Raw genomic sequence first — 114799 nt, forward strand, 5'->3', positions numbered from 1 at the left:
CACTGCCACCGTCGAAGGTCAGCTCGCGATAGGGCTCGTCCTCGATCAGGGTCACGCCGAACTCGTCCAGCAGGGCCGCCACCGCCTCGCGCTTGGCTTCGCTGTAGCGCACCGCCGAAGGATTCTGGAAGGTCGGAATCAGGTAGACGAAGGCTGGACGATGCTGTTCCAGGCGGGCGCGCATCTGCGCCAGATCCGGACCGTCCGCCTCCAATGGCACAGTCAGGCAGTCGGCACCGAACAACTGGAAGATCTGCAGGGCAGCCAGATAGGTCGGAGCCTCCAACAGGATCTGGGTGCCCTTGTCGATGTACAGCTTGGCCGCCAGATCAAGGGTCTGCTGGGAGCCGCTGACCACCAGGACCTGGCTCGCCTCGCAAGGCACGCCGAGCTTGCGCGCCTCGGCAGCCAGGGCTTCACGCAACGACGGCTCGCCTTCACTCATGCCGTATTGCCCCATGGACAAGGGCATGTCTTGCCACTGCACCTTGGGCAGCATCACCTCGGCCGGCAGCCCTCCAGCGAACGACATCACTTCCGGGCGCTGGGCCGCAGCAAGGATTTCACGGATCAAGGAGCTTTTGAGGCGCGATACACGTTCGGAGAAGGCCATGGAGGTCACCGCTAGCAAAGGTCGGAGGAAATACGTCAAACTGCTTGACCGAAATTACGCCGACTCTCGCAGATACGTCAATATGCTTGACCTTAAAAACCAGACCTCGCAACAAGCCGCCATGGAAGCCTTCTTCTTTGGCTATCAGGCCTTTACCGCCAAGGCCGACGAAATGCTCGAACGCCGAGGCTTGAGTCGCGTGCACCAGCGCATCGTGTTTTTCATTGCCCGCTACCCCGGCCTGAGTGTGAAAGAACTGCTCACGCTGCTGGGGGTGAGCAAGCAGGCGCTGAATACGCCTTTGCGCCAACTCATGGAAATGCACCTGGTAGACAGCATCGCCCCAGCCAGCGACAAACGAAAACGCCTGTTGCAACTGACCGACGATGGCGCGCGCTTTGAACAATCCCTGCGTCGCGAACAGGTAAAACTGCTGCAACGGGCCTTCGCCGAAGCCGGAGAAAGTGCGGTCAATGGCTGGCTGGCAGTAAACCAGGCCCTGGCGGGAAAACCTGCAGACGACTGATAGCCCCTTCCTCTCGGCGCGCCCTCCCAGGCCGCCGAACAGACTCTGACCTACCCTCCGCACTGCCCGGCATAAAGGGCGATGGTGATATAGCCAAGTCCTCAGATTTTTCGCACACAAAACCAAAAACATTATTTGCTTTCTTTGTATACAAAAGCATAATTCGCCACGTGTGAGTTCTTGACCCAAAGGTCAACAAACCCCACAAGCCCTGCCTGCCTCAAAGAGCCGCTGCCCACCCTCCCGTGCCCGGTTCTGGAAAAAACAATAAAACTCTTGAGGAGTACTCGCTGTGGAAAGCCGCAAATCCGAAGCCTCTCCGCTGGACCTCTCGCCCTCGCTGAACAGCGGCTGGCTGGAGCGCATCTTCAAACTCAGGTTGCATGGCACCACGGTGAAGACCGAGCTGATTGCCGGTGTGACAACCTTCATCACCATGGCTTACATCATCTTCGTCAATCCCAACATCATGGCCGACGCCGGCATCGACCACGGCGCCGCCTTCGTTGCCACCTGCATCGCTGCCGCCCTGGGCTGCCTGCTAATGGGCCTGTATGCCAACTGGCCAGTGGGCCTGGCCCCGGGCATGGGTCTCAACGCCTTCTTCACTTACACCGTGGTCGGCACCATGGGCTACAACTGGGAAACCGCACTCGGCGCGGTATTCATCTCCGGTGTGCTGTTCATGATCCTGACCTTGTCGCGGATTCGTGAATGGCTGCTCAACAGCATTCCGGTGAGCTTGCGCTTCGCCATGGGAGCGGGTGTCGGGCTGTTTCTCGGACTGATCGGGTTGAAAACAGCGGGCATCATCGTCGACAGCCCGGCCACCCTGCTCAAGCTCGGCTCCCTGCGTGAACCGGGTCCGCTGCTGGCGGCCATCTGCTTTCTGATGATCGCGGTGCTCAGCTACCACCGAGTGTTCGGCGCAATCCTCATCAGCATCATCGCCGTGACCCTGGCCGGCTGGGGCCTGGGGCTGGTGCACTACAACGGCATCCTGTCCACCCCGCCGAGCCTGGCGCCCACCTGGATGGCCATGGATGTTGCCGGGGTGTTCAACGTCAGCATGATCAGCGTGGTACTGGCCTTCCTCTTCGTGCACATGTTCGACACTGCCGGCACCCTGATGGGCGTGGCCCAGCGTGCCGGCCTGGTGAAGGCCGACGGCAAGATCGAGAATCTCTCGCGCGCCCTCAAGGCCGACAGTGCTTCAAGCGTCTTCGGCGCAGTAGTCGGGGTGCCGCCGGTGACCAGCTACGTGGAAAGTGCCGCCGGTGTGGCCGCGGGCGGGCGGACTGGCCTTACCGCCGTCACCGTAGGTGTGCTATTTGTTGCCGCCATGTTCTTTGCGCCGCTGGCAGGCATGATCCCTGCTTACGCCACAGCAGGTGCCTTGATCTACGTTGCGATGCTGATGATGGGCGGCATGGCCCATATCAACTGGGACGAAGCCACCGACAGCATTCCGGCGATTGTCACGGCAATCATGATGCCCCTGACCTTTTCCGTCGCCGATGGCATTGCCCTGGGTTTCATCACCTATGTGGTACTAAAGGCAGGAACGGGCAAGCACAAGGAAATTTCCATCAGCCTGTATGTGCTGTGTGCGATCTTCATCGCCAAGTTCATTTTCTTGTAAGCCGCACCTGCTCTCACCCGCCCCATCCCTTCGGATGGGGTTTTTGTGTATTGGGAGAATGTAATGAGTCTGGAAACCTGGCTGCTGTTCAGTGGCGCTACCTTGGTAGTGATCCTGATTCCGGGTCCCTTGTCGTTGCTGATGATCAGCAACAGCCTGAACTATGGCCTGCGCCGCTCATACCCGGCCTTTCTCGGCGGGGTCCTGGCCTCGATCTGCCTGTTGAGCGCATCCGCGCTGGGCCTGGGCGCACTGCTGCTGGCTTCGGAGCAACTGTTCAGCGCCCTGAAGATCGTCGGCGCCCTCTATCTGTTCTACCTCGCCTGGCAGAGCTGGCAGCAATCGCGGCAGCTTTCCCACGGCGCGGTGGTACCGGAAGTCGCACTGAAACCGCGCTTTCGTGCACTGTTCGGACGCGCCTTTGTCCTGGGAGCCAGCAACCCGAAGGACATTCTGTTCTTCGCCGCGTTCCTGCCACAGTTTCTCAATGCCCAGCAGCCCTTCCTACCGCAACTGCTGATCATGGTCGCCACCTGGACCCTACTGGACCTGACCTGCAAGCTGGCCTACGGCCTCGGTGCCCATGGCGCCGCGCATTACTTGCGCAGCGGCAAGGGCCAAAGCTGGTTCAATCGCATCAGTGCCGGGCTGTTCACGGGAGCTGGAGCCGCATCCCTGTTGAGCCGTTGAGCGTTTCGCCGGCAAGCCGTTTCCTGCACCGCTCAGCCAGGAGCTGGCTTGCCGGCGACGACTTTACAACCGGCGAAAAAAAGCCCGCAGTGTGAGCGGGCAAGGACCAAAGAAGCTATTTGCGCAGGATTCTTGGGGGGAAAGTCCTAGCTTCCTCTGTAGGTCGAATAGCTGTACGGCGAGATCAGCAGCGGCACGTGGTAATGCTCCTGCTCGGCACTGATACCGAACCGCAGCACGACTACATCAAGGAACGCCGGCTGTGGCAGTTGTACACCCCGGGCGCGGTAGTAATCGCCAGCGTGGAAATGCAGTTGGTAAACCCCGGAACGGTAGTCATCGCCCTGCAGCAGCGGCGCATCGCAACGGCCATCGCTGTTGGTCAGGGTGCTGGCGACCAACTCCATCTGCGCCCCTTCAACCCGATACAGCTCGACCTTGATAGCGCTGCCAGGGCAGCCATGTGCGGCGTCCAAAACGTGTGTAGTCAAACGTCCCATTGATTCTGCGTGCCTGTCACAACTGGTGCACCCAGGCCTCGCGCCTCCCGGAGTCAGTGATTGAAAGAGGGCCACAGCGTTTCGGCGGGTGAAAAGCTGCGGCGAGGCCATGATTAAGACACTTTTCAAAAAAATTGTACACAATAATAATCACAAATATTCACTCCGGTAGCGCTATACCCGGAAGCCTGTGAATTGACCTCAACACCACAGCAGCAGACGACTTGCGATCCATTAGCTGACCATATAGGCAAGTTTCTTGCAGGTGCAGGCCATAGCGACAAAAGCAGAAAAATGCAAAAAATCAGGCTTACAAAGTGAATATAAACTTGTATACAATCAGTCCATCGCAGTGACGCTCACCTGGGTTTCCGGCTTCAGGTTCCGCCACGCCACCGTTATCACGAACAAGAAGGAAGACTGCAGTGAGCGCTGACTACCCTCGCGACCTGATCGGTTATGGCTCTACCCCCCCTCATCCTCACTGGCCAGGCAATGCTCGTGTCGCCCTGTCCTTCGTGCTCAATTACGAAGAAGGCGGCGAACGCAACATCCTTCATGGCGATAAGGAATCGGAAGCGTTCCTGTCGGAAATGGTTTCGGCGCAGCCGCTGCAGGGCGAGCGCAACATGAGCATGGAATCGCTGTACGAGTATGGCAGCCGCGCCGGCGTCTGGCGGATCCTCAAGCTGTTCAAGGAATTCGACATTCCGCTGACCATCTTTGCCGTAGCCATGGCTGCTCAGCGCCATCCGGACTTGATCCGCGCCATGGTCGAGGCCGGCCATGAGATCTGCAGCCACGGCTACCGCTGGATCGACTACCAGTACATGGACGAAGCCCAGGAACGCGAGCACATGCTCGAGGCGATCCGCATCCTTACCGAAATCACCGGTGAACGCCCACTGGGCTGGTACACCGGCCGTACCGGCCCGAACACCCGACGTCTGGTAATGGAGGAAGGCGGCTTCCTCTATGACTGCGATACCTACGACGACGACCTGCCCTACTGGGAACCCAACAACCCCACCGGCAAGGCGCATCTGGTCATCCCCTACACCCTGGATACCAACGACATGCGTTTCACTCAGGTCCAGGGCTTCAACAAGGGCGACGACTTCTTCCATTACCTCAAAGATGCCTTCGATGTGCTCTACGCCGAAGGTGCCGAAGCCCCGAAGATGCTTTCCATCGGCCTGCACTGTCGACTGATCGGTCGCCCGGCCCGCCTGGCATCCCTCAAGCGCTTCATCGAATACGTCAAAGGCCATGAACAGGTGTGGTTCACCCGTCGTGTCGATATCGCCCGCCACTGGCACCAGACCCATCCTTACCAGGGAGCGGCGAAATGACTGCTTTCCAGAGCCTCAAGCCATCGACCCTGAGCCGTGAAGCCTTCGTCGAGGCTTTCGCCGACATCTATGAACATTCGCCATGGGTGGCTGAAAGAGCCTACGACCTGGGTGTTGACGCCTCCGTCGACCAGATTGAAGGCCTGCACCAGCGCATGAGCGATATCCTGCTGAGCGCCGATCACGCCAGCCAGTTGGCACTGATCAACGCTCACCCGGATCTGGCTGGCAAAGCCGCGGTCCAGGGCCAGTTGACTGAAGCCAGCACCAACGAACAGGCTGGCGCCGGTATTCACCAATGCACAGCCGAAGAGTTCCAACGGTTCACCGAGCTGAACGATGCCTACAAGGCCAAGTTCAAGTTTCCCTTCATCATGGCGGTGAAAGGCAGCAACCGGCACCAGATTCTCGCCGCGTTCGAAACGCGCATCCACAACTCGGTGGACACTGAGTTCAAGTGCGCGCTGGCAGAGATCAACAAGATTGCATTGTTCAGATTGCTGACCCTGTAGCGACCCGCTCCTGAGGATAGCCCCGAGAACCTGGATGCCCTCGCGCCACTCCCGGTTCTACGTGCATCCCAAGCCACCTATTTCAAGGCAGACAAGAAGAATGAAAGCTTACGCCGCCCCTTTCGAGAAGTTCGTCAACCTGGCCGATGCGCGCCTGGGCACCAAGATCATCTCGGTCACCGATGACTGGTTCGCTGACGCAAACCGGCTGTTCCAGCCAACCCCGGCTGTCTGGAAGGAAGGCGTGTTCGATGACAACGGCAAGTGGATGGATGGCTGGGAATCCCGTCGCAAGCGCTTCGAAGGCTACGACAGCGCAGTGATCCGCCTGGGCGTGCCTGGCTCGATCAAGGGCGTGGACATCGACACCTCGTTCTTCACCGGCAACTTCCCGCCATCGGCGTCCCTGGAAGCCTGCTTCCTCAGCGAAGGTGAACCTGGCGAAGACACCCAGTGGGTCGAAGTGCTGTCTGCTGTCGAGCTGCAAGGCAACAGCCATCACTACCACGAGATCAACAACGACCAGCCCTTCAGTCACCTGCGCTTCAATATCTATCCGGATGGCGGTGTAGCGCGCCTGCGGGTCTACGGTACGCCGTACCGCGACTGGTCGGCCATCGGTGACAACGAACAAGTCGACCTGGCTGCGGCCCTTAACGGCGGTCGTGCCCTGGCCTGTTCCGACGAACACTTCGGACGCATGGGCAACCTCCTCAACCCGGGCCGCGGCATCAACATGGGCGACGGCTGGGAAACGGCCCGCCGTCGCACTCCCGGCAATGACTGGGTGATCGTCGCCCTGGGCCACGCCGGCGAAATCGAGAAGATCATCGTCGACACCCTGCACTTCAAGGGCAACTACCCGGACAGCTGCTCGATCCAGGGCGCATTCGTCAAGGGCGGCACCGACAGCCAGATCGAAACCCAGAGCCTGTTCTGGCGTGAACTGCTACCCAGCCAGAAGCTGGAAATGCATGCCGAGCACAGCTTTGTCGAGCAGATCAAAGCCCTGGGGCCGATCACCCATATCCGCCTGAACGTGTTTCCGGACGGTGGCGTCAGCCGCTTGCGCCTCCTGGGCAAGGTCGCGAAATAGGACGTCCCCCATCGCAGGCCAGCCCGCACCTGTTGGAGCAAGCTGGCTCGCGATGACCGCAAAACAGACAAAACACACTCAAGATAAGAAGAACAGCATGCGCACATTGATGATTGAACCCCTGAGCAAAGAAGCCTTCGCCCCTTTCGGTGACGTGATCGAAACCGACGGCAGTGATCACTTCATGATCAACAATGGTTCGACCATGCGCTTCCACCGCCTGGCAACGGTTGAAACCGCCCAGCCGGAGGACCAGGCGATCATCAGCATCTTCCGCGCCGACGCGCTGGAAATGCCGTTGACCATCCGCATGCTGGAACGCCATCCGCTGGGCAGCCAGGCCTTCATTCCGCTGCTCGGCAACCCCTTTCTGATCGTGGTCGCGCCACTTGGCGATGAACCTGTATCAGGCTTGGTCCGCGCCTTCGTCAGTAATGGCAGGCAGGGCATCAATTACCATCGCGGCGTCTGGCACCACCCGGTGCTGACGATCGAAAAGCGGGATGACTTCCTGGTGGTTGATCGCAGTGGCAAAGGCAATAACTGCGATGAGCATTTCTTCAAAGAGGATGAGTGTTTGATCCTCGCCCCCCACCAATAAGAGAAGGTCTGATCACCCGACAACAAGGGTGACAGGCAAGAGGTAAAGACTGTGGAAGCACATCTGTTGGAATGGCTCAACCTGAGCGTGCGTTGGGTACATATGATCACTGGTGTGGCCTGGATCGGCGCATCGTTCTATTTCGTCTGGCTGGAGAACAACCTCAATCGCGTCAACCCCAAGGACGGCCTGTCCGGCGACCTCTGGGCGATTCACGGTGGCGGTATCTATCACCTGGAAAAATACAAACTGGCCCCGCCCTCGATGCCGGAGAACCTGCACTGGTTCAAGTGGGAAGCCTACTTCACCTGGCTGTCGGGGATTGCCCTGCTGTGCCTGGTGTTCTACTACAACCCGATGCTCTACCTGGTTGCCCCCGGCAGCGGCCTGACCGGTCCTGAAGGCGTGGCCATCGGTATCGGCGCGTTGATTGCCGGCTGGTTCGTCTATGACTTCCTCTGCGATTCGCCATTGGGCAAGAAACCTGCCCTGCTCGGCTTCATCCTGTTCGTTCTGCTGATTGCCGCCGCTTACGGTTTCAGCAAAGTGTTCAGCGGCCGTGGCGCATACCTGCATGTGGGCGCCATCATCGGCACCATCATGGTGGGCAACGTGTTCCGCATCATCATGCCGGCCCAGCGCGCACTGGTGGCGGCGATCGCGGAAAACCGCACACCGGACCCGACCCTGCCGGCCAAGGGCCTGCTGCGTTCGCGTCACAACAACTACTTCACCCTGCCTGTGCTGTTCATCATGATCAGCAACCACTTCCCGAGCACCTACGGTAGCCAGTACAACTGGTTGATCCTGGCCGGGATCGCGGTCCTGGCGGTGCTGGTACGTCACTACTTCAACACCCGGCATGACAGCCACAAGTTCGCCTGGACCCTGCCCGTTGCTGCACTGGGCATGATCTGCCTGGCTTACGTGACGGGTCCGACGCCAGCTCCCAGCGCCCCCGAAGTAGCCAAGGCCGCCGGCCAGATCGAGTACCAGCCCCTGCCGGAAACCGCGCTGGGCGGTGGCGCCAAACCCGCGGCGCCAGCCAGCGCAGAAGCCCCGGCGGCTCCAGCGGCAAGTCCGGCACAGGCATCCAATGCCGGGCCATCCTTCGACAAGGTGCATAACGTGATCCAGGAGCGCTGCACGGTTTGCCATTCGGCCAAGCCCACCAGCCCCCTGTTCAGCACGGCACCGGCCGGGGTGATGTTCGATACCCCGGAACAGATCCGCCTGCAAGCCGCACGTATCCAGGCCCAGTCCGTCGCCAGTCAGATCATGCCATTGGGCAACATCACGCAGATGACCCAACAGGAACGTGAACTGATCGGTGCCTGGATTGCCCAGGGCGCCCAGACCAACTGATCAGCGCCTGTCGCCGGGCCGATTCGCGAGCAAGCTCGCCCCTACAGAACCGGACTCATCTGTAGGGGCGGGCTTGATTGCCATCAGCCGCTCAAGCTTCGCCCGTTGCAGACACGCTGCGCGTAAAGACGCAGCGGTTAAATCACAAGAATAAAAAGATCCGAGGTGTTGCATGTCCGATTCATCCGAACAGTGCGTCCCCGATGCGCCCGCCATTCAGCGTCTGCCCTTCTTGCAACTGATCCTGGTCGGTCTGCAACACGTTCTGCTGATGTACGGCGGTGCAATTGCGGTGCCGCTGATCATCGGACAGGCCGCGGGCCTGAGTCGTGAAGAAATCGCCTTCCTGATCAATGCCGACCTGCTGGTAGCGGGGATCGCCACCATCGTCCAGTCGCTGGGCATCGGCCCCATGGGCATTCGCATGCCGGTGATGATGGGGGCCAGCTTCGCCGCCGTCGGCAGCATGGTGGCCATGGCCGGCATGCCCGGGATCGGCATGCAGGGGATTTTCGGTGCAACCATCGCCGCAGGGTTCTTCGGCATGCTGATTGCGCCGTTCATGTCCAAGGTGGTGCGTTTCTTCCCGCCCCTGGTCACTGGGACGGTCATCACCTCGATCGGTTTGTCACTGTTTCCAGTGGCGGTGAACTGGGCCGGCGGCGGCAGCGCTGCCGCGCAATTCGGGTCCCCCATCTACCTGGCTATCGCCGCGCTGGTGCTGGGCACTATCCTGTTGATCCATCGCTTCATGCGTGGCTTCTGGGTCAATATTTCCGTGCTGATCGGCATGGGCCTGGGCTACATCCTCTGCGGCCTGATCGGCATGGTTGACCTCAGTGGCATGGCCCAGGCGCCCTGGCTGCAGGTGGTCACGCCGCTGCACTTCGGCATGCCGCAGTTCCATCTTGCCCCCATCCTGTCCATGTGCCTGGTGGTGGTGATCATCTTCGTCGAGTCCACCGGGATGTTCCTGGCCCTGGGCAAGATCACCGGCCAGGAGGTCACCCCGCGCATGCTGCGCCGCGGCCTGCTGTGTGATGCCGGGGCGTCGTTCTTCGCCGGGTTCCTCAACACCTTCACCCACTCTTCCTTCGCCCAGAACATCGGCCTGGTGCAGATGACCGGGGTGCGCTGCCGTTCCGTGACCATCGTCGCCGGTGGCCTGCTGATCATCCTCAGCCTGCTGCCCAAGGCGGCGTTCCTGGTGGCCTCGATTCCTCCAGCGGTACTGGGCGGCGCAGCCATCGCCATGTTCGGCATGGTGGCCGCCACCGGGATCAAGATCCTCCAGGAAGCCGACATCGCTGACCGCCGCAATCAGTTGCTGGTGGCTGTGAGCATCGGAATGGGCCTGATTCCCGTGGTCCGCCCGGAGTTCTTTGCCCACCTGCCGCTGTGGATGAGCCCCATCACCCACAGCGGCATTGCCATGGCGACCTTGAGCGCCCTGGTGCTGAACCTGCTGTTCAACATCCTCGGCGGCAGCGAGCGCGCGGCCAACAGCGCCCACCACGCTCATCAGCATTGAGCCGCCCCCCGGGCGCCGGTTCGGCGCCCGGGTGCTGCTGCACCGTTCACGCTTGAATGCGGCGCTCGGCCCCCAGGACCGAGCGCTGCCCACAGACGCCGCGCCTTGACAATAAAAACAAACAGGGAGCACTCCTATGCAGCCTGCCCAAGCCCCTCTGGCGGTGGCCGCTCCACGGCCATCGTCGCCGGCCCAGCTCCCCGATGGCCAGCGATCATTGCCCGGCTATTGCCCTTCATTGCGGATACCTGCCTGATATGGTCGGCCGGCCTGCCCCAAAGTGGTTGCAAGTGCGCCGTTGCGGCGCACTTGAGCCCTGCCGTGAGAGCCAGTATTCTCCGCGGCCGCGCAAATCTGGTCTAAAAAAAAGCCCGGATGAAAAACCTGACCCAAGAGCCAACTTATCCCGGCCTGGACAGGTAACAAGGCGCCCGAAAATATCGCGAAAACACTCTCGCCCGGCTGTATCGCTACAGCTGGACGGGAGTTTTTTGCTTTTTTTCGGCCTTGGCTCAGCTCTTGCTAAAAGCAACAAAGCTGACCGATCGGATGGTTTTTTACAGCAAAGAAAAAAGGCGCCACACCAGAGCGTCAAGCCAAAAAAACGTGGAACTACCTACTTGGGAGCAACCGAATGAAATCGATGTGCAAGAGCCTGATGTTGGCCACCAGCCTGCTGGCCGGGGGGCAGGCCGTGGCTGGCGACCTGTTGCAATGGCAGAACAACAGCCTGACTTACTTGTATGGCAAGAACTTCGAAGTCAACCCGCAGATTCAACAGACGGTCACCTTCGAACACGCCGACGCCTGGAAGTACGGGGACAATTTCTTCTTCCTCGACCGCATCTTCTACAACGGCAAGGAAGACGGCAATGTCGGCCCGGACACCTACTACGGCGAGTTCTCGCCACGCTTGTCGTTCGGCAAGATCTTCGACCAGAAACTGGAATTCGGCCCGATCAAGGACGTGCTCCTGGCGTTCACTTACGAATTCGGCGAAGGCGACAATGAGTCCTACCTGATCGGCCCGGGCTTCGACCTGGCAGTACCGGGCTTCGACTACTTCCAGCTGAACTTCTACCAGCGCCACACCGAAGGCAGCCGCGCGGGTGACAACGTCTGGCAGATCACTCCGGTGTGGTCCTACACCATTCCCGTGGGCCGCTCGGACATCCTGATCGACGGTTTCATGGACTGGGTGGTGGACAACGACCAGAACGCCAAGGGCACCTACCACGCCAACCTGCACTTCAACCCACAGATCAAATATGACTTGGGCAAGGCACTGAACTGGGGCGCCAAGCAGCTGTACGTCGGTTTCGAGTACGACTACTGGAAGAACAAATACGGCATCAAGGATTCGCGTAACTTCGAGACCAACCAGGACACCGCCAGCCTGTTGGTCAAATACCACTTCTGATACCCCCTGAGACGGCCGGCCCTCATGTTCCGATGAGGGCCGGCCACTCAGACTGATGGGCCAGCGCGACGCTGCCTATCAGGCAAGACGTGATCCGGAGTCCCGCCAGAATGACGGATCGGCACTCTTGAGCCGTTCCACCGCATTGTGGATGTGGCTCAGCGCTGCTTGCCGCGCCCCTTCGACATCACGCGCGGCGATGGCCCCATAGACCGCGAAATGCTCATCGCGCACCGAGTGCGCCAGATCCCGGCGCCGCTCCTCATTGGAACGGGTAATGCGGATCGCCTCCTTGATGAACTGGGCAATGAACTCATGCAATGAGGGATACAGCGGATTGCCGGTGGCCTGGGAAATCGACAAGTGAAACGCCAGGTCCTGCTCCACGCCGTCCTGGCCGGCCTGCTCGGCCACATCGATGGCCAGCAATGCCTGATGGATCGCCTGCAGTTGTTCGGGGGTGTGCCGCTGCGCCGCCAGCGCCGCCGCCTCGCCCTCGATACCACGTCGCAGTTCGGTCACTCGGAGCACAGCCTCGATCGACCCGCGTACATCCAGATCGATAGTGAAGGCCTTGATATGCGCGCCCTCGCTGACCACGGTGCCGCTACCTTGGCGCACCTCCACCAGCCCGGCCGACTTCAAGCGCGAAATCGCCTCGCGGATGACCGTACGGCTGACCCCGAAACGCTCGCACATAACCGGCTCGGTGGGCAGCCGCGAACCCGGCAGGGCCTCGCCACTGGCGATATGCGCCTTGAGTGCCGCAGTCACTTGATCCGCCAGGGTGCCCTTGGCCGCATCCTTGAGCGTCGCCAGGGAATCGACGGCGAGGGAAGAGTTGTCAGGCTTGGACATGAGTATCTCTGTATTCAAAGTGACTAACGGTACTGCATTTCATGCACGCCGTCCCGCTCGGTATCCGGCCGTTGAATTCGTATGATGTATTATGATATCTAAGACACCTCAGCAAGTCCGATAAAAACAAAATCACCCAGATACAAGAAAAAAGGATGGGTAAAGACATGACTGAATCACTGTCGCAAACTGCCGCCCGCTCCCCCACCGCCTCCTTTGAAGACCTGGCTTATCGCAAAGTCGCCTGGCGCATCCTGCCGTTGCTGCTGCTGTGCTACCTGGTGGCCTACCTGGATCGAGTCAACGTCGGCTTCGCCAAGTTGCAGATGTCCGAAGACCTGCAATTTTCCGAAGCGGTCTACGGACTGGGCGCGGGGATTTTCTTCATCGCCTACTTTCTGGTGGAAATTCCCAGCAACCTGATCCTGCATCGGGTCGGTGCGCGCCTGTGGATCGCTCGCATCATGATCAGTTGGGGCATCATTTCCTCGTGCATGGCTTTCGTCAGCACCCCTACCTCCTTCTATGTGATGCGCTTTCTGTTGGGCATCGCCGAGGCCGGGTTCTATCCGGGGGTCATCCTCTATCTGTCGTACTGGTTCCCTTCCAACCGCCGCGGCAAGATGTACGCCCTGTTCGCTACCGCGGTACCGCTTTCGGGGTTGATTGGCGCGCCGCTGTCCGGTTGGATCATGAGTGCCCTCAATGGCCACCAGGGCTTTGCAGGCTGGCAATGGATGTTCTTCCTCGAAGGCTTGCCCTCGATCCTGGTGGGCGGCCTGGTGATCTACTGCCTCAGCGACCGTATCGCCGACGCGGGCTGGCTGACCCGCCAAGAAAAAAACCTGCTGCAGGCCCGAATCGAGGCCGAGGCCGACGGCCATCAGGTTCACAGCGTCAGGCAAGTGTTCGGGCAACCCCGGATCTGGCTGCTGACCGCCATCTATTTCTGCATGATCGCCGGCTTCTACACCGTTGGCTTCTGGCTGCCCTCGCTGATTCGCCAGGCCGGCGTCAGCGACGTGTTCGAGGTCGGCATGCTCACGGCGATTCCCTATGCCGCGGCAGCGCTGACCATGGTGCTGATCTCCCGCAGCGCCGACCGGTTGCGCGAACGCCGCTGGCATTTGGCGCTGACCGCCGTGCTTGGCGGTATCGGCCTGATGATTTCCGCCACCTGGAGCGACAACTTCACGGTATCGATGATCGGCCTGACCCTGGGGGCCATGGGCGCCTTCAGCACCCTGCCGCTGTTCTGGAGCCTGCCCACGGCCTTTCTCGGCGGCACCGCGGCCGCCGCCGGCATTGCCTTGATCAACTCCTGGGGCAACCTCGCCGGCTTTGTCTCGCCCTACCTGATGGGCTTTCTCAAAGACCTGACCCAAAGCACCACCATCGGCATGTACGTCATGGCCAGCGCGTTGTTCATCGGCGCCCTGCTGGTCTTCAAGATTCCCGGAAAACTCGTCAATCGCTGAACACTTGGAGCCACTCATGAATATTCTTGTCACCGGCGCGGCCGGCTTTCTCGGACGGCGGCTGATCGAAGCCTTGCTGCAACGGGGCACACTGACCGACCGTCACGGCCAATTGCAGCCCATCAAGCGCATTACCGCATTTGACCGGGAGCCCGTGCAGGGCCTCGATGACCCACGGGTGCAGGTCAAGGAAGGAGACATTAGCGATGAACAGGTGCTGGCCAAACTGATCGACGCCGACACCGATAGCATCTTTCACCTGGCCGCCGTGGTCTCCAGCCAGGCGGAAGGCGATTTCGAACTGGGCATGCGGGTCAACTTCAGTGCGACCCAAGGTCTGCTGGAACGGGTGCGCCAGCTGGGCTCCAGCCCAAAGTGGGTGATGACCAGTTCTGTGGCCGTTTTCGGTGGGCAACTGCCGGAGAACGTCGACGATGATCAGGTCTGGGCTCCGCAAAGCTCCTACGGGACCCAGAAAGCCATGAATGACCTGCTGCTCGCCGATTACAGCCGACGCGGCTTCGTCGATGGTCGCAGCCTGCGCATGCCCACCATCGTGGTGCGGCCAGGCAAACCGAACCTGGCGGCGTCCAGCTTCGCCAGCGGTATCATCCGCGAACCCCTCAGCGGCCAGGCCAGCGTCTGCCCGGTGGCCCTGGATACCCGACTCTGGTTGATGTCTCCAGCCCAGGCCATTGCCAACCTGATCCATGGTCATGAGCTGGCCGCAGAGTGCTTGAGTCAGGGCCGAGTGATCAACATGCCCGGTCTGTCGCTGACCGTGGCGCAGATGATCGACGCGCTGCGGGAAGTGGCCGGAGACGAAGTTGCCCAGCGTATTCAGCTACGCCCGGACGCCAGGATCGAACGCATCGTCGGCTCCTGGCCGGGAGCCTTCAGTGCCAGGTATGCCAGCGAGTTGGGTTTTACCGCGGACGAGGATTTTATCGGTGTGATCCGCCAGTTCATCCAGGACTACCTGCCTTACTGACCTCAGGCTGCGAAAATCCCGGGCTCATCGGCTGAGCCCGGGCATCAACCCTTAAGGCCCAGAAACCGCGCCAACTCCTCGCCCTTGGCCAGGGCGTCACTGCGCCCCAGTTCGATCAACTCGCTGCAATACGACGCCTCGAACAGCAAATAGCTCAGGACCCCGGCACCACTGGTCCGGGTTGCCCCCGGTCCGCGCAGGAACAAGCGCAGTGCAGCTGGCAACTCCTGCCGGTGCCGCGCCGCTATTTCGTCGATCGGCTGACTCGGGGCAATCACCAGCACTTCCACCGGCGCGATACCCAAGCCGCGATCCGCCGCACTGCCAGGTAACAGCCGACTGAAATGATTGAGCCGCTCCAGCAGTTCGATATCGCTTTCCAGGCTGTCAATGAAGGTGCTGTTGAGCATATGGCCACCGATCTGCGCCAGAGTCGGCTGCTGCCCGGTGTAAGAACGCTGCAGAGTGGCGTCTGGATCATTGCCCCGCGGGTTGCCACTGACACCCACCACCAGCACGCGGCTGGCCCCCAGGTGCAACGCCGGGCTGATGGGCGCCGACTGGCGCACGGCACCGTCACCGAAATACTCCTGGTCGAGCTTCACTGGCGCGAACAGCAAGGGAATCGCCGCGCTGGCCAGCAGGTGGTCCACCGTCAGCTGAATGGGAACGCCGATGCGCCGATGACGCAACCAGGGATCGATGACCCCGCCACCTTGATAAAAAGTCACCGCCTGTCCGGATTCGTAGCCGAAGGCCGTCACCGCTACCGCATGCAGCTGGCCTTGGGAAATGGCCTGGTTGATGCCCGAAAGATGCATGTGCTGATTGAGCAGGTCGCGTAGCGGCGAGTTGTTGATCAGCGCCACCGGCACCTGAGCACCAAGCCCCAACAGGCTGTGGCCGACAAAACGACTGGCTTGGCGAATCACTCCCGGCCAATCGCTGCGCATCACCTGATCGCTGCGAAAGCTGCGCCAGAATGCCGTGAGGCGTTCGATTGCCGCGGGAAAATCCGTGGCCCCACTGGCCAGGCTGACCGCGTTGATGGCCCCGGCAGAAGTACCGACGATTACCGGGAACGGATTTCGCGCCCCAGGCCCCAACAGTTCGGCAATCGCCGCCAGCACGCCCACCTGATAGGCGGCACGGGCACCGCCGCCGGAAAGAATCAAACCTGTGATCGGTTGCGCAACACTCATCTACTCACTCCATCCGTGGCGCACAAGATCCGGCAATCAATGCCAGGCGGTCAACCGCGCTTCTTGTAAAGCTTGGGCTCGCCCGGCGGCCGGCTCTTGAAGCGTCGATGGGCCCAGAGGTACTGCTCGGGACAGGCGCGCAACGCACTTTCCACCCACTGATTGATCCGCAGGCAATCCTCTTCTTCAGTGGCACCGGGAAAATCCGTCAGGGGTGCATGAATCACCAGGCGATAGCCACTGCCATCGGCCAGGCGCTCCTGGGTGAAAGGCACGACCAGCGCCTTGCCCAGGCGGGCGAACTTGCTGGTGGCGGTCACGGTAGCCGCCTGGATGCCGAACAACGGCACGAACAGGCTCTGCTTGGCGCCATAGTCCTGGTCCGGTGCATACCAGATGGCCCGTCCGGAACGCAGCAGCTTGAGCATGCCGCGCACGTCCTCTCGCTCCACGGCCAGGGAATCCAGGTTGTGTCGCTCGCGGCCACGACGCTGAATGAAATCGAACAGCGGGTTCTTGTGCTCGCGATACATGCCATCGATGGTGTGCTGCTGCCCCAGCAGCGCCGCGCCAATTTCCAGGGTGGTGAAGTGCAGGGCCATGAGAATCACCCCATGACCTTCGCGCTGGGCCTGCTTGAGGTGTTCCAGGCCTTCGACATGGGCCAGGCGCGCCAGACGCTGCCTGGACCACCACCAGCTCATGGCCATTTCGAAGAAGGCGATCCCGGTGGAGGCGAAGTTTTCCTTGAGCAGGCGCTTGCGCTCTGCGGCGGATTTTTCCGGGAAACACAGCTCCAGATTGCGTCGGGCGATAGACCGTCGATCGCCGGCTACTCGGTACATCAACGCCCCCAGGGCGCGACCGATTTGCAGGAGCACGGGATAAGGCAGCTGGACGATCAGCCATAACACGCCAAGTCCCAGCCACAGCGGCCAGAAACGTGGAGACAAGAATGCAGCTCGAAAACGCGGGCGATCCATTACAGATTCCGGGACAGACAACAAGGTCGCGCATTCTACATCGGTTCGACCTGGCTTGCGGGGCGCGGGCGATCTCGTTATAAGTCTCGGCACTTTTAGTGACAAGCCGCCTTCTGCAGACCATGAGCCAAACCGAATCGCTAGACCAAGATCCTGTGTTCCAGTTAAAGGGCAGCATGCTCGCCATCACGGTGCTGGAACTGGCCCGCAACGACCTTGAAGGCCTCGATCGCCAACTGGCCGCGAAGGTCGCCCAGGCGCCAAACTTCTTCAGCAACGCGCCACTGGTACTGGCGCTGGACAAGCTGCCTGCTGCCGAGGGCTCGGTGGATCTGCCCGGGCTGATGCGTGTCTGCCGCCAGCACGGTCTGCGCACCCTGGCGATCCGCGCCAGCCGGATTGAAGACATTGCAGCGGCCATTGCCGTCGATCTGCCAGTGCTGCCACCTTCCGGTGCCCGGGAGCGCCCCCTCGATCCGCCGGAAAGCGAGGTCAAGAAAGTACCGGAAAAGCCGCCTGAACCAACCGTGAAACCGACCCGCATCATCACTTCGCCAGTACGCGGCGGACAGCAGATCTACGCCCAAGGTGGCGATCTGGTCGTGGTGTCCTCGGTCAGCCCCGGCGCGGAACTTCTCGCCGATGGCAATATCCATGTATACGGCCCAATGCGTGGTCGGGCGCTGGCTGGCGTCAAAGGTGACACCAAGGCACGGATTTTCTGTCAGCAATTGAGCGCTGAACTGATCTCCATCGCCGGTCAGTACAAGGTTTCCGAAGACCTGCGGCGCGACCCTTTGTGGGGCTCTGGAGTCCAGGTCAGCCTGTCGGGTGACGTGTTGAACATCACACGTCTTTAACGGATACTGCCGCATTTTCCAAGCATCTCTAAAACGTAGCGATTACGGCTCAAACGAAGTAGGAAATTGGCAATCAGCAGAGTTTATCGACGATAAACCCTGCCGCTGACCGAGCTCCAGCCAAGGCTGTCCGACTGCAGTAGTTTTCAAGAGATGTTTTTCAGGGGCTAAAAGTCCTTTTTCCTTAGGGGTGAAACACCTTGGCCAAGATTCTCGTGGTTACATCCGGCAAGGGTGGTGTGGGTAAAACCACCACCAGCGCCGCTATCGGTACCGGCCTCGCTCTGCGCGGTCACAAAACAGTCATCGTCGACTTCGACGTCGGCTTGCGTAACCTCGACCTGATCATGGGTTGCGAGCGTCGCGTGGTGTATGACTTCGTCAACGTGGTCAATGGCGAAGCCAACCTGCAGCAAGCCCTGATCAAAGACAAGCGCCTGGAAAACCTCTACGTACTGGCCGCCAGCCAGACACGCGACAAAGACGCGCTGACCCTGGAAGGCGTGGAAAAAGTCCTGATGGAACTCAAGGAAACCTTCGAGTTCGTGGTCTGCGACTCCCCAGCCGGTATCGAGAAAGGCGCCCACTTGGCCATGTACTTCGCCGACGAAGCGATTGTCGTGACCAACCCTGAAGTCTCTTCGGTCCGCGACTCCGACCGTATGCTCGGCCTGCTGGCCAGCAAATCCCGCCGCGCCGAAAAAGGCGAAGACGCGATCAAGGAGCACCTGCTGTTGACCCGTTACAACCCGGAGCGCGTCAGCAATGGCGAAATGCTTGGCGTTGAAGACGTCAAAGAAATTCTCGCAGTGACCCTGCTGGGCGTGATTCCGGAATCCCAGGCCGTGCTCAAGGCTTCCAACCAGGGCGTGCCGGTGATTCTCGACGACCAGAGCGATGCGGGCCAGGCCTACAGCGACGCAGTCGATCGTTTGCTGGGCAAAACCGTGGAACACCGGTTCCTTGATGTCGAGAAGAAGGGATTCTTCGAGCGCCTGTTTGGAGGTAGATAATGAATCTTTTTGACTTCTTTCGTGCCAGCAAAAAGGTCAGCACCGCGTCGGTAGCGAAAGAGCGTCTACAGATCATCGTGGCGCATGAACGCGGCCAGCGCAGCACCCCTGATTACTTGCCCGCCTTGCAGAAGGAACTGGTGGAAGTGATCCGCAAGTACGTCAATATCGGGTCCGACGACGTGCACGTCGCTCTGGAAAACCAGGGCAGTTGCTCGATCCTGGAACTCAATATCACCCTGCCTGATCGCTGATTGATCCGACGGGAGCCACGGCGGCTCGCTGACCTCATGCACAGCATTGAGGTCGGCGAGCCGCCGTTGGCGTTTGTTACGAGGCTGTTTTAATGCCGTTGTCGAATATCCACATCCTGCATCAGGACCCCGCCGTCCTGGTGGTGAACAAACCCACCCTGCTGCTTTCAGTCCCCGGTCGCGCCGACGACAACAAGGACTGCCTGATCACTCGCCTGCAGGAAAATGGCTACCCCGAAGCCCGTATCGTCCACCGACTGGATTGGGAAACCTCAGGGATCATTCTCCTGGCCCGGGACGCAGACACCCATCGCGAACTGTCGCGACAGTTTCATGACCGCGAAACCGAAAAAGCCTACACCGCCCTGTGCTGGGGCCAGCCGGAACTGGACAGCGGCAGCATCGATCTGCCCTTGCGCTATGACCCGCCAACCAAACCCCGGCATGTGGTGGACCACGAATTCGGCAAGCACGCCCTGACCTTCTGGCGAGTGCTGGAGCGCTGCGGCGACTGGTGCCGGGTCGAGCTGACCCCCATCACCGGCCGCTCTCATCAGTTGCGGGTACACATGCTGTCCATCGGGCACCCGCTACTGGGCGATGGCCTCTACGCCCACCCGCAGGCCCTGGCCGCCTGGCCAAGGCTGTGCCTGCATGCCAGCATGCTCAGCTTCACTCATCCCCAGACCGGTGAGCGCCTGCGCTTCGATTGCCCCGTGCCCTTCTGACAGCGTTCTGCAGGAGCGGGTTTTCCGGCGAAGGCCCCCTGACGACCATCCCCCAGGTCGACAACCGCTTCGCCGGCAAGCCGGCTCCTACAGTGCCCTGCTATACGTTAAACTCGCGCCACTGCTGTCTGGAGCTACTTATGCGCGAAGAGTTGAACCAAGGCCTGATCGACTTCCTCAAGGCCTCCCCTACCCCTTTCCATGCCACTGCCAGCCTTGTTCAACGTCTGGAAGCGGCAGGTTACCAGCGCCTCGACGAGCGCGAGCCGTGGACCACCGAAGCCAACGGCCGCTACTACGTCACCCGCAACGACTCCTCCATCGTCGCCTTCAAGCTGGGCCGGCATTCGCCCCTGCAAGGCGGCATCCGCCTGGTGGGCGCCCACACCGACAGCCCCTGCCTGCGGGTCAAGCCTCAGCCTGAACTGCAGCGCCAGGGTTTCTGGCAACTGGGTGTGGAAGTCTATGGCGGCGCACTGCTGGCTCCCTGGTTCGACCGTGACCTGTCACTGGCCGGCCGCGTGACCTTCCGCCGCGATGGCAAGGTGGAAAGCCAACTGATCGACTTCAAGGCCCCCATCGCGATCATTCCCAACCTGGCCATCCACCTCAACCGTGAAGCCAATCAGGGCTGGGCGATCAACGCGCAGAACGAATTGCCGCCGATCCTTGCCCAGTTCGCCGGCGATGAGCGGGTGGATTTCCGCGCGGTCCTGACCGACCAACTGGCCCGCGAACACGGTCTGAACGCCGATGTGGTGCTCGACTACGAGTTGAGTTTCTACGACACCCAGAGCGCCGCGGTGATCGGTCTGCACGGTGACTTCATTGCCGGCGCACGCCTGGACAACCTGCTGTCCTGCTACGCCGGGTTGCAGGCACTGTTGACAGCCGACAGCGAGGAAACCTGCGTACTGGTGTGCAACGACCATGAAGAAGTCGGCTCCTGCTCGGCTTGCGGCGCCGATGGCCCGATGCTCGAACAGACCCTGCGCCGCCTGCTGCCCGAAGGCGACGAGTTCGTCCGCACCATCCAGAAATCGCTGCTGATTTCCGCAGACAACGCCCACGGCGTGCACCCCAACTACGCTGACAAGCACGACGCCAATCACGGCCCGAAACTCAATGCCGGCCCGGTGATCAAGGTCAACAGCAACCAGCGCTACGCCACCAACAGCGAAACCGCCGGTTTCTTCCGCCATCTGTGCATGGCCGAGGAAGTCCCGGTGCAGAGCTTCGTGGTGCGCAGCGACATGGGTTGCGGCTCGACCATCGGCCCGATCACCGCCAGCCACCTGGGCGTGCGCACTGTCGACATCGGCTTGCCGACCTTCGCCATGCACTCGATCCGTGAACTCTGTGGCAGCCATGACCTGGCCCACCTGGTAAAGGTGCTGAGCGCGTTCTACGCCAGCCACGAACTGCCCTGAATTGTCACCGCGGGCGCCCCTCAGGGGCCCCCGCCGGTTTCTGATACACATCAACCCGGGGCGCGGCAAAGCGACCTAGACTTATGAGTACTCTTCCTGACAAGGCCGTCGCCATGATCTCGATGTCTGCGTTCCACTCCATGCTCATCCCGATTCTCACGGGAATGATTCTCCTGGCCATCGGCTTCAACTTCCGGGACAAGAACCTCGGTGTGTTCAGCATGTGGATCGGCATGCTGCTGATTCTCGGCACTGTGGTTTACAAAATCCTCGCCAAACTGGCGGAATAAATGCCGCGCTCGCCCTCGCATTGAATTTGGCGGCCTCGTACACTCGGTCGATCCGATTTTCTCCGAGGTTGACCGCCCAGTGTTCGCTCGTCTTTTCGCCCTGCCCTGCTTTGCGCTTGTCTGCCTGCTGACCTTCCTGCCCCTGAGCAGTGCGCAGGCGGTTGGCCTGCCGGGCCTGCTGGGCAACCAGAGCAAACCGCAACCACAGGCCGAAGAGCCCCTGGGGCAGTCTTTGGACGAGGTGATCAAATCCCTGGAAAACGACCAGCAACGCGCCAAGCTGCTGGCTGATCTGAAAAAGCTCCGGGACGCCACGAAAAAAGCCCAGCCCGCCACTGAAGAAGGCGTGCTCGGCCTGATCGGCGGCACTCTGTCGAGCCTGGAGAAACAGTTCTCCGGCGCTGATAGCCCCTTGAACCGCTGGACCGACGAGTTCGATCAAGCCCAGGAAGAACTGTCGGCGTTGATGCTGCCAGCCAGCCAATGGCTACCGATCATTTTTGCCTTTGCCCTGATTCTCATGGTCTGGAGTCTGCTGGCGGCGGCGCTGATCTGGCTCAGCCACCGGGTGCGCCTGCGTTTCGGTCTCACCGAAGAACTGCCCCAGCACCCCAAGACCTGGGACTTGCTGCGCTTCGCCCTGCGCAAGCTCGGCCCCTGGCTGATCGCTCTGCTGATCACCGTCTACATGACCTACTCCCTGCCCTCGTCATTGGGCAAGGACCTGGCCATGGTCCTGGCCTACGCCCTGGTGGTGGGCACCTGTTTTTCGGCGATCTGTGTGGTGGCGTTTTCCGTCCTCGATGGTCCGCATCGTCATCGCGCCCTGTATATCCTGCGCCGCCAGGCGTTTCGACCGCTGTGGTGGATCGGCAGTTTCGCCGCGTTCGGCGAGGCCCTGAGCGACCCTCGGATGGTGGCCAGCCTCGGCCAGCACCTGGCCCATACCGCAGCGACTTTCGCCAATGTCATGGCGGCGCTGTCCACCGGGGTATTCATCCTGCGCTTTCGCCGGCCGATCGCGCACCTGATCCGCAACCAGCCGCTGGCGCGACGCCTGACCCGCCGCGCCTTGAGCGACACCATCGAAATCATTGGCACCTTCTGGTACCTCCCCGCCCTGGTGCTGGTGGGCATTTCGCTGTTCGCCACCTTCGTTTCCGCCGGCGACACCAGCACGGCCCTGCGCCAGTCACTGTTGTGCACGGTGCTGCTGGTGCTGTGCATGGTGATCAACGGCCTGGTACGGCGCCACGCCCTCAAGCCCCAGCGTGGGCACAAGCGCCATGCGCTGTACTCCGAACGACTGAAAAGCTTCTTCTATACCCTGGCCCACCTGGCGGTATGGCTGGCGTTCATCGAACTGGGCCTGCGGGTCTGGGGTATGTCGCTGATCCGCTTCACCGAAGGCGACGGCCATGAAGTCAGCGTCAAGCTGTTCAGCCTCGCAGGCACCCTGATCTTCGCCTGGCTGATCTGGATCTTGAGCGACACCGCGGTGCATCACGCGCTGACCCGCTCGCGCAAGGGCCTGGCCAACGCCCGCGCACAGACCATGATGCCGCTGATCCGTAACGTGCTGTTCGTGGCGATTTTCATCATCGCCACCATCGTCGCCCTGGCCAACATGGGCATGAACGTCACGCCGCTGCTGGCCGGTGCCGGTGTCATCGGTCTGGCCATCGGTTTCGGCGCCCAGTCGCTGGTGGCTGACTTGATCACCGGTCTGTTCATCATCATCGAAGACTCCCTGGCCATCGACGATTACGTGGATGTCGGCGGTCACCTGGGCACCGTCGAGGGCCTGACCATCCGCACCGTGCGCCTGCGGGACATCGACGGCATCGTGCACACCATCCCGTTCAGCGAAATCAAGAGCATCAAGAACTACTCCCGGGAGTTCGGCTACGCGATCTTTCGCGTGGCGATTCCCTACAACATGGAGATCGACGACGCGATCAAGCTGATGCGCGACGTGGGCCAGAAGATGCGTACCGACCCCTTGCAGCGACGCAACATCTGGTCGCCCCTGGAGATCCAGGGAGTGGAGAGTTTCGAGTCCGGCAGCGCCATCCTCCGGGCCCGTTTCAAGACCGCGCCGATCAAGCAATGGGAAGTGTCCCGGGCGTTCAACCTGTCCCTCAAGCGTCACCTGGACGAAGCCGGACTGGACCTGGCCACCCCGCGCATGAGCATCCAGGTGATCACCCCCGGCAGCGCCCCGGAAAAGCAATGACCCCTTAGGCGCCGTCTTGCCGGCCAACGGTACGGGCGTCTAAAGAACGTCAACGCCAACGTGAATTGCGTCATGCCGCCAGAACTCCAGATCACAGTCGATCAGCCGCTCATGCTGGTCATAGTTGACCCGGGCGATGCGCAGCCCGGGGCTGCCCACCGACACCTTCAAGGCCGCCGCCGCTTCCGGCTGCAATGAGGTGGGCACGATCTCGAAGCGCACCCGCCCGTAATGCAGGTCGTAATGCCGGGCATAGAGCTCGGTGATCGACTGGTTCAAATCCAGGTCGAGAATGTGTGGAAAGTACTTGGGGTTCAGGTAGTGCTCCACATACAGCACCAGCCGGTCATCGATGCGCCGCGCTCGACAGATCTGGATCACGCTGGACAGTGCCGGTAATTGCAGCCAGGCGCAGACCGCCGCCGACGCCGGTTGCAGGCGCGCCGAGATCACCTCAGTGGAAGGCACTCGCCCCTGGGCGCTGACCATGGCGTGGAAGTGACTGCGCTGCATCAGGTTGTAGGCCAGCCGCGGCGGCGAAACGAACCAGCCCCGGCGCTCCTCGCGGTAGATCTGCCCCTGGGCCTCCAATTGCAGCAGGGCCTCGCGCACGGTGATGCGGGTGGTGGCGAACAACTCGCTGAGCTTGCGCTCGGCCGGCAGCTTGCTGCCGGGCGCCAACAGACCATGAGCGATCTGCTCCTGCAGCACCTGGCCGATGGCTGTCACCGCTTTGGTTGCATCAATACGCATCAACGTTACCTATCTGGACTAGACCAGCACTGTTTCAGGGCAGCACAAGGGCCGGGGCAGTGCTCTGCATCTGTGTCGAAAGCCTAGGCAATGCATATGACTGATAGATGACAACGCCGCTGAGCGAGCCTTTGGTGAACCTGCAAATTGCCCGCCAGAACCTTGCAGAACGGGTGTTTGGGCATGGTCTACGCTTATTTCGCAGCGCCGAACCTGCGCCCGAATCCATGCGCCGACCATTGGCACCGACATCAAAGTGTCATCCAACACGCCTAAATTGGCTCAGGTATTGCTGACCTAGACCAACCCACCGCAAGACCGTCGATAACAACGCAGCGTTGAACACGCCCAAAGGAGCTTCGGATGAAACAGCTTTTCCTGGCATCACTGTTAGGTTCGACCATTGCCCTGTGCACCGCCGCCATGGCTGCTGACAACGATTTGAAAACCCTGGAAGCCGCTGCGAAAGCAGAAGGCGCGGTGAACAGCGTCGGCATGCCCGACGACTGGGCCAACTGGAAAGGCACCTGGGAGGACCTGGCGAAAATCTACGGCCTCAAGCACATCGACACCGACATGAGTTCGGCCCAGGAGATCGCCAAGTTCGCCGCGGAAAAAGACAACGCCAGCGCCGACATCGGCGACGTCGGCGCCGCCTTCGGCCCCATCGCAGTCAAGCAGGGTGTGGCCCAACCCTACAAACCCAGCACCTGGGCCCAGGTCCCGGACTGGGCCAAGGACAAAGACGGCAACTGGGCGCTGGCCTATACCGGCACCATCGCCTTCATCATCAATAAAAAGCTGCTGCACGGGTCTGAGGCGCCGAAGAGCTGGGCAGATCTGGAGAAAGGCAAGTACAAAGTCTCCATCGGTGACGTGAGCACCGCAGCCCAAGCCGCCAACGGCGTGCTGGCCGCGGCCATCGCCAAAGGCGGCGACGAAAAGAACATCCAGCCGGCGCTGCTGATGTTCGCCGAGATCGCCAAGCAGGGTCGCCTGTCCCTGGCCAACCCGACCATCGCCACCATGGAGAAAGGTGAAGTGGAAGTGGGCGTGGTCTGGGATTTCAACGGCCTGAGCTACCGCAACAAGATGGTCAACAAGGATGACTACGAAGTGCTGATCCCATCCGACGGCTCGGTCATCTCCGGCTACACCACCATCATCAACAAATACGCCAAGCATCCCAACGCCGCCAAGCTGACCCGCGAGTACATCTTCAGCGATGCCGGCCAGACCAACCTGGCTCGCGGCAATGCGCGCCCGATCCGTGCCGAGCATCTGACTCTGCCGGCGGACGTCCAGGCCAACCTGCTGCCCAACGAGCAATACAAGCACGTAACCCCGATCAAGGACGCCGACGCCTGGGAGAAAACCTCCAAGTCCCTGCCGCAGAAGTGGCAGGAAGAAGTGATCATCAACATGCCGTAATACTGCATCAGTCGTAGGAGCCGGCTTGCCGGCGAAGGCCTGTACGAGCGTGCAGGCAGCTTCGCCGGCAAGGGCATTGCCGTCCGGCCGCTCCTACAGGTTCCATGCGTTGCCTGATCCCGGAGTTCCCCCGTTCATGAAGCACAACGTCATCCTTGTGGTGCTCGACGGCCTCAACCACGAAGTTGCCCGACACGCCATGGGCCACCTGCAAGCCTACGTCGGCGCAGGCCGCGCCGCCCTGTACAAGCTGCAATGCGAATTGCCGGCCCTGTCCCGGCCGCTGTACGAGTGCCTCCTCACCGGTGTCGCGCCGATCGACAGCGGTATCGTCCACAACCAGGTCTCGCGCCTGTCCAACCAGCGCAGTATTTTCCACTACGCCCGCGAGGCCGGCCGCTCCACTGCCGCCGCGGCCTATCATTGGGTCAGCGAGCTGTACAACCGCAGTCCCTTCAATGCACCACGGGACCGGCACACCGCCAATCCCGAGCTGCCGATCCAGTACGGCCATTTCTATTGGAACGATCACTACCCCGACTCCCATCTCTTCGCCGATGCGGAGAGCCTGCGCCTGCGGCACCAACCGGATTTTCTCCTGGTGCACCCGATGAACATCGATGACGCCGGCCACAAGCACGGCCTCGACAGCACCCAGTACCGCAACAGCGCGCGTTCGGCAGACATCATCCTCGCCGACTATCTGCAAGGCTGGCTCGATGCTGGCTACCAGGTGTTGGTGACCGCCGACCACGGCATGAACAACGACCGCTCCCACAACGGTCTCTTGGCCGAGGAGCGGGAGGTTCCGTTGTTCGTTCTCGGCAATGCCTTCAGTCTCGACCCAGGTGCCACGCCAAAGCAGACCGAACTGTGCGGCACCATCTGCCAACTACTGGGCGTGCCCCATGACAAACCCTTCTGCCGGGAGCTGTTGCAGTGAATTCAGTCACCCGCGGCAAATGGCTGGCGGCACTCTGTCTGGTGCCTTTTGCCCTGTTCTTCATCGTGTTCCAGATCGCCCCGCTGGTGTGGGTGCTGATCAACAGCCTGAAGTCGGAAGAGTTCGGCTGGGGCCTGGCCAACTTCAGCAAGATCTTCAGCTCGAAGTTCTACCTGCAGGCCATCCAGCACAGCCTGGAGATCAGTTTCTGGTCCAGCGTGTTCGGCATCATCATTGCGGTGCTGGGCAGTTACTCCTTGCGCAGGGTGGACTCCAAACTGCGCAACTTCGTCAACGCCTTCGCCAACATGACCAGCAATTTCTCCGGCGTGCCCCTGGCCTTTGCCTTCATCATTCTCCTGGGCTTCAACGGCACCATCACCATCATGCTCAAGCAGTCGGGGATCATTCAGGACTTCAACCTGTATTCCAAGACCGGGCTGATCATTCTCTACACCTACTTCCAGATTCCCCTGGGGGTGCTGTTGCTGTACCCGGCCTTCGACGCCCTGCGCGAAGACTGGCGTGAATCCGCCGCGCTGCTGGGGGCCAACGGCTGGCAGTTCTGGCGCCACATCGGGCTGCCCGTGCTGACCCCGGCATTGCTGGGCACCTTCGTCATCCTGCTGGCCAATGCCCTGGGCGCCTATGCCACGGTCTACGCCCTGACCACCGGCAACTTCAACGTGCTGCCGATCCGCATTGCCGCCATGGTTTCCGGGGACATCTCCCTGGACCCGAACATGGCCAGCGCCCTGGCGGTGGTGCTGGTGGCCCTGATGACCCTGGTCACCATCGTCCATCAGTTGCTGTTGAAGAGGAGCTACCATGTCTCGCGCTGAACCCGGCTCCGCCGCCCTGTACCACCGGGTGGTGGTCTATCTGCTGTTCGCCATCCTGTTGCTGCCGTTGCTGGGGACCCTTGTCTACTCCATCGCCAGCAGTTGGTCGGCCACCATCCTGCCCAGCGGTTTCACCTTCAAGTGGTACCTGCAGCTGTGGAGCGACCCGCGCTTCCTCAATGCCTTCGGCCAGTCGCTGCTGGTCTGCGTCGGCGCGCTGGTGCTGTCGGTGGTGCTGATCCTGCCGCTGCTGTTTGTGGTGCACTACCACTTTCCCAAGCTCGACGCTTTGATGAACATCCTGATCCTGCTGCCCTTCGCGGTGCCGCCAGTGGTGTCATCGGTGGGCCTGCTGCAACTCTATGGCTCAGGGCCCTTCGCCATGGTTGGCACGCCCTGGATCCTCATCGGCTGCTACTTCACCGTGGCGCTGCCGTTCATGTACCGGGCCATCACCAACAACCTGCAAGCGATCAACCTGCGCGACCTGATGGACGCCGCCCAACTGCTCGGCGCCAGCACCTGGCAGGCAGCCTTCCTGGTGGTCCTGCCCAACCTGCGCAAAGGCCTGATGGTGGCGCTGCTGCTGTCCTTCTCCTTCCTGTTCGGCGAGTTCGTGTTCGCCAACATCCTGGTGGGCACCCGCTATGAAACCCTGCAGGTCTACCTGAACAACATGCGCAACAGCAGCGGCCACTTCACCAGCGCCCTGGTGATCTCCTACTTCTTCTTTGTGCTGGTTCTGACCTGGGCCGCCAACATCTTGAACAAGGACAAAAGCCAATGAGCTTCGTCAGCGTCCAACACCTGCAAAAGAACTACGCAGGCACCACGGTGTTCAGCGATATCAATTGCGAAATCCAGAAAGGCGAGTTCGTCACCCTGCTGGGCCCGTCCGGCTGTGGCAAGTCCACCCTGCTGCGCTGCATCGCCGGGCTGACCCCGGTGGACGGTGGCAAGATCCTTCTCGATGGCCAGGACATCGTGCCCTTGAGCCCGCAGAAACGCGGGATCGGCATGGTGTTCCAGAGCTATGCGTTGTTCCCCAACATGACTGTGGAGCAGAACGTCGCCTTCGGCCTGCGTATGCAGAAGGTCAACGCCAACGACAGCCGCAAGCGGGTCCTTGAAGCCTTGCAACTGGTGGAGCTCAACGACTTTGCCAGTCGTTATCCACACCAACTGTCCGGCGGCCAGTGCCAGCGGGTGGCTCTGGCCCGCTCCCTGGTGACCCGGCCGCGCTTGCTGTTGCTGGACGAGCCGTTGTCGGCCCTGGATGCACGTATCCGCAAGCACCTGCGTGAACAGATCCGCAACATCCAGCGGGAACTGGGCCTGACCACCATCTTCGTCACCCACGACCAGGAAGAAGCGCTGACCATGTCCGACCGGATCTTCCTGATGAACCAGGGCAGGATCGTCCAGAGCGGCGATGCCGAAACGCTCTACACCGCACCGGTGGATGTATTCGCGGCGGGTTTTATCGGCAACTACAACCTGCTGGACGCCGAAAGCGCCAGCAAGCTGCTGCAGCGCCCGGTCAGCGGGCGTATCGCCATTCGCCCGGAAGCCATCGAACTCGGCAAGGAGGGCCAGCTTGATGCGCTGGTCCGCAGCCACAGCCTGCTGGGCAACGTGATTCGCTACCGGGTCGAGGCTCGCGGCGTGGAGCTGGTGGTGGATGTTCTCAACCGTTCGGCCGATGACCTGCACGCTGACGGCCAACGTCTGGCGCTGACCATCGATCCTGCCGCCCTGTGTGAGGTAGCCTGATGGCTTTCACGCAATTGATCCTGAAGAGAGAGCTGTACTGATGGCCTTGGCAATTTTTGATCTGGACGAAACCCTGATCCACGGCGACTGCGCCACCCTCTGGAGCGCACAGATGGGCCGCCTTGGCTGGGTCGACAGCGAGTCGTTCATGCGTCGCAACAACGAACTGATGGACGCTTACAGTCACGGCAAGCTGGCCATGGAAGAGTTCATGAACTTCAGTCTGGAACCCATGGCGGGGCGTACCCCGGAGGAGGTGGCGCACCTGGTGGAGCCTTGGGTGGAAGAGGTGATCGAGCCGATCATTTTCAGCGACGCCTGCAAGACTATCGCCGCTCACCGCCAGGCCGGCGACCGGATCCTGGTGATTTCAGCCTCGGGCACCCATCTGGTGAAGCCGATTGCCGCCCGCCTGGGCATCGACGAAGTGCTGGGCATTGAGCTGGAAGTACTGCACGGCGTATATAGCGGCAATACCCTTGGCACTCTGACCTACCGCGAAGGCAAGATCACCCGCCTGCTGGAATGGCTGGACGCCGAGGAAGAAAACCTGGAAGGCGCGACGTTCTACTCCGACTCGCGCAATGACCTGCCGCTGCTACTGCGGGTAGACCATCCCCAAGTGGTGAACCCAGACCCGGTACTGCGCGAACATGCAGAGAAGTCCGGTTGGCCGATCCACCACTGGAAGTAACCCTTGGCCCTGAAATGCCCGGACAGCCAGCTTCTATAGAAGCTGGCTGGTGTAGGAGCCGACTTGCCAGCCAAGCGGATTGCAACACCCTTTCGCCGGCCAGCCGGCTCTTACGCCAGCAATCACGTCAGGCTGGAGTCGATCACCAGCACCAGCTTGCCCGAGACCTGATTGGTCGCCAGCTCGGCAAATGCCGCTTCGGCGTCCCTGATCGCAAAGGTTTTGGCCAACTGTGGGCTCAGGCGTCCTTCAGCGAACAGCGGCCAGACGTTCTGCCCGAGGTCACGGAAAAGGTCAGCCTTGAACTGTTCGTCGCGGCTACGCAGGGTCGAGCCCAACAGCTGGATACGCTTGGCCAGCACCTGAGCCAGGTCCAGTTGCGCTTCACGCCCGCCCATCAGACCAATCAGCACCCAGCGCCCATCAACGGCCAGCAGCTTGAGGTTGCTGACCGCGTAATTGGCCCCTACAGGATCGAGGATCACGTCAAATGGACCGAAGTCCCGCAGCGCTTCCAGCCCCTCAGTCCGCACCACACCGCCTTGGGCGCCGAGACTTTCGCAATAGGCCAGGCGATCGGCGGAGCCGACACTCACCCAGCATGGATTGCCAAACGCCTTGCACAGCTGGATCGCGGCCGAACCGACACCACTGGCCCCCGCGTGCAACAGCACCTTCTCGCCAGGCTTGAGCGCCGCCAGTTGGAACAGATTGAGCCAGGCCGTGCTGTAGACCTCGGGCAACGCCGCGGCTTCGGCCAGGGACAACCCCTCGGGCACCGGCAGCACATGACGTGCATCAACCACCACTTCCTCAGCCATGCCGCCACCGGCCAGCAGCGCGCACACCCGATCACCGATCTGCCAGGAAGAACCCGGCCCCACTTCGCTGATAATCCCGGAACACTCCAGGCCCAGGATCGGGCTGGCTCCCGGAGGGGGCGGATAGAGCCCCGCACGCTGCAACAGGTCGGCCCGATTGAGACCCGCAGCCGCCACCCGAATGCGAACCTGCCCTACATCACAGGCAGGACTTGGCTCTTCAACCCACTCCACATGACCTTCAACGCCTTGCAATGCTTTCACAGTGCCTCCATAGTGAGTCCGGACTGAGCCCGGAGCGGTAGCACCGGGCTTTTTGCATTATGCGACCGGTCCTTATGGAACCGGCGACTTCAAAGACGGCCTAATATGCGTTATCAATTGCCCCCGCGTCGAATCAGCATGAAGCATTTGTTCCCCAGCACCGCCCTCGCCCTTTTCATTGGTTTCGGCCTTCTGCCGATGTCGACCAATACGTTCGCAGCCAATAGCTGGGATCAACTTCAGCCCGATCGCGATGAGGTAATTGCCAGCCTCAATGTTGTAGAACTGCTCAAACGCCACCACTACAGCAAACCGCCGCTGGATGATGCGCGCTCGGTGATCATCTATGACAGCTACCTGAAGCTGTTGGACCCATCGCGCAGCTACTTCATGGCCAGCGACATCGCGGAATTCGACAAATGGAAAACCCAGTTTGACGACTTCCTCAAGAGCGGCGACCTGAATGCCGGCTTCACCATCTACAAGCGTTATCTGGACCGGGTCAAAGCGCGTCTGGACTTCGCCTTGGCGGAGCTCAATAAAGGCGTCGACAAGATCGACTTCAACGCCAAGGAGACCTTGCTGATCGACCGCAAGGACGCCCCTTGGCTCAAGACCACCGCAGAGCTTGACGACCTGTGGCGCAAACGCGTCAAGGACGAAGTGCTGCGCATGAAGATCGCTGGCAAGGAGCCTAAGCAGATTCAGGAGACGCTGACCAAGCGCTACAAGAATCAGCTGGCGCGCCTGGACCAGACCCGGGCCGAAGACATCTTCCAGGCCTACATCAACACCTTCGCCATGTCTTACGATCCGCACACCAACTATCTGTCGCCGGATAACGCGGAAAACTTCGACATCAACATGAGCCTGTCGCTGGAAGGCATCGGCGCCGTGTTGCAGAGCGACAACGACCAAGTCAAGGTCGTGCGCCTGGTGCCGGCAGGCCCGGCAGACAAGACCAAGCAGATAGCTCCCGCAGACAAGATCATCGGTGTCGCCCAAGGCAACAAGGAAATGGTTGACGTAGTGGGCTGGCGCCTGGACGAAGTGGTCAAGCTGATCCGTGGTCCGAAAGGCACCCTGGTACGCCTGGAAGTGATTCCGGCCAGCAATGCGCCAAACGACCAGACCAGCAAGATCGTGCCTATCACCCGCGAAGCGGTGAAGCTCGAAGACCAGGCAGTGAAGAAGTCGATCCTCAACCTCAAGCAGGATGGTAAGGACTACAAGCTCGGAGTGATCGAGATCCCGGCCTTCTACCTCGACTTCAAGGCGTTCCGCGCTGGTGATCCGGACTACAAGAGCACCACCCGCGATGTGAAAAAACTGCTGACCGAGTTGCAGAAAGACAAGGTCGATGGCGTGGTCATCGACCTGCGCAACAACGGCGGCGGCTCCCTCCAGGAAGCCACCGAACTGACCAGCCTGTTCATCGACAAAGGGCCGACAGTACTGGTACGCAACGCCGACGGTCGTGTGGATGTGCTGGAGGATGAAAACCCCGGCGCCTTCTATAAAGGCCCGATGGCACTGCTGGTAAACCGTCTCTCGGCCTCGGCCTCGGAGATTTTCGCTGGTGCCATGCAGGACTACCACCGAGCGCTGATCATCGGTGGACAGACCTTCGGCAAAGGTACGGTGCAAACCATTCAGCCACTGAACCATGGCGAGCTGAAACTGACCCTGGCCAAGTTCTATCGGGTTTCCGGCCAGAGCACCCAGCATCAGGGCGTTCTTCCGGACATCGGTTACCCGTCGATCATCGACACCAAGGAAATCGGTGAAAGCGCTCTGCCTGAAGCCATGCCATGGGACACCATTCGCCCGGCCATCAAACCGGCGGTGGATCCGTTCAAGCCATTCCTGGCCCAGCTCAAGGCCGAACATGAAAGCCGTTCAGCGAAAGATGCGGAGTTCGTGTTCATCCGCGACAAGTTGGCCCTGGCACAGAAACTGATGGCGGAAAAAACCGTCAGCCTTAACGAAGCAGATCGTCGGGCACAGCATGCCGACATCGAAGCCAAGCAACTGGCTCTGGAAAATGCTCGTCGCAAGGCCAAGGGTGAAGAGCCGCTCAAAGAGCTGAAGAAAGAAGACGAAGATGCACTGGCAGCTGCCGAGCCAGACAAGACCAAGCCGGAAGACGACGCCTACCTGAGCGAAACAGGGCGCATTCTGCTGGACTATCTGAAGCTCAACACCTCGGTAGCCAAGCACTGAACATGATGGCAATTTAATTCGATCGCTCCTCGGATCGTCATTAAACAGTCATCATTCTGTCGTGAAATAAAGGACCGGGCGCCGCTCTTGAATCAGGAGCGGCGCCCGGTCCTTTTTTTATCGATAGAGATCGCCATGACCACGACCGAACAGCTGAGTGCATTGAGTTCAATCCTGGCTCAAAGCGGTTTGCACAGCCTGTTCCAGCCGATCATTTCTCTCTCGCAGCGACGTATCCTCGGATACGAAGCCTTGAGCCGCGGCCCTTCCAACAGCCCCCTGCACTCCCCGGTCGCCCTGTTCGCGGTGGCCCGCCAGGCCGGGCGCCTGAGCGAACTGGAGTTCGCTTGCCGCCACAGTGCCTGCAAACGCTTCAGCGAGCAGCAATTACCCGGCAAACTGTTCCTCAACGTATCGCCGGAATCCCTGCTGGAAGCGACCCATCAACCAGGCCGGACCCTGCAACTGCTACAGGACGTTGGCATTCCTCCAAGCCAGGTGGTGATCGAACTCACCGAGCAGCCCCCCATCGACGACTTTCAGCTGTTGCACAACGCCCTGCATCACTACCGGGACATGGGATTTTCCATCGCCCTGGATGACCTCGGCGCCGGTTACTCCAGCCTGCGCCTGTGGTCCGAGCTGCGTCCGGACTATGTAAAGATCGACCGGCACTTTATCGATGGCATCCATCAGGATGCCCTAAAGCGCGAATTCGTCGGTTCGATTCTGCAGATCGCCAAGGCATCCCGCGCCCAAGTGATAGCCGAAGGAATCGAGATGCTCGAGGAACTGGTGGTGCTCAGCGAAATGGGGGTGGATCTGGTCCAGGGCTACTTGCTGTGCCGGCCGCAGGAACAGCCGCCTCGGGATGCCCGGGCAATGATGCCCAAGCATGACCAAACCAGCGTGGCACTCAACGATGAAGGCAGTGACCTCAGCGCGCTGCTCAACGAACAGCCCGCCGTGGCCCGTAATACCCCGACAGCCAACGTACTGGAAGCCTTTCGCCGGCAAGCCAACCTCAACTCTCTGGCAGTCCTCGACGAACAGGGCCACCCCTGCGGGATCGTCCACCGGCATTCGCTTTCAGATGCCCTGCTCAAGCCCTTTGCTACCGATCTTTTTGCCCGCAAACCCATCAGCCGCCTGATGAATGACGACTTCCTTGCCGTCGAACTCAGCCAGTCCCTGCAACAGGTGAGCCGCCTGATCACCAGTCGCGCCCGGCAACGCATCGAGGAAGACTTCATCATCACCCTCAACGGTCACTACCTGGGACTGGGACGGGTAATAGATGTGCTCAAACTGATCACCGAACTGAAAATCCAGCAGGCGCGCTATGCCAATCCCCTGACCCTGTTACCGGGCAACGTACCCATCCAGCAATGCCTGACCCGCCTGCTGCAACAAGGGCGAGAGTCAGTGATCTGTTACGTGGACATCGACAGCTTCAAGCCCTTCAACGATATCTACGGCTATGGCCGTGGCGATGAAGTGCTGCTGTGCCTGGCCCAATGCCTGAATGATCGGGTCGACCCGAGTCGTGACTTCGTCGGGCATATTGGCGGGGATGATTTCTTGCTGGTGCTCGGACCTGAAGACTGGCAAAGGCGCCTGAACCAGTTGCTGGACGACTTTCACAGTCAGTGCCGACGCTTCTACCGCAGCGAACACCTGGAAGCCGGTTGCTTTGTCGCCCCCAACCGTCAAGGAGTGCGTCAGGAGTTCCCCTTGCTGTCACTGTCCATCGGCGTCGTGCACTTGTATCCACAGGCTTGTGGACTACTGGATTCCAGCCAATTGGCAGAGCTGGCATCCCAGGCCAAGCATCATGCCAAGAATGTTCAGGGCTACAGCATCCACGTAATCGACAGTTTGGACGCTGCAGCCCGCATGGGAAGCGAGGCGCTCAACGAACCGATGCGGGATCGGAATCCGCCGCCTGATTCAGCTGCATCAGCTTGAGCTCCGCCAGGGGATGCCCGGCCTTGGCCGAGAGCGTCCACCAACGGCTTGCCTCGTCAGCATCAGGAGCCTTGCTGGCGGAGCCGGCGAGGCTGATCACCCCCAATTGATAGGCGGCTTTACCGTCACCGGCCAGAGCCGCCAGGCGCAGCAGGCGAATGCCCTCCTCCCGCGCCCCAAGCCCATGCCCACGAAAAGTCAGGATGTGCCCGTAGAAACTTTGCGCGTCGACATCCCCCAGATTGGCCATGCGTGCGAATTGCCCCTCCATCCACCGCCAACTGCGAGGTTCGCGGATAAACCACGGCCAATGAAACAACCGGCGCGCCAGCCAATAGCTGAGTCGTGCCTTGAGTCGCCAGAACATTCAAGCCTCCGCTGATTCGGGGTATTCGTACTCAAACACGCGAACCACTTCCGATGCGTGCCATGACGCAGCGGCCACGCCATCGGATGGCCCGGAAAAACGCCCCAAGCGCTCCACACACTCAAAGAATCCGGTACGAGGCAAACGGCTAGCGCCTTGGCTGATCACCAATGAACTGCGCAATGGCTGTTCGGCCCGAGCATCCAGGGCCGCCAGATGCTCCAGCGCGGCCGTCAGGGTTTGCATGGCTGGGCTAGGCAGCTGCAATCGCTCCAGCAATGCCCGGTAGGTTAAAAGATGGCGTTGGCGACGGGCTTGATCCAATTCGCCCAACAGCCCATCCCAGTGCTGACGACTGATCCTTACACTCACGATTGCTCCCTCCACCCCGGCACCGTCAACTCCCAGGCCAGGCTGCGGCGAATCGCAGCGTCGGGTTGACGCTCGCCACTTTCAATCAGGGCCAGGTAAGACGGACTGATACCTACTTTGCGGGCCAGCGCCTCGATGGCGATGCCCTTCCCTTCGCGCAAATTGCGTAGTTGATCCAGGCCCGGAAGACTCTGGGCTGGTGGTGCCGCCTGAGAGGTTGCAGCGGCGTGTGGTTGTTGTTTGGTGAGGCCTGCGGCTGTCAATAAAGCTTGATACTGAGCCCACGGCAGAACCGCATATTCGGGCTCGCCATCGCGTTCAATAATCTGAATATCCATTACTACCCCGTAGGACAACGACTCTTACCGAGTCGGACTTTTCCCTTGAAGTGTAATCCTAACAGCGGCGGCGGTCGCGGGGAGCATGATTGTTGAGAGAGCGAGTCAATCGCTTCAGTTTTTCCGCGGCCCCTCCAGCTGCAGTTGTTCCGGTGTATCCGGCAGGCGTTCAACCACCGCCAGTTTTTCCGGCATCTGGCGGTTGCGCCAGGCGCGGAAGGCACCAAGTTCGTCATCCAGGGTCTTCATCAACCACGCCAGCACGGCGATGTCGTCGAGCATGCCGAATACCGGGAGAAAATCGGGGATCGCGTCCACCGGGCTGAGGAAGTACATCAATCCTGCCACTACCGATAGCAAAGCCTTGGGGCTGACAGCCCGATACTCACCTCGCCAGTAAGCCAGACACAGTGCCTGGAGCAGGCGCAGATCCTCCTTGACCTTGCCCAGACGGCCACCCTGGCTGGCCCCCTTGCTGGCCACGGCAAACAGCAGCGTCGGTAAACGACCGCGGCTCAGCAACCGACCAGCCAGGGGCAGGAAGCGAGCAAAACTCCAGGGTGCTTTCATCATCACTCCACTGAAATGTTATCCACACAAATTGTGGATAACCTTGTGAACAGAGCTATTTTTCACAGCTGAAAGCCCCGTTTCATAAGGGCTTAGCTCAGATCGGGCGTTTTTTACTCACATAAAAAAACCCATAATTTCATTGACTTGGCGGCCTTCACAGACTACCCACCGCCGATACCCAGTTCTGACCACCTACGATGGCGCCGGTTCGGAATATTTACCAGCAGTGGCCCGCAGAAACGACAACGCCCCGTAAAAACGGGGCGTTGCTTCAGGCGCAGAGACAGGTTACTTGGCGGCGTCCTGCTTGGCTGGATCCTTGATACCCAGCAGCTCCAGTTCGAACACCAGAACCGAGTTGGCCGGGATCGACGGGCTTGGGCTTTGTGCGCCGTAGGCCAGATCGCTAGGGATGTACAACTTGTACTTCTCACCCACGTGCATCAGTTGCAGACCTTCAACCCAACCCGGGATGACGCCGCTGACAGGCAGATCGATCGGGCTGCCACGCTCTACCGAGCTGTCGAATACAGTGCCGTTGGTCAAAGTACCGGTGTAGTGAACCGTGACCACGTCAGTCGACTTGGGCTGAGGACCATCAGCCTTCTTCAGCACTTCGTACTGCAGGCCGGAAGCAGTGGTAGTCACGCCGGTTTTCTTACCGTTTTCCTCGAGGAATTTCTTGCCGGCAGCAGCCGACTCTTCACTCATCTTGGCCATGCGCTCTTCGGCACGCTTTTGCAGCGCGGCAAAGGCTTCAACCAGTTCCTCATCCTTCAGCTTCTGTTCTTTCTTGCCAACGGCATCTTCGATGCCCTGGGCTACCGCTTTGGAATCCAGGTCATCCATGCCTTCTTGGGCGAGGCTCTTGCCCATGTTCAGGCCGATACCGTAGGAAGCTTTTTGCGCCGGGGTTTTCAGCTCTACGCTGGTCTGCGAGTCACACCCCGCAAGTACCAGGCTAACCAGGGCCACCGCCGCCGCCAACCGATGCTGTTTCATGCTATTTCCTTGTTCATGCGCCTAAAGGGCAATCGAATAAAGCCGCGAGCTTATCAGGCGACCACGACCAATGGCTACCGGCGTAAGAGTAGTAAATGTCCGATAAGTTCACGTCTTTAAACACGTTTTATGCTTTGGGGAACGCCCGCTCAGGCGGCTCGGTGAGGCGCTGGAACGAGCGCGAATAACCATAGCGCAAGTAATGGCTACTTGCCGCGTCAGAGACGCTCAGGCATAAGGAAAGCAAATTCGACAAGGACGTACATCTTGCGCCTCATCTACCGTGTATTGCTGTTGATTGCCGTGTTGATCGGCATAGCCCTGGCCGTGGTTGTGTACTACATCGCCAACCCCAAGCTTCCCGACTATGTGCCCGTCGAGCAGGTGCACTATCTGGACCAGTGGGACGCCACCGACCGCCAGACGTACTATTTCACCCCCCAAGGCACTCAGGTCAAAGGCCTGCGCTATGAATGGTTCACCGCCCTGGAGCTGCCCTTCTCCAAGCAGTCCTTTGCAGCGCCGGAGTACCTGGCACGCTTCGGATTCCTGGTTCAGCCCGGACAGAAAGCCACCGCGCAGAATCCCGGCAACCTGCCAGTAGGGTTCGCCCGACACCAGAACCCAGGCAGCCCGGAACAGTACCTGGACATCACCTGCGCCGCCTGCCACACCGGGGAACTGCGCTTCAACCATCAGGCATTGCGAATCGATGGCGGATCGGCGCAACACGTGTTGCCCTCCAGCGTGCCAACCCTGCGCGGCGGCAGCTTCGGCCAGGCGCTGGTAGCCAGTCTGGCCACCACCTACTACAACCCATGGAAATTCGAGCGTTTCGCCCGCAAAGTGCTGGGCGCAGACTATGACGCGCAACATGAACAACTGCGCAAGGACTTCAAGGCCTCGCTGGACACCTTCCTCCGAGTCGCCTGGAACGACACCCATCGTGGCCTCTATCCCACCGAGGAAGGCCCGGGCCGTACCGATGCCTTCGGCCGCATAGCCAACGCCAGTTTCGGCGATGCCATTTCTGCGCAGAACTATCGGATCGCCAACGCCCCGGTGGATTACCCACAACTGTGGGACATCTGGACCTTCGATTGGGTGCAGTGGAATGGTTCCGCACAGCAACCCATGGCCCGCAACATAGGCGAGGCCCTGGGGGTCGGTGCCACCCTCAATCTGTTCGACAGCAACGGCCAGCCCCTCACCGGCGATGCCCGCTACCCGTCCAGTGTGCGGGTTCGCGACCTCAACCATATAGAAGAAACCTTGCAGCGCCTGAAGCCTCCCACATGGCCTGAGGCACTGCTGGGCACTGTCGACAAACCTCTGGCTGCCAAGGGCCGCGACCTGTTCGCCAGCCACTGCGCCGGCTGTCACCTACCGACAGTGAGCGAGAGCAACGGCCGCCCAGTGCAGCAACTGAAGATGCTCCCGGTTTCGGTGATTGGTACCGACCCGAACTCCGCCAGCAACATCGCCGACTTGCGCTATGACCTGAGTGCCCTGCAATGGGACACCGCCGAACTGGCCAAGTCCAACGTCGAACTGCACCCGACGCCCACTGAACCACTTGACCTGAGCCAACTCTCGGCCGCGAAGGGCCTGGCCTATATCACCGCCTTCGTCGAGGAACGTGCCTACCGCGATGCCAAGGTCACTCCCGAGGAACGGCCACGGCTGGATGGCTATGGCCTGCCGATCGGCGTACGGGAGCTGCGTGCCTACAAGGCCCGGCCACTGGCTGGGGTCTGGGCGACACCGCCTTACCTGCACAACGGCTCGGTGCCCAACCTGTATCAACTGCTTTCGCCGCAATCCGAACGCTCCACCACCTTCTATCGAGGCACCTTCGAATACGATCCCAAGCACCTGGGCTATCGCCCGGAAGCCTTCAAGAATGGCTTTGAATTCGATACCCGCATCAGCGGCAACCACAACAGCGGCCACGAATTCCGTGCCGGCCAACGTGGCAACGGCGTCATCGGCCCTCTGCTGCAACCCGAAGAGCGCTGGGCGCTGCTGGAATACTTGAAAGTGCTAGGCGGACCGCTGGAGTCACAACTGCCATGAAACTCGATCTCGCAAGAAAACGACCGTCACTGCTGGCCAGGCTCTGGCTACGCCTCGGTGCATTGCTGGGCAAGACTCTGTTGTTGCTGGCCGGCATCGGCCTGCTGGGCTGGGCCCTGGGCAGCGCCTGGTTCGCCTGGCAGCACCGTGGTCCGGTGGCAGTGCAGGAGCAGATTCCCGCCGATGAAGCCGCACGCACCCAGGACATCATCCAGACCGCCGTACGCATCGTCGATCAACACCGCGAAGGTACGCGCTACCTGCGCGATGCCCACGCCAAGGCTCATGGCTGCGTGAAAGCCGAGGTCCAGGTGCTCAAGGACCTGAATTCGGAACTGCGCCAGGGCGTATTCGCCAACCCCGGCCAGACCTGGCAAGCGACCGTGCGTTTGTCCAACGGCAATGCCTATCCGCAGTTCGACAGCATTCGCGATGCCCGCGGCATGGCGATCAAACTGCTGGATGTTCCTGGGCAACAGCTGATCCCCGCGGAATCGGCGCGACGCGAGCAGGACTTCGTGATGTTCAATCATCCGAACTTCTTCGTCAGCGATGTGGCGGAGTATCAACAAAACATTGCCGCCCAGGCGGATGGCAAGAAAGTCGGCGCCTTCTTCCCTGGCTGGGACCCTCGCAGCTGGCAGATCCGCCATCTGTTCATCGCCTTGGCCACGTTGTCACCAGCACCAGCCAGCCCGACCCAGACGACCTACTTTTCGGTCTCGCCCTACAAGTTCGGTAACGCCAACGCCAAGTTCCGGGTCATGCCGGACCCGGACAGCTGCCCGGCCTACAACTTGCCAGCGCAGAACCAGGACCTGCCCAACTTCTTGCGCAGCGCACTGACCCAGCAGCTCTCCACCGATCGGATGCCAGCCTGCTTCGTGCTGCAGATCCAGCGCCAGGATCCGAGCCGGTTCATGCCGATCGAAGACACCAGCATCGAGTGGAAAGAAAGCGACGCACCGTTTGAAACCGTGGCCCGATTGACGATCCCCGCCCAGGACTTCGACACTCCTGCGCAAAACCTCGCCTGCGACAATCAATCCTTCAATCCCTGGTTCGGCATTGAGGCCCATCGCCCTATCGGTGGTATCAACCGCTTGCGCAAAGCGGTCTACGAAGCAGTCAGTGACTACCGGCACAGCCGTAACGCCGAGCAGTAAGCCCTGAAACAAGAAAAGCGGCCTGCGGGCCGCTTTTTGGGGTGCCGGATTTGCCTAAAGCCAAACCCCAGACAGCAAAAAGCCCGCGTTAGCGGGCTTTCCGTGATGACCTGGCGTTCAGTGTTCCAGGTTATCGAATATGGCGCAGCGGACGGGACTCGAACCCGCGACCCCCGGCGTGACAGGCCGGTATTCTAACCGACTGAACTACCGCTGCGCGTAGCGTTGAAAGTAAGTGGTGGGTGATGACGGGATCGAACCGCCGACATTCTGCTTGTAAGGCAGACGCTCTCCCAGCTGAGCTAATCACCCTTTACCTTCGTTGCGGGGCGCATTATGCCACAGAAATTCTTAAAGTGTTGATTTAATTGATAATTTAATCAAAAAAATCTGAATTCCCATGAAATGCCGCACTACCCACAAACTCTTTACAGCAAAAAGCCCGCGCTAGCGGGCTTTCTGTGGTGACCTGGCGTTCAGTGTTCCAGATTACCGAATATGGCGCAGCGGACGGGACTCGAACCCGCGACCCCCGGCGTGACAGGCCGGTATTCTAACCGACTGAACTACCGCTGCGCGTAACACTGAATGCGAATGGTGGGTGATGACGGGATCGAACCGCCGACATTCTGCTTGTAAGGCAGACGCTCTCCCAGCTGAGCTAATCACCCTTCACGTTCGGTGTGGCGCGCATTCTACGGAGCAGCCCCCACTCTGGCAAGCACTTTTTATAATAATTTTTTCAGGCCTTCCAAAGGCTTAGCGAAGGGTTGGCCTGAGCAGCAGCGAAGAGAATAATGCCCTCCTTTGTATAAAGGAGAGATTCACCCCATGTGGTTCAAAAACCTGCTGATCTATCGCCTGACCCAAGATCTGCCTTTTGATGCTGAGGCGCTGGAAACTGCACTGGCGACCAAACTGGCGCGCCCCTGTGCAAGCCAGGAGTTGACCACTTACGGTTTCGTCGCCCCTTTCGGCAAAGGTGAAGACGCCCCGCTGGTGCACGTCAGCCAGGACTTCATGCTGGTGGCAGCGCGCAAAGAAGAACGCATCCTGCCTGGCAGCGTGGTGCGCGATGCGGTGAAGGAAAAGGTCGAAGAGATCGAAGCCGAGCAGATGCGCAAGGTCTATAAGAAGGAGCGCGACCAGATCAAGGATGAAATCATCCAGGCGTTCCTGCCCCGGGCCTTTATCCGCCGCTCCTCGACCTTCGCCGCCATCGCCCCAAAACAAGGGCTGATTCTGGTCAACTCCGCCAGCCCCAAGCGCGCCGAAGACCTGCTCTCCACTCTGCGTGAAGTCCTCGGCACCCTGCCAGTACGTCCACTGACCGTGAAGATTGCTCCGAGCGCGATCATGACCGACTGGGTCAAGACCCAGAAAGCCGCCGACGATTTCTTCGTCCTTGATGAGTGCGAACTGCGCGATACCCATGAAGACGGCGGCATCGTGCGCTGCAAGCGCCAGGACCTGACCGGCGAGGAAATCCAGCTGCACCTGAGCACCGGCAAGGTGGTCACCCAACTGTCCCTGGCCTGGCAGGACAAACTGTCCTTCATGCTCGACGACAAGATGGTGGTCAAGCGCCTGAAGTTCGAAGACCTGCTGCAGGATCAGGCGGAACAGGACGGCGGCGATGAAGCCCTCGGCCAGCAGGACGCCAGCTTCACCCTGATGATGCTGACTTTCGGCGACTTCCTGCCGGCGCTGTTCGAGGCCCTGGGTGGCGAGGAGATTCCGCAAGGCATCTGACGCCTTGCTCCAATAGCCGCCCCGCTATAGACGCCACCGCCTTCGGTGGCGTTTTCACATAATAAGGAACAGGTCATGCGAGCACTGGCTGCACTGAGCCGCTTTGTCGGCAACACCTTCGCCTACTGGGTACTGATCTTCGCCGTCCTGGCATTCTTCCAACCCGGTTGGTTCATCGGCCTCAAGGGCGCCATCGTGCCGCTGCTGGGCCTGGTGATGTTCGGCATGGGCCTGACCCTGAAACTCGAAGACTTCGCCGAAGTGGCCCGTCATCCTTGGCGCGTCGCCTTGGGAGTGGTCGCGCACTTCGTGATCATGCCCGGGGTGGCCTGGCTACTCTGCCAGGCCTTCCATCTGCCGCCGGAAATTGCCGTCGGCGTGATTCTCGTGGGTTGCTGCCCCAGCGGCACCTCGTCCAACGTCATGACCTGGCTGGCCCGGGGCGACCTCGCCCTGTCGGTGGCCATTGCTGCAGTCACCACCCTGCTCGCGCCACTCTTGACCCCTGCGCTGATCTGGCTGCTGGCTTCGGCCTGGCTGCCGGTGTCCTTCATGGAACTGTTCTGGTCGATCCTGCAAGTAGTGCTGCTGCCGATCGTGCTGGGCGTGCTGGCCCAGCGCGTGCTGGGCCAGCGGGTACAACATGCGGTGGAGGTACTGCCGCTGGTTTCGGTGGTGAGCATCGTCATCATCGTCACCGCCGTGGTGGCGGCCAGCCAGGCAAAAATCGCCGAGTCCGGACTGCTGATCATGGCGGTGGTGATGCTGCACAACAGCTTCGGCTACCTGTTGGGCTATTTCACCGGCCGACTCTTCAAGCTGCCACTGGCACAACGCAAATCCCTGGCACTGGAAGTGGGCATGCAGAACTCCGGCCTGGGGGCCGCCCTGGCCAGCGCCCACTTCTCTCCACTGGCGGCAGTACCCAGCGCCCTGTTCAGCGTCTGGCATAACATCTCCGGGGCCTTGCTCTCGGCTTACTTCCGCGGCATGAGGGACAAAAGCGAGCAAAAACTGGAAACACAACGAGTCGGCAACCGAGCTGAAAACTGATCGACCGAGTCACATTGAGCAGTATACTGCGCAGCGCGAGGACGACCTCGCGACTCAATCGAGTGACTTATTTGTGGGGACGACCCCATCAACCGATGAGGTCAGCATGTCCTGGATCATTTTGTTGTTTGCCGGTTTGTTTGAAGTGGGCTGGGCTGTCGGCCTGAAGTACACCGACGGTTTCAGCCGTCCGCTGCCCACCGCCCTGACCATCCTCGCCATGGCCATCAGCCTGGGCCTGCTCGGTCTGGCCATGAAGGAGCTGCCCCTGGGCACGGCCTACGCCATCTGGACCGGGGTCGGTGCCATTGGCACGGTGATCGCAGGGATCATCCTGTTCGGCGAATCCATGGCCCTGGTGCGCCTGGCCAGCGTGGCGCTGATCATCGCCGGCCTGGTGGGCTTGAAAGTCAGCGCCAGCTGACCGCCGCCGCACAGTAATGAAAACGCCCGCAATGCTGCGGGCGTTTTTGTGTTCACTGCAATCCTAGCGACGACTGCCGCGCAACTGCCCCACCAGCGCCTGCAACTGCGCGGGTTCGGTGGCCTCCACGCTTACGACTGGCCCGGCCACCAAAGTCACTCGTGACCAGAAGCGATGGAAGAACCCTTTGTTCGGGTCGCGACTGAAGAAGCTGCCCCACAAGCCCTGCAGTGCCAGGGGAATCACCGGCACCGGGGTCTCTTCGAGAATCCGTGTCAGGCCGCCCTTGAACTCGTTAATCTCACCATCGGCAGTCAGCTTGCCCTCGGGAAAAATGCACACCAACTCACCGTCACGCAGATACTGGGCAATACGTTTAAAGGCCTTTTCGTAGATTTCCAGATCTTCATGCCGTGCAGCGATAGGAATGGTACCGGCGGTGCGGAAGATAAAGTTCAGCACTGGCAGGTTGTAGATCTTGTAGTACATCACGAAGCGAATCGGCCGGCGCACCGCGCCGCCAATCAACAAGGCATCGACGAACGACACGTGGTTGCACACCAGCAACGCCGCCCCTTCATCGGGGATCTGCTCCAGATTGCGATGCTCGACGCGGTACATGGAATGGCTGAGCAGCCAGATCATGAACCGCATGCTGAACTCGGGCACCACTTTGAAGATATAGACGTTGACCGCGATGTTGAGCAGCGACACCACCAGGAACAGATGGGGAATGGTCAGCTTGACCATGCTCAGCATGACGATGGAAACAATCGCCGACACCACCATGAACAGCGCATTGAGAATATTGTTGGCAGCAATTACCCGGGCCCGTTCATTCTCCGGAGTACGCGACTGGATCAGCGCATACAGCGGCACTATATAGAAGCCACCGAATACCCCCAGCCCCAGCACGTCGAACAACACCCACCAGGCATGCCCGAAGCCCAGCACTTCAAGCCAGCCATGACCATTGACACTCTCCGGGATACCACCGGAATGCCACCACAGCAGCAGGCCGAATACCGTCAGGCCAAAGGAGCCAAACGGCACCAGGCCGATCTCAACCTTGCGCCCCGAAAGCTTCTCGCACAGCATCGAGCCCACCGCGATACCCACCGAGAACACAGTGAGGATCAGGGTCACCACCGTCTCGTCGCCGTGCATCCACTCCTTGGCATAGGCGGGAATCTGAGTCAGGTAGATTGCCCCGACAAACCAGAACCAGGAGTTGCCGACAATCGACCGCGACACCGCCGGTGTCTGCCCCAAGCCCAGACGCAAGGTGGCCCAGGACTGACTGAAGATGTTCCAGTTCAGGCGCATGTCCGGGGTTGCAGCAGCCGCCCGTGGAATGGCCCGACTTGCCAGGTAGCCCGACACCGCGACTCCCAGGATGGCAACCGAGACAATAGAGGCGTAATGAGCCGAGGACATCATGATCCCCGCGCCGATGGTCCCGGCCAGAATCGCCAGGAAAGTCCCCATTTCCACCAGGCCATTGCCGCCCACCAGTTCCTCTTCACGCAGGGCCTGGGGCAGGATCGAATATTTCACCGGGCCGAACAGCGCCGAATGGGTACCCATGGCAAATAGCGCCACCAGCATCAGCCAGAGATGGTCGAAGACGAAGCCCACCGCTCCCACGGCCATGATCGCGATCTCCCCCAGCTTGATCAGGCGAATCAGCGCATCCTTGGCGAACTTCTCACCGAACTGCCCGGCCAGGGCCGAGAACAGAAAGAACGGCAGGATGAACAGCAAGGCACAGAGGTTGACCCAGATCGAGCGATCACCCTCGATGCTCAGCTTGTAGAGAATGGCCAGGATCAACGACTGCTTGAAGATGTTGTCGTTGAAGGCGCCGAGGGATTGCGTGATGAAGAACGGCAGGAACCGCCGCTTGCGGAGCAAAGTGAACTGCGAAGGGTGACTCATCTTCCATGTCCCTGAGTGGCGTGGATACTGTTATTGGAATGTCGAATATCGATCCAGGCCACAACCTTACCTATCTTTGGCGATTATTTCCGTAAGCCCGCAATGCACGGCGAAACAAACAGCTCTCCTTTATAGGCCCCCTGGACTGTACGCCTGGCCACGATCAGCCACATCAACGCCAGGGCCGCTACCAACACCGCACCAAATACGCTGAAGAATCCCAGGTGCAAAGTGCTACCCAGCTTCAAGGTGGCCAGCGAATACACACCCAGCGGGAAGGTAAAGCCCCACCAACCGAGGTTGAAGGGAATGCCCTCGCGCAAGTAACGCCGGGTGATCAGCACCGCCATCAACATCCACCAAAGGCCGAAGCCCCATAGGGTCAGGCCCGCCACCAGCCCCAGGCCGGCGGCAATCTCGCCGACGCCGGACAGGCCATTGGCGGCAAAGATCGCCGGTGCATCGCCCCCCAGCACCAGCATGCCCAGGGCGCCGGTACCGATCGGCCCCAGGGCCAGCCAGCTCGAGGCCGCCATGCTTTCGTGGGGCAATTTGTGCAAGGCCATGCGCAGCAGCAGGATAGTCAGGATGCTGAAAGCCACCGGCAGCGAAAAAGCCCACAACACATAGCTGGTACTGAGCATCACCAGTTGGGCGTGAGCATCCGCCAGATGCGGCGCCAGCAAGCCGCCGCTGGCCGCCGCCACTTCAGCCGCCACCACCGGCAGCAACCAGACGGCGGTCATCTGATCGATGCTGTGCTCCTGCCGGGTGAACATCATGTAGGGGATCAACACCCCGCAAGCCAGGGACATGGCCACGTCCAGCCACCACAACACTTGTGCCAGATGCACCACCGCCTCGCCCCAGCGGGGAATGCCGAACAGCAGTAAGCCGTTGATGATGGTCGCCAGCCCCATGGGAATGGTGCCGAAAAACATCGAGACAGTTGAATGACCGAAAATTCGCCGCGCCTCATCGAAGAACAGCACCCAACGGGCGGCATACATCACCGTGAAGAGCACGAACAGGGCAATGGTCAGCCACCAGAATCCTTCGGCTACCTGATGCAGGCCTGGAACCTGGGCCGGCCACTGGGCCAGCGCCAGAGCCAGAACGCCGGTGCCCATGGTGGCGGCGAACCAGTTGGGAGTGAATTGGCGAATGGCTTCACGGGGGTGTTGCAGATGACTCAAGGGCCGGCGGCCGGCTTTGACGCTGTGGGTGCATGGCATGACGTGTCTCCTGTCCTCTGATGAGGTGGAGCCCATGGTAGAACCTAATCGAATATCTATATAACGGGTAATTTCTCTATCTGTTATCTACTGGATAGATATTAAGTCCGAGGCGCTGCCTTCAAACTCGATCATCAGTACCCAGGATGTTCTTTCAGTGGATGAGCCACACGCTCAATTCCCAGGTGCTGTGCAACATGGTGGCACCGGGCGACGCAGCAGTACCAGAAGAGCGCCGAGGGATAGCAGGATCAGCACGGCCCCATAGCCATCGGTAGTCGCAATCAGGCCGAAGCTGCGGGTCAGGTTGCCCGCCAGCAATGCCGGCAGGCAGAACGCCAGATAACTCAGGACATAAAACGCCGACATCAGGCCCGCGCGCTCATGGGGCAAGGCCAGGGGCATTACGCTGCGCAGCGCGCCAAGAAATCCGCCGCCGAAACCGCTGCCCAGCACCAGGGTGCCAAGGAAGAACAGCATCAGGCTGGCACTGTGCACTGCGCCGAGGATCAGCATCACCCCCACCGCCAACAACCCGGCCCCCAGGCGCAGGACCTTGTCCGCCGGTCGCTGGCGCAGAGAAAAGATCATCACTGCACCACTGAGGGTCAGCACCGCCACCAGAGCGCCGCCGGTCAAGTTCGAGGTTGACCCGGTAGCGGCGCGCACCAGTGACGGGGCCAAGGACAGATAAAAGCCGCCCACAGCCCATACCGCCACATCCACCGGTAACGCCAGCCATAACGCTCGCCGCGCTTGCAGCGGTACATGCAATGTGGGCCGCAACGAGGCCCAGGCGCCAGGTTGCGGACTGACACTTTCCGGCAAGCGCCAGACATACAGGGCCTGGACCACGAACACCCCCAACAGCAACCAGTAACTGAGCTGTAGCGGCAACGGCGCGAACTCCACCAGCAAGCTGGCGCCCATGGCGCCGCACGCCATGCCCAGAAGGGGCGCAACACTATTGACCAATGGGCCTTGCTGGCGATCGGTATCCAGCAACGCGGCGCCGAGTACGCTGGTAGCCATGCCAGTGGCAAAGCCCTGCATCACCCGTGCAGCAATCAGCCACTGCACCCCGCTTTCATTGATAAACAGCAGCATCGCCAGGACATTGAGGAGCAAGGCGGCAAAGATCACCGGCCGCCGCCCCAGGTAGTCCGACAGAGACCCCACCGTCAGCAGGGCGGCCAGCAGACTCAGGGCATAGACCCCGAATACCAAGGTCAGCATCGCCGGAGAAAAATGCAGGGTTTCCTGGTAAAGGTGATAAAGCGGTGTCGGCACGCTGGAGGCCGCCAGAAAACTGAGCAAGGTAATGGCCAGAAACACCAAACTGCGACGGTTGGACACACAGGTGTCGATAGCACCGGACATAAGCACGCTCCACTAAAGCTAATATTTTGCTTTTGCGCAGTGTGCTACCGCCCCGGGCTTAAAGCAAATTCTTTGTGTTAAGGTTCGTTCCCATGGCTATTAAAGAAGCTTTACGCCCAGGCGGCCGTAGCGCCCGGGTTCAGGAATCCATCCATACGGCAGTCCGCCAGCTCCTTGAGGAGCAGGACCGCTCGTCCTTGACCGTGCCGCAGATCGCCACTCGCGCCGGCGTCACCCCCTCGACCATCTACCGACGCTGGGGCGACCTGTCAGCCCTGCTGGCCGATGTTGCACTGGCACGCATGCGTCCGGACAGCGAACCGGCCAACACCGGCAGCCTGCGGGGCGACCTGCGAGCCTGGGCCGAGCAGTACCTGGATGAAATGAGTTCGGAGCCAGGACGCAACATGATGCGCGACGTGCAATGCAGCGCGACTCCAGGCTATTGCGTGACTATCCTCAGCGCTCAATTGCAGACCCTCCTCGAACGCTATCAGGACAGTGAAGAACGCCTGCCGGACGTCGATCGCCTGCTGAACCTGATCGTGGCGCCGACCGTGTTTCGCATCCTGTTCTCCGCCACGCCGCTACCGGTGTCGGAACTCCATGAAATGATCGAGCTTGCCCTGCAACCCTAGCCCGCCCGAACGACCGTCCGGCCCTGCGACATCAGGCCACGCTGATACCTTGGTCGACACTGACGCCAACTCAACATCGTGCCAGACTGTCTGGCCGGGCTGACGTGCCCGGCGTCTTTGCTTCGGAGTTTCCATGTCGTTGTCCAGCGGGCTGATCGCCGCCGTTGCCCTGGCCTATATGGCCATCATGTTTGCCATCGCCTTCTACGGCGACCGTCGCAGCGCGCCCCTTCCGCCGCGGGTGCGGGCCTGGGTGTACAGCCTGTCGCTGGCCGTCTATTGCACCAGCTGGACCTTCTTTGGCGCCGTGGGTCAGGCGGCCGAACAACTCTGGGCTTTCCTGCCGATCTATTTGGGCCCCATCCTGCTGCTGGTGTTCGCCCCCTGGGTGCTGCAGAAGATGGTGATGATCAGCAAGCAGGAGAACATCACCTCCATTGCCGACTTCATTGCCGCCCGCTACGGCAAGTCCCAATCCCTGGCGGTGGTCGTAGCCCTGATCTGCCTGGTGGGAGTGCTGCCCTACATCGCCCTGCAACTCAAGGGCATCGTGCTCGGAGTGAACCTGCTGATCGGCGCCGGAGCCGACGCCATGGGTACCCGCGCTCAGGACACGGCACTGATTGTGTCGCTGATCCTGGCGCTATTCACCATTGTCTTCGGCACCCGCAACCTCGACGCCACCGAGCACCACCGGGGCATGGTGCTGGCGATTGCCTTCGAATCCCTGGTCAAGCTGTTTGCCTTCCTGGCCGTCGGCGCCTTCGTCACGTTCGGCCTCTATGACGGTTTCGACGATCTGTTCAACCAGGCCATGCTCGCGCCCCGTCTGGAGCAGTACTGGAAGGAAACCATCAACTGGCCGTCGATGGTGGTGCAGACCGGGGTGGCGATGATGGCGATCATCTGCCTGCCGCGGCAATTCCACGTCACCGTGGTCGAGAACATCGAGCCCCAGGACCTGCGCCTGGCCAAATGGGTGTTCCCCGCCTACCTGGCCCTGGCTGCGCTATTCGTGGTGCCCATCGCGCTGGCCGGGCAGATGCTCCTGCCCAGCAGCGTGCTGCCGGACTCCTTCGTCATCAGCCTGCCCCTGGCCCAGGCCCATCCCGCCCTGGCCCTGCTGGCATTCATCGGCGGCGCTTCGGCCGCCACCGGCATGGTGATCGTGGCCAGCGTGGCACTGTCGACCATGGTCTCCAACGACATGTTGCTGCCCTGGTTGCTGCGACATAAAAACGCCGAACGCCCCTTCGAAGTGTTCCGTCACTGGATGCTTTCGGTGCGCCGCGTCAGCATCGTGGTCATCCTATTGCTGGCCTATGTCAGCTATCGCCTGCTGGGCTCCACCGCCAGCCTGGCCACCATCGGCCAGATTGCATTCGCCGCCGTGACTCAACTGGCGCCGGCCATGCTTGGCGCGCTGTACTGGAAACAGGCCAACCGTCGAGGGGTGTTTGCCGGACTCGCCGCCGGCACCTTTATCTGGTTTTACACCCTGGTCCTGCCCATCGCTGCCCACAGCCTGGGCTGGTCCCTGAGCAGCTTCCCCGGCCTGGCCTGGCTGCACGGCAATCCGCTGGACCTGCCCATCACACCACTGACCCAGGGCGTGGTGCTGTCACTGGCCGGCAACTTCACCCTGTTCGCCTGGGTCTCGGTGCTGTCGCGCACCCGGGTTTCCGAGCACTGGCAGGCCGGACGCTTCATCGGCCAGGAAATCAGCGGTCGCCTCAGCTCACGTTCGATGCTGGCAGTGCAGATCGACGACCTGCTGAAACTGGCCGCGCGCTTTGTCGGTGAAGAGCGCGCCCGCCAGAGTTTCATCCGCTTCGCCTATCGTCAGGGCAAAGGCTTCAACCCGAATCAGAACGCCGACGGCGAATGGATCGCCCATACCGAACGCCTGCTCGCCGGTGTCCTTGGCGCCTCCTCGACCCGCGCCGTGGTCAAGGCCGCTATCGAAGGCCGGGAGATGCAACTCGAAGACGTGGTGCGCATCGCTGACGAAGCCTCTGAAGTGCTGCAGTTCAACCGCGCACTGCTGCAAGGCGCAATCGAAAACATCACCCAGGGCATCAGTGTGGTGGACCAGTCGTTGAAACTGGTGGCCTGGAACCGTCGTTATCTGGAGCTGTTCAATTACCCCGAAGGCCTGATCAGCGTTGGCCGGCCGATTGCCGACATCATTCGCCACAACGCCGAGCGCGGCCTGTGCGGCCCCGGCGAAGCGGAGGTCCACGTCGCCCGACGCCTGCACTGGATGCGCCAGGGACGAGCCCATACTTCCGAGCGGCTGTTCCCCAACGGCCGGGTCATCGAACTGATCGGCAACCCGATGCCCGGTGGCGGCTTCGTCATGAGCTTCACCGATATCACCCCGTTCCGCGAGGCCGAGCAGGCTCTGACCGAGGCCAACGAGGGCCTGGAACAACGGGTGGCGGAACGCACCCATGAACTGTCGCAACTCAATGCCGCGCTGACCGAAGCCAAGGGCACGGCAGAAGCGGCCAACCAATCCAAGACGCGCTTTCTGGCGGCCGTCAGTCACGACCTGATGCAACCCCTGAACGCTGCACGGCTGTTCTCCGCCGCCCTTTCACACCAGAATGACGGACTCTCTGTCGAAGCCCAGCAGCTGGTGCAGCACTTGGACAGCTCACTGCGCTCTGCCGAGGACCTGATCAGCGACCTGCTGGATATCTCGCGCCTGGAAAACGGCAAGATCACCCCTGATCGCAAACCCTTTGCCCTCAACGAGCTATTCGACACCCTGGGGGCGGAATTCAAGGCCCTGGCCCATGAGCAGGGCCTGCAATTCCGGGTGCGCGGCAGCCGTCTGCGGGTCGACAGTGACAGCAAGTTACTGCGGCGGGTACTGCAGAATTTCCTGACTAACGCCTTCCGCTATGCCAAGGGCCCGGTCTTGCTGGGAGTGCGTCGTCGGGGCGACTCATTGAGCCTTGAAGTCTGGGATCGGGGCCCGGGCATCCCCCGGGACAAGCAGCAGGTGATCTTCGAAGAGTTCAAGCGCCTGGACAGCCACCAGACCCGCGCCGAAAAAGGCCTGGGACTGGGCCTGGCCATCGCCGACGGCCTGTGCCGGGTCCTTGGCCATCCGTTGCAGGTACGCTCCTGGCCCGGCAAGGGCAGCGTTTTCAGTGTCAACGTTCCCTTGGCCCGCAGTAGCGTGGTCGCGCCGGGCAAAGCGGTGGAACTCAACGGGCAGTCCCTCAACGGCGGGCAGGTGCTCTGTGTGGACAACGAAGACAGCATCCTGATCGGCATGAACAGCTTGCTGACACGCTGGGGTTGCCAAGTCTGGACTGCCCGGAACCGCGAAGAGTGCGCGGCGCTGCTCAAGGAAGGCATCCGCCCGCAATTGGCGCTGGTGGACTACCACCTGGACGATGGCGAAACCGGCACCGACGTCATGGCCTGGCTACGCACTCAGTTGGGGGAGCCGGTGCCTGGCGTGGTGATCAGTGCTGATGGGCGTCCGGAGATGATCGCCCAGGTGCACGCGGCAGGGTTGGACTATCTGGCCAAGCCCGTAAAACCGGCAGCCTTGCGCGCCCTATTGAGTCGTCATCTGCCTCTGGGCTGAGCCAGTGCCGGGCTACTCCGGCAACTCCAACTCTCGCCCGTCGGCATCGGTCATGGCCCGCTCCAGCAAATCTGCCGGCAAACTCTTGCTGGCCCGGGCCCCCAGCAACTTGAGCTGCTCACTGCGGCTGACCAGATTGCCCCGACCTTCGGTGAGCTTGTTGCGCGCGGCGGCATATGCCTTGTCCAGTTGCTGCAAGCGGTTGCCGACTTCATCCAGATCCTGGATAAACAGCACGAACTTGTCATAGAGCCAGCCCGCCCGTTCGGCGATTTCCCGGGCATTCTGACTCTGGCGCTCCTGCTTCCACAGGCTGTCGATTACCCGCAAAGTAGCGAGCAAGGTGGTTGGGCTGACAATGACGATATGCCGGTCGAACGCTTCCTGAAACAGGTTGGGCTCGGCTTGCAGGGCTGCCGAGAATGCGGCTTCGATGGGCACGAACAGCAGTACGAAGTCGAGGCTGTGCAAACCTTCCAGACGTTTGTAATCCTTGCCGGCCAAGCCTTTGACGTGATTGCGCAGGGACAGCACATGTTGCTTCAGGGCCGCCTGGGCAATCTGTGGATCGTCGCTGCCGACATACTGCTGGTAGGCCGTGAGGCTGACCTTGGAGTCCACCACCACCTGCTTGTCACCCGGCAGCATGATCAGAACATCGGGCTGGAAGCGCTCACCGTCCGGCCCTTTGAGGCTGACCTGGGTCTGGTATTCGCGTCCCTTCTCCAGGCCTGCGTGCTCCAGCACCCGCTCAAGAATCAGCTCCCCCCAATTGCCCTGGGTCTTCTGCCCCTTGAGGGCGCGGGTCAGGTTAGTGGCTTCATCACTCAAGCGCAGATTCAGTTGCTGCAAACGCTCCAGCTCCTTGGCCAGGGAAAAACGCTCGCGGGCCTCGGCCTGATAACTCTCTTCGACCCTTTTTTCGAACGACTGGATGCGTTCCTTGAGCGGGTCCAGCAACTGCCCAAGTCGCTGCTGGCTGGTCTCGGCGAAACGCTGTTCGCGCTCATCGAAGATCTTGCCCGCCAGCTCGGCGAACTGGGCCCGAAGCTCGTCCCTGGACCCTTGCAGATCGGTAAGGCGCTGCTGGTGGCTTTCCTGCTGCTCTCGTAGCTCAGCCTGTAACGAGGCAGCCTGGGCATCCAGACGTCGCAACTCGTTCTCTTTGGCAGCACGCTCCAGGTTCCAGGCGTGAGCAGCGTCACGGGCGTTGTCCCGTTCAATCTGCAGCAACTCGACCTCTCGACGCACAGCCGCCAGGTCCGCCTGCTTCAAAGCATTGGCCTGACTCAGGTCACTGACTTCATCACGACTGGCATCCAGCTGTGCCATGAGTCCTTCCTGGGCCAATAGGGCCGTAGCCAGACGCTCTTCCAGCAGTGATAGCTCGGACTGGCTGGAACTGGCGCGACGCTGCAGTTGCCAGGCCAGCACCAGTAACGGCAGCGCCGCTCCCGCCAGGCCGAGCAGCAGGCTGGTCAAGTCCATAGCCATAGCAATTCCTGTCAGCGAAATAAGGAACGAAGGTTAACCAAGCCACCGGGCGTTGGACAGCCTCAGTCTTCGATACGGCCCAGCTCCAGTTGAGCACGACGGTCACCGGCGCGGGCTGCCTGGCGCAACAGGTCGTGACCGATACGGCGGTCCCGGGCGTTGCCACACTCGCGGCACATCAACTGACCCAGGCGACTTTGCGCCGCGACCACGCCTTCCCGGGCCGGCTGCTTGAGTAAACGTCCGGCAAAGTGCTTGACGTTAGGGTTGTGTCCCAGGCGCGGGCTGTCCAGCAACCACAGAGCCACACGCAAGGAGAAACGCTTGGGTTCGGTAACACTGTCAGGGAGGGCGGTAACAGAAGGTGATACTGAGCGAAACTTCATAAAGCACTGTGGGGCAGATCGGAAGGCGCGCCACTCTACTCCTTTTTTCGCTCGGGTAAAGTCAAAAAAGAGCCAGCACGCCCGTCCTAGAGCAAGCGCTTGGGACAATCCACAGAAGCTGTGGATAAGTCAGTGGACAACCCCTCTACAACCCTCTCAAAGCCCCATGAGACGGGCTCTGCAGTCAAACTGACGATTTTTTCACCAGTAAAAAAAGACGATGTTTATCATTGACTTAAATTCTCGAGACAGGCTATGGAGCAAGCCTTGGGGAAGGTGACAACCCGGTGACATGTGGCACAACAAGTGTGCACAACTGGACGGAAATTGACGTCGGCAATGCACCACTTTCGTACACCCCGCCGTGTCGGAGGTGACACAATCGTCACCCCGTGACGTCGTTGCCCAAGGAACATTTTTCCTAGCACACTTGCATTCCCACCTTCAACCCGATAGACTCCGCCCCGTTAGTACCAAGCTGAAAGTCAATTCTGGTCGAACAAGTCCCGCCGACACCTCTCCTAACGAGAACAACGTCGAACATCAAGGACCGACCACCTCGCTGGTTTCCAGGTAATTCTCAAACTGACACAGCCCTTGAAACGAAATCAAAGGCCGTGCCCAAGTTACTTACTCTGACCGAACCAACCTGCAAATTGATCAGGATCTCCACCCTGGGCCCAGAACCTTTGCCCTTGCTGTGTTGCCTGCCCTCCTAAGTACCTACCTGCCAGCCCCTAGCGCAACCTTATTAAAGCGCTGCAACTGGCTGCTTTGTTCCAGTCGGGTTCTTCGTCTGACCAATAGTGGTCGACGTTACTGGAACGTTTTAACGTTGCACGGTTCTTAACCGTGTCATTTGTAGGAACACCTAATAATTATGTCTACTCAAATCCAGACTCAGGATGCCATTCGCACCCTAACCCACGCTTTTGCGCCGTTGAACTGCCTGATCATGGCCACGCGCAAAGGCTGCTTCAGCTTCACCCTGGTCAATGAACACGGCATCGCCCGTCACAGCGAACGCCTGTATCCCGATCAATACTCCAGCGCCGAACCGCTGCAGGCAGTGATCGAGCGTACACGCCAGGCCTTGGTGGCCTGATACGCCAGAGTGCTGAAAACCCAAGAGCCTCGCCTGATCGCGGGGCTTTTTATTGCCTGTGATTTACCAATCCACTCCTCCAACCAAAGTACCAATAGGTATAAGGCTTATAACAAGAGCTCGGAAATGTTTTAAAAACAGGCCTTTACAACATAGATATGACACTACACTTCAAGTCAGGCGGCCCGCGCCGCTTCCGGCAAACCTGATCCTTTCATTGCTGCCAAGCACCTTCGGGTTTCGCCGGCCACCTCCCCCCCCTCGAGGGCATTATGGGTATCGCCGCCAGCGAGTTGTGCCGCTATGTCATTCGCCCGACGCTGATGTACCTGGGCAGTCATAGCAAAACCGCTGAAGCCTTGTTGCTGGGCATTGCCGCCAGTCAGTCGGCGCTGGGCTCGGCGCTGCACGATCGCCGCGGCCACGGCCTGTACCGCATCACTGAAGTGCGCCACCAGGACCTCTGGGATCACTACCTGGCGCTGGACCCGGAACGGGCCAGCCTGGTGAGAGGACTGGCCAGCCAACATGCGTTCCTCGCCGGACCGCACCTGGAACTGACCGTCAATCTGCGTTATGCCACCGCCATCGCCTGGTTGCTGGTGGAACAACAGCACACTCCACTCCCCGCAGCCGACGATCTGCTCGGCATGGCCCGTATCTGGAGGAAGACCTTTCAACCACAAGGACGTTTGAGAGATTTCGCCTGCGCCTGGCAAACCTGCGTTTCACCGTTGAGCCAGCTCGCCTGCTGACACCGACCTTCACAAAATCGGAGAAAAACCCCGATTCTGGTCGGATTGTCCTACAAAACCGCTCTAAATCAACTGTTACAGCCTATAGCGCCGTAGCCGAAATGTTGGTAGTTTTCGCCTCGGTGATCACCAGGAGTTCTAATAATGAAAAAATTCATGCTCAAATCCACCATCAGTCTCGCGGTTGCACTTGCCTCTACCCAACTCTTCGCCAGCGGTTTTGCTCTTAACGAACAAAGCATCAGCGGCATGGGTACTGGCTTTGCTGGCCGCTCTTCCGCTGCCGATGATGCAAGTACTGTATTTGGTAACCCTGCCGGTATGTCGCGCCTGAAACGCCAGCAAGTCACTGGCGGTATGGCGGCTATCGATGCGTCCACCGACCTCAGGAACACCAGTGGCAGCCGCCAGGGCACCAACAAGGGCGATATGGTGCCCTTAACTGCCGTGCCTATGGGCTTCTACGTCAAACCAATCGATGACCAATGGGCGTTCGGCCTGGGGGTCTATGCTCCATTTGGTTTGGTCACCGACTATGAAAGCAGCTTCCAGGGACGTAACTTCGGCAGCAAAAGCGAAGTCAAGGTCGTAACGTTCCAGCCAACCGTAAGCTACGCCTTCAACGATAAGGTTTCGATCGGTTTTGGCCCGACCATCAACCGTATTTCCGGTGTATTGGAATCAGCCTTGACTACCCCTTTTTCGCCCAATGACGGCAAAGTCAAAATCAAGGGTGACGACGTTGGTTATGGCTACAACATCGGCGTGCTGGTCCAGGCTACCGACACCACCCGCGTGGGCCTGACCTACCACTCGAAAGTGAAATACAAACTGGAAGGCCACACTGATGTCACCGCCGGTGCCGGCACCAACCCAGGCATCCTGAAAAGCAACCGCTACGACGCCTCCCTGAAAATCGACACTCCAGAGTCCTACGACCTCTCGGTCACCCAGGAACTGAACGATGCCTGGAAACTCTATGCCGGTGCCACCTGGACCCGCTGGAGCCGCCTGAAAGACATCACCGTCAACAACGAGGGTGTCACCGCTGCAACAGGTGGCGCACTGGCCCCGACGCTGAAACTGGGCAGCATCCAGGAAGAGCAGAACTGGCATGACACCTGGGCTTACGCCATCGGTACGTCCTACCAGTTGAACAAACAGTGGGTCTTGCGTACTGGCCTGACCTTTGACCAGGCGCCAACCAACAACACTGACCGTTCACCACGCATTCCTACCGGCGACCGGACCATCTTCAGCCTGGGTGCCGGCTGGAGCCCAACCGAAGACCTGACCATCGACGTTGCCTACTCCTACCTCAAGGAAGAGAAAGTCAACGTCAACCGCAGCAATGCCCTTGGCCAGACTTACAACGCCCAGTACGACAACAGCGCGAACGGTTTCGGCGTAGGTGCAACCTACCGCTTCTAAATCGTTAAGAGGCCTGTGCCTCTAGAACCGAAAGAAAAAGCCCCGCTTCTCAAGAGGCGGGGCTTTTTCATGTGCTGATCTGCAAAACTCAGGATTTGGATGCCAATGCCTTCTCCACCGCCTCAATGAACTCCGGGTTATCCGGCTTGGTCAGGCTGGAAAAGCTGGCAATCACATTGCCCTGGCGATCCACCACGTACTTGTAGAAATTCCACTTCGGCGCATTGCTCTGCTGCGCCAGGACCTTGAACAGATGCACCGCATCTGCCCCTCGAACCTTTTGCGGCTCGGTCATGGTGAACGTCACGCCGTAGTTGACGTAACAGACCTTGGCAGTCTCAGCGCCATCCTTGGACTCCTGCTTGAAGTCATTGGACGGAACACCCACCACTTCCAACCCCTGTTCCTTGTAACGCTGATACAGCGCCTCAAGGCCTTTGAATTGCGGAGCAAACCCACAGAAGCTCGCGGTATTGACCACCACCAGTGGCTTGCCGGCAAAGCGCTGGCACAGATCGATGGATTCCTTGGCGTGCAACTTGGGTACAGACCCCTGCAGTAACGCCGGACAATCCGCCGCCCAGACCGAACCTGCAAACAATGTGAGTAATGCCGGAACCACAAACCAGCGCTTAGCCATGTTCAGCGTCCTTCAATAGTCGTCGGATATCGACGTTACTCGCCCCTCTGACCACCTAGCAAGCACCCATGCCCAACTGCATCAGCGCCAGCCCGCCGCGATGCCATCCCCACCAGGCCAGCCACAACAGCACAATGCCGACGCCCAGGCCGGCACTCCAACCCAGCCATGACTTCACGCTGCACTCGCCTGCAAGCGCGCCACCGGCCGCTCGCGCACCGGCCAATTGAGAGCCGCGGCCAACAGACTGAGAAGAATCGCCACCTGCCAGATCAAGTCATAACTCCCGGTACGGTCATACACCACGCCCCCCAGCCAACCGCCAAGGAACGAGCCCAACTGGTGGAACAGGAACACAATGCCGCCAAGCATGGACAGGTTCCTGACCCCGAACAAGGTCGCGACCGTGCCGTTGGTCAAGGGCACGGTGGACAGCCAGAGAAAGCCCATGGCCATGCCGAACAGGTAGGCGCTGGTCTGGGTCACCGGCAGCCACAGGAACAGGCCGATCACCACCGCACGCAACAGGTACAGACCGGTCAACAGCCGTGGCTTGGACATCCGCCCGCCCAACCAGCCCGCTGTGTAAGTGCCAAAGATGTTGAATAAGCCGATCAGCGCCAGCACCGTGGTTCCGACTGTCGCCGGTAGATGCTGATCCACCAGATAGGCCGGCAGATGCACGCCGATGAACACCACCTGGAAACCACAGACAAAGAAGCCGAACGCCAGCAACCAGAACCCCGAGTGAGAACAGGCTTCACGCAGGGCCTCGCCCAGGCTCTGTTCATGCCCCAGCACCGGCAGCGGCTTGTCCTTGAGCATGCTGACCAGCGGCACGATCAGCGCCACCAGCAGGCCCAGCACCAGCAATGCCGTCGACCAGCCCAGCCAGCCGATCAGCCCCAAGGTTCCCGGGAGCATGGCGAATTGGCCGAAGGAGCCTGCGGCACTGGCGATCCCCATGCCCATGCTGCGCTTTTCCGGCGGCAAGGCACGACCGACCACCCCGAGAATCACCGAGAAGGAAGTTCCGGACAAACCGATGCCAATCAGCAACCCGGCACTCAGGGACAGGCTCAGCGCCGAATCCGAAAGCCCCATGAACACCAGCCCGACCGCGTACAACACGCCACCGACCAGCACCACCTTGGCCGCACCAAAACGGTCGGCCAGGGCCCCGGTAAACGGCTGTGCCAGGCCCCAGATCAGGTTCTGCAAGGCAATGGCAAAGGCGAAGACTTCACGGCCCCAGCCGAACTGCGCGCTCATGGGTGGCAGAAACAGGCCGAAACCATGCCTAACCCCCAGCGACAGCGCCAGGATCAATGCGCTGCCGAGAAGTACCCAGCCGCAGGTGCGCCACATCGATGACATTTTTATTCTCCAGTTGCGGGTATATACCCGCTTATAGTCGAACGAAGCGCCTTCAGGCGAGTTCGTTCAGCAAGGCCAACAAGGTTTCACGCTTCTCCACCCCAAGCCGATCGATCAGCCGCTGCTGGGCTGCTTCCCAGGCCGGCAAGGCTGCCACCAAGCGCTCATGCCCCGCCTCGGTCAGTTGCACCAGGCGGTTGCGCTGGTCGTCACCTTCCATCAGCCGGACCAGGCCCGCAGCCTCCAGGACCCGCACATTACGCCCCAGCGTACTGCGGTCCAGGCCCATGGCGTCCGCCAGGCTGGAAATGCTCGGCTGATCGAGACGCAGCAGATTGTTCAGCAAAGAATACTGGGCAACGTTAATCCCGAAGCCGTCGAGGGCGCCGTCGTAATACCTGCTGACGCCACGAGCGGCACGACGCAGGTTGGTGCACAAACATTGAGAGGGAAGCATGATGCGTGTATATACCCGCTATTAATCCAAGGCAAGAAATTTCAGAAAAAGCAGCTACTGCAGACCTTGCTCAAAGAAGCACCATCACCAGCAATACCGCCGTCTCCAGCAACTCCAGCAGAGCCCCCGCCGTATCGCCGGTAGTGCCGCCCAAGCGCCGAATCATCAACTGGCGCAACCAGAAGAACAGCAACACCGCCAGCAGCACCACCCAGAGTCCGCTGTAGCCTCCCAGCAGCAAACAGGCCAGGACACTCAAGCCCAGCACCTGTCGCCCTGCCAGTGGTGGCAGATGATCGGCCAGCGCCTGACCCAGGCCACCCGCACGCACATATGGCGTACAGAGGAACAATCCCAGCAATGAGGCACGCCCAATCAGAGGTGCCAGCAACAAGGCAACGCCCTGCTGCTGTTCGATCAGCGCTACCAGTGCAGCGAACTTGAGTAACAGCACCAGCACCAACGTCACCACAGCGATGGGCCCGCTCCGGGGGTCTTTCATGATGCTCAAGGTGAGCTCTCGATCACCGAAGCCCCCCAGCCAGGCATCGGCACTGTCTGCCAAACCATCCAGGTGCAATCCCCCGCTGAGCAAGACCCAGGCGCTCAGCAGCAACGCCGCGTGTAGCAGCAAGGGGGTGCCCGCTAGCACGGCGTCCAGCAACCACAACAGCACACCGAACAACAGCCCCACCAGCGGATAGAACAGCAATGAGCGCCCCAGCTCTTCAGGCTGAGGCATGCCCGGCAGGCGAATGGGCAGGCTGCTGAGAAACTGCAGGGCAATCCAGAATGGCAGCATCTCAGCCCTCCTCGCTCAATTGCCCCGTAGAGGCGACTTTCAAGCTGAACAAGGCACCGTGGCTGACTTCCACATTCAGCAACTGCTCCCGAGGCAGCCCCCGCGCCCGGGCCAGCAACAGGCGCATCACCCCACCATGACTGATCAACAGCACCCGCTGCCCGGCACAGTCCCGGTACAAGCCCTCGATCGCCCCCAACACCCGCTGGGAAAAGTCCGCCACGGGCTCTCCCTGGGGCGGAGTAAAGCTATAGGGATCGGCCCAGAATCGGCCCAGGTCATCGGCATTGGTTTCCATCAGCGCCGCTGCGCTCTGCCCCTCCCAGGCCCCAAAATGCAACTCCTGCACATCAGGCTGCAGCAGCAGGGGCAACTGCAACTGCGCAGCCAGTTGCTCGGCAAAACGCGAGCACCGCTGCAAGGGTGAACTGACGATCAGATCCCAACGCCCGCGCCCCTGAACCCCGTCACGCATCTGTTGCCAGCCCCGCTCTGTCAGGGCGTCGTCCAGACTGCCACGCAAACCACCGCCCAGTTCGGTTTCACCGTGGCGCAACAGGTCCAGATACAGGGTCATGCCGGGCGGTCCGCCACGGCCGCCTCAGCGAAGGTCGCCATCTGCCCGTGCAGATCACAGGCCAGGCGCAGCAATGGCACCGCCAGCGCAGCACCGCTGCCCTCTCCCAGACGCAAGCCCAGATCCAGCAACGGGTCGGCTTGCAGAGCGCCCAGCACATGCCGGTGCCCGGGCTCGGCCCCTTGATGCGCAAACAACAACCATGGACGGCACGCCGGATTCAGGCGCACCGCCACCAGGGCCGCGACACTGCAGATAAACCCGTCAACCAGTACTGCGATTCCTTCCTGAGCGCAGGCCAGATAGGCCCCCACCAACGCAGCCACTTCAAAACCACCGAGATTGAACAGCGTCTGCAAGGCATCGTCGCGGGACCGCGCATGCAGGGCCAAGGCCCGCTCGATGACCTGGGCCTTGTGATTGACCCCTTCGGCATTCAAGCCGGTGCCCGGTCCGGCCAACTGCGCCACCGGAATGTCCAGCAAGGCACAGGCAATGGCACTGGCGGCAGTGGTGTTGCCAATGCCCATCTCACCGCCGATAAACAGTTGGGCACCCTCGGCTCGGGCGCGCAACGCACTGTCGCGGCCTGCTTGCAGGGCCAGCTCACCCTGAGCCGGGGTCATGGCCGGCCCCTGGACAAAGTTCTGCGTACCAGCACCCAGGTTAAGGTGGCGCACACCCGGCAGGCTCAACCCGGATGACACTGTCCCCAGGTCTACCACCTCCAGTTGTGCCCCCAGTTGCCGTGCCAGCACGCTGATAGCTGCGCCGCCGCTGACAAAGTTCAGCAGCATCTGCCCAGTCACTTCCTGCGGGTAGGCGGATACGCCCTCGGCGACCACCCCGTGATCCCCGGCGAAAATCGAAATCCATAACCGCTCAAGGCCTGGCTTGAGCTGACCTTGCAAACCGGCCAGACGTACCGCCAAGGGCTCCAGTTGGCCAAGGGACCCAGCCGGCTTGGTCAATTGCTGTTGACGCGCCAGGGCTTGCTCAACCATCCGCGCATCGACCGCCTTGCACGGGTTCAGCCACCAGGAGTTACTCATAACGCAGTTCCTTTCAAAGTCAGGGGCAGGCCGGCCACCGTCAGCACCACACGCTGACAACGTTCGGCCAGGGCTTGATGCAGCCAACCGGCTTCATCCACGTAGCGGCGAGTCAATTCGCCCAGGGGCACGACACCCATTCCAGTTTCGTTGCTGACAAAGATGATCTCCCCCGGCAGCGTCGCCACACACTGCAACAAAGCCTCGCGCTCGAGCACCAGGCGCTGCTCGTCCTCAAGCATCAGCAGATTGGTCAACCACAGGGTCAGGCAATCCACCAGCAGACAACGCCCGGTGCCAGCGGCCTGCTGCAGCACCCGGGCCAGCTCCAGCGGTTCTTCGATCAACCCCCAATGGGACGGGCGGCGCTGACGATGATGGGCAATACGTTGATTCATCTCGCCATCCAGAGGCTGGCTGGTGGCGATGTAGGTCACCTCAAGGGCGCTGTCGGTGGCCAGTTTTTCCGCCAGGCGACTCTTGCCGGAACGGGCACCGCCGAGAATCAGTTGCAGCATGCTTGAGCACCTTTGAAAAGTGAGTCCACCGCGGCTTACAGGCCACAGAGCTTGAGCAGCGCGGCGGTATCCAGATGACGCTCCACCAGATCCGCCAGACGCTCGATATCGCGTTCGCGCAAGGCGTGATAATCCACCTCCTGCACATCCTGCAGCCCCGCCCAGCGCAACAGCGCACCACAGGCTGCCGGAGTCTCGAACAGACCATGCAGATAGGTGCCGAGGATCTGCCCATCGACGCTGCAAGCGCCATCGCTGCGACCGTCCTCCAACTGCACCGCAGGCTGCTCCAGGGCCGGGCCGCGAGTGACGCCGGCGTGAATTTCATAACCACTGACCGGCGCATTCTCCAGGGTCAGGTTGCCGCTGACGTTACGCAGCTGCTTCTCTGCTTCGAGCACGGTCTCAAAATCCAGCAAGCCCAGGCCCGGGCTGGAGCCCGCCGCGCCCTCCAGACCCAGTGGGTCGTGCAACTGCTTGCCGAGCATCTGCAGACCACCACAGATCCCCAGCAGCTTGCCGCCATAACGCAGGTGCCGGTCGATGGCCCGATCCCAGCCGTTGGCTCGCAGATAGGCCAGATCGCCGCGTACGCTTTTCGAGCCGGGAAGAATGATCAGGTCGGCGGCGGGAATCACCTGCCCGGGGCCGATGAACTGCAAGTCCACCTGAGGATGCAGGCGCAACGGATCGAAATCCGTGTGATTGCTGATGCGCGGCAGCACCGGCACCACCACCTTCAGCACTTGCTCGACCTTGCCGGCCTGGCGCTGGTCGATGCCGTCCTCCGCCTCCAGATGCAGGTCCATGACATAGGGCAGCACGCCAATCACCGGCTTGCCGGTACGGGCCTCCAGCCAGTCCAGGCCCGGCTGCAAAAGCGCCAGGTCGCCACGAAAACGATTGATGATGAAGCCCTTGACCCGCGCCTGCTCGCTGGGCGAAAGCAGCTCCAGAGTCCCCACCAGATGGGCGAACACCCCGCCACGATTGATATCGGCAATCAGCAGCACCGGACAGTCCACCGCTTCGGCAAACCCCATGTTGGCGATGTCGCCAGCCCGTAGATTGATCTCGGCCGGAGAGCCGGCCCCTTCCACCATCACCACGTCATAAGCGCCTCGCAGACGCTCATGAGAAGCCAGAACCGCCTGCATCGCTATGGCCTTGTAGTCGTGATAGGCCACGGCATTCATGGTGGTGACGGCCCGGCCGTGAATGATCACCTGGGAGCCGGTGTCGCTGTTGGGCTTGAGCAGCACCGGGTTCATATCGGTGTGGGGCGCCAGGTTGGCCGCCTGGGCCTGGACCGCCTGGGCCCGTCCGATCTCGCCACCGTCGGCGGTCACCGCACTGTTGAGCGCCATGTTCTGCGGCTTGAACGGCACCACGCTGACGCCCCGGCGCAGCAACCAGCGACACAGCGCGGTCACCAGCGTGCTCTTGCCGGCATCCGAGGTGGTGCCCTGTACCATCAGCGTGCTCATGGATAGTCCTTGCGATAAGCCTGCAGCGCCTGTTCCAGGCGCACCCAATCGGCATCGTCGGCAGGCAGGCCGAAGCGCAGACTGCTGTTGTGGGCGAACAGCCGCAGGAGAATGCCGCGCCGCGCCATGAATTGATAAAGCCGCTCGGCCTCGGCGGTGATCAGCCACTGGAACAGCGCACAGCCGCCCTGAGGCTTGAAGCCGTAGCGCGCAAGAACTTCACTCAAGCGCTCGCTGGCCTCTTCACTGCGCAGACGTTGCCGGGCATGCCCCTCGACATCCCGCAGGCAAGCCTGCCCCAGCACCCGGGTCGGCCCGCTGACCGCCCAAGGGCCAACCTGCTCCGCCAACAGCCTGAGCAACCGGCGCTCGGCCAGGACAAAGCCCAGGCGTACGCCTGCCAGCCCGAAGAACTTGCCGAATGAACGCAGGACAATCAGCCCCACCTGATGGGCATGCCGGGCCAGACTCAGTTGCGGGGTGTTATCCATGAAAGCTTCATCCACCACCAACCAACCACCGCGCTGGGCCAAGCGGGCATGCCAATCCAGCAGGCGCTCGGGCGTGAGGCTCAAACCGGTGGGGTTGTTGGGGTTGACCACCACCAGCACATCGAGGCTGTCGAGAAAGAAATCCACTTCCTGCTCCAGCACTTCACGCACCCGGTAGCCACTGCGCCGCCAGGCCTCGGCGTGTTCGGCATAACAGGGTGACAAGACCCCGACCTTGCCCGCCCGCCGCAGCCGCGGCAGCAATTGGATTGCCGCCTGGGAACCGGCCACCGGCAGCACCTCAGTCGCGCCGTAGTAGGCGCAGGCCGCCTGTTCCAGGCCATCATCGGTTTCCGGCAGACGTGCCCAGGCACGCAGGGGAATGGTCGGCAAGGGAAATGGCCAGGGCGCCAATCCGCTGGACAGATCCAGCCAGGCCTCTTCGGCGATCCCGTGTTCCTGGGCCGCCTTGCGCAACCTTCCGCCGTGCTCAAGCATAGAATTCAGCCCCCAGGCACAAAATCAACAACCACAGCCAGACACCCCGCTGCACCAACTGCCAACCGCGATCGATGGAGTCGGCACTCGCCGGCTCGCCTTCGCCCAGTTGCGGACGCTGGTGCAACTCACCGTGATAAATCGCTGCGCCGCCCAACTCGACCCCCAGGGCGCCCGCTCCAGCCGCCATCACCGGACCGGCATTGGGGCTGTCCCAGGTCGGCCCCTGGCGCCACCAGCATTTGAGCGCCAGGCGGGTCTTGCCCAGCAAGGCATAGGTCAGGGCCACCAGGCGCGCAGGAATATAGTTGAGCAGGTCGTCGATTCGCGCCGCCGCCCAGCCGAAACGCTCAAAACGCTCGTTGCGATAGCCCCACATTGCATCCAGGGTGTTGCTCAGGCGATAGAGCACCACCCCCGGCGCACCGGCCACGGCAAACCAGAACAAGGCGGCGAACACGGCATCGCTGCCGTTTTCCAGCACCGATTCAGTGGCTGCCCGCGCCACTTCGGTGGCGTCCAGTTCACTGGTCTGACGGCTCACCAGAAAACCGACCCGACGCCGGGCTTCATCCAGGTCTTCACTGCGCAAAGCCTGAGCCACCGGCGCAACGTGCTCGCCGAGGCTGCGCAGGCCCAGGGCGCAATACAGTGCAATGATCTCCACCACCCAACCAATGTAGGGCAGCCAGGACAGGGCCGTGGCCAACAGGGTCAAGGGCAGCACCGCCAGTACCCAGGCGGTGACCCCATGACTGCGCCAGCCTCGGCCGGCGGCGTTGAAACGTTGCTCGATACGATCCGCCATACGGCCAAAGGCCACCAGCGGATGCCTGCGCTTGGGTTCGCCCAGCAGCGCATCCAGCGCCACCCCGGCGACACTCAGCAACGCCACACTCATTGACTCACTCCCCAGTAATTCTCATACAGCAACTCACTCAATGGCCGGGGTTGCGCCCACCCCTGCAGCGCCAGCATCGGCGCCGGATAGAACTCGGTAACCGGCCCCAGACACAACACAGCCAAGGGTTTGGCACCGGCGGGCAATCCCAGCAGGTCGGCCAGGGCCTGGGGCTCGAACAGCGAAACCCAGCCCATGCCCAGGCCTTCGCTGCGCGCCGCCAGCCAGAGGTTCTGAATGGCACAGGACAGCGAAGCCAGGTCCATTTCCGGCAGAGTGCGCCGACCAAAGACATGCCGCTCACGCCCATCCATCAACGCCGCCACCAGCACCTCGGCACAGTCATTGATGCCTTCAACCTTGAGTTTCATGAACTCGGCGGAACGCTCTCCCAAGGCCTCGGCAGTGCGCACCCGCTCCTCCTCCACCAACTGCTGGATTCGTCCACGTAACGGGCGATCGCTGATACGGATAAAACGCCAGGGTTGCATCAACCCCACGCTGGGTGCCTGATGCGCCGCCTCCAGCAAACGCCGCAGCAGCTCGGGCGCGACACTGCCACCGGCGAAGTGACGCATATCCCGGCGCTCGGCAATGGCGCGATAAACCGCCTCACGCTCCGCCGTAGAAAAATCCTGCTCACTCACCTACCGCATCCTCTACAGGCGTTGGCTTGCCAGCGCGAGCTGGCACGAACAAAGCCGCCACCGCCGCCGGGTTGGACGGAAAATAAAAGTGCACATAGGAGGCAGTCATCCGCCCATCGCGATACACCGCTTCCGCACCACGGCCACCGTTGGGGCTGATGCCGCGGGCAATCGGCTCGAGTTGCGTGCTGGTCAGGGAATGATGATAGGTGTGACCACGCAAGCTGCCTTCCGGTAACTCCACCGCTTGCAAGGCCAGGGCCGCGAGGCGCTTTTGCATCACGGCATCACCGGGTAGCAGCCCCAAGAGATTGGCACGCTGCCCTTCGACGTCAGTCAGGGAGTCCAGCAAGTACAACATGCCGCCACACTCCGCGAGCAACGGCTTGCCCGCACCATGATGGGCACGAATGGCACCCAGCATCGCGGTGTTTTGCGCCAGTGCCTGGTGGTGCAATTCAGGGTATCCACCGGGCAGATACAGACTGTCCGCCTCCGGCAGCTCAGTGTCATGAATCGGCGAGAAGAAGCTCAACTGCGCGCCCATGGCCCGCAACAGATCCAGGCTGGCACCGTAGGTAAAGGCAAACGCCTCATCCCGCGCCACAGCGATTCGCACACCCGCAAGCAAAGGCTCGCAGGGCACCGGCGTTGGTGCGGCAAAGCTCACTGCCGGCGGCAGCGCCACTTGGCAACTGCCGGCCAGGGCTTCAGCGGCAGCATCAAGACGCAGGTCCAGATCATTCAGCTCGCTGGCCTGTACCAGCCCCAAGTGGCGGCTGGGCAACTCGATGTCAGTCTCCCGGGACAAGGCACCGTACCAGCGCAATCCCTCGGTGAGGCTTCCTTCGAGCAACTGCGCGTGACGCAAGGTGCCTACCCGATTGGCCAGCACCCCGGCGAACGGCAGGTCCGGCTGATAGCGGGCCAGTCCCAGGGCCAGCGCACCAAAGGTCTGGGCCATGGCGGTACCATCGATCACCCCCAGCACCGGGACGCCGAAATGCCGCGCCAGATCGGCACTGGAGGGCGTGCCATCGAACAGCCCCATGACCCCTTCGATCAGGATCAGGTCTGCTTCGCCCGCAGCCTCCCACAGCAAGCGACGGCTTTCCTGCTCCCCGACCATCCACATATCCAGCTGGTACACCGGAGCACCGCTGGCTCGCTCAAGAATCATTGGGTCGAGAAAATCCGGACCGCACTTGAATACCCGCACCTTGCGCCCCTGGTTGCGGTGCAGGCGGGCCAGTGCCGCGGTCACGGTGGTCTTGCCCTGGCCAGAAGCCGGTGCGGCGATCAATACCGCCGGGCAATGACGAACATCGGTCATGAATTCACACTCACAGCTCAACACCTTTCTGCGCCTTGATACCGGCCTGGAACGCATGCTTGACCATGCCCATTTCAGTGACGGTATCTGCCAGCTCGATCATCTCCGGCTTGGCGCCGCGGCCGGTCACCACCACATGCTGCATGGGTGGCCGAGCCTGCAGATCACTGAGCACCTGGTCCAGATCCAGGTAGCCGTGCTTGAGCGCGATGTTCAACTCGTCGAGTACTACAAGACCAATCTCCGGGTCGCTCAACAGCTCCCTGGATACGGCCCAGGCCGCTTCGGCCGCAGCAATGTCGCGCTGGCGATCCTGGGTCTCCCAGGTGAAGCCCTCACCCATCACGTGAAACCGCACCTGCTCTGGAAAACGCCGGAAGAACAACTCTTCCCCGGTGCTGTTACGGCCCTTGATGAACTGCACCACACCGCACTGCATACCGTGGCCCATGGACCGCGCCAGCATGCCGAAGGCCGAACTGCTCTTGCCCTTGCCATTGCCAGTCAGCACCAGCAACAGACCACATTCGTTGGGCGAGTTGGCGATGCGCTCGTCGATCACGGCTTTCTTGCGCAACATGCGCGCCAGATGGCGCTCGTCACGATCGGGGGATTCACTCATGGGGCAGCTCTCCGTTGGGGCTGGGGAACGGCGGGCAGGAAAAGAAAGAGACGGCGCTAGCCTGGCATCGCCCACCGTGATGCCGTTGGATGGATCAGGCCGGTCTCCGGGCTCATGAGGGGCATCGCTGCCGGGCTGCGCGCCTTCCCATGTCATCGACACAGTGGCATGTGGCACAGCCTTGACTCATCTACCGTTGCGGGGGCAGCGCCGGATTCGTTGCCGTCTCCATCGCTGGAACAGGCCCTGACCGGCTTCCCTGTTTCACTCTGTCGACCGTGGGCCACAGAGCACCTGAAACAAGTCGCGAAGGTTAGAGGGTTGGGGGTGGAGCGTCAATTAAAGCCAGCCGTCGCACACCACACAAAACTGCACTGCATCAACAAACTGACGCCAATCTTGTGCCACACTCAGAGCAGTGATATCAAAAAGCCATAATTCAGGGCCCAAGGTCCTGCCGCACAACAATAAGGAGTGAGCTCGATGCAAGGCATGATCATCAGCAATCCAAAGCTGGAATTCCTGCGCCCGATGCTGGAACGCTGGTTCGATTGCATTGACCGCTACAACGCAGTCCGCGGCGATAGCGAAACCCCGTACTGGTTCGATGAAAAGGCCAACCTGGGATTACTTTCCGCGGCTGCCTGGATGGCGGAGATGATCAGCCTGGAACACAGCCCCAGCAAGAAGCAACAGGAAGACGGCGCCCGCAACGCTCGTACCGACCTGTACCTGGCCACCAAGGACGAACGCGCCTATATCCAGACCACCCAGCGCTGGCCGCGAGTCAACAGCCTGCACCTGACCCAGCCATTGCTGGACATTGCCAGTGATGCCAGAAAGATCAGCTACCCCAGCGACCTGAGGCTTGGCTGCCTGTTTGTCGCCCCGCAAAAAGCCCAGCACAGCGCCTCTCCCGAAGAACTTCAGGACATGCTGGACGAACTGCAAAAGGAGCACTGCTGCGCCGTAGCCTGGTACTTCCCCTACGCCTACCGCAAGCTGCATAACGAAAGCGGCCACTACCATCCTGGGATTGCCGTACTGTTCAAGGAGGCCCGCTGATCAGGCGGAACCATCGACTGGCTATGCTCCTCTATGACTACGACGTTCGTGCACTCATAGGGAAATCAGCATGCTCAAGCTTCAACACACCTTGCTTATCGCTATCGCCGCCGGCCTCACCGCCTGCGGCGAAACCTCAAGCCTGCAAGTCTCGGACGGCACCGGACCGAACCCCAAACTGCCGCAGCCCAATCCCACGCTGATCCCCACGGTCAATATTGCCCCCGCCATCGGCTGGCCACAGGGCGCAAAACCCACGGCAGCAGCCGGCACACAGGTTGCCGCCTTCGCCGAAAACCTCGACCACCCACGCTGGCTGTATGTATTACCCAATGGCGATGTATTGGTAGCTGAAACCAATGCACCGCCCAAGCCGGATGACAGCCAGGGCATTCGCGGCTGGATCGCCGGAAAAGTGATGGGCCGCGCCGGCGCAACCGTGCCCAGCGCCAATCGCATTACCCTGTTGCGGGACCAGGATCACGACGGCGTAGCAGAAACCCGCAGCCTGTTCCTGGAGAACCTCAACTCACCCTTCGGCATGACCCTGGTGGGCAACGATCTGTATGTAGCGGACACCGACAAGCTGCTGCGCTTCCCCTATCAGAACGGTGACACCCACATCAGCGCAGCTCCCACCAAGGTGCTCGACCTCCCCGGCGGCACCCTCAACCACCACTGGACCAAGAACGTCATCGCCAGCAAGGACGCAAGCAAGCTGTATGTCACCGTCGGCTCGAACAGTAACGTTGGGGAAAATGGCCTGGATAAAGAAGAGGGCCGTGCAGCCATCTGGGAAGTGGATCGAGCCAGCGGCAAGCATCGCCTGTTCGCCACCGGCCTGCGCAACCCCAACGGCCTGGCCTGGGAGCCGGTCAGTGGAGCGCTATGGACCGCTGTCAATGAGCGCGACGAGATTGGCAGCGATCTGGTTCCGGACTACATCACCTCGGTCAAGGACGGGGCTTTTTATGGCTGGCCCTTCAGTTACTACGGGCAACACGTGGACGTGCGGGTCAAGCCACAAAACCTCGAACAGGTGAGCAAGGCAATCGCCCCGGATTATGCCGTGGGCCCACATACGGCTTCACTGGGCCTGACCTTCGCCGAAGGCAGCAAACTTCCCGCGCCCTTTACCGAAGGTGCCTTCATCGGCCAGCACGGCTCCTGGAACCGCAAGCCCCACAGCGGCTACAAGGTGATATTCGTGCCTTTCCGTGCAGGCAAACCCCAAGGACAACCGATCGACGTACTCAGCGGCTTTCTCAATGCCGATGAAAAAGCCCTGGGACGCCCGGTCGGGGTAGTCATCGATCAGCAAGGGGGTCTATTGGTCGCCGATGACGTCGGCAACAAGATCTGGCGGGTATCCGCCGCCAAAGCGCCCTGAGTTCAGCGCTTGCGGCACAGGGTCAGGCCATCCCCCAGGGGCAGCAGCGACAGGTCGATGCGCGAGTCATCCTTCAAGGCGCGATTGAGCGCCTGGATGGCTCGGGTATCCTCACTGGCGGCATTCGCCTCCAGCACTCGCCCGCTCCATAGCGTGTTGTCGAACACCACCAGGCCCCCAACTCGCAGCAAACGCAGGGCAAACTCCAGATAGGCCGGATAATTGGCCTTGTCCGCATCGATAAAGATCAGATCGAAAGACTCAAGCTGGCCCGCCTGCTCCAGGCCAGCCAGGGTCTGCAGCGCGGGCGCCAGGCGCAGGTCAATACGCTGGTCGACTCCCGCATCCTTCCAGTAACGACAGGCGGTTGCATTGTAATCGCCGGGAATATCACAACAGATCAACAAACCATCGTCGGGCAGCGCCTGGGCCATGCACAAGGCGCTATAGCCGGTGAAGGTCCCGACCTCGAGGATGCGGCGAGCACCGATCAGCTTGATCAGCAGCGCAAGGAACTGCCCCTGCTCCGGCGCCACCTGCCAGCGCGCATTGGGCAGCGCCTGGGTTTCGTCACGCAAACGACGCAATAAGGGCGTCTCACGCAGTGAAACGTCCAGCAGGTACTGATAAAGGGCATCGTCGAGGTTGAGGGTACGAGCAGTCACGAGCACCTCGACCGGAGAAGGGTTATGGATTGTGCGCCAGATGTTCCGGCTGCAGTACACGCTTGGCGCTCAGGTAGGCCTTCTGCCAATAGGCTTTGGACAGACTGTCGAGCTTCACGGTGCCACCTGTGGCCGGGGCGTGCACGAAACGCCCTTCGCCAACATAGATCCCGGCATGGCTGACCTGAGAACCGCCATTGGTGGCGAAGAAGATCAGGTCACCGGTCTGCAAGGCATTCTTGCCCACATCCGGCGCCTGCATGCCGATCATTTCCCGAGTCGAGCGCGGCAAGGAAATACCCGCCGCATCACGGTAGACATAACCAATCAAACCGCTGCAATCGAATCCGGAGTCCGGTGTATTGCCACCCCAGCGATAGGGCGTGCCTACCAGACCCAAGGCGCGAAACAGCACGTCTTCGGCAACCGGAGAAAAGGCCTGGGAGGAATTGAATACCGGAGCACGTACCACAGGCGCCGGAGGCGGTGTACGACTGGCGCAAGCACTGAGCAGTGCAGCGAGGGCAATAAGCGCGAAACGGGCCGAGGTCGACATAAGCTGAACAATCCTGATCGGGATGCGGCTTTCTCTGCCGTGGTACTGAAAACAAAACCGCGTAAGCAGGGCTTACGCGGTTAGTTTCAACAATAGATCAGGATTCTAGCGCCTACACGCCAAACTTCAAGTAAGACTTTAACTTCGCCCTACAAACAGTCTGCTTATTTACGTGCAGTGACCACGGTCGGTGCCATGGCGAGGGCTCGCTTGGCTTCGATGAAGGTCTTGCTCCAATAGCTGTCACCCAGGCTATCTACTCGCACGCCGCCACTGCGACGGCTGCTGGAGTGGATGAACTGATCATCCCCCAGATAGATACCGGCGTGACTGACGCGCCCGCGACCGTTGGTGCTGAAGAACAGCAGATCACCCGGCTTGAGGTTATTACGCGCTACCAGAGGAGCCTTGACGTTGATCATTTCGCGAGTGGAGCGCGGCAGGTTCATGCCCGCCTCTTCGCGAAACAGATAACCAATGAAACCGCTGCAATCGAAGCCGGCTTCCGAGGTACCGCCGAAACGATAACGGGTACCGATCAGGGACATGCCGCGCTCAAGGATGCTGTCAGCCAGAACTGGCAACTGGTAAGGCTTGCTGTCAGAGAACTCTGCCAGTTCCTTTTCAGTTGCCAGCTCTTCCTGGTAAACAGCGGAAGACTGGTTTTTTGCGGAGACTTGAGCCTGTTGCACGGGTTGCTGCTGAGACACAGGGGTGTGAGAAGCGCAACCAAACAACAGGGTAACGAGTGCGAGAGGCACGAGGGGTGCGAAGCGATTTAGCATGGGCACGACCGTGGCTTGAAATAAAAGAAGACGCGACTATGCCTTCTATCGCCCTCATTTGCAAATTCAATCGATCAGAATGTGACTTATGAGTTTCTTTCGTACATCTAAGGCTTTAAGCCCATTTTAAGTCCGCCCGCCTCTGGAAACCCTTCCAAAGGTGCGTTTTCTGACGCCTGAAATATGCCGAACGCCTTCCAGCGAAGCGCTGCAGGCCTTGGTTTTACCAGCCCAGAGTCTCTTTCAGGAAAGGAATGGTCAGCTTGCGCTGAGCTTGCAATGAGGCCTGATCAAGACGCTCGAGCAACTCGAAAAGTGCACTCATGCTGCGAGTCCCGCGAGTCAGAATAAAATGCCCGACTTCATCGGTCAGATGCAGCCCACGACGGGACGCACGCAGTTGCAGGGCACGCAATTTATCTTCATCAGAGAGCGGACGCATCTGGAATATCAGCGCCAGGGTCAGACGGGACTTCAAGTCCGCCAGTTTCACCGGCAACTCCCGGGGCGAGGTCGAGGCCGCGATCAGCAAGCGTCGACCACTGTCACGCAAGCGATTGAACAGATGGAACAGTGCCTCTTCCCAATCGGCCTTGCCGGCCACCGCCTGCAGATCATCCAGGCAAACCAATTCGTACTGCTCAAGATTGTCGAGAATCTCGATACCACGATCCAGCAACTCTGCCAGCGGCAGGTAAACCGCAGGCTCCCCCAACTGCTCGAAACGCAAACACGCCGCCTGCAGCAAGTGCGTACGGCCTACGCCGTCCTTGCCCCAGAGGTAGATCAGGCTTTCGGTCCAACCGGCGTCGGCTTCGCATAGGCGCTCGACGTAGCCGAGTGCAGCGGCATTGGCGCCTGGGTAGTAGTTGATGAAGGTGGCGTCATCACGCAGACGCACACCTAGGGGCAGCTGAATCGGTTTCATGCTGACTGAACAGTTCCAAAGGAACCGTTAGTGGCCTCTGTGTAAAGTTTGCAAAGTTTATACCCGTGACGCCGAGCGCACAATGCAGCAGACCACAAGCAAAATCAAAGGTTTGCGTCAGCCGAAACGGGGCAAAGGGGATTCTTTGACAACCCGGACAGCAGCAGATGGACAGTCATGGATGGGCGCCCGCCCGGGGCGCCCCTGCTCGTCGAGCCTTTTGCCCGCCTACAGTTCGGGGTCTTCAGCACCACTGTAGATGTCCGAGTCCTTGTACAGGTCATGCACATGGCGTACGAGCACCATGATCACCGCCGCCACCGGCAGAGCCAGCAGCACCCCGGTAAACCCGAACAGCTCACCACCCGCGAGAATGGCAAAGATTACCGCCACCGGATGCAGACCAATGCGATCACCTACCAGCAACGGCGTCAGCACCATCCCCTCCAGCGCCTGCCCGACCATGAATACCGCAACGATGCCGAGCATCGGGTACAGGTCGCCACCAAACTGGAACAGACCGGCAATCAGCGCAGCTCCAATGCCTATGACAAAGCCCATGTACGGCACGATCGCTGCCAAACCGGCAATCAGGCCGATCAACAAGCCCAGCTCGAGCCCTACCAACATCAGCCCTGCCGCATAGATCACCCCCAGAGCCAGCATCACCAGCAATTGCCCGCGGACAAACGCCCCCAGCACCTCATGACACTCACCCGCCAGGGACATCACCCGCTCCTCGCGATTGCGCGGCAACAGGCTACGGATCTTGGCCATCATCAGATCCCAGTCCCGCAGCAGGTAGAAGCTGACCACCGGGATCAGCACCAGGTTGGCCAACCAGCCGATCAGCGCCAACCCCGAAGCAGTCGCCTGGCTCAGCACCACACCCACGATGTCCGTGGTCTGCCCCATATGCTCGCTGATGGCAGCCTTGACCTTGTCGAACTTCCAGAAGCCATCCGCCAGCCCCAGCCGGGACTGCACCCAGGGCATTGCCGAGTGCTGCATCCAGTCGAGCATTTGCGGCGCCAATTCATACAATCGCAGCAACTGCTTGGCCAGCATCGGCACCAATACCAGCAGCAGCGTCATCACGATCAGGGTGAACAGCGCAAACACAGCCACCACACCCCAGGTACGGGACAGCCCCCATTTTTCTAGGCGATCCACCAAGGGGTCGAACAGATAGGCCAGCAACAGCGCCACCAGGAACGGACTCAGGATCGGGTGCAGCAGGTAAACCAACCCACAAACCAGGAGCACTCCACCCAACCAGACCCAACGACGCGTATCAGCCATAAACCACTCCTGCTTCTATATAGAAGGAAATCAACCTGCTACCAACGAAAACGCAACTGTGCCGGTGTCGCAGGCGCTGCGACCGGCGCGGTGCCTTGCCCGCCTTGCACAGACACCTGGGGAGCCGGCATCTCATCAGCCGGGATCTCTTGCAGCTTGGCCAGGGACAACTGCGCCCGCAGTTGCTCCGCGCTGCCATTGACCCGATAGACGACCCGGTCACCGTCGATACTCTGTAACTGCGCACCGAAAGGCTCCAAAAGGTGCCCCAAGGCGGCATAGTGCTCCAGCGTCATGCCCTGCACTTCCAGCAACTGCTCGCTGGAAACACCGGGACGGGTAACGAAACGCGGCGCCAGACGCTGACTCACCGCAAGCAATACGCCATCTGCCAGGGCGGCGGTATCAGCCCCCTGAACAGTGCCTTGCTCTTTCTGATCGCCAAGCCACAACCGCCACTTGGCCTGCCATTGACCACCCTCTTCACGAGCATGTACCGCCAACAGCGCATCTGCGCCATAGCGCTCAGAAGCTTCACGCAGCGGAGCTGGATCGGCGCCTTCGAGATTCGGCGCCGTCGCAACGATCTGCTCATCCAGGTCGCCAAGAGGCAAACGCAGAGGCAGGCCACGATGCTGAGCGGCTCGCCGCAGGGGCGCGGCACTGGCCTGGCCATCCCCGACCAGGCTCGAGCCTTCGGTTGAGTCACTCAGCCACCAACCGAGGATCGACGGCCGGTTGCTTCCCCACAACGGCAGCCCCGCCTGACGCAGGGCGCGATCGGTACTGACCGGATCGAAGTCCACCTGCAAGCTTTCCGGCGGCCCGGCGTCATAACCGTACTGGCTGATGATCTGCTGCGGATCCTTGCGGATCGCTGCCAGACCGGGACCCTGCGCAGCCTTGGCGTCACCAGTGAGACGCAGCACCAGGGTTTCCAGTGCTCGCTGGGTGGCCTGGTTGCGCTCTTCGGGCGACTGGCTGCTCACCGGCTCACGCACCTGATACAAGCCATTGAGGGTTTCGGCATGACTCGCCAGGCTGACCAATGACAAACAGCCCACAAATAGAAATTTACCCAGACGCATGGAAGATTCCCGACGACAAAAAACGATTGAAACAGTACCCATGAACCGCTGCGAGCAAGGCTGTGACCACAAGCCCCGGCAAAACATTCACCCGTCGCCCGATTGTTTTCGCACTGTCATAACGATAGCCACTTGAGCGCTATACCTTATACAGGCATGGGCAGGGGCACCAACACGGCCAATCGCAGTTTTTTTAACCGGATATGCCTCTACCCGTCGGCCCGAGGATGGCCGCTGCCCCTCAAGCCTGATAAAATCGCGCGCCTTCGCAGACCGGCATCAGCTGGGCACCCTGAAACCCTTTTGCAGTGTTTCAGCAGGCTCTCTGGTTCGGTCGATACCCCCTGAATCCCCCCTAAAGGCCTGGATCATGAGCAAGCAACCCTCCCTGAGCTACAAAGACGCCGGTGTAGACATCGACGCCGGTGAAGCATTGGTCGAACGCATCAAGAGCGTCGCCAAGCGCACTGCGCGCCCGGAAGTCATGGGCGGCCTGGGCGGTTTCGGCGCCCTCTGCGAAATCCCGGCCGGCTACAAGCAGCCTGTACTGGTTTCCGGTACTGACGGCGTCGGCACCAAGCTGCGCCTGGCCCTGAACCTGAACAAGCACGACAGCATCGGCATCGACCTGGTGGCCATGTGTGTCAACGATCTGGTGGTCTGCGGCGCCGAACCGCTGTTCTTCCTCGACTACTACGCCACCGGCAAGCTCAACGTCGACACCGCAGCCCAGGTAGTGACCGGCATCGGCGCCGGCTGCGAACTGTCCGGCTGCTCCCTGGTGGGCGGCGAAACCGCTGAAATGCCAGGCATGTACGAGGGCGAAGACTACGACCTGGCCGGTTTCTGCGTCGGCGTGGTGGAAAAAGCCGAGATCATCGACGGCTCGAAAGTCGCCGCCGGTGACGCCCTGCTGGCCCTGCCGTCTTCCGGCCCGCACTCCAACGGCTACTCGCTGATCCGCAAGATCATCGAAGTATCCGGTGCCGACATCGAAAGCATCCAGCTGGACGGCAAGCCACTGACCGACCTGCTGATGGCCCCGACCCGCATCTACGTCAAGCCGCTGCTCAAGCTGATCAAGGACACCGGCGCGGTCAAGGCCATGGCCCACATTACCGGCGGCGGCCTGCTGGACAACATCCCACGCGTGCTGCCAAAAGGCGCCCAGGCGGTGGTCGATGTGGCGAGCTGGAAACGTCCGGCGGTCTTCGACTGGCTGCAAGAGCAAGGCAACGTCGACGAACACGAAATGCACCGCGTACTGAACTGTGGCGTGGGCATGGTCATCTGCGTCGCCCAGGACCAGGTCGAAAACGCCCTGAACGTTCTGCGTGAAGCTGGCGAGCAGCCTTGGGTCATTGGCCAAATCGCCACCGCAGCCGAAGGCGCGGCCCAGGTTGAGCTGAAGAACCTCAAGGCCCACTGATGCAAGAGCGGATGTCGCCGACCTGTGATGTTGTGGTGCTGCTGTCCGGCACCGGCAGTAACCTGCAAGCCCTGATCGACAACGCGCGGACCGACGACAGTCCGTTTCGCATCGCTGCCGTGATCTCCAACCGCGCTGACGCCTATGGCCTGCAGCGCGCCAAGGAAGCGGGTATCGCTACCCGCTTCCTTGATCACACCACCTTCGAAGGCCGCGAGGCCTTCGACCAGGGGTTGATCGAGCTGATCGATACCTTCCAACCAAAACTGGTGGTACTGGCCGGGTTCATGCGCATTCTCAGCGCTGGATTCGTCCGCCACTACCAGGGCCGCCTGTTGAATATCCATCCCTCGCTGCTACCCAAATATAAAGGGTTACACACTCATCAGCGGGCGCTGGAGGCCGGAGATACCGAGCACGGTTGCAGTGTGCACTTCGTCACCGAGGAACTCGATGGCGGGCCTCTGGTCGTACAGGCTGTGATCCCGGTAGAGTTGCACGACTCGCCGCAAAGCCTGGCGCAGCGAGTGCACGTCCAGGAACACCGGATTTACCCCATGGCCGTACGCTGGTTTGCCGAAGGTCGGCTGACGCTCGGCGATCAGGGTGCTTTACTGGATGGTCAATTACTGGCCGCCAGCGGCTATTTGATTCGAACCTAGGAGATTTTATGCGTCGCGCCCTGCTCTTCGCTTGTGCTCTGTTCGCCCTGCCGGTTGTGCAGGCGGCAGACCTTCAACCGTTCTCCGCCAGCTATACCGCCGACTGGAAGCAGTTGCCCATGAGCGGCACAGCTGAACGCAGCCTGGAAAAAACCGCCAACGGCACGTGGAAACTCAGCTTCAAGGCATCGATGATGATCGCCAGCCTGAGTGAAGAAAGCACCCTGACCCTGGACAAGGACACCCTGGTGCCCCAGTCCTATCACTTCGAACGCGGTGGTCTGGGCAAGGCCAAGAAAGCCGACCTGGACTTCGACTGGAGCGCGAAGATGGTCACCGGCACCGACCGCGGCGATGCGGTCAAGCTGCCTCTGAATACCGGCATGGTGGACAAATCCACCTACCAGCTGGCCCTGCAGCATGACGTAGCCGCCGGCAAGAAGACCATGAGCTATCAAGTGGTCGATGGCGGTGAAGTCGACACCTATGACTTCCGCGTCCTGGGCTCGGAGAAGGTCGACACCAAGGCCGGCCAGATCGATGCGATCAAGGTCGAGCGCGTGCGCGACCCGACACAGAGCAAACGCATCACCGTGATGTGGTTCGCCAAGGACTGGGATTACCTGCTGGTACGCCTGCAACAGGTGGAAACCGACGGCAAGGAGTACAACATCATGCTCCTCAACGGCACCGTCAACGGCAAGACAGTCAAAGGCAGTTAAGCCGCAGCACGATCAAAGCCTCGCGAAAGCGGGGCTTTTTTTTGCGTGAAATGTCACTCCATGTCCGCCTGCCAGACGCCGGGGCAAGCCCTCCAAGATGAAACTTTTGTCATGAAACTTCACCGACTGCGGCGAAATGTCACGGTTTTCGCGGGCTGCGGGATTGTCGCCGATCCTGCAAAGGTCTGTTGCAGATCCAGACAATTTACTTAGCAAGCTAACAAAATATATAAAAGAGCCCTGCACACGCCTTGCTGCAGATCAACCGAGATTGGAGCTAGCAGATGACTGTAAAAGTGACTGAACGCGACGATTCACATATGTCCCATGAAGGCGTAGCCGCGGGTGTACGGATCTGGGATGTACATCAACAGGACATGCTGGTGGGCATGTTCCATTCCGAGAGCGACGCCCACAGCTACAAGGCTGAACTGGAAAAACTCGAGCAGAACCGCGCGCCTCAGAGTTCCTGACTCAACGTCAGCGCAGGAGCGCCGGGATCTCCACGCGGATTCCCACCCGCCCCCCATAAACGACCAACCCCGCCATGAGCGGGGTTGGTCGTTACAAGATGCTTACCACATCAGATCATCAGGGATCTGATAGGCCGCGTATGGATCATCCTCATCCGGCGCCTCGGTGGGAGTATTGAGCTGTACGATACGCCGCGGATCGCGCTCCTGAATCTTCAGCGCCGCCTCCCGCGGAATCACCTCGTAACCACCACCGTGGTGAACGATGGCCAGGGAGCCACTGCTGAGCTTGTTGCGCATCAGGGTGTTCACCGACAGACGCTTGACCTTCTTGTCGTCGACGAAGTTGTAGTAATCCTCGGTGTTCAGCTTGGGCAGACGCGAAACTTCGATCAGTTGCTTGATCTGCGCTGCACGGGCCTTCTGCTCGGCCTTCTCCTGCTGCTGACGATTGAGCTCCTGGTCACGCTTGACCTTCTCGGCCATGGCTTCCTGGGCTGCGCGCTGCTGGGAGTCATCGAGTTCGATCTGGCCTTTATGGGCCAGGCGCTGCTGCTTCTGCTTGTCTTTGCTGACCTGCTTGGCCTGCTTTTGGTTGACCAGCCCTGCTTTGAGCAACTGGTCGCGAAGGGAAAGGCTCATGGTGCTTACTCACTTAGGCAACGGCCTCAGCCACAGCTGGGCAAATTCTTTTCCTGACGCTTGGCTTCACCCCACAGGGCATCCAAGTCTTCGAGGGTGCAATCTTCCACGGGACGACCGGTGTCGCGCAATGCCTGCTCGATAAATCGGAAGCGCCGATCGAACTTGGCATTGGCACCGCGCAAGGCGGTTTCCGGGTCGACCTTCAGGTGCCTGGCCAGGTTGACCACGACAAACAGCAAGTCACCGATTTCATCAGTGATGGCCGCCGGGTCGTTGTCGGCCATGGCCTCCAGCACCTCGTCCAGTTCCTCACGAACCTTGTCCACCACCGGCAGGGCGTCCGGCCAGTCGAAGCCGACCTGCGCCGCGCGCTTTTGCAACTTGGCCGCGCGGGACAGGGCCGGCAGGGCCACCGGCACATCATCGAGCAGGGACAACTGCTGCGGAGCGTCGGACTTCTCTGCCCGTTCCTCGGCCTTGATCTGCTCCCAGCGCTCCTTGACCTGCTCCTCATCGAGCCGCGGGATATCCAGCGGCGCGTACAAGTCGCCAGTAGGGAATACATGGGGATGCCGGCGAATCAGCTTGCGGGTGATGCTGTCCACCACCCCCTCGAATTCGAAGCGCCCCTCCTCCCGGGCCAGCTGGCTGTAATACACCACCTGGAACAGCAGATCGCCCAGCTCACCCTGCAAGTGGTCGAAGTCACCGCGCTCGATGGCGTCGGCGACCTCATAGGCCTCCTCCAAGGTATGGGGAACGATGCTGGCGTAGTTCTGCTTGATGTCCCACGGGCAACCGTATTGCGGGTCCCGCAGGCGCGCCATCAGGTGGAGCAGGTCTTCAAGGCTGTACATCAGTTCATCCATTTCATGCGGGCATCACGGGGTTCGATTGCGCCGGGTCTCGATGATGTTCGGCAGCTGGGAGATGCGCCCCAGCAAACGTCCCAATGCATCCAGGCCCGGAATTTCGATGGTCAAGGACATCAACGCCGTGTTGTCCTCCTTGTTCGAGCGCGTATTGACTGCCAGTACGTTGATCCGCTCGTTGAGCAGCACCTGGGACACGTCACGCAGCAGGCCGGAACGGTCGTAGGCGCGAATGATGATGTCCACCGGATAGGTGAGCACCGGCACCGGCCCCCAGCTGACCTGGATGATCCGCTCCGGCTCGCGACCGGCCAGTTGCAGCACCGAGGCACAGTCCTGGCGGTGAATGCTCACGCCACGGCCCTGGGTGATGTAACCGACGATCGCATCCCCCGGCAGCGGCTGGCAGCAACCCGCCATCTGGGTCATCAGGTTGCCCACGCCCTGGATCTGGATGTCGCCACGCTTGCCCGGCTTGTAGCCGGCGGCCTTGCGCGGGATCAGTTCCAGCTGTTCATTGCCGCGCTCGGGCTCCACCAGTTGCTGGGCCAGGTTGACCAGTTGCGCCAGGCGCAAATCGCCCGCACCCAGAGCCGCGAACATGTCCTCGGCAGTCTTCATGTTGGCCTTGTCGGCCAACTTGTCGAAGTCCACCTGAGGCAGGTCGAGACGATTCAGCTCGCGTTCCAGCAGGGTCTTGCCGGCGGCGACGTTCTGATCGCGAGCCTGCAGCTTGAACCAGTGGACGATCTTCGCCCGCGCCCGGGAAGTGGTGACGTAACCCAGGTTCGGGTTCAGCCAATCGCGACTCGGGGTGCCGTGCTTGCTGGTGATGATCTCCACCTGCTCGCCAGTCTGCAGGCTGTAGTTGAGCGGCACGATGCGCCCGTTGATCTTGGCGCCACGGCAGTTGTGGCCGATCTCGGTGTGCACCCGATAAGCGAAGTCCAGCGGCGTGGCGCCCTTGGGCAGGTCGATGGCGTGGCCGTCGGGGGTGAAGATGTACACCCGATCCGGCTCGATATCCACCCGCAGCTGTTCGGCCAGGCCACCGATGTCCCCCAGCTCCTCGTGCCATTCCAGCACCTGACGCAGCCAGGAGATCTTCTCTTCGTAATGGTTGGAGCCGGATTTGACGTCGGTACCCTTGTACTTCCAGTGGGCGCACACCCCCAGCTCCGCTTCCTCGTGCATCGCGTGGGTGCGGATCTGCACTTCCAGCACCTTGCCCTCAGGGCCGATCACCGCGGTGTGCAGCGAGCGATAGCCGTTTTCCTTGGGGTTGGCGATGTAGTCGTCGAATTCCTTGGGGATATGCCGCCACAAGGTATGCACGATGCCCAGTGCGGTGTAGCAGTCACGCATTTCCGGCACCAGCACCCGCACGGCGCGCACATCGTAGATCTGGCTGAACTCCAGACCCTTGCGCTGCATTTTGCGCCAGATGGAGTAGATGTGTTTGGCCCGCCCACTGATGTCGGCGTTGACCCCAGTGGCCTTCAGTTCGTTCTGCAGCTGGTTCATCACGTCGCTGATGAAGCGCTCGCGATCCAGGCGCCGCTCATGCAGGAGCTTGGCGATCTGCTTGTATTGCTCGGGCTCCAGGTACCGGAAGGACAGGTCCTCCAGCTCCCACTTGATATGGCCGATGCCCAGGCGATGAGCCAGGGGCGCGTAGATGTCGAAGACTTCCCGGGCCACTCGATTGCGCTTCTCTTCGTCGGCGCTTTTCACCGCACGAATGGCACAGGTCCGCTCCGCCAGTTTGATCAGCGCCACCCGCACGTCATCGACCATGGCCACCAGCATCTTGCGCAGGTTCTCAACCTGGGCCTGAGTGCCGAGTACCAGGGACTGGCGAGGACTGAGACTGGCGGTGATGGCAGCCATGCGCAGCACACCATCGATCAGCTTGGCCACCACCGGACCAAAACGCTGGCTGACCGCTGGCAACTGGATCTGGCCCTCGCGGACGCCGCGGTACAGTACCGCGGCGACCAGGGAATCCTGGTCCAGTTTGAGATCAGCAAGGATCTCGGCGATCTCCAGGCCCGTGCTGAAACTCGACACGTCCTCGGAGCTCAGGCCTTTGGCGGCAATGTGTTGTAGCTCGGCCTCACGAGCGAACTCGCAGGCCTCTTTCAAGGCTTCACGGTCCAGTACCATGTCGACGCTGACCGTATGATCAAGCCATGCCTCGAGATTGATACTGCCGTCGGTGTTGATCGGCTGGTGCGCTCTCACCTGTACCATCTTGCTTTACCTTCCCTACGACGCACATTCAATGCGTCAAATCGCTGATCTTCAACGCTCGGGCACAGCTCGCAGGGCCAGCGAACCACACCAGAAAGATCAGTCGGATTAGACAAGCCATCCTAGCTCGCTTCGAATAACGCCATGGCCTCGACATGCGCCGTCTGAGGAAACATATCGAGGATCCCGGCACGTTTTAACCTATAGCCCTGCTTGATCAGTTCGACCGTGTCACGAGCCAAAGTTGCCGGATTGCATGACACGTACACCAACCGCTTGGCACCCAGGCTCGCCAAGTGGCGGACCACCTCGAAAGCACCGTCGCGGGGTGGGTCCAAGAGTACCGCAGAAAAGCCTTCATCAGCCCACTCGGCAGCACTCAGAGGTTGGGATAAATCGGCTTGAAAAAAGCGCGTGTTATGCAAATTGTTGCTGGCAGCATTTTCAGCGGCCCGCGCCACCATGGTCGCCACGCCTTCCACTGCCACCACTTCCCGCACCTGCCGAGCCAGCGGCAAGGCGAAGTTGCCCAGGCCACAGAACAGATCCAGCACCCGCTCCTGAGCTTGCGGCGCGAGCCACTCCAGAGCCTGGGCCACCATCGCTTCATTGACCCCCGCATTGACCTGGACGAAGTCACCCGGCCGATACGCCAGGTGCAGATCCCAGGTCTCCAGGCGATAACCCAGTGCCTGCGATGGATCAAAGGGGTGCGGCTCGCCTTCACCGTGCAGCCACAATTGCGCCTGATGGAAATCGCAGAAGTCCTTGAGGATCGTCAGGTCGCTCTCGGACAACGGCGCCATATGGCGCAACAGCACCGCTAGCGCCGAACCACTGAACAACTCCACATGCCCCAGTGCCTGAGGCTTGCTCAAGCGTCGCAGCATAGCGGGCAAACGGTTCATGACAGGTTGCAAAGCCTGTACCAGCACCGGGCAATCGTCGATGGCGACAATGTCCTGGCTACCGGCAGCACGGAAACCCACCTCAAGTTGCTTGCCCTTGGCGTCCCAGCGCACCGCCACCCGGGCGCGACGCCGATAGCCGAACTCGGGACCGCTCAAGGGAGCGGCCCAGGCCTCGGGCTCGACACCCGCGACCTTGGACAACTGCTCGGCGAGCATGCGCTGTTTCAGGGCAAGCTGTTCGGCATGGGGCAGGTGCTGGACACTGCAACCGCCGCAACGCCCGGCGTGGGCGCAGGCCGCCGGGCGACGCAGATCACTGGCGTTGAAGATGCGCTCGGCACGGGCCTCCACCACTTTGCCGTGGCTGCCCAACACCCGAGCTTCGACTTCTTCACCGGCCAGGGCACCGCTGACGAACCAGGTACGCCCTTCGACAAAGGCAATGCCACGGCCGTCGTTGGCCAGACGCTGGATAGTCAACCGCTGCTTCTTGCCCACCGGAATCTGTGGGGCCCGGCTACCGCCCGCAGGCTGGAAGCGCAGGCCTCTCTCGTGCTTAGCCATCAGTTGGGCGCATCGAAAATGCCGGTCGACAGGTAACGATCGCCACGGTCACAGATGATCGCGACCATGACCGCGTTTTCCACTTCCCGGGACAGGCGCAGCATCGCCGCCACCGCACCACCGGAAGACACGCCGCAGAAGATGCCCTCTTCCCGAGCCAGGCGCCGGGTCACGTCTTCAGCTTCGCTCTGGGCCATATCGACGATGCGATCGACCCGGCTGGCCTGATAGATCTTCGGCAGGTACTCCTCGGGCCAGCGGCGAATGCCGGGAATCGCCGAGCCTTCCATCGGCTGCAGACCCACGATCTGCACCTGGGGATTCTGTTCTTTGAGATAGCGCGAAGTGCCCATGATGGTGCCGGTGGTGCCCATCGAGCTGATGAAGTGGGTGATGCTGCCCTGGGTCTGGCGCCAGATTTCGGGACCGGTGCCAGTGTAGTGGGCCTCCGGGTTGTCGCCGTTGGCGAACTGATCGAGCACCTTGCCACGGCCTTCGGCCTGCATCCGCTCGGCCAGGTCACGGGCGCCTTCCATGCCCTCTTCCTGGCTCACCAGGATCAGCTCGGCACCATAGGCGGTCATTGCCGCCTTGCGCTCGGCGCTGGAGTTGTCGGGCATGATCAGGATCATCTTGTAACCCTTGATCGCGGCAGCCATGGCCAGGGCGATCCCGGTGTTGCCCGACGTCGCTTCGATCAGGGTATCCCCGGCCTGGATCTGCCCACGCAACTCGGCGCGGGTGATCATCGACAGTGCCGGGCGGTCCTTGACCGAACCCGCCGGGTTATTGCCCTCGAGCTTGAGCAGCAGGGTATTGCTGGTGGCGCCAGGCAGGCGCTGCAAACGAACCAGCGGGGTGTTGCCGACGCAATCGGCGATGGTTGGGTACTGCAAGGTCATGGCGTATTCGCAATCCAGACTGCGGGGGCGCCTATCATACCGGCAAACGCCCAAGCGCCATATCACGCAAAGTGCGGGGCTTATGGCTTATTGATATAAGGCGACACAGGGCCGTCTCAAGCCGCCAGCAAGCGCATGTGAACACGCAAGCCATGGGCCGTGTTCTGCGCCCACAAACGACCTCCCTGGCGCTCCACCGCATTGCGCGCAATGCTCAGGCCGAGGCCGAAACCTCCATCTCCCGGCCGTGAACCGTCCAGACGGATGAACGGATCGAACATCCGTTCCAACGCCTCTTCCGCTACCCCCGGCCCTTGGTCGTCCAGCCACAGATGCCAATATTCAGCGTCACGTCGACCATCGAGGATGACCAGAGCCCCGGGTGGCGAATGCCGGATGGCATTGCGCAGGATGTTTTCCAGAGCCTGGGCCAGGGTATTGAGATGCCCGCGCACCCAGCAATCCGCCGGCAGATCACAGCGCAACTGCGCTGGGGACCAGCCGCTCTCGAAGCAGGCGTTCTCGCTGAGCATTTCCCACAAGGCCTGGACCTGAATCTGCTCCTCTGGCAGCGGTGCCCGCTCGGTGTCCAGCCAGGCCAGTTGCAGGCTGTCCTCCACCAGGCGCTGCATAGCGTCGACTTCCCGGGACAAGCGCTCACGCAATGCCCCCAGGCTCTGCTCGCTGTCGCAAGCCACCCGCAGACGACTCAAGGGAGTGCGCAACTCGTGGGACAGGTCCCGCAGCAACTGCTGCTGCACAGCCACGGTGCTTTGCAGCCGCTCGGACATCTGATCGAACGCTCGCCCCAACTCCCCCAACTCGTCCTTGCGCTGAGTGGTCTCGGTGCACAGCCGCACATTCAACTGCTCCGCACGCCAGGCATTGGCCTGCTCCCGCAACTGATTGAGCGGCACCACCAACAAGCGGTACAAGCCCACGCACAGCAGCAGCGTGAAGAGTCCGGGGATCACGCCGTTGGTGATCACGCGCCAGAACACCCGGTATCGCCCGGGCATGAAACGCTGCGGCAGCTCGATGACCAGACTGCCGAGAGACGGATCATCGGGGAACGGAATTTTCAGCCAGGGCAACCCACGGCTGTGCCGGCTCACCGGCCAATCCGCCCCCCGCAGGAACGTCAGGCGCTGAGCCTCGGCCGCTGTCAGCGGGTAGCTACTCAGGGCTTGCAGATCACTGCCGATGACGCCGACCCAGGTTTTCTCACGACCGGCCATTTCCTGGATCCAGGCATCGACGCCGGCATGCTGGCCGGTCCTCCAGGCTTGTTCCGCTTCCTGCGCGTAACTGCGCAAGGTAGCCCGGGCTTCATCGGCGAGGTACAGGTTCTTCTGCTCAACATAGCGCCCCCAGGACCAGCTCAACCAGATCATCAACAGACAGAACGCCACCAGCAGGCATGCCAGCTTCCAGAACAGCGAGTGCCGGCCCGGCAGATCAGACCAGTTCATCGAAGGCACTCAGCACATAGCCCTTGCCCCACACCGTACGCACTTCACGTTCGCTGTAGCCCAGCGCCTTGAGCTTGCGACGTATCTGACTGACATGCATGTCCAGACTGCGATCGTGGGCCGCATACCCACGTTGCAGGACATGCTGATAAAGGAAGGCCTTGCTCAGCACCTCATCGACGTTGCGGTGCAGGGTTTCCAGCAGGCGGTATTCGCTACGGGTAAGGCCGGCCGGGCGCTCGGCAAAGAACACGTCACACAGCTCGTCATCAAAACGCAGGCTCTGCACGCTGCTGCTGAGTTTCGGTGGTGTCGGCCGCCGGTCCAGGGCCACTCGCCGCAGGATGGCTTCGATGCGTACCCGCAGCTCGGCCATGCTGAAGGGCTTGGGCAAGTAGTCGTCGGCGCCCAGGCGGAATCCACTGATGCGATCGGCCTCTGCTCCCAGGGCCGACATCAGCAGCACCGGCGTGGAGTGACTCTGGCGAAAGTGGGTCAGCACCTCCAGGCCGTCCATGCCCGGTAACAGGATGTCCATCAACACCACATCGAAGGCTTGCCGACGCGCGATACCCAGACCTTCCTGGCCATTCTGGCACCAGGTCACGGCAAAGCCGCAGCGCCCCAGTTGCTCATGCACATAGGCACCGAGCACCGGGTCGTCTTCAATTGCCAGGATACGGGGAGGCTCAACAGCTACGGGAGTCATTAGCTTCTGCAAGTCATTCTCAGTTGGGCGATTATTCAAGATTGCCCGGATTGCGGCAACCAGCGCCTTGGTCGTAGCCCCCTATCCGCCCTCCGGCTGTCGGCTAACGGTCTGCAATTTGCCAAGATCAGCCCCTGGCAAATCGTTACACTGCGCAGGTGGCGCATCACGGACGTGCCCGTCGACCTTTCAAAACAGCGTGGAAGCAGGAGAGTTGCGTGCTCAAGAAACTGGGAATCAAAGGCCGCGTACTGTTGCTGACCTTACTGCCCACCAGCCTGATGGCTTTGGTACTGGGCGGCTACTTCACCTGGATGCAGCTCTCCGACCTGCAGACCCAACTGCTGCAGCGCGGCGAAATGATCGCCGAACAACTGGCCTCCCTGGTGGCGCCGGCGATGGGCAACCGCAACTCGCCGATGCTCGAACGCATCGCCACCCAAGCCCTGGAACAGCAGGACGTACGCGCGGTGTCATTCCTTGCCCCCGATCGCACGCTCATGGCCCACGCCGGCCCCAGCATGCTCAATCCACCGCCCAGCGATAACAGCACCCACATCATGCAACGCAGTGGTAATGACGCGACCCGCTACCAACTGCCGGTCTTCGGCCGCCACCGCAATCTGGCCGGTGATCTGATCCCCGATGAATCAGACCGTTTGCTGGGCTGGGTGGAACTGGAGCTGTCCCACAGCGGCATGCTGTTGCGCGGTTACCGCAGCCTGTTCGCCAGTCTGCTGTTGATTGCCGCCGGCCTGGCCGGTGCAGCCCTGCTGGCAGTGCGCATGGGGCGGACCATCAACAACCCACTGACCCAGATCAAGCAGGCCGTGGCGCAACTCAAGGACGGCAACCTGGAAACCCGCTTGCCGCCCTTGGGTAGCCACGAACTGGATGAACTGGCCTCGGGCATCAATCGCATGGCCAGCACCCTGCAAAATGCACAGGAAGAATTGCAACACAGCATCGATCAGGCCACCGAAGACGTGCGCCAGAACCTGGAAACCATCGAGATCCAGAACATCGAGCTGGACCTGGCGCGCAAGGAGGCCCTGGAGGCCAGCCGGATCAAGTCGGAATTCCTGGCCAACATGAGCCATGAAATCCGTACACCCCTCAATGGCATTCTCGGCTTCACCCACCTGCTGCAGAAAAGCGAGCTGACGCCGCGCCAGCTGGACTACCTGGGCACCATCGAAAAGTCCGCCGACAGCCTGTTGGGGATCATCAACGAGATCCTCGACTTCTCGAAAATCGAAGCCGGCAAGCTGGTGCTCGACAGCATTCCCTTCAACCTGCGGGACTTGCTGCAGGACACCCTGACCATCCTCGCCCCGGCAGCCCACGCCAAGCAGCTGGAACTGGTGAGCCTGGTCTATCGGGATACGCCTTTGTCCCTGGTGGGCGATCCACTGCGGCTCAAGCAGATCCTCACCAATCTGGTGAGCAACGCCATCAAGTTCACCCGCGAAGGCACCATCGTCGCCCGGGCGATGCTGGAAGAAGAACACGAAGACAGCGTGCAACTGCGCATCAGCATTCAAGACACCGGCATCGGCCTGTCCAACCAGGATGTTCGCGCTCTGTTCCAGGCCTTCAGCCAGGCCGACAACTCGTTGTCGCGGCAACCCGGCGGCACCGGGCTGGGGCTGGTGATCTCCAAGCGCCTGATCGAACAGATGGGTGGCGAAATCGGAGTCGACAGCACCCCGGGCGAAGGCTCGGAATTCTGGATCAGCCTGAACCTGCCGAAAACCCGCGATGACGCCGAGGACCTGCCGGGTCCGCCATTGCTGGGGCGACGCGTAGCGGTGCTGGAGAATCACGAACTGGCCCGTCAGGCCCTGCAGCATCAACTGGAAGACTGCGGCCTGGAAGTGACCCCGTTCAACACCCTGGACGCCCTGACCAATGGCATTACTGGCGTACACCAAAGCGACCAGGCCATTGACCTGGCGGTGCTCGGCATCACCACCAACGACATGTCTCCCGAACGCCTGAGCCAGCACATCTGGGACCTGGAACACCTGGGCTGCAAAGTCCTGGTGCTGTGCCCGACCACCGAACAGACGCTGTTCCACCTGTCGGTCCCCAACCCCCACAGCCAGTTGCAGGCCAAGCCGGCCTGCACCCGCAAACTGCGTCGCGCCCTGTCTGACCTGGTCACCCCGCGCCGGGCCCGCAGCGAGCCGGAGGAAAGCCTCTCCAGCCGTGCGCCACGAGTCCTGTGTGTCGACGACAACCCGGCCAACCTGCTGCTGATCCAGACCTTGCTGGAGGACATGGGCGCCAAGGTGCTGGCGGTGGACAACGGTTACGCAGCCCTGAACGCGATCCAGAACGAACCTTTCGACCTGGTGATGATGGACGTGCAAATGCCGGGCATGGACGGCCGACAAAGTACCGAGGCGATCCGCCAATGGGAAAGCGAGCGCCATGGCACGCCACTGCCCATCGTGGCCCTGACCGCCCATGCCATGGCCAACGAAAAACGCGCCCTGCTGCAAAGCGGCATGGACGATTACCTGACCAAGCCCATCAGTGAACGGCAGCTGGCCCAGGTGGTACTGAAATGGACCGGGCTGGCCTTGCGCAATCAGGGCCCGGAGCGAGCCAATGAACGCTCGGAACTGAACCTGGAGCTGCAAGTGCTGGATCAGGACGAAGGCCTGCGCCTGGCGGCCGGCAAGGCTGATCTGGCGGCGGACATGCTGGCCATGTTGCTGGCCTCACTGGAGGCCGATCGCGAGGCGATCAACGCCGCTCGTGCAGCCAACGACCACAGCGCCCTGATCGAACGGGTCCACCGCCTGCACGGAGCCACCCGATATTGCGGAGTGCCGCAGTTGCGCGCCGCCTGCCAGCGCAGCGAAACCCTGCTCAAGCAGGAAGACGTCAAAGCCTTTGCCGCTCTGGATGAGCTGGACCACGCCATCAGCCGTCTCGCCGCCGAAGCGCGGATCAACGCCTGATCCAGGACAAGACCTGCCCGGCGCCCGGCCTGCATGCTGGGTGCACCGACCAAGGATGCAAGCATGCGTACGATTCTTTTCAGCAGCCAGACCTACGACCGTGAAAGTTTTCTCGGCGCCCGCCTGCCCACGGGTATCGAACTGCAATTCCAGGCCGCCCGCCTGAGCCTGGACACCGCGGCCCTGGCCGAGCGCCATGAAGTGGTCTGCGCCTTTATCAACGACGACCTGAGCGCTCCGGTGCTGGAGCAACTGGCCGCCGGCGGTACCCGGCTGATCGCCCTGCGTTCAGCCGGCTACAACCATGTCGACCTGCCCGCCGCCAAGCGCCTGGGCCTGGATGTGGTCCGGGTCCCGGCCTACTCGCCCCATGCCGTGGCGGAACATGCGGTAGCCCTGATCCTGGCGCTGAACCGACGCCTGCATCGAGCCTACAATCGCACCCGTGAAGGCGACTTCACCCTTCACGGCCTGACCGGCTTCGACCTGGTGGGCAAGACCGTGGGCATTGTCGGCACCGGGCAGATCGGCGCCACCTTCGCTCGTATCATGGCCGGCTTCGGCTGCCAATTGCTGGCTTACGACCCCTTCCCCAACCCTGCCGTCGAGGCCCTGGGGGCCCGCTACCTGAGCCTGCCGGAGCTACTGGCCCAGGCGCAGATCATCAGCCTGCACTGCCCACTCACCAACGACAGTCGCTACCTGATCAACCAGGACAGCCTGGCGCACATGCAGCCCGGGGCCATGCTGATCAATACCGGGCGTGGCGGCCTGGTGGATACACCGGCGCTGATCGACGCGCTCAAGAGCGGCCAACTGGGTTACCTGGGGCTGGACGTCTATGAAGAGGAAGCCCAGCTGTTCTTCGAGGACCGTTCCGACCTGCCCCTGCAGGATGACGTGCTGGCCCGGCTGCTGACCTTCCCCAATGTGATAGTCACCGCGCACCAGGCCTTCCTGACCCATGAGGCCCTGGCGGCCATCGCCGACACCACGTTGCACAACATCGCCAGCTGGGCTGCGGGCCAGCCGCAAAATCAGGTCCGTGGCTGAAATCCCGGTCACGGCCTGATCGAAGGTCGCCTGCCCGCAACCTGCGGCGCAGGGGCCCGTGCTAGCATACGCGGCAGATTTGGAGGACCCATGGTCGAACACGATTTCCGCTACAACCTGATGAACCCGCAACACACCCTGATCGAATGCCGCGCCCTGGTACCGGGTCGTTATCAAGTCACCGGCAACGGTGGTTCGATCCGTACCGACGACGTGCTGCTGGTCACCCTCAAGGGCAGCAAGGACCTGTCCATGCGCCTGACAGTCGACACCGTCCGCCACCTGATCAATCCGGTCGGCCAATGGGTCGCCGTGGCCCGTGGCCCGGTATTCGGCGAACTGGCGATTCATCAATGGCAAGTCAACTGCGACAGCTGCACAGCAGAGCTGAACTTCGAGTTCGCAGTGGACGCCAAGCTCGGCACCAAGGCCCAGAAACCTGCCGCCAGCGCACGAATTGCCGAGCTGGGCTGGGCCAGTGAGGGTGAACGCCACCTCTGCCCGAAATGCCAGCAGGCCGGCCAATGAAACGCCTGGCGCTGACTGCGGCACTGGGGGCCGGCCTGATGGGCTGCGCCGCCGAGCCGCTGAAGCTGCAGCAGGATCGCAGTTACGTCCTGGAATGGATCGGCGAACGGCCACTGATCGATTACAGCCACCTGACCATTACCTTGGGTGAAGACGGTCGCGCCTATGGCAATGGCGGCTGCAACCACTGGTTCGCGCCTTACACTCTGGACGGCGAAAAGCTCCGTTTCGGCAAGGTAGGCAGCACCCGCAAACTCTGTGCTCCAGCCTTGATGGAGCAGGAACGGCGCTTCCTCCAGGCCCTGGAAAGCGTGGAGCGCTGGGATGTTTCGCCGATCGAGCAAGTGCGCTTCTGGCCTGCCGAAGGCAAGCCGCTGCGCTGGTGGCTGGAAGAAGGCTGATCCGAACCGGGGCAGGTTGACCCCAACCCCTGCGGCCGCCGACGCTATCAGCGGCTGCAGGCAGCCCCCCCATCAATGACCGCGCAGGGCCTGCAATTTTGCCAGTACACCCGCGGCGGTCTGCTCGCCCAGCAGTTGCTCACGCACCTTGCCCTTGTCGTCAATGATGTAGGTCACCGGCAGCGCCTCGCTGCGTGGCAAATCGAAGAGTTGCTCGGGATTCTGCGCCAGCACCGTGAACTTGATCCCCAGTTTCTCACTGGCGCTCTTGAGCTCCTCGCCCTGCACATTGTCAAAATTGACCCCCAGCACGGTGGCCGACTGCCCTTTGAGCTGCTCGTTCAGGGCATTCAATTCCGGCACTTCTGTGCGGCAAGGCCCGCACCACTCCGCCCAGTAGTTGAGCACCAGCCATTGCTTGTCGAGGCGCTCGGCGGCGACTTTCTGGCCGTATTGGTCGACCCCGTAGTCATTCCCGCAGCCGCCAAGCAATAGGGTGGTGAATATCGCCAATGCTGCTGCCAATTGCCTTGCCATGCCGTGCTTCCTGTGTTGAAGGGTGCCTTGAAAAATGATCGATGACCGATAATCGCTGCGACCTATCGACTCCCAAGGTTCAGGAGAGTCCGTCGCGCGGGTAGAATAGCCGCCACCTTACGCAAGATGCGACCCGCACATGACCGATCTGACGCTTTATCACAACCCGCGCTGCTCGAAATCCCGCGGTGCGCTGGAACTCCTGGAACAACGCGGCCTGGCGCCGACCGTGGTCCGCTACCTGGAAACCCCACTGGACGCCACCCAGTTGCACCGCCTGCTGGGCAAGCTCGGCCTCAGTGCGCGCCAACTGTTGCGCACCGGCGAGGATGAGTACAAAGAGCTCAACCTGGCGGACACCCACCTCAGCGAAGAACAACTGATCGCTGCTATCGCCCAACACCCGAAACTCATGGAACGGCCGATTCTCGAAACCGCCGACAAGGCCATCATCGGGCGCCCACCGGAAAATGTGCTGGAGATCCTGCCGTGAGCGCGCCGTACATCCTGATCCTCTACTACAGCCGCAACGGTTCGACCAACGAGATGGCCCGGCAGATCGCCCGAGGCGTCGAACAGGCCGGCCTGGAAGCGCGCCTGCGCACCGTGCCGGGAGTTTCCACCGAGTGCGAAGCCGTGGCACCGAGCATTCCCGAAAGCGGCGCGCTGTACGCCAGCCTCGACGACCTGAAGCACTGCTCGGGCCTGGCCCTGGGCAGCCCGACTCGCTTCGGCAACATGGCAGCCCCGCTGAAGTACTTTCTCGACGGCACCAGCAACCTCTGGCTGACCGGCGCCCTGGTGGGCAAGCCCGCCGGCGTCTTCACCTCCACCGCCAGCCTGCATGGCGGCCAGGAAGCCACCCTGCTGTCGATGATGCTGCCGCTGCTGCATCACGGCATGCTGATCACCGGCCTGCCCTACAGCGAGTCGGCGTTGCTGGAAACCCGTGGCGGTGGTACGCCTTATGGCGCAAGCCATCATGCCGGGGCGGACGGCAAGAGCCCGCTGGACGAACATGAAATCGCCCTGTGCCGGGCCTTGGGCCTGCGCCTGGCGAAAACCGCTCAGCAATTGGAGAACGGCCGTGGCTAAAAAGCCGAAGATCCTGCCCGCGGTGGAATGGCTGGAACCTCGGGTCCGGATAGCCCGAATCCTCAGCCTGATCTGTTTTTTCGGCCTGATAGGCCTGCTCTGCGTTTACTACCTGCTGCTAGCCGACCTCCACGGCGCCCGGCCCTGGGTGATCCTGCTGATCGAACTGGTGCCCCTGCTGTTGATGGCACCGGGCATGCTCAGCGGCAGTGCTCGCGGACACGCGTGGATGTGCTTTGTGGTCAACCTGTACTTCATCAAGGGGGCTCTGGCGGCCTACGACCCGAATCGCCAGCTGTTCGGCCTGCTGGAAATGTTCGCCAGCCTGGCGGTATTCACCTCGGCACTGCTCTACGTACGCTGGCGCTTCCAGCTCAATCGCCGGCTCGCCGGCGAAGGTGCCAACCCGGCCTGACGCCCCGCAACACTCTGGTTCCCCCGGGCATGACATCGCCCGGGAACCTTGCATCGCCGTTTCGGCGCCCCCACCTTGGTCAGCAGACTTCTTGACCCATACTCCCGAACCAACCCGGAGCAGGCATGCACGATTACAAATGGTTGAACGAATACTGTCTTAATCGCTTCGGTTCCGCCGCAGCCCTGGAAGCCCAGTTGCCGACGCCAGCGAACAACGACTACCTGCGTTCATTGAGCGCTGATCGCTACTTGTCGACCCTGGCGTTGCGGGTTTTCCGCGCCGGGTTGAAACACAGCCTGGTGGACGCCAAATGGCCGGCGTTCGAACAAGTGTTCTTTGGCTTCGATCCAGACAAAGTGGTGCTCATGGGCGCCGAGCATCTGGAGCGACTGATGCAGGACACACGGATCATTCGCCATCTGGGCAAGCTCAAGAGTGTGCCGCGCAATGCCCAGATGATCCTTGATGTAGAAAAGCAGCACGGCAGTTTCGGCGCCTTCATTGCCGACTGGCCGGTCCAGGACATCACTGGGCTCTGGCAATACCTGGCCAAGCACGGCAACCAGATGGGGGGGCTTTCCGCCCCACGTTTCCTGCGCATGGTGGGCAAGGACACGTTCATCCCCACGTGGGACGTCGTGGCGGCCCTCAATGCCCAGAACATCATCGACAAGGTGCCCAGCAGCAAGCGTGACCAGGCCCTGGTCCAGGAAGTGTTCAACCAGTGGCAGCAAGAAAGTGGTCGACCGCTGTGCCAGCTGTCGGCGATGCTGGCCTACACCGTCAATCACTGATCCCCCATCACCAACATGGCTCTCTGCCCGGCACAACGGGCAGGGAAACATCCGTTCTCAAACTCCTCCAGCTCAAGCTGACAATAAGCTGAACTAAACGTGAGTTTTTTCTTCCGCTGTTTATTATCGGATAAAGTTCACTTCGCACTTGCCGCCACGATAAGAGCGATAGATAGACAGTTAACTGCAGCCACATTCTGCGGGCCAATAGATGAATAAGCCCTGACAACAAAGCACTGATCAGGCCAACAACCTGAACCCAGGCTGTCAGGTTTAAAAGAACTGTCGCCATTCATTCGTTTTTTTCACATTGCTTTCACTCTCCGCCCACCTGGCCCGACCTAAATTGGCCCCAGTTGCGGCGAGGGCAGCGGTGAGCGCATGCCGTTCTTTTCAGAACTCCTGGCAAAAACCTAATCAGGTAAACGACGTGGTCAATACTGCTGAATCCGGTACTGGCGGCAAGACAATCCGCAGCGTACGCATCCTGGCTGGCATCTGTGGGGCAGCCCTGGCGATCCTCGTCTGCGGCTTTGTCCTGTGGCCAGCCACACCACTGGACCTGGGTGTCGACAACCAGATGCAGCAAGCCGGCTTCTATCGCCACTGGCAAGACGGCGAGGTGATTGCCCTGGTGCGACATGCCGAGCGCTGCGACCGCTCCGCCAATCCCTGCCTGGGGCCTGCCGATGGCATCACCCTGCCTGGAAGCCGCATAGCAAGCGACGTGGGCCAGGCATTCCGCACTCTGGGCATGGCCTCCACCGACGTCATCAGCAGCCCGGCAACCCGTACCCGGCAAACCTCGGAATTCATGTTCAAGCGGCCGGTGCAGACCCAGGACTGGCTGAGCAACTGCGGCAAACACTTCGAAAACCAGATCAAGACGCACAAGTTGTTCAAGCGCAACCTGATCCTGGTTACCCACAGCGATTGCATCAGTGACCTGGAAAGCCAGCTGGGCTTTGAACATGCACTGGCCAGTCATTACGCCAGTTCGCTATTTGTCACCCTGAACGTAAACGGAACCATGGAAGTACTGGGCATTATCAATGCTGAAAGCTGGCGACAAACTCTTAAGGGCCCTCTCGAGTAACTTTCAACTATTTTTAACAACTTCCCAACAGACTTCACTCGAAAAGCAGACACACTCACTCGCCAACTAATTGAGCTTATAAACCCTTGAACCAAGAGAGCGCCCCTCTCACTTACAACAAGGTCTATCAAACAGGCGAAGCCAAGTATATTTTTAAACCTTGAGAACCCCGGGCACTCGACAACATTTTACAGTTCATCACTCATACCTGATGAATGTAGCGAAGCACCGTTTTCAACACATGACTCAGAGGACACAAATGCAGCGCACTTTACCGCCGCAGGCTAATGGAACAAGCATCACGCCTTCCGGCTATACCGTGGGCGGGAGTACAACCAGCGACATCCAGCGCTGGGCACTAGCCTCCTTGCTGCTGGCCTTCGCCCTGTTCTACCTGCTGCCGCTGACCAGCCACGGCCTGTGGATTCCGGATGAAACCCGCTATGCACAGATCAGCCAGGAGATGCTGCTTCGCGGGGATTGGGTGTCCCCGCACTTCATGGGCATCCGTTACTTCGAAAAACCCATTGCCGGCTACTGGATGATCGCCATCGGCCAGGCACTGTTCGGTGACAACCTGTTCGGCGTGCGTGTTGCCTCGGCCCTGAGCACCGGCCTGAGCGTACTGCTGGCTTACCTGATCACTCGCCGGATCTGGAACGACCCGCGCAAGAGTTTTGCCGCCGCCCTGCTTTACATGAGCTTCGGTCTGATCGCCGGGCAAGCCGGGTACTCCAATCTCGATCCCCAATTCACCTTATGGGTCAACCTCAGTCTGGTGGCGCTCTGGTTCGCCCTGGACAGCCAGACACCAGGCGGTCGCTTGCTGGCCTGGGGCACCTTGGGCGCCGCCTGCGGCATGGGTTTCATGACCAAGGGCTTCCTGGCCTGGCTGCTGCCGGTACTGATCGCCCTGCCCTACATGCTCTGGCAACGACGTTTCGGCGAGTTGCTGCGCTTTGGCCTGGTGGCCGTGCTGGTGGCGATTGCCATCAGCCTGCCCTGGGTCTTGAGCATTCATGCCCATGAACCCGATTTCTGGCGGTTTTTCTTCTGGCATGAGCATATCCGCCGCTTTGCCGCCGACAATGCGCAGCACACTCGCCCCTGGTGGTTCTACCTGCCGTTGCTGGTGGTTTCGAGCCTGCCCTGGGCGGCCTTGCTGCCAGGCACCCTGATTCAGGCCTGGAAGGACAAGCACCAGGCGGCCACCGGTTACCTGCTGTTGTGGTTGCTGCTGCCGCTGGCGTTCTTCAGCCTGAGCCGCGGCAAGCTGCCGACCTACATCATGCCCTGCCTGCTGCCCTTGGCCGTGCTCATGGGCCATGCACTGATCCAGTGGATCAGTGCAGGCAAGGCCCGAACTGTTCGCCTCAACAGTCTGCTCAACCTACTGATCGGCTTCGCTGCATTAGTGGCGCTGGTGGTGATCCAGATCACCCGCCCGGTGTACGACCACGACGAAATGCTCAGCCTGTCCCTGGTGTTCATCATGCTCATGGGCTGGATCATCGCCAACCTGCTGCCGGCCTCCAGGCCTCTCAACTACTGGGCAGCACCGGCCCTGGGCATCTGGCTGCTGGTAGCGCTGCTGCCTGCGGGAATGCCCGGCTTGATCGTGCACAACAAGATGCCGGACCAGTTCATCAAGGAACACCTTGCGCAACTCCAGCAGACCGGCAGCCTGCTGAGCAACGACCTGGGGGCGGCCTCAGCACTGGCCTGGCGCCTGCAACGCCCGGACGTGGCTCTGTACAACACCGAGGGCGAACTGAAATACGGCCTGGCCTACCCTGAATCGACCCAGCGCAAGGTCAGCATGGCCGACGTTGGCCAATGGATCAGCGACGCACGCAAACAGGGATCGGTGGGTGTGGTGATGCGGGTCAAGGACGTACTGGAGAACGAAGAAGTCGCCCTGCTGCCGCCGGGCGGCAAGCGCTACGAGCAAGGCAACATGCTGATCCTGATCCTGCCGGCTACTCAACCCTGACCAAGCTGCCCAAACGCCTGCCTGAGAGCGTCAGCGTCGACCACCATCGGCGCTGGCATTCCTGGTCCTTTCCTTCCACCACCCGGCCTGCGCAAACCCACCCATGAAAATCTGCAATAGCGAACGCAAGGATCTGATCCTGCTTCTGGGCGTCAGCGCCCTGATCCTGCTGCTCGGCCTGGGCTCCCGTGAGCTGTGGGGGGCGGAAACCCGCTGGGCCAACATTGCCTTGCAGATGCTGCAGAGTGGCGACTACTTCGACCCCTACCTCAAGGGCGCTCCCTATTACGACAAACCCCTGCCGTCCTACTGGTTGATCACCGCCAGCGCCTGGCTGACCGGGGGCCTGGGGCACTGGTCGCTGCGGCTGTCCTCGGTGCTCGCCGGGTGGCTGAGCATCTGGCTGGTATACCTGCTTGGCGAGCAATTGTTTCACAAGGGCACAGGGCTGATCGCCGGCTGGATGCTGGCCACCACCTTCTACTTTGCATTCTGGGCCCGGGTGGCCACCGCGGACATTCTCACCGTGTGCGGGGTCTTGGCAGCAGTGTGGTGGTACTGGCGAGGGCCAGAAGACACTCGCTTGAGTCGCTATTGCCTGTTCTTCCTGCTGTTGGCGGCGACTTCGCTGCTCAAGGGACTGATCGGTTTCGTCCTGCCGGGGCTGATCCTGCTGCCACACTTGCTGAACCAGGAACGCTGGAAGCGTCACCTCAATCCGCGCCTGTGCCTGGCGGTGCTGATGGCTGCCCTGCTGTACATGGTGCCGTTCGTGCTCTCGCACCTGTATGGCGCCCCGACCTACGCTGAAAGCGGGCTGAGCCTGGTATTCCGGGAGAATGTGCAACGCTTCTTCGATCCTTTCGACCATATCGGACCGATCTATACCTACCTGATCTACCTGCCGGCCTACACCTTGCCCTGGGCACCCTGCTGGGTACTCGGCCTCTGGGTAGCGGCGCGTCACTGGCGCCAGCTACAACCCAATGAGCGCTGGCTGGTCTGGGCCCTGGGTTTGTTGTTCCTGTTCTTCACTGCCAGTGGCAGTCGGCGCAGCTATTACGTCCTGCCTCTGGTGCCGTTCGCCCAGCTGTTAGGGGCCTGGTGGCTGAACCGCCACCTGCTCCAACGACGCGCCAGCGGCAAGCCCAGCGAACGCGGCTGGGCCATAGGCTTTGCCAGCGCAGCGGTGGTTCTGCTGCTGGTGCTGGGGGTGGCCTACCCCTGGAGCAACGGCGGAGGCGGTGTCATCCAGTTCGGCACGCAGGTCAGGGCCGAAGCAAGCCGGATTGCCCCCTGGCATCAATGGCGGATGGTGATGGTCGAGGTGGATAACAAAGTGCCGCTGTACCTGCAGAATCAGGGAGCGCCCTTCTACTACGTCGCCGAAACCCAGGACTTCCCGCGCTCTGGCACCAGCGCAGACTTCATGGCCTGGCTGGACAGGACCAGCGGCCAGCATTGGGACCCCCAGCGCACGCTGATCCTGGTGCAACAGCGTGAGAATGAACCGTTGATGCTCGGCTACCTGGGCAAGGATCATCAACTGGTGCGCACGCTGCCGACCAACGGTGAACGGCTGGCGAAAAGAAAAGCCGAGGGCAGTGTTGCTTTCATTCCTCAGGCTCTCGAGGACTGAAGCCCCCTCGCCACGCCGGATAGCAACCGGCATGACGATAAAGACTCAGCGAGTGCGGATCAGAGATTGACCACGTTGACGAAACGCGGCGTGGCGCTGTCGTCAATGCGCAGGCTGGCGAAGTCGAACAGATTGCGATCCGCCAGTTGCGAAGGGATCACGTTCTGCAGGCCGCGGAAAATGCTCTCAGTACGCCCCGGGCTCTTGCGCTCCCAGTCCTGGAGCATCTCCTTGACCACTTGACGCTGCAGGTTCTCCTGGGAACCGCAGAGGTTGCAGGGAATGATCGGGAATTGCTTGAGATCGGAGTAGGCCTGAATGTCCTTCTCGCTGCAGTAGGCCAGCGGGCGGATCACCACATTGCGCCCGTCATCGGCCAGCAGCTTGGGCGGCATGGCCTTGAGCGAACCGTTGTAGAACATGTTGAGGAAGAAGGTCTCGACGATGTCGTCACGATGGTGACCGAGGGCCATCTTGGTGGCGCCGATCTCGTCGGCGAAGGTGTACAGGGTGCCACGACGCAGGCGCGAGCACAGCGAGCAGGTGGTCTTGCCTTCCGGGATCAGCTCCTTGACCACCGAGTAAGTGTCTTTCTCGACGATGTGGTACTCGATCCCCAATTCCTTGAGGTAGGCCGGCAGTACATGCTCGGGAAAACCGGGTTGCTTCTGGTCCATGTTCACCGCGACGATCTCGAACTTGATCGGCGCCACCTTCTGCAGGTGCAACAGCACGTCGAGCATGGTGTAGCTGTCCTTGCCGCCGGACAGGCAGACCATGACCTTGTCGCCCTCTTCGATCATGTTGAAATCGGCGACCGCTTCGCCCGCCAGTCGGCGAAGGCGTTTCTGCAGTTTGTTCTGGTTGACCGTAAGAGTGCCCATGGCGCTTGGAATCCGCGAGGTATGTGACGAAAAGCCGAATATTTTACGCAAAAACCCCGTCCCCTTGAAAGCGTCGAAACGTAGCGCCCCCCGGGGCCGCGCTGACAGACAGGACAGCGATTACCCTGGGGTTTTACAGCGCGATTTGCTCTAAAGGTGCGCACATCTGACGAAAACTCCTCCCTATACTGCGACATAAGGTCGCATGCATATATAGACCTATACTGACTGTGCCACTTGGCTGTAAGCGCTCCGTTGGGGGGCGATGGCAACAATGAAAGGAGTGACTGACCATGATTCATCATGTCGTAGGACTCTTCACCCACCCCGATCAGGAATGGCGAGAAATCCGTGGCGATGCAGAAGAAAGCATCAGCCACATGTACCTGACCCACACGCTGATTCTGGCGGCGATCCCCGCTATCTCAGCCTTTATCGGCACCACCCAGGTCGGCTGGGTCATTGGCAACCGCGCGCCGGTGATGCTGACCATGGAAAGCGCCCTGTGGATGACCATCATGTCTTACCTGGCCATGCTTGGCGGCGTGGCGGTTATGGGTGCTTTCATCCACTGGATGGCCCGGACCTATGACGCCAACCCGAGCCTGGCGCGCTGCGTCGCCTTTGCCACCTACACCGCAACACCGCTGTTCGTCGGCGGCCTGGCGGCGCTGTATCCGCATATGTGGCTGGGGATGATCGTCGGCACGGCGGCGATCTGCTACACGGTGTACCTGCTCTACGTCGGGCTACCGACCTTCATGAACATCCCATCGGACGAAGGATTCCTGTTTTCCAGCTCGGTCCTGGCGGTAGGACTGGTGGTGCTGGTAGCGATCATGGCCTTCACCGTGATTGTCTGGGGCCTGGGCGTCGGCCCCGTGTACACCAACTGACGCCGCACCAATAATAATCCTCCATCTGCCAACACAGGCCGCCGCAAGGCGGCCTTCTTAATGGGCGCTCCTGCGACCATTCGGCGCCTGGGCGATTCGGATTAGCCGCTCTTTGCGGCATACTCAGCCGCTCTGGAGAGCCGTTAAGCATGCCCGAGCAACTCAATACCCGCGTCGAAGACTGTTTCCTACTCGCTGAATCCTTTTTCAAACGTCCTTTCAAACGCCCGGTGGTCAGCCTCAAATTACGAGGCCAGAAAGCCGGCGTTGCCCACTTGCACGAAAACCTGCTGCGCTTCAATCCCCAGCTGTACCGGGAAAACAGCGAAGACTTTCTCAAGCAGACCGTGGCCCACGAAGTCGCGCACCTGATCGCTCATCAGTTGTTTGGCGAACGCATTCAGCCCCACGGTGAGGAGTGGCAACTGATCATGCGTGGGGTGTATGAACTGCCGCCCAATCGTTGCCACACTTATGAAGTCAAACGCCGCAGCGTGACCCGCTACATCTACCGCTGCCCCTGCGCCGAAAGCGATTTTCCGTTTTCGGCGCAACGCCACAAGCTGGTGGCCCAGGGACGTCGCTACCTGTGCCGACGCTGTCGGCACACCCTGGTGTACAGCGGCGAAACCCGGGTCGAGTGATGGCGTCAACGCGCTTCGCCGGCAGGCCGACGCCTAAGCAATGACCTGGCTGCGTCGCAGTTCCTCGATACGTTCAGCGCTGTAGCCAAGCTCCGCCAGCACCTGATCGGAATGGGCGCCCAGCCTGGCGCCGATATGCCGCGGTTCGGGCAAACCGTCGGAGAATTTCAGCGGACATGCCATCTGGGTCTGGAGGCTACCGTCTTCCCGGGGGACCTGGCTCAGCAGTTGCCGAGCCTGCAATTGGGGGTGCTCCACCGCCTCGGCCAGGCTGAGCACTGGTTCGACACAAGCGTCGAGCCCGGCGAACAACTGGCACAGCTCGGCAAAGTCATGTTTCTCGAACTCGATCTGCAAGGCCTGCTTGAGGGCCCTTTGCTGCTCGGGCATGGGAGACAAGCCCTGGACCGCCAGTTCCGGCCGCCCCAGGGCCTGACACAACTGCTGCATGAACACCGGCTCCAGGCTGCCCACCGATAGCCAACGACCATCCCGGCTGCGGTAGTAGTCGTAGAAGCTGCCACCATTGAGCACCTGCTGTTCCATCCCCGGCTCTACCCCGCAGGCCAGGTAACCGGCTCCGGCCATGGCGTTCAGGCTGAACACGCAATCGGTCATGCTGATATCCAGGTGCTGGCCCTGGCCGCTATGCTGCCGGGCGATCACTGCCGCCAGCAGGCCGATCACACCGTGCAGCGAGCCCCCGGCAATATCCGCCGCCTGGATGCCCAGAGGCAGCGGGCCCTGGTCGCGACGCCCGGTCTGGCTGGCCAGCCCGGCCAGGGCCAGGTAGTTGATATCGTGCCCGGCGCGGTCCTTGTAGGGTCCGGTCTGGCCATAACCGGTAATGGAGACGTAGATCAGCCGCGGGTTGATCGCCTTCAAGGCCTCGTACCCCAACCCCAGGCGCTCCATCACGCCCGGGCGAAACTGTTCGAGAACGATGTCGTGGTCCTGCAGCAGTTGCCGGATCACCTCCAGCGCCTCGGGCCGCTTGAGGTCCAGGGCCAGGCTGCGCTTGTTGCGGTTGAGATAGGCGTGACTGGCGGATACACCGTGGTCGTGGGGCGGCAGCACCCGCAGCAGGTCCATGCGGGTTGGCGACTCGATGCGCAGTACCTCGGCCCCCATGTCCGCCAGCAGCAGCGAGGCGAACGGCCCCGGCAACAGGGTGGAGAAATCCAGTACCTTGAGTGACGCCAACGGCCCTTGCATGTGCCCTCTCCTCTTGATCGATTGCTTCAGAGTAGGCAGCCGCGAGCAGCGCAACAATTACCACAACGGTCAGCCGGACTGACCGTTGTGCTCAATCTCCAGGCAATAAAAAACCCGCCGTAGCGGGTTTCTTATATTCAGCAAGACTTACTTGATGCTCGGTGCCGGGCCTTCAGCCACACCCAGATCGTCGGTTTCACGGGTGTCGATGATCGCACGACCACCAGACGCCAGCTCGACCTGCAGTTTGTCTTCATCCAGTTCCTTGACCCACTTGGCAACGACCAGGGTAGCCACGGCGTTGCCCACCAGGTTGGTCAGGGCACGGGCTTCGGACATGAAGCGGTCGATACCCAGAATCAGCGCCAGACCGGCCACCGGCAGGTGACCCACAGCCGACAGGGTGGCGGCCAGAACGATGAAGCCACTGCCAGTCACACCAGCAGCACCTTTGGAGGACAGCAGCAGCACCAGCAGCAGGGTGATCTGGTGAGTGATGTCCATGTGGGTGTCAGTTGCCTGGGCAATGAACACCGCCGCCATGGTCAGGTAGATCGAGGTACCGTCCAGGTTGAAGGAGTAACCGGTAGGAATCACCAGGCCGACCACCGACTTCTTGGCACCCAGGCGCTCCATCTTGATCAGCATGCGTGGCAGGGCCGATTCCGAAGACGAGGTACCCAGCACGATCAGCAGCTCTTCGCGGATATAGCGGATCAGCTTGATCACGCTGAAGCCGTGGGCGCGGCAGATGCCCCCCAGGATCACCAGCACGAATACCACGCAAGTGATGTAGAAGCAGATCATCAACTGGCCCAGTTGCACCAGGGAGCCGACGCCGTAGGCACCGATGGTGAAGGCCATGGCACCCAGCGCACCCAGGGGCGCCAGCTTCATGATCATGTTGATGATGTTGAACATCACGTGGGCGAAGCGGTCGATGAAGTCCAGCACCGGCTTGCCGTAGGCACCCAGGCGATGCAGGGCGAAACCGAAGATCACCGAGAACATCAGCACTTGCAGGATGTCGCCGTTGGCGAAGGCACCCACGATGGTCGACGGGATCACGTTGAGGATAAAGCCGACAATGCTCTGGTCATTGCCCGCAGTCACATAGGCAGCGACTTTTGAAGCATCCAGGGTCGAGGCATCGATGTGCATGCCAGCACCCGGCTGCACCACATTGACCACGATCAGGCCGATCAGCAGGGCAATGGTGGAGACGATTTCGAAGTACAGCAGCGCGTAGCCGCCAGTCTTGCCCACCGATTTCATGTTCTGCATGCCGGCGATACCACTCACCACGGTGCAGAAAATGATCGGCGCAATGACCATCTTGATCAGTTTGATGAACCCATCACCCAGGGGCTTGAGGGCCACGCCGGTCTGAGGATAGAAGTGACCGAGCAGGATGCCGATGGCGATGGCAACGATCACCTGGAAATACAGGGATTTGTACAGTGGCTGACGAGTCGTCATTGCAAAGTTCCTCAAGAGCCCCGGCATACAGCTTCCGTCGATGCATGCGGTGCCTAAAGTGCGAACCCTCCTGCGCTGGAGGGATTTGTTGTGTCGAACTGCGTGCTGGCAGATCTTCCGGCTCTATCGCAAAGCCCGTGCCACCTTGTAAAAAAGCCCTACAGGCCTTTAGACATCAGGGGGACAGGCCGATCTTGGCTTCCACTGCACCCGGCGCCGCTGGCGGATTTCCGCCCATTCGCCGAGTCTCGTCCTACAATTTGGCGGATATCCGCCTTGTTCCCTCATAGGGGGCTGGCTAACATCCGCCACTCAATGGACGGACCAGCCTTCATGCGCGAACGCACCATCGCCAGCCACTTTGCCCGTGCCGCCTTAGGCGGTGCACGTCGTCGCGGCTACGATTACGGGCCGCTTCTGCAGCAGCTGGGCATCAGCCCCGAACTGCTGAGCCAGCCCAAGGCACGCATCGCCCCCGAACAATTCACCAGTTTGCTGCAGCAACTGTGGCTGGCATTGGACGATGAGTACCTGGGCTTCGGCCAGGCCCCCAGCAAACGCGGAACCTTCGCCATGATGTGCCACGCGCTGATCCACTGCCGCACCTTGGAAAAAGCGCTCAATCGCGGTTTGTTGTTTTACAGCCTGTTTGCGCAAGCACCGCGCCTTCGCCTGACGCGTGAAGGGGAAATGGCCCGCCTGAGCCTGGATGATTCTGAGCTATGGGACCCAGAGCACTTTCTTAGCGAAAGCCTGCTGGTGATCTGGCATCGCCTGGGCAGTTGGCTAATCGGCCAGCGCATACGTCTTGAACAAGCCTGCTTCAGCTACCCGAAACCCGAACACGGCGCAGAATACGATTTGCTGTTCCCCTGCCCACTGCTGTTCAGCCAGGAACACAGCAGCCTGTTGTTCCACAGTCGCTACCTGGGCATGCCGCTGCTACAGGATGAACGTACCCTCAAGCATTTCCTCGAGCGTTCCCCCGCCGACCTGCTGTCACGCCCGGACCAGGGCGACAGCCTCAGCAGCCAGTTGCGGCATCTGCTCAGCCGTGACCGGGAGCGCTGGCCCGACCTGGAAAGCGTTGCCCAGCACCTGCACGTCAGCCCGCAGACATTGCGTCGCCATTTGCGCGAAGAAGGTTCGAGCTTTCAGGCACTCAAGGATGAACTGCGCCGTGACATCGCCATCTACCACCTGGGGCGGGCTGACCTGTCATTGCAACAGATCGCCGAGCAATTGGGCTTTTCCGAACCCTCGGCCTTTCATCGGGCATTCAAGAAATGGACTGGCCTGACCCCAGGCGCCTATCGCGCCCGGGAGCAGTAGCCAAAGCGCCCTTTACAGGGCCGGGAAGTGAATCCTGAAGGCCGCACCGCCCAAGGCTGAATCCCCCAGGGTCAACTGCGCGCCATAACTCTCGATGATGTCCTTGACCACAGCCAGGCCTATGCCCTGCCCTGGGTGCTGGCGATCAAGACGCTCGCCACGCTGGAGAATCCGTGCCCGCTGATCAGGTGGCACACCAGGGCCGTCGTCCTCCACGCACAGCTCTGAACCATCCAGAGTCTCGCGCACACTGATGCGTACCGAGCTCAGGCACAGGCGGTAGGCGTTCTCCAGCAGGTTGCCAAGCAATTCCAGCAAGGCCCCGTGCTCGATCGGCACATAGCAGCGCTCGGGCAAATCGAAGGACACGCGCACCTGCTTGTCGCGATAGACCTTGTCCAGTGTGTCGCACAGGCTTTGCAGCACCGGCCGCAGACGCACCTGATGGCGCACCAGGCCACTCTTGCGCAGGCTGGCACGCTGCAACTGGTAGCTGATCTGCTGGCTCATGCGCTCGATCTGCGTCTGCAGGACCCAGGCCTGCTCCCGATCCTGAGGCCGTTGCGCCATGTCCTCGCTGACCCCTTGCAACACCGTCAACGGGGTTTTCAGGCTGTGGGCCAGGTCATCCAGGGAGTCCCGGTAGCGGCTACGCTGCTCGCGCTCGCTTTGCAGCAGGCGGTTCAAGGAGCCGGTCAGGCGCAACAGCTCCCGCGGATGCTCCTCACTGAGGCTTTGGCGGGTACCGCTCTCGATCTGGTCCAATTCCTGGCTCAAGCGTCGCAGGGCCTGCAAACCCCAGGTCAACCCCAGCCAGAGCAATGCCAGCAGCACCAGCAACGCCGCACCAAAGCCCAGATAGAGGTTTTCCCTGACCCCTTCCAGAGTCTGCTGGTACTCACGCACCGGTTGCAGTGCAACGATACTGAAAGCCGCGTTCTTGCCCCCCAACAACTTGATCTCGACGTCGTAGACGAAGAACTCCTGGCCATTGGCTTCACGGATTCTGGCGAACTCGTTACCGCGCCCGTCGTACCGCGGCCGGTAATTGATGTTCTCTTCCTGGGTGGCCCGGGAGCGCCAGACCAGATGCCCCTCTCGGTCATAGATGTAGCCCAGCAAGCGACTGTCGGCGAGATTGAAGCGCTCGTCCGGCAGTTGTGCGGGCATCTGCAGGCGGTTGTTTTCAATCCGCGCCGCCGAAATCAGGGTGGTGACGTCGGAAGCCAGGCGCTGCTCGATGGAGTCCTGCAGCGCCAGGCTGAAGGCCCCCTGCATGGCCGGCAGCAACGCCAGCATGAACAGCACCGCCAGGGTGGTCGCCGCCAGCATCAGCCGCAGCCGCAGCGATCGAATCATCGGCAGCGCTCGTTGAACAGATAGCCCAGGCCGCGCACCGTATCAATCGGCTTGAAGCCCGACGGCCCCTCCAGCTTGCGCCGCAGCCGCCCCACCAGCACCTCGATGACGTTCGGATCACGCTCGTCATCGTCCGGGTACAACTGCTCCATCAGCCGGTCCTTGGCCACCACCTGCTGGTGATGGCGCATCAGGTACTCGAGGATCCGGTATTCGTAGGCGGTCAGGGCCAGGGGTTGATCATCCATGGACGCCTGCTTGCGATTCAGGTCCAGCAGCAAAGGGCCGGCAATGATGGTGGACTGGGTAAAACCGCTGGAACGCCGCAGCAACGCATTGAGCCGTGCATCCAGCTCTTCGAACTGAAACGGCTTGACCACATAGTCGTCGGCACCGGCGGCCAGGCCTTCGACCTTGTCCTGCCAATTGCCGCGGGCGGTGAGGATGAGGATCGGAAACGTCTTGCCACGGGCACGTAACTGACGGATCAGATCCAGTCCGCCCATGCCAGGCAACCCCAGGTCGATCACCGCCAGGTCGTGATTGAACTGCTCGGTCTGATACAACGCCTCCTCGGCGTTCGCCACGGACTCGACCACATGGCCACTGTCGGTGAGGCGGGTTTGCAGGTGATGGCGCAACAGCGCCTCATCTTCGACGACCAGCAACTTCATAACGCTCTCCCAGGCAAAATTCGACATCTCCAAGGGCGCCCCTGCGCCCTGACGATCAATGCGCCAGCGCCGGACCGTGCCCAAGGCACAGTCCGGCGCGGTTCAGGCCAGGCCGCTTATCAGAAAGCGTAGTTGGCCGACAGATAAGTCTGGGCACTGCTGGTAAGGCTCAAGGAACCTTGCTTGCTGCCGCCCCGCTCGCTCATCTCGGTCCCGGCATTGCTGCGCAGGTAACGGTAGCCGAGCTCCACCGAGGTGTTTTGTGAAACCTGCTGCAGGACACCCGCCTGCACTCCCACCGCATAACCGATGTCGCTATCGCGGCTGAAGCCCGGGGATTCCTGGGTCAGCTTGGTCAAGCCGGCGGTAGCACCGCCAAACAGCTTGGTGCTGCTGGTCACCGGCAGGAACATATCGTAACTGCCCAGCAGATTTTGCTGACGCAGTTTAATGCCATTGTGAGAGCCGGAAACGTAATCGTAAGTGGCGTAGTAACGGCCCTGGTCATTCTGTTGACCGAAACGCACACCCCAGGTGTTGTCCTTGCCGATCACACCATCGGCGTTCGGATGCCCGAGATTGCTGTTGAGCTGGCTGGATTTTTTAACCTTGTCGCTGGTCTGGCCGTAGGTCAGGCTGGCGAAGTTACTGTCAGCGGCTTGGACGGCGGCGCTGGCGCCGAGAACGGTAAAGGCCAGGATCAGTTTTTTCAATGAAGTCATAGGAAGTTTCCTTTGCGCTATTGGCTTTTTGGGTACGGGGCTAGAGTAAACAGCCCGCCCTGAACTCCCCCTGAACACACTCTTAACCTCGCCTGAACCAGATCCATCTAGCTGTCTTGAGGCATTTCAACCTGCACAACGCTCTCGCCCAGCTTTCGGAGTCCCCTCTCTGCACCACACACCGCTACCCTCGAACTCTTCAACCCGGCAAACTAGCGGCCATGAATGCACTCCCCCCTCTCCCCGCTTGCTGTACCTCTCTGGATGCCTCCTGGCCCCTGCCGGAGGCCTTGCCCCATACCCTTTGGCTGAGCACTCGGTTCGATCCCGGGCAATTGGCCGCGGATGATTTCCAGCGCAGCGGCATTGAAGCGCCGCCCAGCATCCAGCGCTCGGTGGCCAAGCGCCAGGCCGAATTCCTGGCCGGACGCCTGTGTGCCCGGGCCGCCCTGTGGCAACTGCAGAATGTGGATTGGGTTCCTCCGATCGGTGCCGACCGGGCGCCGATCTGGCCCGAGCATATCTGCGGTTCCATTACCCACGGCACCGGCCGCGCCGCCGCCATCGTCGCCGACAAACAGCACTGGCGAGCCTTGGGAATAGACCTGGAAAAGCTGCTGAGCAATGAGCGCGCGGCCAATCTGGCTGAGCAGATCCTCACGCCGGCGGAACTGCAACGTCGGGACCTGTTGCCCCCCGCGTTGCACGCCCTGGCGGTGACCCTGACCTTCTCGATCAAGGAAAGCCTGTACAAGACCCTGTATCCATTGGTGCACAAAAACTTCTACTTCGAACACGCCGAAGTACTGGAGTGGTCTATAGAGGGTCAGGTCCGAGTGCGCCTACTGACGGACCTGAGCGATGAATGGCACCACGGCAGTGAGCTACAGGGGCAGTTCGTGGTCGAGGACAACCAGTTGCTCAGTCTGATCGCCATCAAGGCCGCCCCGCCGACAATCCTCAGCGGGGCTCCTGCTGTCGGGGCCAGCTGAGGCTGAAGCAGGCACCCCCGAGGCTCTTGCTCTGGCTGATCAGGGCCCGACCGTCGTGCCAGTGGATGATTCGCCGCACGATCGACAGCCCCAGCCCATGACCGCCGGAAGCCCGGGTACGACTGTCATCCAGGCGCAGAAAAGGCGTGAAGATCTTTTCCCAGGCACTTTCCGGCACGCCGGGACCGTCATCCTCCACATCCACCCGACAGCGCAACTGGCCCACCTGATAACTGACAGTGACCTGGGATTCCGCATGGCGCATGGCATTGCTCACCAGATTCTGCAGCGCCCGGTGCAGATAGCGCGGCTCGGCCTCGACCCAGGCCCCGTCGCACTCGGCGTCGGACAGGCACAGCCCACGCTGGACCTTGAGGTTGGCCCGCAAGGGTGCCAGTTCGCTGATCACTTGGTTAATCAGGGCATCCAGGTCGATACGCTGGAAGTTCAAGGCCGGCGAGCCCTGTTCCAGGCGGGCATAGGTGAGCATCTCGTCCACCAGACGATCCAGGTCCTGAATATCGTGATCCATACCATCCAGGTACTTCTGTCGCGCCTGATCGGTACTTGCCGAAGCAATCATCTCCAGACCAAAACGCAACCGAGCCACTGGTGTACGCAACTCATGAGAGACCGCCCGCACCAGTTCGCGCTGGATCGCCAACAAGCGTTGCAAATGCTCGGCCATGCCGTTGAATGCAGCCGCCAGGCGCCCCACCGAATCCACACCACGAGCCGGCACGCGAGTTTCCAGGCTGCCCTTGGCAATTTTCGTGGCTGCCGATTCCAGGCCGCTGAGACGTCGCTCCAGTTGGCGTACCAATAAATAGACGATCAGGCCGATCAAGCTCAGGCCGAGCACGGCAATCAGCACCAGCCATTGCGGCGGATAAGGGTTCATCTGATACAGAGGGCCGATTTCCAGCACCCAGGGCGTCCCCACCAACCCCGCAAATACCCGGATCGAATCACCGCCCTTGCCCAGGGCCATCACCGTATCGCCCTCGGCCACCCGTCGGCGCTGGTCCTCATCCATATCGGCGGCATCCAGGGTGGACAGGTGCATATCGAAACCAAACCCCTTGGCCTTCTTCAATGCCGCCAGGCGCTCAGGCTGCTCCGCCACCGGATACCGTACCAGTTCGTCCGCCAGCAGATAGATGGTTGCCCGGGCCAGTTGCTCGCTGATCTGTTGCACTTCGGCACTGAGCAGCAACTGCTCCTTCTCGCTGACCAGGCGATAGACCCGGGCGGCAAAGGGCCCGATCTGCTCCACCAGCGCCTGCCCGCGCAGCACCCGGCCACGCTGGCTGCTGTCCAGGTCGGTCTGGTTGAAGGTCTTCAGGCTCAGGGGAATCCCCAACAGCCGCTCCCACACGGCCAGGGCGCGGCGACGCTCGATCTCGCTCATGGGCTTGAGGTTATCCGCCATCAGCGAGAAGGTGCCGTGGGCCAGTCGTTCGCGGTACTGCTCGCTGCGCACCTCGTTGAGCAGGTGCAGAGCCAGCACCCCCAGCAGCGCCACCAGGATCAGCGCGGCGCACATGCCGCCATAGATCCGCAGGAAGATGGAGTTCACGAGGGCAAGTCGGCGGCGGCTTCAGGAACGAACAGATAGCCCTTGCTGCGAATGGTCTTGATCAGTCGCGGGTGCTCCGGGTCGTCGCCGATCTTGGGCCGGATGCGCGAGATGCGCACATCGATGGAACGGTCCTGGCCGTCATAACCTATGCCGCGCAGAGCGGTGAAGATCTCCTCACGGGACAGTATCCGCCCCGCATTCACCACCAGCAGCCACAACAGATCGAACTCGGCGCTGGTCAACTCGATGCCGACATCGCTCAGCCAGGCTTCACGCAGGGCGTTGTCCACCACCAGAGGACCAAATTGCAGGCGCCGGGTTTTCTCCTGGGCAGGCTCCGCTGCTTCGCTGCGCCGCAGCAAGGCCTGGATCCGCGCCAGCAACAACCGTGGGCGTACCGGCTTGCAGACGTAGTCATCGGCCCCCAGGTCCAGGCCCATGACCTGATCCATGTCATCGGTACGGGCGGTGAGCATGAGGATTGGCCCGTCATAGCGAGCCCGAACCTTGCGACAGATACTCAGGCCGTCTTCACCGGGCAGCATCAGGTCGAGAATCACCAGGTCTGGCTGCTCGGCAATGATCCTGGCGGCAGCCCGGGCGCCGTTGCCCTCGATGGCCACCTGCAGGCCGTTACTCTCGAGATATTCACGGGTCAACTCAGCCAGACGCTGGTCATCCTCGACAATCAGTACCTGCCAGGCTTCTTGCTCCACGCTCGACC

At 61.0% G+C, this 114799-nt stretch carries 111 protein-coding genes, 4 tRNA genes and 1 riboswitch (1 of these 116 only partly in view); of the genes, 58 read left to right on the top strand and 57 right to left on the bottom strand.

The window, feature by feature from the left end:
* Window positions 1–613, bottom strand: partial view of an aminotransferase-like domain-containing protein gene (locus KHO49_RS21365; protein ID WP_102880504.1) — the 5' portion only. Its footprint begins 554 nt before the window's first position; the window shows 613 of its 1167 coding nt (coding positions 1–613); the start codon lies at window positions 611–613; its stop codon lies beyond the left edge, outside the window.
* Window positions 614–695: 82 nt separating this feature from the next.
* Between KHO49_RS21365 and KHO49_RS21370 the strand changes: the two genes are divergently transcribed.
* From KHO49_RS21370 to KHO49_RS21380, 3 genes are all read left to right on the top strand, one after another.
* Complete coding sequence (locus KHO49_RS21370) at window positions 696–1139, top strand: MarR family transcriptional regulator (RefSeq protein ID WP_102880505.1); 444 nt, start codon at window positions 696–698, stop codon at window positions 1137–1139.
* Between the two features lie 292 nt (window positions 1140–1431).
* On the top strand, window positions 1432–2781 hold the full coding sequence (locus tag KHO49_RS21375) for an NCS2 family permease (RefSeq protein ID WP_102880506.1): 1350 nt from the start codon (window positions 1432–1434) through the stop codon (window positions 2779–2781).
* A 63-nt stretch (window positions 2782–2844) separates the two neighbouring features.
* On the top strand, window positions 2845–3471 hold the full coding sequence (locus KHO49_RS21380; protein ID WP_123394162.1) for a LysE family translocator: 627 nt from the start codon (window positions 2845–2847) through the stop codon (window positions 3469–3471).
* A 146-nt stretch (window positions 3472–3617) separates the two neighbouring features.
* Here the strand turns inward: KHO49_RS21380 and uraH are convergent, their stop codons facing one another.
* Window positions 3618–3971, bottom strand: a complete 354-nt coding sequence (gene uraH / locus KHO49_RS21385) for a hydroxyisourate hydrolase (RefSeq protein WP_110594648.1) — start codon at window positions 3969–3971, stop codon at window positions 3618–3620.
* A gap of 425 nt (window positions 3972–4396) precedes the next feature.
* On the opposite strand from uraH, the gene puuE reads away from it, so the two are divergent.
* From puuE to KHO49_RS21420, 7 genes are all read left to right on the top strand, one after another.
* On the top strand, window positions 4397–5323 hold the full coding sequence (gene puuE, locus KHO49_RS21390) for an allantoinase PuuE (protein WP_213665794.1): 927 nt from the start codon (window positions 4397–4399) through the stop codon (window positions 5321–5323).
* Window positions 5320–5835: a 2-oxo-4-hydroxy-4-carboxy-5-ureidoimidazoline decarboxylase gene (gene uraD / locus KHO49_RS21395; protein WP_102860803.1), complete on the top strand. Its 516-nt coding sequence runs from the start codon at window positions 5320–5322 to the stop codon at window positions 5833–5835. Before puuE ends, uraD begins: the two co-directional genes overlap by 4 nt.
* Window positions 5836–5935: 100 nt before the next feature.
* Window positions 5936–6931 carry an allantoicase gene (alc, locus tag KHO49_RS21400; RefSeq protein ID WP_102880510.1) on the top strand — a complete coding sequence of 332 codons (996 nt, stop codon included), beginning with the start codon at window positions 5936–5938 and terminating at the stop codon, window positions 6929–6931.
* Window positions 6932–7028: 97 nt separating this feature from the next.
* Window positions 7029–7532, top strand: coding sequence for an ureidoglycolate lyase (locus tag KHO49_RS21405; RefSeq protein WP_102880511.1), 504 nt, complete (start codon window positions 7029–7031; stop codon window positions 7530–7532).
* A 51-nt stretch (window positions 7533–7583) separates the two neighbouring features.
* Window positions 7584–8897 carry a urate hydroxylase PuuD gene (locus tag KHO49_RS21410; RefSeq protein ID WP_102880512.1) on the top strand — a complete coding sequence of 438 codons (1314 nt, stop codon included), beginning with the start codon at window positions 7584–7586 and terminating at the stop codon, window positions 8895–8897.
* A 172-nt stretch (window positions 8898–9069) separates the two neighbouring features.
* Window positions 9070–10428 carry a nucleobase:cation symporter-2 family protein gene (locus tag KHO49_RS21415; RefSeq protein ID WP_102860799.1) on the top strand — a complete coding sequence of 453 codons (1359 nt, stop codon included), beginning with the start codon at window positions 9070–9072 and terminating at the stop codon, window positions 10426–10428.
* Window positions 10429–11062: 634 nt separating this feature from the next.
* The gene (locus KHO49_RS21420; protein ID WP_102880513.1) at window positions 11063–11848 is read left to right on the top strand and encodes an outer membrane protein OmpK; all 786 of its coding nucleotides are present in this window, start codon (window positions 11063–11065) and stop codon (window positions 11846–11848) included.
* Between the two features lie 78 nt (window positions 11849–11926).
* Here KHO49_RS21420 and KHO49_RS21425 read toward each other — a convergent pair whose 3' ends face one another.
* The gene (locus KHO49_RS21425; protein ID WP_249735698.1) at window positions 11927–12706 is read right to left on the bottom strand and encodes a FadR/GntR family transcriptional regulator; all 780 of its coding nucleotides are present in this window, start codon (window positions 12704–12706) and stop codon (window positions 11927–11929) included.
* 167 nt (window positions 12707–12873) lie between these two features.
* Here KHO49_RS21425 and KHO49_RS21430 point away from each other — a divergent pair, with 167 nt between their 5' ends.
* Both KHO49_RS21430 and denD read left to right on the top strand, forming a co-directional pair.
* A complete protein-coding gene (locus tag KHO49_RS21430) occupies window positions 12874–14184 on the top strand; it encodes an MFS transporter (protein WP_102860797.1) in 1311 nt (436 codons plus the stop codon).
* 16 nt (window positions 14185–14200) lie between these two features.
* Complete coding sequence (gene denD / locus KHO49_RS21435) at window positions 14201–15175, top strand: D-erythronate dehydrogenase (protein WP_213665796.1); 975 nt, start codon at window positions 14201–14203, stop codon at window positions 15173–15175.
* Window positions 15176–15219: 44 nt separating this feature from the next.
* Here the strand turns inward: denD and KHO49_RS21440 are convergent, their stop codons facing one another.
* On the bottom strand, window positions 15220–16377 hold the full coding sequence (locus KHO49_RS21440; protein ID WP_213665797.1) for a patatin-like phospholipase family protein: 1158 nt from the start codon (window positions 16375–16377) through the stop codon (window positions 15220–15222).
* Window positions 16378–16427: 50 nt separating this feature from the next.
* Complete coding sequence (locus tag KHO49_RS21445) at window positions 16428–17360, bottom strand: lipid A biosynthesis lauroyl acyltransferase (RefSeq protein ID WP_213665798.1); 933 nt, start codon at window positions 17358–17360, stop codon at window positions 16428–16430.
* 122 nt (window positions 17361–17482) lie between these two features.
* Between KHO49_RS21445 and minC the strand changes: the two genes are divergently transcribed.
* From minC to KHO49_RS21480, 7 genes are all read left to right on the top strand, one after another.
* Window positions 17483–18220: a septum site-determining protein MinC gene (gene minC, locus KHO49_RS21450; protein WP_102860793.1), complete on the top strand. Its 738-nt coding sequence runs from the start codon at window positions 17483–17485 to the stop codon at window positions 18218–18220.
* A 200-nt stretch (window positions 18221–18420) separates the two neighbouring features.
* Complete coding sequence (minD, locus tag KHO49_RS21455) at window positions 18421–19233, top strand: septum site-determining protein MinD (RefSeq protein ID WP_011062650.1); 813 nt, start codon at window positions 18421–18423, stop codon at window positions 19231–19233.
* Window positions 19233–19487, top strand: coding sequence for a cell division topological specificity factor MinE (gene minE / locus KHO49_RS21460; RefSeq protein WP_007898843.1), 255 nt, complete (start codon window positions 19233–19235; stop codon window positions 19485–19487). The genes minD and minE overlap by 1 nt, the downstream gene beginning before the upstream one ends.
* Before the next feature lie 92 nt (window positions 19488–19579).
* Window positions 19580–20215 (top strand): RluA family pseudouridine synthase, encoded by a 636-nt coding sequence (locus tag KHO49_RS21465; RefSeq protein ID WP_213665799.1) that lies wholly within the window; start codon window positions 19580–19582, stop codon window positions 20213–20215.
* Between the two features lie 140 nt (window positions 20216–20355).
* Complete coding sequence (locus tag KHO49_RS21470) at window positions 20356–21645, top strand: M18 family aminopeptidase (RefSeq protein ID WP_077934615.1); 1290 nt, start codon at window positions 20356–20358, stop codon at window positions 21643–21645.
* A gap of 83 nt (window positions 21646–21728) precedes the next feature.
* Window positions 21729–21935 (top strand): hypothetical protein, encoded by a 207-nt coding sequence (locus KHO49_RS21475; RefSeq protein WP_102860790.1) that lies wholly within the window; start codon window positions 21729–21731, stop codon window positions 21933–21935.
* 79 nt (window positions 21936–22014) lie between these two features.
* Window positions 22015–24171 (top strand): mechanosensitive ion channel family protein, encoded by a 2157-nt coding sequence (locus KHO49_RS21480; protein WP_110594660.1) that lies wholly within the window; start codon window positions 22015–22017, stop codon window positions 24169–24171.
* A gap of 39 nt (window positions 24172–24210) precedes the next feature.
* On the opposite strand, the gene KHO49_RS21485 is transcribed toward KHO49_RS21480, so the two are convergent.
* Complete coding sequence (locus KHO49_RS21485) at window positions 24211–24924, bottom strand: UTRA domain-containing protein (RefSeq protein WP_102860788.1); 714 nt, start codon at window positions 24922–24924, stop codon at window positions 24211–24213.
* Window positions 24925–25287: 363 nt separating this feature from the next.
* On the opposite strand from KHO49_RS21485, the gene KHO49_RS21490 reads away from it, so the two are divergent.
* The 6 genes from KHO49_RS21490 (at window position 25288) to KHO49_RS21515 (ending at window position 30607) form a co-directional block, all read left to right on the top strand.
* Entirely contained in the window at window positions 25288–26355 is a 1068-nt protein-coding gene (locus KHO49_RS21490) for an ABC transporter substrate-binding protein (protein ID WP_102860787.1), read from the top strand.
* A 136-nt stretch (window positions 26356–26491) separates the two neighbouring features.
* A complete protein-coding gene (locus KHO49_RS21495) occupies window positions 26492–27298 on the top strand; it encodes an alkaline phosphatase family protein (RefSeq protein WP_213665800.1) in 807 nt (268 codons plus the stop codon).
* Window positions 27295–28140 carry an ABC transporter permease gene (locus KHO49_RS21500; protein WP_213665801.1) on the top strand — a complete coding sequence of 282 codons (846 nt, stop codon included), beginning with the start codon at window positions 27295–27297 and terminating at the stop codon, window positions 28138–28140. Before KHO49_RS21495 ends, KHO49_RS21500 begins: the two co-directional genes overlap by 4 nt.
* The gene (locus KHO49_RS21505; RefSeq protein WP_102860784.1) at window positions 28127–28927 is read left to right on the top strand and encodes an ABC transporter permease; all 801 of its coding nucleotides are present in this window, start codon (window positions 28127–28129) and stop codon (window positions 28925–28927) included. Before KHO49_RS21500 ends, KHO49_RS21505 begins: the two co-directional genes overlap by 14 nt.
* Entirely contained in the window at window positions 28924–29913 is a 990-nt protein-coding gene (locus KHO49_RS21510; RefSeq protein WP_170001895.1) for an ABC transporter ATP-binding protein, read from the top strand. Before KHO49_RS21505 ends, KHO49_RS21510 begins: the two co-directional genes overlap by 4 nt.
* Window positions 29914–29953: 40 nt before the next feature.
* Window positions 29954–30607, top strand: coding sequence for an HAD family hydrolase (locus KHO49_RS21515; protein WP_102880523.1), 654 nt, complete (start codon window positions 29954–29956; stop codon window positions 30605–30607).
* A gap of 122 nt (window positions 30608–30729) precedes the next feature.
* Here KHO49_RS21515 and KHO49_RS21520 read toward each other — a convergent pair whose 3' ends face one another.
* Window positions 30730–31692 carry a zinc-binding dehydrogenase gene (locus KHO49_RS21520; protein WP_102880524.1) on the bottom strand — a complete coding sequence of 321 codons (963 nt, stop codon included), beginning with the start codon at window positions 31690–31692 and terminating at the stop codon, window positions 30730–30732.
* Between the two features lie 138 nt (window positions 31693–31830).
* Here KHO49_RS21520 and KHO49_RS21525 point away from each other — a divergent pair, with 138 nt between their 5' ends.
* Together KHO49_RS21525 and KHO49_RS21530 are read left to right on the top strand one after the other, a co-directional pair.
* A complete protein-coding gene (locus KHO49_RS21525; RefSeq protein WP_170001897.1) occupies window positions 31831–33915 on the top strand; it encodes a carboxy terminal-processing peptidase in 2085 nt (694 codons plus the stop codon).
* Between the two features lie 135 nt (window positions 33916–34050).
* Window positions 34051–35883 (top strand): bifunctional diguanylate cyclase/phosphodiesterase, encoded by a 1833-nt coding sequence (locus KHO49_RS21530; RefSeq protein ID WP_213665802.1) that lies wholly within the window; start codon window positions 34051–34053, stop codon window positions 35881–35883.
* On the opposite strand, the gene KHO49_RS21535 is transcribed toward KHO49_RS21530, so the two are convergent.
* From KHO49_RS21535 to bamJ, 5 genes are all read right to left on the bottom strand, one after another.
* Window positions 35828–36250: an SEL1-like repeat protein gene (locus tag KHO49_RS21535; RefSeq protein ID WP_213665803.1), complete on the bottom strand. Its 423-nt coding sequence runs from the start codon at window positions 36248–36250 to the stop codon at window positions 35828–35830. The two genes, KHO49_RS21530 and KHO49_RS21535, sit on opposite strands and share 56 nt — an antisense overlap.
* Complete coding sequence (locus tag KHO49_RS21540; RefSeq protein ID WP_003179080.1) at window positions 36251–36622, bottom strand: hypothetical protein; 372 nt, start codon at window positions 36620–36622, stop codon at window positions 36251–36253. It lies immediately after the preceding gene.
* Window positions 36619–36960, bottom strand: a complete 342-nt coding sequence (locus KHO49_RS21545) for a helix-turn-helix domain-containing protein (RefSeq protein ID WP_102860777.1) — start codon at window positions 36958–36960, stop codon at window positions 36619–36621. The genes KHO49_RS21540 and KHO49_RS21545 overlap by 4 nt, the downstream gene beginning before the upstream one ends.
* A gap of 114 nt (window positions 36961–37074) precedes the next feature.
* Window positions 37075–37530: a YkvA family protein gene (locus tag KHO49_RS21550; protein WP_102880528.1), complete on the bottom strand. Its 456-nt coding sequence runs from the start codon at window positions 37528–37530 to the stop codon at window positions 37075–37077.
* A 291-nt stretch (window positions 37531–37821) separates the two neighbouring features.
* Window positions 37822–38535 carry a BamJ family beta-barrel-assembly machinery protein gene (gene bamJ, locus KHO49_RS21555; RefSeq protein ID WP_102860775.1) on the bottom strand — a complete coding sequence of 238 codons (714 nt, stop codon included), beginning with the start codon at window positions 38533–38535 and terminating at the stop codon, window positions 37822–37824.
* Window positions 38536–38802: 267 nt separating this feature from the next.
* On the opposite strand from bamJ, the gene KHO49_RS21560 reads away from it, so the two are divergent.
* Together KHO49_RS21560 and KHO49_RS21565 are read left to right on the top strand one after the other, a co-directional pair.
* Window positions 38803–40611, top strand: a complete 1809-nt coding sequence (locus KHO49_RS21560) for a di-heme-cytochrome C peroxidase (RefSeq protein ID WP_213665804.1) — start codon at window positions 38803–38805, stop codon at window positions 40609–40611.
* A gap of 29 nt (window positions 40612–40640) precedes the next feature.
* On the top strand, window positions 40641–41777 hold the full coding sequence (locus tag KHO49_RS21565) for a catalase family protein (protein ID WP_213665994.1): 1137 nt from the start codon (window positions 40641–40643) through the stop codon (window positions 41775–41777).
* Window positions 41778–41917: 140 nt separating this feature from the next.
* Here the strand turns inward: KHO49_RS21565 and KHO49_RS21570 are convergent.
* From KHO49_RS21570 to KHO49_RS21585, 4 genes are all read right to left on the bottom strand, one after another.
* Window positions 41918–41994, bottom strand: a tRNA-Asp gene (locus KHO49_RS21570).
* Between the two features lie 19 nt (window positions 41995–42013).
* A tRNA-Val gene (locus KHO49_RS21575) sits at window positions 42014–42089 on the bottom strand.
* A gap of 187 nt (window positions 42090–42276) precedes the next feature.
* Window positions 42277–42353: transfer RNA gene (locus tag KHO49_RS21580), tRNA-Asp, on the bottom strand.
* Between the two features lie 19 nt (window positions 42354–42372).
* A tRNA-Val gene (locus KHO49_RS21585) sits at window positions 42373–42448 on the bottom strand.
* 160 nt (window positions 42449–42608) lie between these two features.
* Between KHO49_RS21585 and rdgC the strand changes: the two genes are divergently transcribed.
* The 3 genes from rdgC to sugE all read left to right on the top strand — a co-directional run bounded on the left by rdgC (window position 42609) and on the right by sugE (window position 45006).
* A complete protein-coding gene (gene rdgC / locus KHO49_RS21590; RefSeq protein WP_016967448.1) occupies window positions 42609–43529 on the top strand; it encodes a recombination-associated protein RdgC in 921 nt (306 codons plus the stop codon).
* Window positions 43530–43604: 75 nt separating this feature from the next.
* Window positions 43605–44582 (top strand): bile acid:sodium symporter family protein, encoded by a 978-nt coding sequence (locus KHO49_RS21595; RefSeq protein ID WP_213665805.1) that lies wholly within the window; start codon window positions 43605–43607, stop codon window positions 44580–44582.
* A 106-nt stretch (window positions 44583–44688) separates the two neighbouring features.
* Window positions 44689–45006 (top strand): quaternary ammonium compound efflux SMR transporter SugE, encoded by a 318-nt coding sequence (gene sugE, locus KHO49_RS21600; RefSeq protein WP_016967450.1) that lies wholly within the window; start codon window positions 44689–44691, stop codon window positions 45004–45006.
* A 63-nt stretch (window positions 45007–45069) separates the two neighbouring features.
* Here the strand turns inward: sugE and KHO49_RS21605 are convergent, their stop codons facing one another.
* The 3 genes from KHO49_RS21605 to KHO49_RS21615 form a co-directional block, all read right to left on the bottom strand.
* Complete coding sequence (locus tag KHO49_RS21605; RefSeq protein WP_110594679.1) at window positions 45070–46944, bottom strand: MFS transporter; 1875 nt, start codon at window positions 46942–46944, stop codon at window positions 45070–45072.
* An 83-nt stretch (window positions 46945–47027) separates the two neighbouring features.
* The gene (locus KHO49_RS21610; protein WP_110594681.1) at window positions 47028–48179 is read right to left on the bottom strand and encodes a TDT family transporter; all 1152 of its coding nucleotides are present in this window, start codon (window positions 48177–48179) and stop codon (window positions 47028–47030) included.
* A gap of 174 nt (window positions 48180–48353) precedes the next feature.
* Complete coding sequence (locus KHO49_RS21615; RefSeq protein ID WP_213665806.1) at window positions 48354–49559, bottom strand: MFS transporter; 1206 nt, start codon at window positions 49557–49559, stop codon at window positions 48354–48356.
* Window positions 49560–49651: 92 nt separating this feature from the next.
* On the opposite strand from KHO49_RS21615, the gene KHO49_RS21620 reads away from it, so the two are divergent.
* Both KHO49_RS21620 and KHO49_RS21625 read left to right on the top strand, forming a co-directional pair.
* Window positions 49652–50197: a TetR/AcrR family transcriptional regulator gene (locus tag KHO49_RS21620; protein WP_102880535.1), complete on the top strand. Its 546-nt coding sequence runs from the start codon at window positions 49652–49654 to the stop codon at window positions 50195–50197.
* 133 nt (window positions 50198–50330) lie between these two features.
* The gene (locus tag KHO49_RS21625; RefSeq protein ID WP_102860768.1) at window positions 50331–53804 is read left to right on the top strand and encodes a hybrid sensor histidine kinase/response regulator; all 3474 of its coding nucleotides are present in this window, start codon (window positions 50331–50333) and stop codon (window positions 53802–53804) included.
* 12 nt (window positions 53805–53816) lie between these two features.
* On the opposite strand, the gene KHO49_RS21630 is transcribed toward KHO49_RS21625, so the two are convergent.
* Together KHO49_RS21630 and KHO49_RS21635 are read right to left on the bottom strand one after the other, a co-directional pair.
* On the bottom strand, window positions 53817–55184 hold the full coding sequence (locus tag KHO49_RS21630) for a DNA recombination protein RmuC (RefSeq protein WP_170001972.1): 1368 nt from the start codon (window positions 55182–55184) through the stop codon (window positions 53817–53819).
* A gap of 176 nt (window positions 55185–55360) precedes the next feature.
* Complete coding sequence (locus KHO49_RS21635) at window positions 55361–55684, bottom strand: SEL1-like repeat protein (protein ID WP_102880537.1); 324 nt, start codon at window positions 55682–55684, stop codon at window positions 55361–55363.
* A gap of 880 nt (window positions 55685–56564) precedes the next feature.
* Between KHO49_RS21635 and KHO49_RS21640 the strand changes: the two genes are divergently transcribed.
* From KHO49_RS21640 to KHO49_RS21650, 3 genes are all read left to right on the top strand, one after another.
* Entirely contained in the window at window positions 56565–56789 is a 225-nt protein-coding gene (locus KHO49_RS21640) for a hypothetical protein (RefSeq protein ID WP_025127035.1), read from the top strand.
* Window positions 56790–57061: 272 nt separating this feature from the next.
* The gene (locus KHO49_RS21645; RefSeq protein ID WP_102860764.1) at window positions 57062–57544 is read left to right on the top strand and encodes a hypothetical protein; all 483 of its coding nucleotides are present in this window, start codon (window positions 57062–57064) and stop codon (window positions 57542–57544) included.
* A gap of 144 nt (window positions 57545–57688) precedes the next feature.
* Window positions 57689–58975, top strand: coding sequence for an OmpP1/FadL family transporter (locus KHO49_RS21650; protein WP_102880539.1), 1287 nt, complete (start codon window positions 57689–57691; stop codon window positions 58973–58975).
* An 88-nt stretch (window positions 58976–59063) separates the two neighbouring features.
* Here KHO49_RS21650 and KHO49_RS21655 read toward each other — a convergent pair whose 3' ends face one another.
* From KHO49_RS21655 to cobO, 14 genes are all read right to left on the bottom strand, one after another.
* Window positions 59064–59615 (bottom strand): glutathione peroxidase, encoded by a 552-nt coding sequence (locus tag KHO49_RS21655; RefSeq protein WP_102860762.1) that lies wholly within the window; start codon window positions 59613–59615, stop codon window positions 59064–59066.
* A gap of 55 nt (window positions 59616–59670) precedes the next feature.
* Entirely contained in the window at window positions 59671–59793 is a 123-nt protein-coding gene (locus KHO49_RS31300) for a hypothetical protein (RefSeq protein ID WP_258010341.1), read from the bottom strand.
* Window positions 59790–60992 (bottom strand): MFS transporter, encoded by a 1203-nt coding sequence (locus tag KHO49_RS21660; RefSeq protein WP_123394150.1) that lies wholly within the window; start codon window positions 60990–60992, stop codon window positions 59790–59792. The genes KHO49_RS31300 and KHO49_RS21660 overlap by 4 nt, the downstream gene beginning before the upstream one ends.
* 52 nt (window positions 60993–61044) lie before the next feature.
* On the bottom strand, window positions 61045–61449 hold the full coding sequence (locus KHO49_RS21665) for a MarR family winged helix-turn-helix transcriptional regulator (RefSeq protein ID WP_102880542.1): 405 nt from the start codon (window positions 61447–61449) through the stop codon (window positions 61045–61047).
* Window positions 61450–61519: 70 nt separating this feature from the next.
* Entirely contained in the window at window positions 61520–62251 is a 732-nt protein-coding gene (locus KHO49_RS21670; RefSeq protein ID WP_213665807.1) for an adenosylcobinamide-GDP ribazoletransferase, read from the bottom strand.
* 1 nt (window position 62252) lies between these two features.
* Window positions 62253–62828, bottom strand: a complete 576-nt coding sequence (locus tag KHO49_RS21675; RefSeq protein ID WP_102880544.1) for a histidine phosphatase family protein — start codon at window positions 62826–62828, stop codon at window positions 62253–62255.
* The gene (gene cobT, locus KHO49_RS21680; protein ID WP_213665808.1) at window positions 62825–63880 is read right to left on the bottom strand and encodes a nicotinate-nucleotide--dimethylbenzimidazole phosphoribosyltransferase; all 1056 of its coding nucleotides are present in this window, start codon (window positions 63878–63880) and stop codon (window positions 62825–62827) included. Before cobT ends, KHO49_RS21675 begins: the two co-directional genes overlap by 4 nt.
* Window positions 63877–64398, bottom strand: coding sequence for a bifunctional adenosylcobinamide kinase/adenosylcobinamide-phosphate guanylyltransferase (gene cobU, locus KHO49_RS21685; protein WP_102880546.1), 522 nt, complete (start codon window positions 64396–64398; stop codon window positions 63877–63879). The genes cobT and cobU overlap by 4 nt, the downstream gene beginning before the upstream one ends.
* 35 nt (window positions 64399–64433) lie before the next feature.
* The gene (locus KHO49_RS21690; protein WP_110594690.1) at window positions 64434–65885 is read right to left on the bottom strand and encodes a cobyric acid synthase; all 1452 of its coding nucleotides are present in this window, start codon (window positions 65883–65885) and stop codon (window positions 64434–64436) included.
* Entirely contained in the window at window positions 65882–66874 is a 993-nt protein-coding gene (cobD, locus tag KHO49_RS21695; protein WP_213665809.1) for a threonine-phosphate decarboxylase CobD, read from the bottom strand. The genes KHO49_RS21690 and cobD overlap by 4 nt, the downstream gene beginning before the upstream one ends.
* On the bottom strand, window positions 66867–67775 hold the full coding sequence (gene cbiB, locus KHO49_RS21700; RefSeq protein WP_110594693.1) for an adenosylcobinamide-phosphate synthase CbiB: 909 nt from the start codon (window positions 67773–67775) through the stop codon (window positions 66867–66869). The genes cobD and cbiB overlap by 8 nt, the downstream gene beginning before the upstream one ends.
* Window positions 67772–68422, bottom strand: coding sequence for a 5,6-dimethylbenzimidazole synthase (gene bluB, locus KHO49_RS21705; RefSeq protein ID WP_213665810.1), 651 nt, complete (start codon window positions 68420–68422; stop codon window positions 67772–67774). Before bluB ends, cbiB begins: the two co-directional genes overlap by 4 nt.
* A complete protein-coding gene (locus KHO49_RS21710) occupies window positions 68415–69755 on the bottom strand; it encodes a cobyrinic acid a,c-diamide synthase CobB (RefSeq protein ID WP_102880551.1) in 1341 nt (446 codons plus the stop codon). Before KHO49_RS21710 ends, bluB begins: the two co-directional genes overlap by 8 nt.
* Window positions 69756–69765: 10 nt before the next feature.
* Entirely contained in the window at window positions 69766–70377 is a 612-nt protein-coding gene (cobO, locus tag KHO49_RS21715; protein ID WP_102860750.1) for a cob(I)yrinic acid a,c-diamide adenosyltransferase, read from the bottom strand.
* A gap of 80 nt (window positions 70378–70457) precedes the next feature.
* Window positions 70458–70690: riboswitch (cobalamin riboswitch) on the bottom strand.
* A gap of 170 nt (window positions 70691–70860) precedes the next feature.
* Between cobO and KHO49_RS21720 the strand changes: the two genes are divergently transcribed.
* Window positions 70861–71442: a hypothetical protein gene (locus tag KHO49_RS21720; RefSeq protein WP_102880553.1), complete on the top strand. Its 582-nt coding sequence runs from the start codon at window positions 70861–70863 to the stop codon at window positions 71440–71442.
* A gap of 70 nt (window positions 71443–71512) precedes the next feature.
* Entirely contained in the window at window positions 71513–72832 is a 1320-nt protein-coding gene (locus tag KHO49_RS21725; RefSeq protein WP_213665811.1) for a PQQ-dependent sugar dehydrogenase, read from the top strand.
* Window positions 72833–72834: 2 nt separating this feature from the next.
* Here the strand turns inward: KHO49_RS21725 and KHO49_RS21730 are convergent, their stop codons facing one another.
* From KHO49_RS21730 to KHO49_RS21755, 6 genes are all read right to left on the bottom strand, one after another.
* Window positions 72835–73497, bottom strand: coding sequence for a class I SAM-dependent methyltransferase (locus KHO49_RS21730; RefSeq protein WP_123394143.1), 663 nt, complete (start codon window positions 73495–73497; stop codon window positions 72835–72837).
* Window positions 73498–73519: 22 nt separating this feature from the next.
* Window positions 73520–74053: a C40 family peptidase gene (locus KHO49_RS21735; protein WP_092311761.1), complete on the bottom strand. Its 534-nt coding sequence runs from the start codon at window positions 74051–74053 to the stop codon at window positions 73520–73522.
* A 164-nt stretch (window positions 74054–74217) separates the two neighbouring features.
* Window positions 74218–74838 carry a C40 family peptidase gene (locus KHO49_RS21740; protein ID WP_102860746.1) on the bottom strand — a complete coding sequence of 207 codons (621 nt, stop codon included), beginning with the start codon at window positions 74836–74838 and terminating at the stop codon, window positions 74218–74220.
* A gap of 223 nt (window positions 74839–75061) precedes the next feature.
* Window positions 75062–75766 carry a DnaA regulatory inactivator Hda gene (gene hda, locus KHO49_RS21745; RefSeq protein ID WP_007898944.1) on the bottom strand — a complete coding sequence of 235 codons (705 nt, stop codon included), beginning with the start codon at window positions 75764–75766 and terminating at the stop codon, window positions 75062–75064.
* A 228-nt stretch (window positions 75767–75994) separates the two neighbouring features.
* Window positions 75995–77068 carry an AI-2E family transporter gene (locus KHO49_RS21750; RefSeq protein ID WP_102860745.1) on the bottom strand — a complete coding sequence of 358 codons (1074 nt, stop codon included), beginning with the start codon at window positions 77066–77068 and terminating at the stop codon, window positions 75995–75997.
* Window positions 77069–77106: 38 nt separating this feature from the next.
* Window positions 77107–78156, bottom strand: coding sequence for a DUF2066 domain-containing protein (locus KHO49_RS21755; RefSeq protein ID WP_123394141.1), 1050 nt, complete (start codon window positions 78154–78156; stop codon window positions 77107–77109).
* Window positions 78157–78526: 370 nt separating this feature from the next.
* On the opposite strand from KHO49_RS21755, the gene purM reads away from it, so the two are divergent.
* The 4 genes from purM (at window position 78527) to KHO49_RS21775 (ending at window position 81442) form a co-directional block, all read left to right on the top strand.
* Complete coding sequence (purM, locus tag KHO49_RS21760; protein ID WP_102860743.1) at window positions 78527–79585, top strand: phosphoribosylformylglycinamidine cyclo-ligase; 1059 nt, start codon at window positions 78527–78529, stop codon at window positions 79583–79585.
* A gap of 11 nt (window positions 79586–79596) precedes the next feature.
* Window positions 79597–80247 carry a phosphoribosylglycinamide formyltransferase gene (gene purN, locus KHO49_RS21765; protein ID WP_102861000.1) on the top strand — a complete coding sequence of 217 codons (651 nt, stop codon included), beginning with the start codon at window positions 79597–79599 and terminating at the stop codon, window positions 80245–80247.
* An 8-nt stretch (window positions 80248–80255) separates the two neighbouring features.
* The gene (locus KHO49_RS21770) at window positions 80256–80969 is read left to right on the top strand and encodes a DUF3108 domain-containing protein (protein ID WP_102860742.1); all 714 of its coding nucleotides are present in this window, start codon (window positions 80256–80258) and stop codon (window positions 80967–80969) included.
* 284 nt (window positions 80970–81253) lie between these two features.
* Entirely contained in the window at window positions 81254–81442 is a 189-nt protein-coding gene (locus KHO49_RS21775; RefSeq protein ID WP_011062706.1) for a hypothetical protein, read from the top strand.
* A 102-nt stretch (window positions 81443–81544) separates the two neighbouring features.
* On the opposite strand, the gene KHO49_RS21780 is transcribed toward KHO49_RS21775, so the two are convergent.
* The 7 genes from KHO49_RS21780 to KHO49_RS21810 all read right to left on the bottom strand — a co-directional run bounded on the left by KHO49_RS21780 (window position 81545) and on the right by KHO49_RS21810 (window position 89770).
* The gene (locus KHO49_RS21780; RefSeq protein ID WP_060840548.1) at window positions 81545–82084 is read right to left on the bottom strand and encodes a DUF2058 domain-containing protein; all 540 of its coding nucleotides are present in this window, start codon (window positions 82082–82084) and stop codon (window positions 81545–81547) included.
* 26 nt (window positions 82085–82110) lie between these two features.
* Window positions 82111–82944: a nucleoside triphosphate pyrophosphohydrolase gene (gene mazG / locus KHO49_RS21785; protein WP_213665812.1), complete on the bottom strand. Its 834-nt coding sequence runs from the start codon at window positions 82942–82944 to the stop codon at window positions 82111–82113.
* A gap of 24 nt (window positions 82945–82968) precedes the next feature.
* Window positions 82969–85212 (bottom strand): GTP diphosphokinase, encoded by a 2244-nt coding sequence (gene relA, locus KHO49_RS21790; RefSeq protein WP_102880557.1) that lies wholly within the window; start codon window positions 85210–85212, stop codon window positions 82969–82971.
* A 122-nt stretch (window positions 85213–85334) separates the two neighbouring features.
* Complete coding sequence (gene rlmD, locus KHO49_RS21795) at window positions 85335–86687, bottom strand: 23S rRNA (uracil(1939)-C(5))-methyltransferase RlmD (RefSeq protein ID WP_213665813.1); 1353 nt, start codon at window positions 86685–86687, stop codon at window positions 85335–85337.
* Window positions 86687–87589 carry a cysteine synthase CysM gene (gene cysM, locus KHO49_RS21800; RefSeq protein ID WP_102880559.1) on the bottom strand — a complete coding sequence of 301 codons (903 nt, stop codon included), beginning with the start codon at window positions 87587–87589 and terminating at the stop codon, window positions 86687–86689. Before cysM ends, rlmD begins: the two co-directional genes overlap by 1 nt.
* Window positions 87590–87705: 116 nt before the next feature.
* Window positions 87706–89061, bottom strand: a complete 1356-nt coding sequence (locus KHO49_RS21805) for a sensor histidine kinase (protein ID WP_102880560.1) — start codon at window positions 89059–89061, stop codon at window positions 87706–87708.
* Entirely contained in the window at window positions 89048–89770 is a 723-nt protein-coding gene (locus KHO49_RS21810; protein ID WP_102880561.1) for a response regulator transcription factor, read from the bottom strand. The genes KHO49_RS21805 and KHO49_RS21810 overlap by 14 nt, the downstream gene beginning before the upstream one ends.
* Window positions 89771–89988: 218 nt before the next feature.
* Between KHO49_RS21810 and KHO49_RS21815 the strand changes: the two genes are divergently transcribed.
* The 4 genes from KHO49_RS21815 to KHO49_RS21830 all read left to right on the top strand — a co-directional run bounded on the left by KHO49_RS21815 (window position 89989) and on the right by KHO49_RS21830 (window position 94724).
* Window positions 89989–92742, top strand: a complete 2754-nt coding sequence (locus KHO49_RS21815) for a response regulator (RefSeq protein ID WP_110594713.1) — start codon at window positions 89989–89991, stop codon at window positions 92740–92742.
* Between the two features lie 63 nt (window positions 92743–92805).
* Window positions 92806–93795 carry a 2-hydroxyacid dehydrogenase gene (locus KHO49_RS21820; RefSeq protein ID WP_102880563.1) on the top strand — a complete coding sequence of 330 codons (990 nt, stop codon included), beginning with the start codon at window positions 92806–92808 and terminating at the stop codon, window positions 93793–93795.
* Window positions 93796–93885: 90 nt separating this feature from the next.
* Window positions 93886–94323, top strand: a complete 438-nt coding sequence (locus KHO49_RS21825) for a hypothetical protein (RefSeq protein ID WP_102860734.1) — start codon at window positions 93886–93888, stop codon at window positions 94321–94323.
* A complete protein-coding gene (locus tag KHO49_RS21830; protein WP_102860733.1) occupies window positions 94320–94724 on the top strand; it encodes an META domain-containing protein in 405 nt (134 codons plus the stop codon). Before KHO49_RS21825 ends, KHO49_RS21830 begins: the two co-directional genes overlap by 4 nt.
* 72 nt (window positions 94725–94796) lie before the next feature.
* Here the strand turns inward: KHO49_RS21830 and KHO49_RS21835 are convergent, their stop codons facing one another.
* Window positions 94797–95261, bottom strand: coding sequence for a TlpA disulfide reductase family protein (locus tag KHO49_RS21835; protein ID WP_102880564.1), 465 nt, complete (start codon window positions 95259–95261; stop codon window positions 94797–94799).
* A gap of 139 nt (window positions 95262–95400) precedes the next feature.
* On the opposite strand from KHO49_RS21835, the gene arsC reads away from it, so the two are divergent.
* The 7 genes from arsC (at window position 95401) to KHO49_RS21870 (ending at window position 102296) form a co-directional block, all read left to right on the top strand.
* Window positions 95401–95754: an arsenate reductase (glutaredoxin) gene (gene arsC / locus KHO49_RS21840; protein WP_102880565.1), complete on the top strand. Its 354-nt coding sequence runs from the start codon at window positions 95401–95403 to the stop codon at window positions 95752–95754.
* Window positions 95751–96356 (top strand): NAD(P)H:quinone oxidoreductase, encoded by a 606-nt coding sequence (gene wrbA / locus KHO49_RS21845; RefSeq protein ID WP_102860730.1) that lies wholly within the window; start codon window positions 95751–95753, stop codon window positions 96354–96356. The genes arsC and wrbA overlap by 4 nt, the downstream gene beginning before the upstream one ends.
* Window positions 96349–96771, top strand: a complete 423-nt coding sequence (locus KHO49_RS21850) for a DUF2069 domain-containing protein (RefSeq protein ID WP_110594719.1) — start codon at window positions 96349–96351, stop codon at window positions 96769–96771. Before wrbA ends, KHO49_RS21850 begins: the two co-directional genes overlap by 8 nt.
* Before the next feature lie 125 nt (window positions 96772–96896).
* A complete protein-coding gene (locus tag KHO49_RS21855; RefSeq protein WP_102880567.1) occupies window positions 96897–97568 on the top strand; it encodes a DNA-3-methyladenine glycosylase I in 672 nt (223 codons plus the stop codon).
* A 430-nt stretch (window positions 97569–97998) separates the two neighbouring features.
* Window positions 97999–98664 carry a lipopolysaccharide core heptose(II)-phosphate phosphatase PmrG gene (gene pmrG, locus KHO49_RS21860; RefSeq protein WP_213665814.1) on the top strand — a complete coding sequence of 222 codons (666 nt, stop codon included), beginning with the start codon at window positions 97999–98001 and terminating at the stop codon, window positions 98662–98664.
* Window positions 98665–98905: 241 nt separating this feature from the next.
* Window positions 98906–100657 carry a lipid IV(A) 4-amino-4-deoxy-L-arabinosyltransferase gene (arnT, locus tag KHO49_RS21865; RefSeq protein ID WP_213665815.1) on the top strand — a complete coding sequence of 584 codons (1752 nt, stop codon included), beginning with the start codon at window positions 98906–98908 and terminating at the stop codon, window positions 100655–100657.
* A 103-nt stretch (window positions 100658–100760) separates the two neighbouring features.
* Window positions 100761–102296, top strand: coding sequence for an ArnT family glycosyltransferase (locus KHO49_RS21870; RefSeq protein ID WP_213665816.1), 1536 nt, complete (start codon window positions 100761–100763; stop codon window positions 102294–102296).
* A 59-nt stretch (window positions 102297–102355) separates the two neighbouring features.
* On the opposite strand, the gene ttcA is transcribed toward KHO49_RS21870, so the two are convergent.
* A complete protein-coding gene (gene ttcA / locus KHO49_RS21875; RefSeq protein ID WP_110651466.1) occupies window positions 102356–103180 on the bottom strand; it encodes a tRNA 2-thiocytidine(32) synthetase TtcA in 825 nt (274 codons plus the stop codon).
* A 293-nt stretch (window positions 103181–103473) separates the two neighbouring features.
* Here ttcA and KHO49_RS21880 point away from each other — a divergent pair, with 293 nt between their 5' ends.
* Both KHO49_RS21880 and KHO49_RS21885 read left to right on the top strand, forming a co-directional pair.
* The gene (locus KHO49_RS21880; protein ID WP_102860723.1) at window positions 103474–104076 is read left to right on the top strand and encodes a Yip1 family protein; all 603 of its coding nucleotides are present in this window, start codon (window positions 103474–103476) and stop codon (window positions 104074–104076) included.
* Between the two features lie 149 nt (window positions 104077–104225).
* Complete coding sequence (locus KHO49_RS21885) at window positions 104226–104720, top strand: SprT family zinc-dependent metalloprotease (RefSeq protein WP_102880572.1); 495 nt, start codon at window positions 104226–104228, stop codon at window positions 104718–104720.
* A 33-nt stretch (window positions 104721–104753) separates the two neighbouring features.
* Here the strand turns inward: KHO49_RS21885 and KHO49_RS21890 are convergent, their stop codons facing one another.
* Window positions 104754–105935 (bottom strand): CaiB/BaiF CoA transferase family protein, encoded by a 1182-nt coding sequence (locus KHO49_RS21890; RefSeq protein WP_213665817.1) that lies wholly within the window; start codon window positions 105933–105935, stop codon window positions 104754–104756.
* Between the two features lie 147 nt (window positions 105936–106082).
* A complete protein-coding gene (locus KHO49_RS21895; RefSeq protein ID WP_102880574.1) occupies window positions 106083–107414 on the bottom strand; it encodes a dicarboxylate/amino acid:cation symporter in 1332 nt (443 codons plus the stop codon).
* A 333-nt stretch (window positions 107415–107747) separates the two neighbouring features.
* Between KHO49_RS21895 and KHO49_RS21900 the strand changes: the two genes are divergently transcribed.
* On the top strand, window positions 107748–108746 hold the full coding sequence (locus KHO49_RS21900; RefSeq protein WP_213665818.1) for an AraC family transcriptional regulator: 999 nt from the start codon (window positions 107748–107750) through the stop codon (window positions 108744–108746).
* Window positions 108747–108758: 12 nt separating this feature from the next.
* On the opposite strand, the gene KHO49_RS21905 is transcribed toward KHO49_RS21900, so the two are convergent.
* From KHO49_RS21905 to KHO49_RS21915, 3 genes are all read right to left on the bottom strand, one after another.
* Window positions 108759–110105, bottom strand: coding sequence for an ATP-binding protein (locus KHO49_RS21905; protein ID WP_102880576.1), 1347 nt, complete (start codon window positions 110103–110105; stop codon window positions 108759–108761).
* On the bottom strand, window positions 110102–110779 hold the full coding sequence (locus KHO49_RS21910) for a response regulator (protein ID WP_102880577.1): 678 nt from the start codon (window positions 110777–110779) through the stop codon (window positions 110102–110104). The genes KHO49_RS21905 and KHO49_RS21910 overlap by 4 nt, the downstream gene beginning before the upstream one ends.
* Window positions 110780–110898: 119 nt before the next feature.
* Window positions 110899–111501 (bottom strand): hypothetical protein, encoded by a 603-nt coding sequence (locus KHO49_RS21915; protein ID WP_102860716.1) that lies wholly within the window; start codon window positions 111499–111501, stop codon window positions 110899–110901.
* Between the two features lie 221 nt (window positions 111502–111722).
* Here KHO49_RS21915 and KHO49_RS21920 point away from each other — a divergent pair, with 221 nt between their 5' ends.
* Entirely contained in the window at window positions 111723–112493 is a 771-nt protein-coding gene (locus KHO49_RS21920) for a 4'-phosphopantetheinyl transferase family protein (RefSeq protein ID WP_213665819.1), read from the top strand.
* On the opposite strand, the gene KHO49_RS21925 is transcribed toward KHO49_RS21920, so the two are convergent.
* A complete protein-coding gene (locus KHO49_RS21925) occupies window positions 112462–114072 on the bottom strand; it encodes an ATP-binding protein (protein WP_110594736.1) in 1611 nt (536 codons plus the stop codon). The genes KHO49_RS21920 and KHO49_RS21925 overlap by 32 nt on opposite strands.
* On the bottom strand, window positions 114069–114791 hold the full coding sequence (locus KHO49_RS21930; protein WP_102880580.1) for a response regulator: 723 nt from the start codon (window positions 114789–114791) through the stop codon (window positions 114069–114071). The genes KHO49_RS21925 and KHO49_RS21930 overlap by 4 nt, the downstream gene beginning before the upstream one ends.
* Window positions 114792–114799: the final 8 nt, after the last annotated feature.

The sequence above is a fragment of the Pseudomonas sp. RC4D1 genome (genome assembly GCF_018390395.1).
Classification (GTDB): Bacteria; Pseudomonadota; Gammaproteobacteria; order Pseudomonadales; family Pseudomonadaceae; genus Aquipseudomonas; species Aquipseudomonas danubii.

Coding starts and splice junctions, on each gene's coding strand:
- KHO49_RS21370 (WP_102880505.1), top strand. CDS start 696: ATGCTTGACCTTAAAAACCAGACCTCGCAACAAGCCGCCATGGAAGCC.
- KHO49_RS21380 (WP_123394162.1), top strand. CDS start 2,845: ATGAGTCTGGAAACCTGGCTGCTGTTCAGTGGCGCTACCTTGGTAGTG.
- uraH (WP_110594648.1), bottom strand. CDS start 3,971: ATGGGACGTTTGACTACACACGTTTTGGACGCCGCACATGGCTGCCCT.
- uraD (WP_102860803.1), top strand. CDS start 5,320: ATGACTGCTTTCCAGAGCCTCAAGCCATCGACCCTGAGCCGTGAAGCC.
- alc (WP_102880510.1), top strand. CDS start 5,936: ATGAAAGCTTACGCCGCCCCTTTCGAGAAGTTCGTCAACCTGGCCGAT.
- KHO49_RS21405 (WP_102880511.1), top strand. CDS start 7,029: ATGCGCACATTGATGATTGAACCCCTGAGCAAAGAAGCCTTCGCCCCT.
- KHO49_RS21415 (WP_102860799.1), top strand. CDS start 9,070: ATGTCCGATTCATCCGAACAGTGCGTCCCCGATGCGCCCGCCATTCAG.
- KHO49_RS21420 (WP_102880513.1), top strand. CDS start 11,063: ATGAAATCGATGTGCAAGAGCCTGATGTTGGCCACCAGCCTGCTGGCC.
- KHO49_RS21425 (WP_249735698.1), bottom strand. CDS start 12,706: ATGTCCAAGCCTGACAACTCTTCCCTCGCCGTCGATTCCCTGGCGACG.
- KHO49_RS21430 (WP_102860797.1), top strand. CDS start 12,874: ATGACTGAATCACTGTCGCAAACTGCCGCCCGCTCCCCCACCGCCTCC.
- denD (WP_213665796.1), top strand. CDS start 14,201: ATGAATATTCTTGTCACCGGCGCGGCCGGCTTTCTCGGACGGCGGCTG.
- KHO49_RS21440 (WP_213665797.1), bottom strand. CDS start 16,377: ATGAGTGTTGCGCAACCGATCACAGGTTTGATTCTTTCCGGCGGCGGT.
- KHO49_RS21445 (WP_213665798.1), bottom strand. CDS start 17,360: ATGGATCGCCCGCGTTTTCGAGCTGCATTCTTGTCTCCACGTTTCTGG.
- minC (WP_102860793.1), top strand. CDS start 17,483: ATGAGCCAAACCGAATCGCTAGACCAAGATCCTGTGTTCCAGTTAAAG.
- minE (WP_007898843.1), top strand. CDS start 19,233: ATGAATCTTTTTGACTTCTTTCGTGCCAGCAAAAAGGTCAGCACCGCG.
- KHO49_RS21465 (WP_213665799.1), top strand. CDS start 19,580: ATGCCGTTGTCGAATATCCACATCCTGCATCAGGACCCCGCCGTCCTG.
- KHO49_RS21470 (WP_077934615.1), top strand. CDS start 20,356: ATGCGCGAAGAGTTGAACCAAGGCCTGATCGACTTCCTCAAGGCCTCC.
- KHO49_RS21475 (WP_102860790.1), top strand. CDS start 21,729: ATGAGTACTCTTCCTGACAAGGCCGTCGCCATGATCTCGATGTCTGCG.
- KHO49_RS21485 (WP_102860788.1), bottom strand. CDS start 24,924: ATGCGTATTGATGCAACCAAAGCGGTGACAGCCATCGGCCAGGTGCTG.
- KHO49_RS21490 (WP_102860787.1), top strand. CDS start 25,288: ATGAAACAGCTTTTCCTGGCATCACTGTTAGGTTCGACCATTGCCCTG.
- KHO49_RS21495 (WP_213665800.1), top strand. CDS start 26,492: ATGAAGCACAACGTCATCCTTGTGGTGCTCGACGGCCTCAACCACGAA.
- KHO49_RS21505 (WP_102860784.1), top strand. CDS start 28,127: ATGTCTCGCGCTGAACCCGGCTCCGCCGCCCTGTACCACCGGGTGGTG.
- KHO49_RS21510 (WP_170001895.1), top strand. CDS start 28,924: ATGAGCTTCGTCAGCGTCCAACACCTGCAAAAGAACTACGCAGGCACC.
- KHO49_RS21515 (WP_102880523.1), top strand. CDS start 29,954: ATGGCCTTGGCAATTTTTGATCTGGACGAAACCCTGATCCACGGCGAC.
- KHO49_RS21525 (WP_170001897.1), top strand. CDS start 31,831: ATGAAGCATTTGTTCCCCAGCACCGCCCTCGCCCTTTTCATTGGTTTC.
- KHO49_RS21530 (WP_213665802.1), top strand. CDS start 34,051: ATGACCACGACCGAACAGCTGAGTGCATTGAGTTCAATCCTGGCTCAA.
- KHO49_RS21535 (WP_213665803.1), bottom strand. CDS start 36,250: ATGTTCTGGCGACTCAAGGCACGACTCAGCTATTGGCTGGCGCGCCGG.
- KHO49_RS21545 (WP_102860777.1), bottom strand. CDS start 36,960: ATGGATATTCAGATTATTGAACGCGATGGCGAGCCCGAATATGCGGTT.
- KHO49_RS21550 (WP_102880528.1), bottom strand. CDS start 37,530: ATGAAAGCACCCTGGAGTTTTGCTCGCTTCCTGCCCCTGGCTGGTCGG.
- bamJ (WP_102860775.1), bottom strand. CDS start 38,535: ATGAAACAGCATCGGTTGGCGGCGGCGGTGGCCCTGGTTAGCCTGGTA.
- rdgC (WP_016967448.1), top strand. CDS start 42,609: ATGTGGTTCAAAAACCTGCTGATCTATCGCCTGACCCAAGATCTGCCT.
- KHO49_RS21595 (WP_213665805.1), top strand. CDS start 43,605: ATGCGAGCACTGGCTGCACTGAGCCGCTTTGTCGGCAACACCTTCGCC.
- sugE (WP_016967450.1), top strand. CDS start 44,689: ATGTCCTGGATCATTTTGTTGTTTGCCGGTTTGTTTGAAGTGGGCTGG.
- KHO49_RS21605 (WP_110594679.1), bottom strand. CDS start 46,944: ATGAGTCACCCTTCGCAGTTCACTTTGCTCCGCAAGCGGCGGTTCCTG.
- KHO49_RS21610 (WP_110594681.1), bottom strand. CDS start 48,179: ATGCCATGCACCCACAGCGTCAAAGCCGGCCGCCGGCCCTTGAGTCAT.
- KHO49_RS21615 (WP_213665806.1), bottom strand. CDS start 49,559: ATGTCCGGTGCTATCGACACCTGTGTGTCCAACCGTCGCAGTTTGGTG.
- KHO49_RS21620 (WP_102880535.1), top strand. CDS start 49,652: ATGGCTATTAAAGAAGCTTTACGCCCAGGCGGCCGTAGCGCCCGGGTT.
- KHO49_RS21625 (WP_102860768.1), top strand. CDS start 50,331: ATGTCGTTGTCCAGCGGGCTGATCGCCGCCGTTGCCCTGGCCTATATG.
- KHO49_RS21635 (WP_102880537.1), bottom strand. CDS start 55,684: ATGAAGTTTCGCTCAGTATCACCTTCTGTTACCGCCCTCCCTGACAGT.
- KHO49_RS21640 (WP_025127035.1), top strand. CDS start 56,565: ATGTCTACTCAAATCCAGACTCAGGATGCCATTCGCACCCTAACCCAC.
- KHO49_RS21645 (WP_102860764.1), top strand. CDS start 57,062: ATGGGTATCGCCGCCAGCGAGTTGTGCCGCTATGTCATTCGCCCGACG.
- KHO49_RS21650 (WP_102880539.1), top strand. CDS start 57,689: ATGAAAAAATTCATGCTCAAATCCACCATCAGTCTCGCGGTTGCACTT.
- KHO49_RS21655 (WP_102860762.1), bottom strand. CDS start 59,615: ATGGCTAAGCGCTGGTTTGTGGTTCCGGCATTACTCACATTGTTTGCA.
- KHO49_RS21660 (WP_123394150.1), bottom strand. CDS start 60,992: ATGTCATCGATGTGGCGCACCTGCGGCTGGGTACTTCTCGGCAGCGCA.
- KHO49_RS21665 (WP_102880542.1), bottom strand. CDS start 61,449: ATGCTTCCCTCTCAATGTTTGTGCACCAACCTGCGTCGTGCCGCTCGT.
- KHO49_RS21670 (WP_213665807.1), bottom strand. CDS start 62,251: ATGCTGCCATTCTGGATTGCCCTGCAGTTTCTCAGCAGCCTGCCCATT.
- KHO49_RS21675 (WP_102880544.1), bottom strand. CDS start 62,828: ATGACCCTGTATCTGGACCTGTTGCGCCACGGTGAAACCGAACTGGGC.
- cobT (WP_213665808.1), bottom strand. CDS start 63,880: ATGAGTAACTCCTGGTGGCTGAACCCGTGCAAGGCGGTCGATGCGCGG.
- cobU (WP_102880546.1), bottom strand. CDS start 64,398: ATGCTGCAACTGATTCTCGGCGGTGCCCGTTCCGGCAAGAGTCGCCTG.
- KHO49_RS21690 (WP_110594690.1), bottom strand. CDS start 65,885: ATGAGCACGCTGATGGTACAGGGCACCACCTCGGATGCCGGCAAGAGC.
- cobD (WP_213665809.1), bottom strand. CDS start 66,874: ATGCTTGAGCACGGCGGAAGGTTGCGCAAGGCGGCCCAGGAACACGGG.
- cbiB (WP_110594693.1), bottom strand. CDS start 67,775: ATGAGTGTGGCGTTGCTGAGTGTCGCCGGGGTGGCGCTGGATGCGCTG.
- KHO49_RS21710 (WP_102880551.1), bottom strand. CDS start 69,755: ATGACCGATGTTCGTCATTGCCCGGCGGTATTGATCGCCGCACCGGCT.
- cobO (WP_102860750.1), bottom strand. CDS start 70,377: ATGAGTGAATCCCCCGATCGTGACGAGCGCCATCTGGCGCGCATGTTG.
- KHO49_RS21720 (WP_102880553.1), top strand. CDS start 70,861: ATGCAAGGCATGATCATCAGCAATCCAAAGCTGGAATTCCTGCGCCCG.
- KHO49_RS21725 (WP_213665811.1), top strand. CDS start 71,513: ATGCTCAAGCTTCAACACACCTTGCTTATCGCTATCGCCGCCGGCCTC.
- KHO49_RS21735 (WP_092311761.1), bottom strand. CDS start 74,053: ATGTCGACCTCGGCCCGTTTCGCGCTTATTGCCCTCGCTGCACTGCTC.
- KHO49_RS21740 (WP_102860746.1), bottom strand. CDS start 74,838: ATGCTAAATCGCTTCGCACCCCTCGTGCCTCTCGCACTCGTTACCCTG.
- hda (WP_007898944.1), bottom strand. CDS start 75,766: ATGAAACCGATTCAGCTGCCCCTAGGTGTGCGTCTGCGTGATGACGCC.
- KHO49_RS21750 (WP_102860745.1), bottom strand. CDS start 77,068: ATGGCTGATACGCGTCGTTGGGTCTGGTTGGGTGGAGTGCTCCTGGTT.
- KHO49_RS21755 (WP_123394141.1), bottom strand. CDS start 78,156: ATGCGTCTGGGTAAATTTCTATTTGTGGGCTGTTTGTCATTGGTCAGC.
- purM (WP_102860743.1), top strand. CDS start 78,527: ATGAGCAAGCAACCCTCCCTGAGCTACAAAGACGCCGGTGTAGACATC.
- purN (WP_102861000.1), top strand. CDS start 79,597: ATGTCGCCGACCTGTGATGTTGTGGTGCTGCTGTCCGGCACCGGCAGT.
- KHO49_RS21770 (WP_102860742.1), top strand. CDS start 80,256: ATGCGTCGCGCCCTGCTCTTCGCTTGTGCTCTGTTCGCCCTGCCGGTT.
- KHO49_RS21775 (WP_011062706.1), top strand. CDS start 81,254: ATGACTGTAAAAGTGACTGAACGCGACGATTCACATATGTCCCATGAA.
- KHO49_RS21780 (WP_060840548.1), bottom strand. CDS start 82,084: ATGAGCCTTTCCCTTCGCGACCAGTTGCTCAAAGCAGGGCTGGTCAAC.
- mazG (WP_213665812.1), bottom strand. CDS start 82,944: ATGTACAGCCTTGAAGACCTGCTCCACCTGATGGCGCGCCTGCGGGAC.
- relA (WP_102880557.1), bottom strand. CDS start 85,212: ATGGTACAGGTGAGAGCGCACCAGCCGATCAACACCGACGGCAGTATC.
- rlmD (WP_213665813.1), bottom strand. CDS start 86,687: ATGGCTAAGCACGAGAGAGGCCTGCGCTTCCAGCCTGCGGGCGGTAGC.
- cysM (WP_102880559.1), bottom strand. CDS start 87,589: ATGACCTTGCAGTACCCAACCATCGCCGATTGCGTCGGCAACACCCCG.
- KHO49_RS21805 (WP_102880560.1), bottom strand. CDS start 89,061: ATGAACTGGTCTGATCTGCCGGGCCGGCACTCGCTGTTCTGGAAGCTG.
- KHO49_RS21810 (WP_102880561.1), bottom strand. CDS start 89,770: ATGACTCCCGTAGCTGTTGAGCCTCCCCGTATCCTGGCAATTGAAGAC.
- KHO49_RS21820 (WP_102880563.1), top strand. CDS start 92,806: ATGCGTACGATTCTTTTCAGCAGCCAGACCTACGACCGTGAAAGTTTT.
- KHO49_RS21825 (WP_102860734.1), top strand. CDS start 93,886: ATGGTCGAACACGATTTCCGCTACAACCTGATGAACCCGCAACACACC.
- KHO49_RS21830 (WP_102860733.1), top strand. CDS start 94,320: ATGAAACGCCTGGCGCTGACTGCGGCACTGGGGGCCGGCCTGATGGGC.
- KHO49_RS21835 (WP_102880564.1), bottom strand. CDS start 95,261: ATGGCAAGGCAATTGGCAGCAGCATTGGCGATATTCACCACCCTATTG.
- arsC (WP_102880565.1), top strand. CDS start 95,401: ATGACCGATCTGACGCTTTATCACAACCCGCGCTGCTCGAAATCCCGC.
- KHO49_RS21855 (WP_102880567.1), top strand. CDS start 96,897: ATGCACGATTACAAATGGTTGAACGAATACTGTCTTAATCGCTTCGGT.
- arnT (WP_213665815.1), top strand. CDS start 98,906: ATGACTCAGAGGACACAAATGCAGCGCACTTTACCGCCGCAGGCTAAT.
- KHO49_RS21870 (WP_213665816.1), top strand. CDS start 100,761: ATGAAAATCTGCAATAGCGAACGCAAGGATCTGATCCTGCTTCTGGGC.
- ttcA (WP_110651466.1), bottom strand. CDS start 103,180: ATGGGCACTCTTACGGTCAACCAGAACAAACTGCAGAAACGCCTTCGC.
- KHO49_RS21880 (WP_102860723.1), top strand. CDS start 103,474: ATGATTCATCATGTCGTAGGACTCTTCACCCACCCCGATCAGGAATGG.
- KHO49_RS21885 (WP_102880572.1), top strand. CDS start 104,226: ATGCCCGAGCAACTCAATACCCGCGTCGAAGACTGTTTCCTACTCGCT.
- KHO49_RS21890 (WP_213665817.1), bottom strand. CDS start 105,935: ATGCAAGGGCCGTTGGCGTCACTCAAGGTACTGGATTTCTCCACCCTG.
- KHO49_RS21895 (WP_102880574.1), bottom strand. CDS start 107,414: ATGACGACTCGTCAGCCACTGTACAAATCCCTGTATTTCCAGGTGATC.
- KHO49_RS21900 (WP_213665818.1), top strand. CDS start 107,748: ATGCGCGAACGCACCATCGCCAGCCACTTTGCCCGTGCCGCCTTAGGC.
- KHO49_RS21905 (WP_102880576.1), bottom strand. CDS start 110,105: ATGATTCGATCGCTGCGGCTGCGGCTGATGCTGGCGGCGACCACCCTG.
- KHO49_RS21910 (WP_102880577.1), bottom strand. CDS start 110,779: ATGAAGTTGCTGGTCGTCGAAGATGAGGCGCTGTTGCGCCATCACCTG.
- KHO49_RS21915 (WP_102860716.1), bottom strand. CDS start 111,501: ATGACTTCATTGAAAAAACTGATCCTGGCCTTTACCGTTCTCGGCGCC.
- KHO49_RS21920 (WP_213665819.1), top strand. CDS start 111,723: ATGAATGCACTCCCCCCTCTCCCCGCTTGCTGTACCTCTCTGGATGCC.